Raw genomic sequence first — 91617 nt, 5'->3', positions numbered from 1 at the left:
TGTTATTTTATTTAAAATATAATCCCAATCGGAATCATCACCTTCCCATCTATCCTGATAACGTGGGAGTTCAATTGAACAAACCCTCGATATTCCCCAATTTTGTTCAACGATATTAGATATATCCTCCTTAAAATTGACAATAAGAATATTAAAATCTTCATTTGTAATTTCGGATAATACGTTTTTTAATTCAACCGCTTCATCTCGATTTCCCCAAATCCTAATGAATAAAATTGATTCACTACTATTTATTTTTTCAAGGAATCGATTAATTCTAGTGTCTAATTTAGCTTTAAAAGAAGGATAGGTTGATTTCCAATCCTTTTCTGAGTCAATAGGAAAATCATGCATTGAAAAACAATTATAATAAGTGTCCTTTATACAATAGGTAATTCGTTCTGCCCATTTAGTTTGATTATCAAATTCTGATTCAATAAGACCGTAACTTTCTGAACCTTCTATGACCATATTTTCCAACTTCATAAATTTTTCAAATCGATTTTGAAGTAATCTGTTTACATCTGAAAGTGATGGATAATAAAACCAATCTAAAGGTCCAGAAAATGTTCTTAAATGATGCCTTTTGATTTGGTTAGTGACTTGACACAAGCCTCCTAAACTTACAATTACGCCATAGGATTTTTGTATATCATCTAGGTTCATCCTGATCATCCTTTTTAAAAGTAATTTAAATTATCTATTCAGTATATGATGCAATAACATATTGATGTGGACATATATATATATATCAAAGTACATAGAGCTAAGATATTGGTATAAATTTGAAAAGTCAAAATCCCTAAGTTAAGGAATTATATCTTTAATGTTATATCATTGAGTTGCTATTGGGATGAAAGCTGGTAGGGATTATACTCTCCAGTAACTTAAATTAGAAACCAGTCCTTGATTACTACAGTAAAATTGTTGTGCCTTTAAAAGAATCCTTAGATAAAAAAGAAAAATCTATTGGTTAGCATTTAACCAGTAGATTTTTCTTTGAGTTATTATCTTTTACATAATAATTATAGAGGATGGAAAATTCCACTTAGAAATAATTTTAAGCAGAAGAATAGACTAGTCTAATTTCTAATGGTCCCAGTATCTTTTATTTTGACGTGTGTCTTTACATTTATTTTAGCCTCTGCTAACGCTTGCAACCAATTTCCTTTTACTTTTTTCCACTCTTTATATTGAAATGCTCTAGCATATTGGGATAATCCGATTGGATCAATTTTATTCTGCTGTATTTCATATAACATATTTTGTAAATTGTTATTAATTTCTTTTTGAATAGCACTTTTTAAATTATTTATATTTTTTTTATTATCATAGTGCCCTTTAATTGAATTCGCATTGGTTTTTTCTATTAAAGCTACATTAGCGTAAATATCGAGATTAAATACAAACTTTCCGTTTTGAAAATTAACAACTACCTTCCTTGTCGCGTTCTGTACGAATATAGAAGTGTTTGTTTTTTTGTTGGACTTTTTAGGAGGAAGCGCAAGGTGTAGTATCATTCGCCCGCTACTTTTTGCTTATTTATAAGATTGAAAAATTTAACATCTTTTTTAGGGATATGAGTTAAATATTTCCCTTTTCGATTTAAAAATGCAATTCCTACTGTGTCGATTTCATTCTTTGTTTTTTTGATAATTGGAACAGTTTGCGTCATTCCTTCTTCATTTTGTTCTCTCATTAATTGTTGAATTGTAGAAGAGACGGATTGGTTATTTTGAATTGACGATTCGATTACACCATTTATATAAGATGAAAGTGATGGTTTACTAGGCTTATGAATTGTAAAAATTTCTTCTGCAGGTCCATCTACAAGTACTACTTTAGCATTAATGGTAGCGTAAGGGTCACGGTAAGAAGAATCAAGCTCCTGCAACCAATTTGCTTCTTGTGCTAATTTTTTTCCAATTAAAATGATTTCAGCTTTGGAAGCTGTCATAAAGCCAGTTAACTTCGTATCTATCTTACTGAATCCAGTATATACAGTGGATGCTTGTGTCCAATGTTCTATAGTACTTTTTTGCTGTTTATGATGAAAGAGTGGTATGCTTGTTCCAACTTTTATGTCTCCATTAGGGGTTCTATCCAAGCCAATTAACAGGATTAATGAAACCTTCTCAAGAGGAATTCTCTGACTACAACCAATTATATATACACAACAAATTACAATCCATATCCATTTTCGAATCAAAGTTGTTTCCTCCTAGTAATCCAAGTAAAAAGAATACCGTAAGCGAAAAATAAGATTGGTAATAGAATAAAGAAAACGACATTTAAGATATCCATAAGAGAATATATAAACAAATATTGATCCACATCGGGATTTAGGAAAATAAATAGGCCAACTATAAATAACATAAAAGCAAGCAGCGCCCAATTGCGGGCGTTTTTTTGAAGTGAAATGGCCACAGATTCAAAACTGAAAAATAAATACGGATATATCGTAGTGGAAAAGACAATTAAATAGTAAGCGATATATATAATTTCTAATCGTTCTATGAAAGAAAAACGAACCCCTTTTAACAGATGAAATACTGGCCAGATTACGTCTTTTATCCCCTCTGGACTAAAGTATATATAAGAAAGAATAGTAACATATAGATAGAAAAACATGGTTCCAGTATTCGCTATTAGTAGTCCTTTTATGGCTTTTTGTTTTTTTTGTAAGAATGGGTATATATAATATGCAATTTCTAGGCCAGCATAAGGAGTAATGGTTTCTTTTGTTGCCTTTACAATAGGATATAATCCTTCTTTAAATATAGGTAGTAGGTGTAAAGGATTGTAGTTAGTCTTTAGCGAAAAAAGAAGAAATAGTGGCATCCAAGTAGTGAAGAAGAAAACAAGCATAGAATAACTAGTAAGAGCCCTTAACCCACTCAGGGCTAAAATAATAAAAGGTAATAGTAATAATATGGTGATTTGATAAGCAGGAGTGGAAGGGAATATCCACACTTTTACAATATCGGTTGCCTTTAATAAAGTATTAAATCCAGCAAAAAATAGATAAAAGGCATATGCAAGAAAAAGAATTGTCCCTATCCATTTACCAAAGTATGTTTTTAAGATTTGTGAGAAATTTTTGTTAGGATTTTTTTGTAACATTAATATAATAAATACCCCGATTATAGAAGTAACTATCCATCCGAGAATGATCGAAATCCAGCCATCTGTGCCGGCATTAGTAGCAAGTGGGCTTGGCATAATTAACATACCAGATGCAAGTTGCAGCGAATGAATGAAAATAATAAATTCGAATAAAGTTATTTTTTGGAACTTAAGATTCCCCATGTTAACCACCTTCTTTTTTCTTTCTTTGTTTCGGCTGTCCTGTACTCGAGCGGGTGGTAATCATCGAAATAGGAAATCTTACAAAAGAATCTTTTAACTCTTGGAGACGAAATGGTGCGATTGGCATTCCGTATGGTGAACCATAGGAGGTTAGTGAAACAAAATGAGCAAATAAGAGCATTAATCCACTAACAATACCTACAATCCCATAAAAGTAAGCCAATAACATCATTGGAAAACGGATAAGGCGTATAGAACTCGATAAATCATAATTAGAAACAATAAATGAAGCAATGGCTGTAATAGATACGATAATAACCATAACGTTACTAACAAGACCAGCTTGAACAGCCGCCTGTCCAATTACAATCCCTCCAACGATTCCAATAGTTTGTCCAATTGGTTGTGGTAAGCGAATGCCAGCTTCACGTAGCATTTCTAGTGTAATTTCCATTATAAAAGCTTCCAATAAGGGGGAGAAAGGGACTTTGACTCTTGATGTTGCAATAGAAGTGTATAAGTCTATAGGAATAATTTCAAAGTGAAAAGAGACTATAGCAATATAAAATGCGGGTAAAAAAATAGCTATAATAAATCCTGCGAATCGTAATAAGCGAAAAAATGATGCGATGAGCCAATGAATATTATAATCATCTGGGGTTTGAAAAAATCCAATCAAATTCATAGGAACAACCATTGCACCAGGTGATCTATCCATTAACACTGCTACTTTCCCATCAAGTATATGATTTGAAATGGCGTCTGGGCGTTCGCTTAAATAAGCCTGTGGAAAAGGAGTCCAATTTTGATCTTTTGTATAATTAGATAGCTCTCCAATACTTAATACCGCATCTGTTTTGATTTTACAGATTCTAGTTTCTATTTCTTGGACTACATCTGCGTTTGCTACATCACCTAAGTAAATTAAATAGACTATAGAAGTGGCTCGTTCTCCAATCGTCAGCTTTTTGATTTTTAACTCTGTAGAAGGAATATATCGACGAATAAGACCTATATTTTTTGTGGCATTTTCAATAAATCCATCATGGGATCCTTTAATAGTAACTTCTGAAATTGGCTCTTGAATTGCTCTTTCTGCCCAGCCTTTTGTATTTATTAGAAGTGACCGCTTTTCTCCCTCCATAAACAGTACACATTGCCCCTCAAGTAACCCTTCTTTAATTTCATTCCATGTATATACTATTTTGGTATGAGTAGCAATAATATTAGAATTAAATATTTGACTGTCTTCATTTACTTCTTGTAATAATGGTGTAACAACATTGGTTTTTAATGCAACACCATCTGTAAGGCCTTCAAAATAATATAGTAAAATATTCGTGTTTGTTTTTAATTGCAAAGGATGTTCAATTAAATCTGCACTAATATCAAAGATATTATCTAGTGTATTTTTAAGTTGTTTTAAGTTACTTGTTTGGATCTTTTCAATGGTTTTATCTGTCTTAGTTTCTAAGGTCTCTTCATTTAAGGACAAAATTGACACCTCTTTAATATATAACGATTAGTTGTATTTATTATTTTTATATGATTGAATTTTATTCACTAATTTAAACTAATTGGAGATAAGAATTAATAAATTTGATGTGCTATATTATTAATTCAATAATTGAGAGCAAAAAGCAGATGTAATTTGTGTGGAAATTTAAGTATTAAGATAGAATTGAAATTTGAATGATTATAATAAAAAGAACCCTTGATAGGTTCTTTTTTAGTTGGTAAATATGTTGTCAACAATAGATGGCGATAAAGGTAGTAATTTAGATGTCTTTATGTTAATCAGCTAAATTTTGTAGGAAGAATTCTTTTTTCATACCTTAATACTCAATGAAAAAGGATATTTCATTTATTTGGGTGTTCTAGTGTATTTGAATTTTGCGCACTAACAAATTTTGTTTAGGGACAAAATGCATTTTCTTAATTATCAGAAAAAAAACAGCGCGACAAAATTCCTATTAATTATTTTGGTAGGTATCAAATATTTCTTTGGCCTTATTTTCTTGATATTACCGTACGTTTATATGTTTCTAAGGGAAAGAAATACTTTCATTTTTATTACCATCTATTGTTTGATTAAGATGGTAACATGAAAGTGAAACGTTTACAACCAGAAAATAAAGAAAAAATATTAAAATACGACTTCTTTCGACAATCATTCTATGTTTATATTTAATTTTATTATAGGAAAAGGCGGAGGGAAGTGGACCTTTTCCTATAAACTGTTTTGTTGGAATTAGAAATAACTAAAAAAGTAATAATAGCTTAAAATTAAAATGAAATTCAATGATAAAATTATTATTGAATTTTTGAACCTCAGGTGTCTTGAAAGTATGGTCAAATTTTAATCCACTTTGCGTTTCTTCCTTTTGTAACTAGCTTAATATGGCCAAACAGTTGCAAGGAATTTAAAGCCTTACTGATTGTACTCTCTGCAATGTCTGGATAAGTGTTACGAATATTTTCTTTAGTAAAGGGTTGCTTTTGTTTAAGTATAAAATCCTGAATTCTCTCAACTTTAGTATGTTTACATATAGAATCTAGAACTGTGTTATGAAGATCTTTGTAAGCCTCTAATATAATGGTTAAAAACGTTTTTAACCAAAAGCTATTATTATGTTCCTCGCAGTACCAATTCACCGAAGATTTATAAATCGAATTGTAATAATCAGATTCGTGTTTCTTAATATATTTATCCAGACATACATATTTTACAAATGTATGTCCACTCTTAATTAACAGCAATTGCATTAACATAAATGCCAGCCTGTTATTACCTTGATTGAAAGGGACTATGCAATAAAAATTTAATATAAAACGAGCTATTAATAAAAGTGAATGTAGCCCCTTACTAGTATTTAATGAGTTGTATTGATCACATAATTGCTCCATAAACTGTGGAATAAGTTCATGCGGAAGAATGCGGTAACTATTCAAGTGCATTCCATGTTCTGGAATTCCTGGAATGATAAAAGGTTTTTCACGCCATTTGGCACTGTCAGAGGTAATGTAATGTATTAGTTGAAAATGTAATTCCTGTATAGTTGCTGGATTGATTAATAAAGTACAGGAGTTTTTATGTACAAAAGAAAGTGTTTGATAATAGCAAAAAATAGCATCTTCCGAAATATTTTGAGGTACGATATCATCTAAAATAAGTTCTTTTAATCTTTTATTAGGAACTTTTATATCCTCATAAATAGTTGTGAAATTTTTTATGTAATGTAGTGGTATAGTTTTTTCTAAGCTATTAAATATGTCTGGGTTTTGTTCCTGATAAGCAGCTAATTTTCCTTTTAATTCGCTAATTTCACTTATTAAATTTATTAACCTCCTTTTTAATTCAATATTTTTATACTTATCATCAAAAAAGTCTCTCATTTTTGTTCCCCCTGTAACCCCTTAACACGTTGTTGCATATATCTTTCCATTCTAAAGGTATTCCACGACATCATTGTAAAATAACGACATTTTCGTTCTGATTTTAAATATATATCAGAATCTATATTTTTATTTAACAATTAAAACATGGAGATTATAAAGAAGAATCGTTAGGATTCAATTTTAATAGGCATAATCCTAACATCAAATGTACAAATGTACAATAAAAAAATAAAAAATAAAAAACTATCGACTCTTTTGAAAGATTATTTAAAAGGGTTTTAAGAAATTGTAGGTATAGAGTGCTTTAGTTTAGCAGTAAATATTGAAGTGGTAATAAAGTTTTCATAGGTAATCATAAAGTAGATAAACTATTAATTTGTGACAATTATGTGTCTAATCTATTATATACTTTTATGAGAATTCTAAAATTAAATCCTAAAGAGCTGAATTTTCTATATTTATCATAAAGATCAGAAGAGGCGTGTTGATGAAATGTATCATTTTATATAAAAATATGTAACGTTTAATACTCGTATTGTAAAATATTTTGACATACGTTAATTTAAGTATTAGGTACAGGAACATTTAATAAAAACTCAGTACTAAAATACCCTTTAAACGTTTCACCCTAAGAACCGTTTCTCAAGCACACTGAAGTTCATCCTTTGTTTCTGTGCCTTATTAGATAAAAATAACACAATAAATTATTAGAATGTGATAATTAAAATTTGATTTTTAAATCTTTTCTCTTTTCTTAAACGTTAACAATCTCTTGATAATCTGTTTAAAGTAAGGAAATACAGGATAGAAAATAGTTATTAATAAAGAAAATACAGTTAAGCTAGATACCTTAAGTTATTTTATGAGTAATTAAGCGTTAGTTTGAATTAGTAGGGGTATTATATGTGTTTTAACCTCAAGTGTATATGTTTAAGGTTAAAGGATTTGTGAGTGGTATAAAAGTAGGGAAGTCTGGAAGAAACGGATATAATCGGTTTCTTCCAGACTTTTTTGCTTTTTGTAATATAAAAATTTTTTTTTCCTATATGAGGAATTTTTTTGTTTAATATTTGAATTTTTTGTGAAATTAAATGGAATTTTTATTCTTCTTTTAATACATAATGTTACAAAATTGCGTAATTGTATTTACTTTATTTTTATAGGAGATTAAAAATAATAATAAATGTACCAATTTATGAGGGATATTAATATATTAATTAACGATTTGTTCGTTTATCCCTATATTGCTATTATATTAGCGAAAGCAATATATTGGGGGGGACAAAAATGAAATTGAAATTAGCATCTAAATTGGAAAGATTAAAAACAAGTAAAAAGGGGATTGGTGCTTGTGTATTGGCTGCAGGCATGATGGCAATCACAATGACTCCTCAAAGTGCGTATGCACATGGGTTTGTTGAAAAGCCGAGTAGTCGTGCTGCTTTATGTAGTCAGAATTATGGGGCATTAAATTTAAATTGTGGAAATGTAATGTACGAACCTCAAAGTCTAGAAGCACCTAAAGGATTTCCAGATAGTGGACCGATTGATGGGAAAATCGCTTCGGCAGGAGGATTGTTTGGAGGTATTCTTGACCAACAAACATCAAATCGTTGGTTCAAAAACACAATTAAAGGTGGAGTAAATACATTTACATGGAAATATACAGCGCCACATTCTACAAGTAAATGGCATTATTACATTACAAAAAAGGGATGGGATCCTAACAAACCATTAACACGTGCTGAATTAGAACCAATCGGAACTGTGAAACATGACGGTTCGGCCGCATCAAATAATTTAACACATACAATTAATGTACCAACTGATCGTAATGGTTATCATGTTATTTTAGCTGTATGGGATGTAGCAGATACGTCAAATGCTTTTTATAATGTAGTTGATGTAAATTTAGTAAATAATGAAACTCCTGATACAGTAGCTCCAAGTCAACCAACTGAATTAAATGCCTCTAAAGTTTCTGCCAATAGTGTTGAAATAACATGGAAGGCTTCCACTGATAATATAGGTGTAAAAGAATATCAAGTGTTACGTAATGGAGAAGTAATTGATACGGTACCAGGTACAACTTTTATTGATAAAAAATTAAAAGCAGATACGGAATATACTTATACAATAAAGGCATTAGACTCTGCTGGAAACATATCAAAAGAAAGTGAAAAACTGAAGGTTAAGACAACACATACAATCCCAGATATAGAGGCTCCAACTCAACCAAAAGGATTACATAGTATGGGTACAACATCGACAACTGTTGATTTGATGTGGAGTCCGTCAGAAGATAATGTAGGTGTTGACCATTATATTGTATATAGAGAAAGCGCTGGGGTTATGAATAAAATTGGGACAGCGGCTAATACATCCTTTATGGATAAAGATTTGAAGGCTAATACATCGTATAAATATGTAGTGACGGCGGTTGATTTAGCTGGAAATGAATCTAGTAGAAGTGATGTTTTGAATGTAACAACAAAGTCAGAGGATTCCGCATATGAAAAATGGGATGCAAGAAAAGCATATACTAAAGGTGATAGAGTAGTACATGAGGGGAAAGTGTACGAAGCGGTTCAAAATCATCAAGGAAATGGCGACTCAAATTGGATTTTTGCTTTATCGCTTTGGAAGCCAGTTTTGAATAAATGATAAGCTGAAAAAGGTAGTTTACAATTTTGGATTGCTCTTTAAAAATTAAGGGCTGTTCCAAATATAATGATCTAATGGATTAAATGATATGTTAATAAAGTGAAACTGTAATCAGTGGAGGTTTTGTTCATCCCCCACTGATTATCAGCCCTCACCAATCGGGCTTTTACGGGCGCCCGTTAATGCGGGATAAAATTTAATCGCTATCCTAATGTTTACGAAATGAAATTAAAAAAAGAATCCCTATGGAATTCCATTGGGATTCTTTTTTTCTAATTTGTAATAGCGTAAATTTTCACTGTGAATTTGCTAGTGGCACCAATTGGACTTGCAATATAATATTTAGTATTTGTGTAAGCTTCAGTCCTAGATTCATGTGAAATATTTTTCCAACGAGTGGAATCTATTCCCAGGGAAACATCAATCATTACATTGAAAGAAATAGTAGAAGGATAATCTTTTTCAGAAGGCTCAATAACCCATTTTAATTCTTTGGTACCTACAGGTAAACTATCAATTTTAAAGTTTTGGCTGGATCGATTTTGTTGCCCTGATAAAGGACTAGATTCAGATGCTATTTGCGAAATTAATATTTCTTTTTCATTTGAATGTATACCATTTAATTTAATGATACTATCAATTAAACCTGGACCAGGAAAATCAGCTGCGATGATACCAGAATGTTTAATTGCGCCTTGTTGTAAGAGTTCGGTCCCAAGTGTATTCATCCCCCCGTAGTATACTTGTCCGTTTCTATCGCGAGGGAAATCACTCCACGCATTAGTGGAATTCGTTTGAATCAATTTAGGACTACTGTCAGTATTTCTGCTTTCTTTTCCGCTTGCAACAAACCAAGGATATACATTATTTAAAAATGCGGCTGCGCCCCCCGTACCACTAAAATGGTTGAGATAAATTTTTCCATTATTAAAGTTAGTATTTGTATTTTGTAGATGGTTTTTTATCGCAATCCATTTTGTATATATTTCGTTTGGTCCGCTTCCAATCTCAAATTTATCTTGTATATTCAAACCTTCGTAATCAATCCCGCACAATTGAGTGGATGTAAAGTTTTGTAAGATTACAATTTTCCCGCGGGTATCTCCTAAAGTAGGGTTATTTCTATCTGAAGTTGGTACGGAATTAGGATCCCAAAAATATGAAGCATTAACGTTTTTATATTTTAAAAATATCTCCTCAAATGATAGAGATCCATTTTCAGGAGTAGTTTCTTCTTTTAAGCGCATTAATATTGTTTCTGTTGGATGATCTTTTAAAAATTGAATGGTCTCTTTTAATACATCTTCAAACACAGCTTTTTGATTTACAACACCATGATACATTGCAAAAGAATCTTTTACACGTTTAACACGCATATCTACATATCGAATTCCGGAATTTAATTGTTGAGATAAACTCATAGTTTGATTTCTTGTCAAATTTTCATCAAGAAAACTTGCTCCATGTAAAGCCATTGTACCGTGAGTCCCTGGAATAGATATTTCACTTATTTTTGTTGAATCTTCTATTTTCGCCATCCACGATGGATTTTGATACCCTATATTTGATTCATAGGAGTAACCTGGATGACTATTAGCTAAAATAGTAGATGGTGTACTTAAACTTGCTAGTGTAATACAAGTAAGGATACTAATTTTAAAGAAATTTCTCATTTTTATTTTGTTCATTTTTTCTCTCCTGACCTTTAAACAATTGTTAGATGATTTTTTACTATATTTATTGTTTTTCATTCTTAAGATAATAAATTTTTGTATTTGAAAATAATTAACAATAGGGGGAGTAAGTTATTTGAGACTTTAATAATTTGTTATTATAAATTGTCTCTAATAGCCAAATGGATTCTTGAAAAATCGAAGTATAGCCTCCCAAAAAAACTGTTTATCGTATTGAATACAAACAAAACAGAAGTCCTAAAAAAGACTTCTATTTTGTGACATATAATGAATAATAAGGTGGTAAACAAATCAAGATAATGTGATTGAGTGGTAAAAATTTATTAATAGCTGTTTTAGAATTTCTTATAACAAGGCTGATTACAAAAAGCGGATCTCTACACTGCTAATAAAAATTGAAAAATTCTACTCATTAAAACTTAGACTAACTACAGTTGCAATTGATTGGGCTGCATGTTCCCAGCTTCCATCTATAACTTTACCAATCTGCTGACCAAGTGTATTTAAATCATTTGGATTAACTGGAATTCCATTATACGCAGCAAGAATTGATAAAAGTGGAGCGGCAAATGGTGTCCAACCACCTCTATCAATATTAAATACAGGTTTATCTAGTACCTTTCCATCTTGTACTGTAAACTCATAATAAAATTGATCATCTGGACGAAAACTTAAATGATGAGAAATTTGCCCCTTAACATATTTTTTTCCTGCACCTAGGTTTACTACTTCTATTTCTTTTACATTAAATTCATGTTCAAATACTTTAATTTTTTTGACTTCTGGACCATTTAAGGCAGCTTGAACGGCTGTTTCCAAATTATTTTGTGCAAAAGGTTGAATACTCGATTGTGCCTCTTTTTGTTGAATAGGAGCCTCTTTTTCTGCAGCAAACACCGAGGTAGTAGGTAGTGCACCTGTAGCTAACGTAGCTGCAAGTGCTGTTGTCATAATGATTTTTCTTTTCTTCTTCATAGTTTTCCTTCCTCTCTTAAAGTTATGATATATAATCTTTTAAAGACTGACACGGTGCAATTTTTTTCATAATGCACGTAAAAAATTAGTTTAAGAATTATGTGAAATCGTGTCAGAAAATTAAAGTTAATTATATATGTATTTAAGATGATATCTATCTACACATATTTTTTCAATTTTTAGATAAATAAAATAGTAATGACTTCTTAAGAATTAATTTAGCACCTTGTTTATCTAGAAAAGTCCTATAAACACATTTAATTCATAGTAAAAGTAATATATTTGATAGTAAATGTCTTGCATAATGCGATAAAATTTCACAATTTTTTATCATTATATACAGAAAAAGGTAACGAAACTTAAGCGATATGTAATACTTGTCATAGTTGTGAATTATGTGAATCTATTTAGTGTAACAGCTAAGATGTTAGATCTTGTTTTTCTTAAAAACATTACTTATTCAGATTCATGAAAAGGATTTTAATGGATTAGTTTGATTTGATATAAAAAGAGGACGCATTTTTATTTGCGTCCTCTTTTTATGATAATTTATTTTACAAGTTAAGAAGAATCTTTGATCATCTAAATAAATTCTATCACCCTATTAGGAGATACTAGTAGAACAATATGGACTTTTATTTAGTTCATTTTCTAACAGTTCGTTTAATTCTTTAATAATACTATAGGCAAGCATAGTACTTAGTTCAGAACCTTTTTCTATTGTTTTATTGATAATACTCTTTCTTGGTACTATTCTAAGTATTTTTCAGCTAGGTAAGAGGGGTATGTTGAAATAGGAGGGCCCATCTTAAAGTAGGATAAATTGGTCTTTGAAATCGGTATACAGTTCTTTAATAGATATAGTTTTTGCAATATATCTTTATCTATGGGATGAAGCATATAATCTGTCATGATGAAATAATTGTGATGGTAGATAAATACTTTTCCTTCTGGTAAAACCGCGTGATGAGATAAATTTGGATAAATAGGTGGTCCATCTGAAAATTGATTTAAACTACGTTGTGAAACTTTAATAATTTTTTGAACTGAAAATTTAAATTTGCGAAATGCAATGATGTCAATAAATGGACGTTTTTGATTATTTTCTATATAAAATAACTCTCCTTTTTCATTTTGCACAACCCGTAGATTTGGAATTGACTCTGTAAGGGTTATGGGGGGCCCTTCTGTATATTTGTGGATAAATGGATCGGGAATTAAGACAATTTCATTTTGATTATATTTGAAGTAAGAAAGCATATCTTTCGAAATAAGCCTGCGTTTAAAGTTATCAATTAAAAATACTTCACCTTGTGAATTACTAAATAAAATACCATTTAAATCTTTTGAAGGGAGGTTAGCATATAGGTTTTGGAAAGAGAATGGTGTTTTAAAAGTAATATCGAGCACTTTGTTAATGGGATAAAAAGGTTGAAATGTATTTAGGCGTTTCCAAAACATTGCATCTCCAGCAAACCAATATAAAGGATTTGTATCCCAATATCCACAGTACTTTTCATAGATTTTTAATAATATTCTTCTAGTATGCATAATTGAACAATGATCTACAACATTAGCAAGCTGTATATAAAATTTCCGAAGCTTCTCTCACAAATTCATTTGTAGGTTGTAGGTTATAATCAACATATTTTACGTATTGGGAAGAGTAGACTACATCAATTTCAGGATGTTTTTCTAAGAAAGACAACATTTCAGCTAATCTGTTTGGAAGGTATATAGTATCATCTGTTAAATAGCAAATATAATCCCCACAGGTTAATGGTAGTGCCTCATTGATAAGTGTTGCATATCTTGTAGTTTTATATCGTTCATCATCTTGTATAAAACTATTCGTATAAGTAATTCGAGGATCCTCTAGATAATTTTTTATGACATTTATAGTTTCTGGACAGGAGTTATCATCCATAATAAAAAGTTCCCATTCTTTATAAGTTTGCATTAGAACACTTTCAATAACTTGATTAATTAATGACGGCTTATTATAACTAGTAAGGATAATTGATATTTTGGGTTGCAAAGTCTTCACCTCTATTGAGAATATTGAATGTGTTTTTCTAGTGAAATCTAATAATTAAAGCTTTATCGACACTTTCTTTTTTATACTTAAATAATTTATGACTTTTTCATAGATATGGTATGGACTATAGTGGAGAAAAAAGAGACATGGGTGAATATAAATACTGCTATTAATTTTTTATAGATAAAGAAACCTTTTTTAAAATTATCGGAACGGTTTGTCCTTTCTATTTATATAATAACGTAACTGTTTTTGTATTTATTGATAAGGAGGAGAGAGATATTTGCCTAAAATTTCAGTTATAATGACAAGTTACAATAAGCCTGCGTTTGTTGAAAAATCGATATTAAGTGTATTAAACCAAACCTTTCAAGATTTCGAGCTTTTTATAATGGATGATGATTCAGATGAAATGACCCAGAAGGTGATTCAACCATTCATAAATAATGAAAATGTACATTTTTATAAAAGTAATGTAGCTCATATTTCTGAAAGGACAAAAAAAGTAAGATATGCCGCTTTAATCAATGAGGCACTTAAGCATGCTAAAGGGGAATATATAACTTATATTACAGATGATAATCAATATGAAGAAGAACGTCTTAAAAAGATGTCTAGTTATCTTGATGAGAATAAAGATGTTCAAATTATTTATTCTGCATCAAAAACGATTCATATAGATGAAACAGAGATGCCTATTAAAACGGTTGAGAGACCTGCAAAAAAAATTATGAATAATGCTCCATGTACAATTGATCATTGTTCTATTATGCATAGAGCATCTGTTTTACCAATTCTTGAAAAAAGGTGGAATTCTTATTGGGATGAAGATCCTCAGTTTTACCGGATAGGAGATGCGCGCTTCTTTTGGAGATTAAATCACTATTGGGATTTTTATCCCTTAGATGAAATTTTAGATATCAATTATATTACTCCCCATTCAATACATGCGCAGTTATTTGCAGAAGAAAAAAATGAATTTGTGCAATTATTACCACCACAAAGAACATGCAAAGAATTAAGGGAAGACTTGAGAAGAAAAAGAGGGTGAAAAATTGAGTGACATTTATTTGAAAAATTATTGGCTATTAAATTTAGAGTATATAAATATTTTTTCAAGGTTAAAGCATTATAATATTCCTTTACCATTACTGAGTAATTTTTATCAATATTTAGATGAAGATATAAAAAATAAAATGAAAGATAATAATTTTTACAAGAAATTGTCAATTGAGCCAATAGCAGAAACAAAGTTACAGTTAGAGTTTGAAAAAATAATGTCTGTATTTCAATCAAAAATAAAAAGAAAAAACCAAAATGGAGCAATCCTCCTAAATTCAGATTATCTCCGTTTTTCAGTAAGTAACTTTACCCACTTTAATCCAAATCAAACAAAGATATTAACTAGATCAAAAAAGACCGAACTCTATGGTCTTCCTACAGTTTGTGCACCAGATTATATAAATAAATCTGCTAATACCGCACATGTTTTTATAGAAAAAGCTAAAGAAATCTTTTTAAAGTTTAATAAGCACCCACTATTTTCAAACCTCTTTTTTCAAAAAAAATTACTAAGCGACCTTCCTATCATGATTGAGAAACTTAATATGGCTCATTTTATTTTTAAAGAACAAGATATTTCTGGTGTGATTGTCGGTACTACGGAAGATATAACAAGTAGAGCTCTTACTTTTCTTTCTAGTAGTGAGGGTATACCGAGTTATTGTCTGCAGCATGGTGCAGTAATGGGGGAAGAAGCATACTTTCCGGTTTTCGCAACAAAACAGGTCGTATATGGGAAATATGAAGAAGATTGGTACCTTCAAAAAGGGGTCAGTGAATCTCAAATCGAAATACTAGGGCACCCCAGATATGATGAGATCTTTGATAGAGTATATATGGATAAAAAGAATCTTTTTAATAAATTAAAAATAGACCCCTCTACAAAAGTGGTTTTTATTGCAACCCAGCCATTTAAAACTTCATTTTATACTGAATTGACAGAAAAGTTAGTGGAAGACAAAAATATTACGGTTATTATAAAGCCACATCCTTGGGAAAAAGGGCGTAATTTAGTGGGAGAATATATTAAGTTAAGTAACTTATATCCTAATGTTAAATATATAACAAATGAAGTAAACATGTATGATGTTATTTTACATGCAAATCTTGTGGTTATCTCAAATTCAACAGTGGGATTAGAGGCGATGTTATTAGATATACCTGTAGTTGTTTATAAATCTTTATTAGAGGAAAGGGATTATAAATATTACGATACATTAGATTGGCTTGTAAATCATTCTATGGAGGATATGACTAGCACGATTAAAAAGGTTCTAAATGATCCTTTACAATCAAATTTAGCAAAAGAATTAAGAAGAAAATTTATTAATGAAAACTATCCGCAAGAAGCATGCACAAAAAGATTAATAAATTTAATTCAAATTGAAAAAGATTAACATCATCACCATTTATAAATATTTGAAGTAAAAGATTATATTCTCAGTTTTCAATGATTAATATGTATTTTAAACTTGCAATAGAAACGTATGTTTCTATATCCGGCAAACTAGTTTATTTCTCAACAAATGGATTGCCTATGGAATTACAAACAAGTTGAAGAGAGGTTTTTTGCTAAAATTAATTTTTAATATGAGGAGGTATATATTTTCATGTTTTTTAAAGATAAAAATGTTTTAATTATTGGTGGAACAGGAACAATTGGAAAAAGCATTCTTTCTAATGTTCTACAGGAAAAGCCAAAAGTGGTAAGGGTTTTTAGTAGAAGTGAATACAATCAATTTTTATTACAAGAAGAATTTAGGGATAAAAATCGAAATATTCGTTATTTAATTGGGGATATTCGTAATTATGATCGAGTATTTAGTGCGATGGAAAATATTGATTATGTATTTCATGTGGCCGCGATGAAGCATGTTTCGTTTTGTGAATATAATCCGTTTGAAGCAGTTTTGACCAATATTTTTGGAACACAAAATGTAATAAAAGCGGCAATTGCTCAGAAAGTAAAAAAGGTAGTTTTTACAAGTTCTGATAAAGCGATTTCACCAACAAATAATTACGGTGCAACAAAATTGACTGCTGAAAGATTGATTACGTCAGCGGAATATTCAAAAGGTTCAAGTGAAACGACATTTACAAGTGTTCGCTTCGGAAATGTGATGGGATCAAGAGGCTCTGTTATTCCTTTATTTGAAAATCAAATTAAAGAAAACCAAAAAATAACTGTAACAGATCTTAGTATGAGTAGATTTATGATGACACTGAACCAAGCAACTATGTTAACAATTGAAGCAATGAAAATAGCAAAGGGTGGTGAAACTTTTATATTAAAAATGCCAGTTATTTCATTAAACGATTTAAGTGAAGTGATGATAGAAGAAGTTACAAAGTTATATGGGTTGCCCAAGGAGAATATTAAAATTGAAGAAATTGGTTTAAAACCGGGTGAAAAAATGTATGAAGAACTTATGACACATGATGAATCTTTACAGGCTTTTGAATTACCAGATATGTTTATCATTCCTAGCCCATTAAAAAAGGGTACTCAATATGAAAATGCAAAAAGGGCGAAGGCAGGGTTTTACCGTTCTGATAATCAAAATGCTATTTCAAAAGAAGAGCTTAGAAATTTAATATTAAACCAGCAGCTATTAACAGGAGGGGAGAAACTATGAAAATATTAGTAACTGGTGGTGCAGGTTTTATTGGTAGGTGGGTTGTAAAGAGATTATTGCAGGATAAGCATGAAATATGGATATTAGACAACTTAGCAAATTCAACTACTGCAAATATTACCGAGTTTGCACACGATCTAAATTTAAAACAATGCATTCAAGGAGATATTAAAGATAAAAAATTAGTTGCTCAATTATTTGAAAATAATTCATTTGACCTTTGTTATCATTTAGCAGCGAGTATCAATGTTCAAGATAGTATAGATGATGCTAGATCAACTTTTGAAAATGATACAATAGGTACTTTTAATTTGCTAGAACAATGTCTTAAGTATGATGTCAAAATGGTCTTTATGAGTACTTGTATGGTATATGATAAAGCAACTAATATACAAGGGATATCAGAATTAGACCCAATTAAACCAGCCTCTCCATATGCTGGATCAAAAATTGCTGCTGAAAACATGGTTTTATCTTACTATTATGCTTATAAGCTACCAGTAGTGGTTATTCGCCCATTTAATACGTATGGTCCATTCCAGAAAACAGGTGGGGAAGGTGGGGTTGTTGCCATTTTTATAAATAATAAATTAGATAATGTACCACTGAATATATATGGGGATGGAAAACAAACGAGAGACCTTTTATACGTTGAAGATTGTGCAGATTTTGTTGTGGCAGCAGGATACTCTGCAAAAGCAAATGGTCATATTATCAACGCTGGAACAGGGCAAGATATATCCATTAATAAATTAGCAGAATTGATTTCGGGAAATAAAGTAAGTATTCAACATGTAACTCATATCCATCCGCAAAGTGAAATTCAAAAATTATTATGTAACTATGAAAAAGCAAAAACAATATTAAACTGGGAACCAAAAGTTTCTTTAGAAGATGGAGTTATTAAAACAGAAGAGTGGATTAAATCTTTAAAAATTAACCCTAAGGAGAAAGAGTAATGGTAAGGGGAATCCTCGGTATGCATGGAGGAAATCCTGTTAGAGAAACTTATTTACCATATGGTCAGCAACAAATTGATGAATATGACATTCAGGCTGTTGTAGATGTATTAAAAGGGGATTTTTTAACAACAGGACCAATGGTTCAACAGTTTGAAGAGGCAATAGCGAAATATGTGGGAGCAAAATACGCTGTTTCCTTTTCAAATGGTACAGCTGCATTGCATGCTGCCTGCTATGCAGCAGGCATAACTGAGGGAGATGAAGTAATTACAACTCCGATGACATTTGTAGCAAGTGCAAATTGTATTTTATACCAGGGAGGAAAGCCGGTATTCGCCGATATTGACAATGGAACATATAACATTAGTCCTAAATCTATAGAGGAAAAGATTACAAATAAAACAAAGGCTATTATTCCCGTACACTTTACTGGGCAGCCTGTAGAGTTAGAAGAAATACAAAAAATAGCAAAAGAAAACAATTTGATTATCATTGAAGATGCAGCCCACGCATTAGGAGCCACATATAAAAATAAAAAGATTGGTTCAATTGGTGATATGACAATGTTTAGCTTTCATCCGGTGAAACATATTACTACCGGAGAGGGGGGAGTAATTACCACAAATAATCCTCTGTTTTACGAAAAACTTTTTCAATTCCGTACGCACGGAATTGAAAAGAATCCTCGAAATCTTCTTGAAAATCATGGGCCTTGGTATTATGAAATGCAATTCTTAGGTTACAACTATAGAATAACGGATATACAAGCTGCTCTTGGCTTATCACAGTTAAATAAATTAGACTCTTTTATTAAAATTCGAAAGAAATATGTAGACATTTATAATAAAGAATTTAGTTGTTTATCTGAAATCATCATACCAAAGCAATTGCCTCAAACCGATTCAAGCTGGCACCTTTATATTATTCGTTTAAATACTAAATTATTAAAATGTAATCGAAAAGAAGTTTACGAGGCATTACAAAGAGAAAATATTGGTGTGAATGTGCACTATATACCCGTACATTTGCAACCGTTTTATCAAAAATTAGGTTATGGAAAAGGTATTTGTCCGCAAGCAGAAAATGTATATGAGGAAATTATTACGCTGCCTCTATTTCCTAAAATGACAGAAGCTGATGTGTGGGATGTAATACAAGCTGTGAGAAAAGTTCTTTCGTTTTATAGAGTTGCTAAAAATTAAATGAAAGGGGGGTTATTAAAATTGCAAAACCAAAAATTGTTAAGAGCAGTTACAAAAGGTGACATTAAAAAAGGAGAGATTATTACAGCTAATAAAGTAACAATGGAATTAAATGTTGTAGAAAATGCGCTGACCGAGCTTGAAGCAGAGGAATTATTACCTCAGGTAGCTGTATATAATTTGTCTGCAGGTACCCCAATAACAAAAGAGGTTATTGAACCTCCAAAGGTAGTAATAATTATACTTTGCCGCTTAAAATCTACTAGGTTACCTTTAAAGGCAATATTGCCAATACACGGAGTTCCTTCCATTGAACGATGTCTTATAAATACATTAGCTATTCCAGGAAAACACCAGGTCATACTTGCTACTTCAGATATTGCACAAGATGACCCTTTGGAAAAGTTTAATTTAGACGGGAAAGTTAAGATTTTTAGAGGTGATCCAGAAAATACCGCTGATCGCATGTTCCAAGCTGCAAAACAAGAAAATGCAAATATTGTCATACGGATTACAGGGGATTGCCCAGCTGTGTCACCTGAAATAAATACTTTTTTACTAGATGAACATTTGAAAAGTGGTGCAGACTATACACAGGCAGAGTTAAGTACGTTACCTGTCGGAACAGCTGGTGATATTTTTACATTAGAGGCAATCGAACGATTACTACAAACCCCAAAACCTTTAACCTATGCAGAATACCTTCCGTTTTATTTTATTAATAATCCACATTTATTTCGTATCAATGTAGTGAAACTCCCTCCAGCAGTTTGTTATCCTACTTGGAGGTTAACATTAGATGAACAACCAGATTTAGATATGTTCAATGAACTTTATAGAGGTCTGAATGTAAAATCTAAACCTTTATTTTTTCATCAAATAAAAGATTACATCCTTCGAAATCCTGAAATTATTGAAATTAATAGTCATGTAAAATTGAAATGGGCAAATCAACAATCATTAGTAGATGAGTTAAATAGAGAAACGATATTATAAATTAATAAATTGTAGTGCTTTTAGTGAGGAGGGAGTATCTTGCTTGAGAAAAAATTGCCTTTCGCGCCGACGCATCTATTGAAATAGGTACCGGCCATATTATGCGTTGTTTAACACTGGCCCATGAGTTACGGAATAAAGGTGCTCAAGTATATTTCATTTGTCGTAAGCTACAAGGTGATTTACATCAATATATTTTAAATAAGGGATTTCGTGTGTTTGTATTAGATGGAGATGGTGAAAATACGAATTTCTTAAGTACAGAACACGGGAGTTATTTAAATTGGCTAAAATATCATTGGTTTGTTGATGCACAGCAGACCAATGATATTTTGTCGCAACTTCCCAAGTGTGATTGGTTAATCGTTGATCATTATGGATTAGATAATAAGTGGGAGTCTGCTTTAAGAAAAACTGTAAGAAAAATTATGGTAATCGATGATCTTGCAAATCGAATGCACGACTGTGATTTGTTACTAGACCAAAATTTATACGATAACCCTAATGGTCGCTATAAAGATTTAATACCAGAGCACTCATTAGTAAAATTGGGGCCTAAATACGCTATATTACGGCCAGAGTTTCATGCCGCTAAGAAATTTTTACGAAAAAGAACAGGAGAAATTGAGAGGATTTTTATTTTTTTTGGTGGGCATGATGTAACAAATGAAACATTAAAAACATTAAGAGCCTTACAAAATATAAATCAAGATAACTTAAAAATAGACGTTGTGGTAGGAAGCCAAAATCCGCATAAAGAGGTGATTCAAACTTATTGTAAGAGTGTTTCTAACGCTTCATATTATTGTCAAATAGAAAATATGGAAGAGCTTCTCGTACGAGCGGATTTAGGGATAGGAGCTGGAGGAACAACCACATGGGAACGCTGCTTTCTTGGATTACCTTCTATAACAATTACAACTGCCCAAAATCAAATTGAAGTAACCAAGGCTGTAGCAAAGGTTGGAGCTACATGGAATATTGGTACAGCTGAAAGTGTTTCGGATAAAGCAATTATGAAATGTCTAAACAAACTTTTATCAGATTCTAAAATAGTGAAAGAAATGTCTAATAAAGCTCTTTCTATACATTGTGCCAGTAATTCAAATGAAATAGCAAAAAATATTTTAGGAGGATAGTATGTTAGATATTGGGGATTTTCAATTGAAAAGGTTAGAAAAGAAAGATTTAGAACTTATTTTAAATTGGCGGAATGCAAAAGAAATACGTTCAGTTATGTATGAAGATCATCAAATAACAATAGACGAACATTTAAAGTGGTATGAAAAACTCGTAATGGATGAAACAAAGGTTGCAAGATTATTAATATATAAAGAAAAACCAATTGGATTTGTTAATTTTACAAAAATAGATGAAATGAATCGAACTTGTTATTGGGGATTTTATATAGGTGAAAAACAAAGTGTAAGACATGCCGGAACTGTATTAGGTTTATTAGCATTAAACTTTATTTTTGAAATTAAAGACATACACAAAGTATGTGCAGAAATAATAGAATCAAACTGTATTAGTTTAAATTTTCATCAAAAACTTGGTTTCCAAGAAGATGGAAGATATGAAGATTATATTTATAGGGACAATGATTATATAGATGTCATTACAATGACCTTGTCCCGTGAACAATGGGAGGAAAGAAAAGAAGCTATAAAAATAGAACTTGAAGGTGAAAAAAATGAGTAATGTATATATCGGAGGTAGAGAGATTGGCAATAGTTTGCCACCATTTATTATTGCAGAAATGTCAGGAAATCATAATCAATCATTAGATAGAGCGTTGAAAATTGTAGAGGCAGCTGCGGAGGCTGGGGCACAAGGCTTTAAAATTCAAACATATACACCAGATACAATGACTTTAAATATAGAAAATGGTGATTTTTTAATTCACGATACAAAAAGTTTATGGAAAGGCAAATCACTTTATCATTTATACAAAGAAGCATATACACCATGGGAGTGGCATAAACCAATTTTTGATCGCTGTATAGAGTTAGGGATGATACCATTTAGTACGCCTTTTGATGAAACAGCTGTAGACTTTCTAGAGACATTAAATGTTTCATGTTATAAAATTGCATCTTTTGAAAATACTGATATCCCCCTCATACGTAAAGTAGCCGCAACAGGAAAACCAATAATTATTTCGACAGGTATGGCTTCAATTGCCGAACTAGATGAAACAGTAAGGGTTGCGAGAGAAGAAGGGTGTAAAGAACTAATTCTATTAAAATGTACGAGTACGTATCCTGCGTCTCCAAAATCTACAAATATAGTTACCATACCTCATATGAAAGAGTTATTTAAATGTCAGGTGGGTTTATCCGATCATACACTGGGTGTAGGAGTATCTGTAGCGAGTGTTGCCTTTGGGGCCACAGTAATTGAGAAACATTTAACGCTCTCAAGGTTGGATGGAGGAGTTGACGCTAAATTTTCAATGGAACCAGCTGAATTTAAATTATTAGTAAGCGAAACTGAAAAAGCATGGGAATCTTTGGGGAATGTATATTATGGACCTACTGATATAGAAAAAGATTCTTTAAAATTTAGAAGATCATTATATGTAGTAGAAAACATAAAAGCGGGAGAATTCTTTACAAATGAAAATGTTAAAGCTATTAGACCAGGGAATGGCTTATTACCAAAACACATATCCAAAATTATCGGGAAAAAAGCGAGTAAGGATATCGAAAAAGGGACGCCTGTTTCATGGGATTTAATTTGATATCGAGGAAATGAGAGTGTTTATAGAAAGATTTATAACAAAAATACTATTTAAGTAGAGAATAAATTTTAAAGGCCCTGTTTAAAAACAGGGCCTTTAAAAAGGGCAAGATATTTAACAACTGAAGGTACCTTCATATTACCATTATTGGAATATTGATACCATATGTTAGGTGTTGAGAAATAAAAAGTTCATTCGGCACAACAAATTGGCCAGTGAAGCTAGCTAACCACTTGTTGCACAAAAGAAAATTAGGCCCTGAAAGTAATAGATATGTAACCTAAAGTTACATTTATAGTGTTAACAAGATTGCATATATTATACGAAAAGGTATCTAGTAAAAAATTTATTTTGTAGAAATAAAAAAGAAATTGTCACCGGATTACCTTTTGATAAAACAGCGTACTTTCAAACATAATATATTCAAATCCTTATGATATATGTAAATAAAAGAGCAGCTAGTGAAAGCTAGCTGCTTAATACAGAAAAGAGAAGAACTACAGGGACGTTTAAATGAGCTCTGGCTTTCGCCTATCTTTAGTATTGACGGAATGTTTAGTTTTATGCTGACAAACTTAAGAAGAGCATCTATAAAAAGACCTCTTTAAGGAAGAAATGAGATATTGAAAAGTGAATTAGGTTTTTAAAATTCAAGAAAATATATGACTATTTCATCATAATGTGACGATGAAACATAAAATAGTAGTTAACAAAATCTAAATGCTCGACTCTCGCCCAAGAGAGTTAGATTGGGAAGAATTTGAGGCAGATTTATAAAAAATTTTGCCTACAGTATTGACGACATATTAAGTTTTATTCAAGCGTCTAGAGGGAAATATATAGGACATTCAATTTTGAATTACTTGATGAAAATACAGTGGATTAGGGGATATATGGGGTATTTATGAATTATGAGGCATGGAAGTAAAAGAAATAAAATTAAGTATTTAATATGAAAAATAATTATTACAGTTTTTCTAGTATCAGATTGTCCGCTTTAAAAGAAAGTACTCCTTTGTAGACTAGAGATAGAGCTTAGAGTGCTTATTATTTTTTTAGAAGTTAGAAACTAAGTAATTCTGGATAAAAAGGACTGGTTTATTTTAGTTTAGAAAAAATTAAGATTTACTTATTATTAATTTAACTATTTAAAGTAAAACCTTAAGGGAAAGTTAAAAAAAAATAAAGTTTTGCATTATAACATAATAATATAATTTTCATTTGAATAGTTAAAAGTGTATAAAAAGGGTGCTAGTCATTATTATGAAGTATGGAAGTTGTTGAGTATTATAGGAGGGTTTCATGAGTAAAATAATAGAATTATTAAGGAGTTTATATAAAAAACTGATTTTGATTTTATGCATGTTTTGTATTATTAGTATCACTGCAATTTATAGTAGTCAACAAACTGGCCAGTATGGAAGCACAAACTTTGCATTTCAGCAAGGTAGGAACTATTTAATTGGTTTTGTACTGTTAATATTAGTTGCAAGTATTGATTGGGATCAATGGCAAAAGTTATCTTGTCCAATGTATATTATTGGATTTGCATCAATTGTTATATTAAAAATACTACCAGAATCAACATTTACTCCCGTTAAATTGGGAGCAAAAAGATGGTTTCAATTTCCTGTTATTGGTCAAATTCAACCATCGGAGTTTTTCAAAATTGCACTAATTATATTTGTCGCAAATTTAGTAGTGAATCATAACGCCAAATATATGATTCGGACATATAAAACTGATTTCCTGTTGGTTGGAAAAATTATGTTAGTCTCAATTCCTCCTATTGCTCTGGTATATAGTCAGCCAGATACAGGGATGGTGTTCTTATACGCAGCATCTATTGTATTTATTTTATTCATATCAGGGATTCAAAAGAAATTAATTGCATTTTGTACATTCATTCCGGTAACTCTACTATCTACATTAATATTTACATACGTAAGATATCCAGATTTTTTCTTTAAAGAATTAGTTACTAGGTTAAAACCTCACCAACAATCACGCATTATAGGTTGGCTGAATCCAGCTGAAAATGCAGATCAAGGGTATCAAACGCAACAATCTCTTTTAGCTGTTGGAAGTGGCGAATTACATGGAAAAGGATTTGGTCAAGGAAGTGTATATATTCCTGAAAAGCATACTGATTTTATTTTTGCTACCATCGCTGAAGAAGGTGGATTTATAATAGCGGCTCTCGTTGTATTGGTCTTGTTACTTCTTATATATCGAGTAACTATAATTGCTTATTCAGCAGAGAATCTGTTTGGTACATTACTATGTGCGGGGGCAATTAGTGTTCTAACACTTCAAATCTTCCAAAATATCGGTATGATTGTTGGTATAATGCCGGTAAAAGGAATTGCACTTCCTTTTTTATCATATGGAGGAAGTTCACTGTTTTCAAATATGATAATGATCGGGCTTATCTTATCGGTGCATAAAAATTATAAAAAATACATGTTTCAAGTGAAATAAAAGTTAAGAATATGTTATAGATTAATTTGAAGAAATCCCCTTGTGCATCTATATGCACAAGGGGATTTCTATTTTAATAAAGCTGTGACTGTAAAATAGTTGTTATAAAGTGGATTCTCTTATGAAAAGTATGCTGTGTTATCACTTTTGTATGAATTTTTTCAACCATTAATCTTTTCGAAATCGTGTCATCCAAATAAAGAGATACTTTATTTAAACAGTCTTCAAAGCTGTCATAGGATATAATTTCATCTTTATTGAAGAACGATAAAAGATCAGACATTTCTTCAATAATTTGAAAGCCTTGGCAAGCGGCAATATCAAACGTACGATTATTAATAGTATTATTTTTTACTTTATTTTTATTTTTATTTTGTGGAAATAGATGACTACGATGAGGATTTAAAATAAGACTAGCGTTATTATAATAGAGCGCAACTTCTTGAGGTGGAATCCATTCTTCTATAATTTTAATTCTTCGGTGATTTTTCCATTTTTTTAATAACTTATTTTTCCAATGTCGGCCAATAATAGTATAGTGATAGGGGGTATTTTCTAAAAGAAAATGTATTAATTTTACTCGGTTTGGATAAGGATAGCCAATGAATAATACTTCACTTTTATATTTTATATTTTTTAGACTAGGTTTAAATACGTCTATATTAGTTGCTAATGGTAAGTGATATACATTGGTATATCCTAAAGCTGTGTAATATTTAAGTGCTTCGCTATCAATAGTAAATATAAAATCAAAGTTATTTAATAGAAGAAGAGAAGTATCTATATAAAATGGATCCTCAGTTAACCAGACAGCTAATTTAATGTTCCATTTTTTAAAATATTGAATTGCTTTTTGTGGTAGATGATTACCTAATAAGGTGAATACAATATCGGGATGAAACGTTGTTGTAATGAAATCCAATTGTTGTATTAATTCACTCGGTTGTATCGCTAACCATTCGAAATTTTGATCTATAAGTGTTCCTTGTATGCTTTGATCTAGATATTGATAAATTTTTGAGTAACCAGAAGTAATGTATAAGAGTTTCATATTTCAACCCCTGCTTTAGGTTTAAAATATATTATGAGATAAACGTAACACTTTCTATTTCTTTACAACTAATTTTAGTAATACTTGTAGTAGGAGGAGTAACTGAATTTTCCTCTTCTAATGTGACGATACAAGTATTAGGGTTAAAATTTGTAAAAATAGCAGGTCCAATAATATTCCCAGATTTACCAGTCACAGTAACGACTTCGCCTGGCTGTAAATTTTTAAAAATACTACATACTCCACCTGAACAACCAAATAAATTGCATAAGAACAAATTTATTCCTCCTTTAAACAATATACTATATCATATGAAATTTTGTAGAACGATGTGTAGACAAGTAACCTTTAGAAGAGAAAAAAATTTAAATTAAAGCAATTTATTGAAATAATAGGTCAATAGAATGTTACATCTTAGGGGATACTGATTAGATTTTTCATGAAAAAAGACATTCATTAGAATGTCTTAAATATGGATTAAGCTAGAACAATATGAATCATTTTAAGGAGTGGTTAAAGTAACACTTTCTATATCTTCACAACTTATGAATGTAGTATTGGTAGAGGAAGGGGTTATCACATCTTCTTCTTCCAATACTACTGCACATATATTCGGAAAGAACAGTGAAAAAGTAGCAGGTCCAATAATTTGACCTGATCTAGTAGTAACTGTAACAACTGTTCCCGTTGGCCACGAAGAGAATAGAAAACAAGCTAAACCTGTACAATCTGCCATAATAAATCCTCCTAACTTTAAGTTTTAATTGAAGTAATAAAGTCCAAACATTTTATAGTGTATGTGGGAGTAACATGAATTGCTTGGACTAATAGAAATCACTTTCTGGTGTTATCTCTTTATGATCAATGAGATAACTATTAAATCCTACAATACAAAGGTTTAATAAATACAATATGGTCAGAAGGTTTAATGAAAAAGATATTCTATGATATAGTAATTAGCTATTCAAAGGTCAAAATACTGTGAATAGGAATTATAAAGTGAGGAATTTTTCAGAGTAACAAATGGAAGTTTTAATAATGGAACAAAAATTGAACATAATCTTCATTAAAAAAAAGAACACAAATCAGTGCTCTTAGAAAGTAGACTATATGGTTTTCGGATTAGTATATACTATCATATGCTCGTTTTTTTTTAAGGGTGTAAACAAAATTAAATAAAAATAATACATATGAGGTTTTTAAAAGAGTAATAGCTCAACAGGATGGATTTGCAAATTGGTTGTTGGTTACATATAAACTAAATAACCATAATTTCATTTATAAATTTATATAAACAAAAATGTTTGAAAACAAACTTTTCGCATTGCTAAATTGAATATTCAGGTTCTTATAAGTGACAAAGGATACTTTGAGAGAGTATTGAGACAAGGATAAACTGTAAGGAAAAATTATATAAGTGATTAATTAATATAAAACCATCCTATTATTGTATATGTGGACACTGGATGTTTCTATGTAGTTTGTTTCAAGTGACATATAATCCAATGTCTATTGGCATGTGATGTAATTAAATGTAGCTAGAATACAGTATAATATTGAAAAATATAAAGTTTGTAGTGGTTGAAACAAATTAAAGAAGTAACATAAGGAATTTACGCATAAAGTAATGTTGATGGTAAAATTAACAGAATTTTCATTTTAATAAGATAAAAATGTGATGTTTTTAACGTATAATAATTTTACTACGATGAAAATACGGCCACAAATTAGTTAATTTAAAAATTAATTTTAGATAGGAAGAGGATAATGAAGACCAGAGATAGTTATAAAATTATTGTCGTTGGTGCTGGGACTGCAGGAATATCTTCTACTGCACATTTATTAAGAAATATCCCCCTATTGAAAGAAAGTATAGCGATTATTGATCCGTCAAAAAAACATTATTTTCAGCCACTATGGAGTTTAGTGGGGGGAGGAATTGTTTCAAAGGAAAGTACAATGCGTGATCAAGAATCGCTTATTCCAAAAGGGGCAACGTGGATCCCTAAAAGTGTTGTTAAGTTATTTCCGGATGAAAATAAGATACTGTTAGATGACGGACTGCTGCTTGAGTATGAAATTCTTATTGTAGCAGCTGGTATACAAATAAATTGGGAAGGTATTAAAGGCTTAAAAGAATCTATTGGGACTAATGGGGTATGTAGCAATTATTCTTATACATATGTTGATTCTACTTGGAGAGAAATCGAAAAATTTAAAGGAGGAAATGCGCTTTTTACCCACCCTAATACTCCTATTAAATGCGGTGGCGCTCCACAAAAAATTATGTATTTAGCAGAGGAGTATTTTTGTAATAGTGGTGTAAGAAACAGAAGTGAAGTAATGTTTTATTCTGCAAACACTGACATATTTCAGGTTCCACGATATGCAAATACTTTAGAACAAGTACTAGAAAGAAAGCAAATTATAACGAATTATAATAAAAACTTAGTAGAAATTATCGCCGAAAAGAGAGAAGCAATTTTTGAAGATACGCAAACGCTGAAAAGAGAAACCATACCATATAGTATGATACATGTTGTTCCACCAATGGGGCCACCAAATTTTATTAAAGAGAGTGAAATAAGTGATTATCAGGGATGGGTAGATATAAACCCTTATACTTTGCAGCATGTAAAGTATAAAAATATTTTCGGACTTGGAGATTGTACCAATTTACCTACCTCTAAAACTGGAGCCGCAATTCGAAAACAAATACCTGTCTTAAAACAAAATATTATGGACGTACTTAGCGGAAGAGATTTACAGGCTAAATATGATGGATATACATCATGTCCGATTGTTACAGGATATAAAAGTCTTATACTTGCTGAATTTAACTATGAACATGAGCCACAAGAAACGTTTCCATTTAATCAAGCGAAAGAAAGGTATAGTATGTTTTTACTTAAAAGATATATGTTGCCATATATGTATTGGAATTTAATGTTGAAAGGGATTATATAAGGAAAGATAGAAAGTGGTTATAAAAATTGAAAAGCAATTTGAAATACCTATTTGGAGGGAATAGCTATGCTTTTAAAATATTTTTATGATGAAAAATTAGCACATGCTTCCTATTTAGTCGGTTGTCAGAAGGAAGGCGTAGCAATTGTAATTGATCCAGGTCGCTATATAGAACAATATATAGAATTTGCTAAGAAAGAGGGAATGGAAGTAATTGCTGCGGCTGAGACTCATATTCATGCTGATTTTCTTTCTGGGTCTAGAGAACTTTCCAATCTTTATCATGCAAATTTATATGTATCTGATGAAGGAGATTGTGATTGGAAATATCAATATCTTAACGAAGGTCGATACAAATTGGTTAGAGAGGGCACAGAGTTTAAAGTAGGTCATATAAAATTTAATGTAATTCACACCCCAGGGCATACGCCTGAAAGTATTTCTTTTTTAGTAACTGATACAAGTCAAAATAATTATACGAATGATAAACCGATAGGAATATTCACAGGTGATTTTATATTTGTAGGAGATATAGGAAGACCGGATTTATTAGAAACTGCAGTCGGTATGAAAGATACTGCAAAAATAGGAGCGAAACAATTATTTGATTCTATACAAAAAATAAAAATACTCCCTGATTATTTGCAAATATGGCCATCACATGGTGCGGGAAGCGCATGTGGAAAAGCATTAGGAGCAATTCCAACTTCTACATTAGGTTATGAAAAGATGTTCAATTGGGCATTTCAGTGTAATGAAGAAAGAGATTTTGTATCGACTTTATTGACGGGACAGCCAGAGCCTCCAAAGTATTTCTCATTAATGAAGAATTTAAATAAGTATGGTCCCCCAATTCGTAAGAAGAGAAAGAGAACTGCTATTAATACAGTAGAAGAACTTCAAGAAATTTTGAGTAGCGTTCACCAAATAATTGATATAAGGGAGGCAGAGAGTTTTGCTACAGGTCATATTGAGAAGTCAATTAACATACCTTATAACAATTCTTTCACAACTTGGTGTGGATGGTTATTAGATTATAAAACAGAAACTTTAATAATTTTAGATGAGGAAAAGGTTAAAGTGGAGGCAGTTATTAGGGAATTTGAATCTATTGGGTTAGATAATATTATTGCTTTTGCGCCCTTAAAAGTAATGCAAAAACATGTTAGCCTTGAAAGCTACAAAGAAAAAACATCGATTGAATTATATCCGCATATAAAAGGTGGAAGGGTTAAGGTTATCGATGTGCGTAGTAAAAAGGAGTGGGAGGAAGGACACCTTCATGATGCAATACATATCACTTTAGGTAATCTATTTCAACAGCTAGATTATATACCGAAAGATTGTCCAATAGTTTTGCAATGTCGAACCGGATTGCGTTCGGCTATAGCAGCTAGTATTTTACAAAGAGCTGGTATAAAGGAAGTAGTGAATTTAAAGGGAGGATTTCTTGCATGGAAAGAAGAAGGGCTTCCGTATACAACATGCAATCTCAATGTGTAGGAAAATATTATTACGAGATCAGTAAAATAGTAAAGAAGGTTGCCATTCACGGCGACCTTCTTTACTATGCGTTATACCCAAATAATTTTAAATCTTCTCCTGAATCTGAAATAATCTTCTCAAATTGTAATCCTATTTTTTCTAAAAGCTTTCCTGAGGCGATGTTATCTAAAGAAGTAATTGCTACAATACGTTTCATGCCGAGCTTTTGTACACCGTATTCGATTACAGCAGAAGCTGACTCGTAACCATACCCTTTTGAACGAAACTTTTCTAAAAAGGCAAAGCCAATATCAACATCTTCTAATGAATCTCTTTTAATAAGGCCACACATACCAAGTGGAGTGAAATCTTCTTTTCGTTCCACTAAGTAAAGACCAAACCCCATTTTATTATACATATCAACGGGTCCATTTAAGATGTATTTTTTTGCATCTTCTAAGTTATTAATCCTTTTATCCCCAATAAAATGAATCCATGCAGGATCGTTTACTAATTCAAGAATAAATGGAGCGTCTTTTATATCAAACCAGCGAAGAATGAGTTGTTCAGTTTCAAGAACTATCAATCCAATGCACCACCTTTAACATTTATAATAATTAGTATGGATTGCGTAATACAAAATCGCAACATATTTTAAAAGAGTCCTACTTGTTCACATAAAGTTCGTTTGTTTTGTATAAAGGGATATTTTATAATTAAGATTGATTGTAAAGAGTGAGATGCTTATACAATGACTCCTAGGTGACTAGGAGTTTTTACTATATAACTATCATTATTACTAAATATGACACACTACACATTCTACTCAAGGAGGTACATAATGAAGAAATTATATAATGCATCGTTTACGTATTTGATTATCGGTTTATTATCAGGGATTTTCGCTAGGGAGTATGGTAAGTATAAAGGGATTTTAGGATCTACTTTGTTAAATCTTTTGCATACGCATACACTTGTACTTGGCTTTTTCTTCTTTTTAATTGCTTTAGGATTAGCAAAAGTATTCGCGTTTCATGAAGTGAAAGGCTTTAATAAGTGGTTTGTTTTACATAATATTGCATTAACTTTAATGTTAGGTTCGCTAGCAGCGAGAGGGCTTCTTCAGTTAAATGGAGCTGACTTTAAAGGGTTAACTTATATTGTAGGCTTCTCTCATTCGTTGATGGCAGTAACTTTAATTTGGTTTATGTTGTTAATAAAGAAATCATTTAAAATGTAGTAAAAAAGAACTTGTAGCGTGTGCTGCAGGTTCTTTTTTATATGTTTAGGATTAATAATCTTATTTTTCTAATTATTTTGTATAAAAATGGTATACTAATTTTAAACTTAAAAAGGAGAGTTGATTATGGAAATAACAATTGAACATGTAGTAAATGAATTAAAAGGCATACTTCCTGAAGATCGAGTAGTAATAAATATGACAGTACGAGAGTTACATAGTAAAGATGAATCTTACCACGTTAGTAGTTTACCTGATGTAGTTGTTTTTCCAAAAACGACTGAAGAAGTTAGCGCGATAATGAAAATAGCGAGTCAGCACGGAACAGCTGTCGTTCCATTTGGAGTAGGGTCCAGTTTAGAGGGACATGTAATTCCTTGCGAAAAAGGAATTACAATGGACTTTTCTCTTATGAACAAAATACTTGAAATAAGAGAGAAGGATTTTCTTGTGAGAGTACAGCCAGGAGTGACGCGCTCTCAGCTTAATAAAGAATTGAAAAAGTATGGATTATTTTTTAGTGTAGACCCAGGAGCTGATGCAACGTTAGGAGGAATGGCTGCTACAAATGCGAGCGGAACGACAGCGGTAAAGTATGGTGTAATGCGTGATCAAGTTCGAGATTTAGAAGTCGTTCTTGCTGGTGGAGGAGTAATACATACCGGGAATTTAGCGGCGAAGTCATCATCAGGTTATCATTTAAATGGTATTTTCGTAGGATCAGAAGGAACACTTGGATGTTTCACGGAGTTAACTTTAAAAGTATACGGTATACCAGAACATGTTATGGCTGCGAGGGCATCGTTTCCAACTATAAATGATGCAGTAGAAGCTGTAATTAACATATTACAAGCAGGTATTCCAATCGCGAGAATTGAACTCGTTGATGAATTATCTATGACACAAGTAAATCATTACAATGAAACAAGTTACAGAGAAGAACCGACACTGTTTTTAGAGTTTCACGGCAATGAAGCGGGGTTAAAGCAAGATATTGAATTTACGAAAGAAATCGTTCTTGATCATAAATGTATAGAAATTGCGTTTGAGACGGAAACAGCAGCGAGAAATAAACTATGGGATGCAAGACATAACTTAGCGTACTCTTACGTGCATAGTTATCCTGGTAAAAAGCTAATGAGTACAGACGTATGTGTGCCAATTTCGGAATTAGCTGGAGCGATTCAACATGCGAAAGAGGTATTACATAAAGTAGGGCTTATTGGCGGTATTCTCGGTCATGTTGGGGATGGGAATTTCCATGTACTCTTAATGATTGACACAAATGAAAAAGAGGAAGTGAAGAAGGCAGACGAAATAAATGAAAGTATCGTTCGGTATGCTCTTAAACGAGGAGGAACGTGTACAGGAGAACATGGCGTTGGAATCGGAAAACGAAAGTATCAAGAAGAAGAACATGGGGCGGCATTATTTGTAATGGAGAAAATAAAGAAAGCTCTTGATCCGCAAAATATTTTGAATCCGAATAAGGTGTTTCAATTAAAAGATAGGGGCTGAGTGGATGAAAGTACTAGAAGCGATAAGTAATATAGCTGGAAAGTATTTTGCATTGTGGACCGGCTGCTGCACTCCCAAGTGTATTAGCGGCAGTATGGCATAACATTGCAGGGCCAATATTAGCAACCATCTGGTCAAAAAATACAAAGAATACTTTCAGCGATGAAAATGTATCAATAAATATAGAAAAATAGGAATGATAAATAATGCAAAAACGTATTGTACATTTTGAAGGAATGGTTGTATTTTTAGCCACGATTTATATGTATTCGATATATGAGTTTAGTTGGATTATATTTTTTGTATTCCTTTTAGCGCCGGATCTATCAATGTTAGCATATGGGATTAATAATCACGTTGGTGCGAAAATATATAATGTATGTCACACATATATCATATCCATATTAATTGTTCTAATAGGTGTCTATTTTAAGATGGATATCGTTATAATGATTGGCTTAATATGGACAGCACATATTGCAATGGATCGAATGTTTGGATATGGATTGAAATATGAGACGGATTTTAAGGATACTCATATTCAACGGTTATAATTTGTTTTGAGAAGAGGGGTACGTTGAAGCAGAGAATTGCTATCGAAGAATATAATGTCAAATGGGAAAGTGAATTTAATAAAATATACACTCTTATTAACAATGTAATGGAAGACAGCATTGTATCTATTGAACATGTTGGGAGTACATCTGTTAAAGGGCTTGCATCAAAACCAATACTAGATATTGATATTGTAATAGAAGAGTACGAAATTTTTCATGAGGTATTAAAAAAACTTGAGAAGATAGGGTACTATCATCAGTTAGAATGGAGCTTTAAAGGAAGAGAGGCGTTTGGAAGAGAGGCGTTTGGAAGAAAGGATACGTTCGTTCCATGGAACGAGGGAAATACAGTTTGGATGGAACATCATTTATATGTGTGTGATAAAAATAGTGAAGAGTTGAGAAGGCATATAGTGTTTCGAGATTACCTTCGTGAACATACTGAAGTAGCTAATGAGTATGGAAACTTGAAGGAAGAGTTAGCAAGAGAGTCGAAAAATCGATCTAGTTATATTGAGGGTAAGACCGCATTTATTACAAATATATTAGAAAAAATAAACTAAAGCAGCATGGAATACATGCTGCCTATTGTTTTGAAATAGAAAGCTGCCATTATAAAACAAATACAAACTGGCCCTGTTGATTGATGCGGTTACTAAATATAATAGGAAACAAAATAGAAAAGAGCGGAAAAGAGGGAACTTATGTACATACCAAAATATTTCGCAATACAAGATGAAGAGATGAAGTACGAAATAATGGAACAAAATAGCTTTGCGACATTATTTTCTCAACATAACGGAGAACCATATGCAACGCACTTGCCGTTGTTATTAAATAGGGAGACCCTTACTTTACATGGTCACTTCGCACGGCCGAATGAACAGTGGAAAGATATTGGGACTCAGCAAGTATTAGCTATATTTCAAGGACCACATAGTTACATCTCTCCGTCATGGTATGAAACAAACAATGCAGTACCAACATGGAATTACGTTGCAGTGCATGTATATGGTGAATTAGAAATTGTTGAAGATGAGAAGACATTAGTAGATTCTCTTCAAGATTTAGTAAGTAAATATGAAGATCCAGAGAGCACCTACTCACTTAATGATGTAGATCCGAATTATATGGGAGGATTAAGTAAGGGAATAGTTGGATTCAAAATAAAGATAAATAAAATAGAAGGAAAAGCGAAGTTAAGTCAAAATCATTCTGTAAAGAGACAGAATTTAGTTGTGGAGAAACTTGAGAAAGTTGGTAGTGAGGAGAGTAAGAGGATTGCGGAGTTGATGAGAAAATAAAGCCTACATGAAAGGGAAATATTCTAAATAAGCGTATTTAAAAAGACCTTCTTAATTGAAGGTCTTTCATTTTTTAAAGTGCTTTTTCAGTTGTTGTTGAGTTGTAGTCTTTACTTACGTCAACGGATTGAACAAGGTCAGGTCTTTGGGGTGCAGGAAGATCAGCATGACCCGCTTGGTATGTAAATGAACTATGAATGCCAGTAGCCAAAATACCGAAAACAGATAGTCCTAAAAAAACAGAGCTAATTTTTTTAATCATTTCAATGCCCCTTTCTCAAACGTTTTTTCTTTTGCTTGTAACGCTTTATGAAAATATTCACTTGCCTTAATGTGGTTATTTTCACTATAAAATTTAACAGCTAATTTTTCTGAGTATTCTTGAGTGTAGTTATATAATAATTCTTTGTCGAAAAACGTAATTCCTTTAAGGATAATTGTTTCTAATTCTTCAGAAGCAACATTATTATTTAGTTCGTTTAGAATTTTAAAATGATATATATATTCTTCATTATTTAATTCCGTACAAATTTTTAACCCTTTTTGGATTAATCCTTCAGCGATACTTGTTTCATCTAGTTTAGAGTGTTCTCTTGCTTGCAAGAAGAGAGCCTTGAAATGTGTTGGTTTCTTTTCGGTCACTTCTGATAGGTGACGGATTGCGAGTGTGGAGAGGTTTTGACTGGCATACAACCAACCCAAATTATTACGTACACTTAAAATTAATTCTTTTTCATCAGATTTTTGTAAAAGGTGTATTGCTGAATTATATTGCTCTTCCGCTTGTTCATATTGTTTTAAATATACAAATGAGGCACCTAATGTATTTTTACATAATCCAACTTTAACTTCAAAGCCAGTTTGTTTATCGAAAATCTCTTTAGCCTTAGTTGCATATTCAATAGATTCAATTGGTTGGTAAAAGTGATAATGGAAAATCGCCATTCGATAATAAAATTCAGCATGCTCTAGATTATCAGTGTTATTTACTAATAATAACTTAGCCTGTTCATAATGTTCGCTAGCTAAGTTATAGTCTGTGGTTAAAGTTGCATAAATGCCTTTAAAGAAATGATAGTAGTAAGACAGTGGATGATTGGATGAGATTACGTAAGAATCTATTTTATCAAAGCTATCTTTTGAAATACTTAAACTATCTGTCAAAACTTTATGTCGAAACTCTAGTAAGGAATGATATAATGCTAAATTTTCATCTTCCTCGAAGTTTAGTTCCTTTTCCTCAATTTCATGCTTTAAGTTTGTCGCTTGGGACACATCTTGTTTTAGCATAGCCAAATACCAGTCATTAAATAATTTTGTAATTTGTTCATTACCTTGTAGTTGAACGTTCATGAAATCCCCTCACTTTTTGAATATTCTTATAAAATATAGTATCAAAAATAAAAATATTTAGAAATGATGTTTTATATTTCTCAATATTTGTTTAACAAGCTTACGAGTAAGTCTATTGGAATAGTGTAGAATTTGTTTTGGATTAAAGAAATGGCATCGGGGGATGTGTATTTTAAAGTTTTAGTTGAGTGGGGGGATATAAAAAGGGTGCGTTCACACAATTTATATGAACGCACCTTTTTACATATTAAACAATCAAGTCCCACAAAAAGTACGATAAGGGCGATTCGTCGGTGCAGGCGGAATGCAGTATTCTTCTTGATCTGTAGAATACGCATAAGGATTTGATAAAGCTTCAAGAAGTTTCTCCATTACGCTATAGTCGTCATTTGTAACAGCTGCTTCTAGTGCTTCTTCTACACGGTGGTTCCTCGGGATGATTGATGGGTTATTATTTTTCATCATCTCGTAGGCGTTTTCTTTCGATTGTTCTTGCCTTTCTAATCGAGATTGCCACAGTTTGTACCATTCTTTAAATTCAGGACTTTCAAATAGAGCTGTATTTTCGCTAGCATCAAGAGTTAATGAACGGAATGTATTTGTATAATCCGCTTTATATTTCTCCATCATTTTTGAAAGTTGCTCAATAAGTGATTGATCTTGTTCTTCGTTGCTAAATAGTCCTAATTTCTTTTTCATTCCAAGGAACCACTGTTTTTCATACTGTACGCTAAATTTCGAGATTTCATCTTGAGCGATTTTTAGTGCTTCTTCTTCATCTTCGTGCAGAATCGGTATTAAAGATTCTGCTAGTCGAGCGAGGTCCCATGCGGCCATATATGGTTGATTTCCATATGCATAACGGCCTTGTGTGTCAATAGAGCTAAATACGGTTCCTTGGTCGTAATTGTCCATAAATGCACAAGGACCGTAATCAATTGTTTCGCCACTGATCGTTATATTGTCAGTGTTCATTACGCCGTGAATAAATCCAACAAGTTGCCATTTTGCGATAAGACTGGCTTGTCTTTTAATGACTTCTTGTAGTAATGCAGTATATCGGTTTTCATGAGCTTCAATTTCTGGATAATGCCTTTTTATCGTATAGTCAGCTAGCGATTGAAGATCCTCGATTGAGCCACGAGCTGCAGCATATTGAAATGTACCGACGCGAATATGGCTACTAGCTACTCTAGTTAAAATTGCTCCAGGTAACTTTGTTTCACGATAGGTTGGTTCACCGGTTGTGACAACTGCTAAACTGCGGGTAGTTGGAATATCGAGTGCATACATTGCTTCGCTAATAATATATTCACGTAGCATCGGACCGAGTGCAGCACGACCATCTCCTCGGCGTGAATAGGGAGTAGGGCCAGAACCTTTCAGTTGAATATCGAAACGCTCACCTGAAGGAGTAATTTGTTCGCCAATTAAAAGAGCACGACCGTCGCCTAACATATTAAAATGTCCGAATTGATGGCCAGCATATGCTTGAGCTAATGGATGAGCTCCTTCTGGGAGTGCATTACCAGCGAAAATAGCAATTTCAGCTTCCTTTTTCAGTTCTTCAGGGGTCAAGCCAAGAGATATCGCTAATGAATGGTTTAGTTTAACTAACTCCGGTGAACTTACGGGAGTAGGGGGGATTTCTGTATAAAATGATTGTGGTAAAGTCGTATAACTATTATCTAAATTCCAACCTGTTTCATTATTTTTAGTCATTGTATCTCCTCCTTTTTGTATTTTAAATTATGTATTTGTACGTATGTATTCTTTGTAAAGTTAACTAAAAGTATAATATAATATTTCCCCTTGCAATCTATTGTAAGGACTTCATTGCACTATGTCTATTTAACAGCAAATTTAAAACCTCCATTTTAAGAAAATGGAGGTTTTATTATTATTTAATTTTTACAATTATTTTCCCTTTTGCTCTTCCAGACTCTGAATATTCCATTGCTTTTTGCGCATCTTCAAAAGGGAAAACTCGATCGATTACAGGTTTGATTTGTCCAGCTTCAATATAGTTTGCAATAGTACGTAATTGATCCCCGTTTGGCTTCATAAATAAAAATGAATATTGAGCATTATGCTTTTTTTCAAGTGTAGTAAGTTTTTTGCTGGCTAATGAAAATAAGAGAGTTTTAAAGAATCCTGAACCAAATTCTTTACCGAAGCGAGCATTCGGCATGCCTGAAACGGAAACAATGTTTCCTCCGCTTTTTATAATATTGAATGATTTTTCAAGTGTTGCACCGCCGATTGTATCAAATACCGCATCATAATTTTTTAGTATATCTTCAAATTTCTCTGTTTTATAATTAATAATTTCATCTGCGCCAAGAGACGTTACTAAATTCGCACCAGCTTCACTAGCAGTCGTTGTAACAGTGGCACCCATTATTTTTGCTAACTGAATAGCAAAAGTACCAACACCACCGGATCCAGCGTGAATTAAAATCTTTTGTCCTTTTTGTAATTGCATGATGTCATGTAATGCTTGATATGATGTTAAGCCAACGAGTGGAATCGAAGCAGCTTCCTCAAAACTTAAATTTTTCGGTTTTAAAGCTATATCATCTTCATGAATGGCTATATACTCCGTGAAAGTACCAATCTTATTTTTTCTTGGACGAGCATATATTTCATCACCAACTTTAAAACGAGTTACTTTTGATCCAACCTTCGTGATGACACCGGCAAAGTCATTCCCAAGGATTAGGGGCATTTCATATTTCAGTAACATTTTTACTTTTCCATCGCGTATTTTAAAATCAATTGGGTTAATGCTAGCTGCATGAATTTCTGCGAGCACTTCATACTCATTAATTTCAGGAGTGGGTACCTCTGCCATACGCATTGGGACTTTTCCATATCTATCAATTATCATTGCTTTCATTTCTTATACCTCCAAGTTTTAATAAAAGTTTTGCAATAGCTTCTCAATATCTAATACAAGATTTTTTAATAAACCTAATTTTGTACGTATATCAATATAATAAAAATTCTTTGTACCTTCTTTTCTCATTAAAATAATGCCAGCTTCTCGTAAAATCTTAAGGTGATGTGATACTGCTGGACGGGAAAGGTGTGTTTGCTTCGTGATTTCTCCTACACGTAATCCTGTTTGACATTCCGTTTCCATTAGCACTAATAAAATAGCTTGACGTGTTTCATCACCAATTGCCAATAATACTTTTTGAGAATCAATAAAATCTTTTTTTATAATATTTAATTGTTCTTGTTTATTCATTTCAATCACTTTGCCTCCAGGTAATTAGTCGAAAGGTTTAAGATGATGAACCATTACTTCGATACGGTAATGCTACATGATTGTTGTACGAGGTGCAATATTGAGAAAGAAAATCGAGACGAATGAATTTTTTATTGTTGAAAATTATAGGGAGATAGAAAAGGGATTGGAAGGATTACATAACACAATAGATGAAGTTTTAAAAACAAAAAATGATGTAACAATAAAATAAGCGGTCGTAACCTTGTATAATCCATAAGGTTACGACCGCTTATAATGTTTGTATTATTTTTGATTTTTACGATAGAACATGGTTCAACGTAAAGTACGTTCTTTTGTTTTACACTTTCATACAGACACAATTCAGGTGGATTATAGATGTATGAAAAGGTAAAAGGAATTTTGGGGCGTAATCTATCTACATGATAATTCAAAATGAAATATAAGTCTATATTTTAATGTTTTTTTTGATTATATTTATGTCACTGAGCTCAGAACAATGATGTGGAGGGTAAATATATGAAATCGAATTATGTACCAGTTTTAATTGTTGGAGGGGGATTATCTGGGTTAGCGTCTGCGTTATTTCTTGCAAAACATAACATTGAGTACTTACTTATTGAAAGGCATCCGTCTACTGCCATTCATCCGAAAGCAGGCGGTCTTACTTTACGTACAATGGAGTTATTTCGAGAATTAGGCTTGGAACAAAGAATTAAATTGGCAGGTAAAGCATTAGAGAACTGCCGAGGAAGAATAGCGGTTCATACAATAGCTGAGGCGAATAAAGAAGAATTGGAACAAATGAGAGCGACGCAATACAGAAACGATGAAGAGTTACTTCAAAAAATAGAAAAGATTAGTCCATCAAAACAAACTGCATGTTATCAAATTATTTTAGAAGAGATGATGTTACAAGAAGCAAAAACGCTAGGCGGGCAACTATCTTTTTATCATGAATTAGTTTCATTTGAACAAAATGAAAACGGGGTAAAAGCAAAGATTCGAAATCGTGAAACAGAAAAAGAAAGTGTCATACATTGTGACTATGTAATTGCAGCGGATGGAGCGAAAAGTAAAATACGTGAGCAGTTAGGGATTAAAACTGAGGGTCGTGGAACCATTGGTGGCTATTATATGAATATTTATTTTGAAGCTGATTTAAGTGAGTTTATACAAGGAGACGCATTCGGTTTTTCGATGGTACTTCATCCGGAGGTTCTTGGTGCACTTATCCCGGTTGATAACGTAAAAAAATGGATTTATCATGTAGCCTACGATCCATTAAAAGGAGAGAGGCTAGAGGACTTCACTATAGAACGTTGTAAACAAATTATTCAAATAGCAATTGGAAGTACAAATGTTGAATCAGAAATATTAAGTGTTTTACCGTGGGAAGCCGCCGAAAGTACAGCGGTGAAATTTCAAGAAAATCGGACCTTTTTAGTTGGAGATTCAGCACATATTATGCCGCCAACAGGAGGACTTGGTTCAAATATAGGAATACAAGATGCACATAACTTAGCTTGGAAATTAGCGGCTGTTATAAAAGGGAAGGCAAAACCAAAACTGTTAAAAACATATCATGAAGAGAGACACTCTACTGCAAAATTAACGACAGCTTATGCAAGTAGTTTACTGTTTCGTGCGGCGAATAGAGAGGAAGGCGGTTTGAATAATATGGATGGTTTAGCTGTTACAGTTGGATATCAGTATTGTTCCGAGGCGATTATAGATGATTCAGTCACTCCGCATAGAATGGATAGCATAGAGTTGAACGGAAGACCTGGAACGCGAGCACCACATTTAGGGGGAACGTATGAAGGGAAGAAAGTTTCTATATTAGACTTATTCGGTAACAATTTTGTATTACTTACAAGAGTAGAAAATAGTTTTTGGGCTGAGGCAGCACATACTGTTTCAGCTAAATTAGGAATAAATATAAAAGGGTATCGTGTTGGCTTAAGAGGAGACTTTATTGCTCCAGAAGATATTTTTAGCAAATTATATGGTATAGAGAATGGAGGAGCTGTATTAATTAGACCAGATGGCTTTATAGGATGGCGTTCGGAAAAAACGGTAGTAAATCCAGATATAGTATTGGAAGAGGTAATGGGAAATTTATTATGTGATTTTTAAGTAACTACGAAAATATTGTTTTATGTGCTTCACTGTATTGAAAAAAATATTCACAAATTTCAATAGGTCTGATATGATTAAATTCGACAAGTTAATAGAGGCCGGAGATATTTGAGAAAAGCCATAAATTTATTTAGGGATACAGGAGTGTATTCTAAATAATTTATGGCTTTTTTTATTGAATGAACCGTACAAAATAGAGAGTTACATGTGAAAAGGAGGGCTATAGAAATTAAATAGGATAATATTAGTTTTCTATATTAATAATATAGAGAAAGTATATTTGTAAGATTGGAATTTTAATATAGGTTTATAAAAATAATGAAAGTGTGTCTTCTATTTCGTGTAAATCTCATTAGCTTGTTGAAATTTGCAACGTAGGAAGGGTTAGAAGGATGAGAAAGATTATTAGCGTTTTAGTTATTTTCTTTATGACGGGAAGTATCTTTGCTGGGGGAGCTGTTCATGCGAAAGCAGAAGGGAAGCATGAATGGAATACGAATAAGTTTTTAAATATTGCACATCGCGGAGCAAGTGGACATGCACCTGAGCATACTTTTGCTTCTTATGATTTAGTGAAAAAAATGAAAGCGGATTATTTAGAGTTAGATATTCAATTAACAAAGGATGGCCAATTAATTGCAATGCATGATACAGCAGTTGATCGCACTACAAATGGAACAGGCGAAGTACGTGATAAAACGTTAAGCGAAATAAAGAGTTTAGATGCAGGAACGTGGTTTAATAAAGCGTATCCAGAAAAGGCTAAGCAAGAGTATGTTGGGCAAAAGGTTCCAACTCTTGAAGAAATCTTCCAAAAGTATGGAAGAAGTATGAAGTATTATATTGAAACAAAATCACCAGATGTGTATCCAGGAATGGAAGAGAAATTGTTGGCGTTGTTACAAAAATATAATTTAGTAGGTCAAAACATGTCTTCTAGCCGTGTTATGATTCAATCATTTAGTAAAGATAGTTTGAAAAAGATTCATAGTATGAATGAAAATATTCCGTTAGTTCAATTGCTTTGGTATTATCCAAATGAAAACAATGAAATTGTTGAATGGTCTGGCATTACACATGAGCCGAAAAGTGTAACGAATGATGATTTTCAAGAAATTAAAAAGTATGCAGCTGGTATTGGACCAAACTTACGTAATGATAACGGAGAACTAATTATTGATGAGTCATATATGAAAATGGCTAGGAAAAATGGACTTTTAATTCACCCTTATACAATTAATGAGAAACCAGATATGAGACTGTTAATCAAATGGGGTGCTACAGGAATGTTTACAAATTATCCGGATCGATTACATAGTGTATTGAAGGAAAAATAAGTGGAAAAGGGTATACCAGTGTTTTAGGTATACCCTTTTTAATCTAACTCCCCGATAAACGTAATCTCTTTTTCATAGCATTCATCTACATCATAAATAATTTCTTGAAAGTGAAGCGTTTTGAAGGAATGACAAACTGAAATTTCCCATGTCTCCCAAAAATCAATTTCATTTGAAAGAAGAATCCATTTTTGAAATTCACTATCTCTATTAAAGAAATTATGAAAGTAGTCCTCATTTTTAAATATAATGATTTGCGAATCCCACAAATTATTTATAGAAATTAAAACAACAACTCGATATGTATGTGTATCGCTCGGTTTCATATTTATTAAATGATTTGCTTGATTTAATAGGGTTTGAATACATAATCGCTTTACTTTTCTAGGTGTTTTACAAGAGTCAATAAAAGCTTGCGAAACTGGCAATAGCATATTCCAATATTCATCGTTATAGAAAGTAGAAGGGAACGTTTTTGTATGTTCCTCAATTCGCTTTATCATAGTGTTTGTTTTTCGTTTCATACCACGTATTTTCTTTTCACGCATTGTGAGTCATCTCCATAAATTTTTGTAATGCAGCAGAGTAAAACATATCTTTTCTAGTAATAAAAGTAGTAGGAACTTTTTTGAAGCTATTTGGTAAAGGGTTGAATGATATGTCATGTTGATGACCATTTAAAATAGACTTCATCATAATTGCTATGCCCATACCTGATTTTACACATGCGAGTATCGCTTCAATTGTTCCAAACTCTAATACACGCTTAGGTGAAATTCCTTCTTCTTGAAGCCAATCTTCTAATAAATTTCTATAATAGCACCCGTGACTAAATGCAAGTAAATTCATGTCTCCTATGTCTTTAAAGGAAGATAAAGGCTTTTTGCTAATGAGAACTAATTCTTCTTCACGAAATATATTTGTATGAAGTTCAGCATGCTGAGTAGAGCCAGCTATAAACGCTCCGTCCAGTTTTCGTTCTAATACAAGCCTAATCAATTGTTCCGTCGTATTTGATTCTAAAATCAATTCGACTTTTGGGTATTTCTCATAATAGGCCGTTAATATAGATGGAAGTCTTACAGCGGTTGTAGATTCTGTACATCCAATTTTTAAAGTGCCTCTTGGTTCGATCCCATTACTTTGAACTGCTTTAACAGATTGATCCATTAAGTAGATAATTTGTTTGGCGTATATTAATAAAATCTTACCGTTAGAAGTTAAAGTTACACCTTTTCCGTTTCGGTAAAATAAAGGCACACCTAATTCGTTTTCTAGTTGTTTCATACGCATTGTTACGCCAGACTGTACATAGTTTAAATTTTTAGCTGCGTGAGATATGTTTTTTTCTTTCGCAACTTCGTAAAATACAGTTAAATCTTTTATATCCAAGTATCATCCCTCCAGAAAAGATATCATTTTTTTTGATGGATTACATGATAAATCTTTATTTTATATGATATCAGAACTTTTATACAATGAAAGGGGATGGAGGGATTATTGTGTTAATGGAAGAAAGGGTGAATAGTACTTATAAGTGGGTTATGTTAATTTTTGCGACGGTTGCTCAAACAACAGCGACACTTATAACGTATGGTGTTGGAGTGTTTGCTTTATTTTGGAAAGAAGAATATGTACTTACGAATACGGAGATTGGATTGTTAGTAAGTGTTGTAAATATAGGACCGCTATTTTGTATGCTTTTTGTCGGGCGGCTACTTGATCAATACAATGAAAAGTTGTTAATTTCGATAAGTTCATTTTTACTAGGAGGTTCGTTTTTACTGACTAATATGGTCAATGGATTTAATGGGTTACTCTTTGTACTTTTATTAGTAGGAACGTTTTATAGTGTTTCGCAGCCAGGAGGAAGTAAGGTGATAATGAAGTGGTTCCCGAAAGAAAATCGTGGGTTAGCGATGGGGATTAGACAAGCAGGTATACCGATTAGTGGTACGTTAGTGGGAGTATTGATCCCGTTTCTTACAATGAAATATAACATGGCTTATGCGGTAAATAGTATTGCATGCATTTGTATAATTGGAGGGTTTTTATTTTTTATATTTTATAAGGAACCATATATTCAAGAGAAAGTTAAACAAGAACGTATTAAACTTTCTTTTTGGATGCAGTTAAAAGAAGTGATGTGTAAAAAAGAGTTGTATGCAATTTATATAACTGGCATTTGTATGATTTCATTGCAAATGGTGTTAGTTGCACACTTTATAAAATTTTTAGTATTGGAACAATCAATCACGCCAATTTTAGCTGGAAAAGTATTTTCCGTTATGTTCTTTTCTGGAATGGTTGGTAGGGTTATATTAGCAGCTACTAGTGATTTGTTTTATAAGGGAAATCGGCGCACCCCTTTATTTATAACTGTTTGTATTTCTATTCTCTGCATTCTAATATTAGTAATGAGCATACATACAATAACGAATGTATTGTATGGTGTAAGTGCATTGTTAGGGTTCTTTTCGATTGGATGGTTTAGTCTTTTTATAGCTGAAGTTGCAGAATCAGCAAGTGAAGAATCGGTAGGGATGACAGTGAGTTTTGCACTTACATTAAATCAAATTGCCATTATTGTTGCACCTGCTTTATTTGGTTATATTGTAGATAAGAAGGGATATACGTATGCGTGGTTATGCATAGTGGTATTACTAACTATTTCAGCGGTTAGCTTATATAGGAATTATAGAAAATAAAAGAATGTTAGCAATGTAAATTTTTTATGAAGAAAGTCTAAAGAAATGTTGAATGAGCGACATTTCTTTTTTTATTTGTTGTATAATCAAAATGTAAATGAGATTCGTTTTCAATTTCGTTCATTACCTATTTTGAAATTACCTGTAATTTTAGCCATAATTAGCTGTTTTTCTTTATCGTTATTTGCGTGATTTATTTTATTTAAAAATTTTTCAGCATCATTTCCTTTTAATATTATAATTTATTTTCCGTAATATTCAATTAATAACATGTTGTTTTTTGTTATCCGATAATGAAACATCTTATCATCTAAACGATTGCGTTTATCGGTGTTTTTCATATAACATCTCCATTCTTTTTAGTATGTAACAAATGTTACAAAAGAATTTGAAATTATAGTGTAATGCATCCGATTGTATGTTGGAAATTTTGCAAGAAAGAAATACAATAGAGAGTAGTCAAAATTGAAAATGAGAAAAAGGAATCTAGTTTTAACAGAGTGAATATTAAATAATATTATAATATACTTGATAATTAAAAGATATAAAATAGAATGGATACACGTTAAGTGAAACTAGATAAAAGAGGGTTCCTAGTATGTTAAAGAAATGGTTAATCATTTTCTTTATTTTTGCTGTTTTTTGTGGAAGTGTTGTTACACTGATACATGCAAATAAAGGAAAAAAATATGATGCAAAGGCATTTTCTAATGTAAATAGTAAGCAAAAAGATGTTAAGCAGGAAGTTGATGCGAATGAAAAAAAGCGTTATGAAATTGCAGCTGGAAAACTAGACCAGTACTTAAAAGATAAAGGATTTAATGGGAGTGTTCTTGTAGCAAGTAAAGATCATGTCATTTTACGAAAAGGCTACGGTTATGCGAATGTGAAAGATCAAGTATTAACAACTCCAAGAACGAAATATCGCATTGGGTCTATTACGAAAACAGTTGTTGCAATATCTATTATGCAACTAAAAGAAAAAGGGAAGTTGAACATTGAAGACAATGTAAATAAATATATCCCATCGTTTCCGGCAGATAAAAACATTACGTTACGAAATTTGTTAACACATACGTCTGGATTACCAGAACAGGGACAAGGTAGTGTTGACGCAGCATCACGGTTAAAATTAGTAACGTGGATTGGGGCACAAACGTTACAATTTCCAGCAGGGACAGGATGGAAATATACAGATTATAATTATATGGTGCTTGCATATATTGTAGAAAAAATATCGAATAAACCACTTGCTAAATATGTGAAAGAAAATATTTTGACTCCTGTTGAAATGCATGAATCTGGAATGGGCGCAACACTTCCAGAAGATATTTTCTTAGCAGAAGGGTATACAAAAAAAGATAATAAGTTAATAGCCACACCTCGCTTAAAAATGAACTGGCTGTATGGTTGTGGTGAAATGTATACGACTGTTGAAGATATGAAAAAGTTAGATGAAGCTATTATGGATGGTAAACTACTTTCTAAACAAAGTGTATCAGATATGTTTTCTGCATCACCTGCAAGAAAATATGGATTTAGTTTCTATATTTACCCAGACTATTATCATAACCACGGTGTATTAGCTGGCTGGAACACTTTTAATAATTTTAACTGGGATAAACGAACGTTTGTCATATTATTTTCTAACGTCCAAAATGGTATGAATGATGCATTTAATCAAGAATTTAGGAAAATGGCGAATGATTTAATAGAAGGAAAATAATTATAAAAAATCGGTATTGATATGTAATTATCAATACCGATTTTTTTATTTTGTAAAGTTTTACTTACTGCCCACAAATAGCGGGATAAATAGGTAAGAAAGGTGATTGGCATTTGAATAAATCAAAATAGGTAGTTAAATGCTAAGTAATGCAAAGAATAATTGGTAATTTTTACATTGATAAAAAAGCTTGAGCTTCACACTATGTGAAGCTTTACATTATTGGAGACAAGAACAGGAGGTTGAAAAAATGAAAAAAGCAATAAAGTTTTGTTTAATAGCTACATTATCTACAACGATTATTAGTGGATGCTCTTTTGAGGGTAACAATGAAAATGTTAAAGGGAAAGAAGGAGAAAAAGTAGAGGTACAGAAAAATGCTGGGAAATATACGATGCCAGATGAAAAAGATAAACATGAAGGTACATGGCTGCAATGGCCACATGAATACACATATGGTGAAGAGTATAAGCAGGAAGTTGAACCTATTTGGGTTAAGATGGCAAGTGCTTTAACTGAGGGAGAGAAAGTCCACATTGTTGCATATGACCAGGAAGAAAAGAAGAGAATCAATAAGCTTTTAACAGATGAAGGGTTAAATATGGAGAAGGTTGATTTCTTTATCGCGCCTACTGATGATGTATGGGCAAGAGATAGTGGACCAATTTTTGTTTATGACAATAATAAAAATTTAAAAATATTAGACCCGGCATTTAATGGATGGGGAAAGAAAACGCCTTACAAAAATGATGCTCGAATACGAGAGAATGTCAGTAAACAATCAGGAATTGAAAGAATTGATTGGGGGAAATTTGTACTTGAAGGTGGCGCAATTGAATTAGATAGCAATGGGACTGCGTTATTAACTAGAAGTGCAGTAACGAATAAAAATAGAAATCCTAATTTATCAGAAAAGGAAATTGAAAAATATATAAGTGACCTTGGGGTGTCAAACTTTATTTGGTTAGACGGAGTACTTAATTTAGATATTACGGACTTTCATATTGATGGATTTGCTAAATTCCATAATAAATCTACCATTGTAACGATGAAAGAAGATGACCTAGCTGAATGGGGTTTATCTAATAAAGATATGGATACATTGTTAGATGCCAAAAATGCTTCAGGACAGAAATATAAGTATGAATACTTGCCGCTTAGTAAAGAAAAGGTTGCTTTAGAAAATGGAAAAACTCTCAATTATAAGGGATCGTATATCAATTATTATATTGGGAATACAGTTGTATTAGTGCCTCATTATAATGATCCGAATGATAAAATCGCAAACGATACGATTCAGAAGTTATACCCAGATCGTAAAGTAGTCGGTATTGATGTGAGAGAGCTGTATAAAAACGGCGGTATGATTCATTGTGTGACGCAACAACAACCCGTTAGTTTGAATTAGTAAGTGGAAATAGAATTATCGGCAGGGATATCCCATAGTCGAAATTTTGGCTAGGTGACATCTTTTTTTATTTGTATAAAAGGGAGTATTGGCGTTGAAAGAAATTATCTTAATTAGCTTCATAATGATTGGATTTATGATTCTAGTATTTAATTGTATACTTTCATAATTTAAAAGATAAAAATGGGAAGGGAATTTTGTAGTAGGACCCATTACAATCATCAAAAATTTATATGTTGAATTCTTGTTAAGAGTCCATTTCTGGCTCAATGACGGCTTTATAATATTTCTCCATGCTATAATCCATTCATGAAATTTACATGTTGCATGAGTTGAGAAATAGTTGGCTTTGTGAAAACAGTTATGTAACTACGATATAAAAAGTGAGGTAAATAATATGGAACAAAAACATAATGGCATTATTTTTACTGCAATACCAGACGAATCGAATGAATATTATCAGCCATTTTATGAAGACTTGATTTACTTTAATGAATGTTTAAATGAAAAGAAATCAATTGCGGATCAACTTATATCTGTATCTGCTGAAGAACAAGACTTTCATACGAGCTGTTTTGAGTATGATGATATTTGGCTAAGAGATGTTGCACCGATTGTCACAAATCATCTAGTTAAATTTAAATATCGACCAAATTATTTACCAGATAATCAAGGGCGATATTTAGATCAACAATTTAATAAATGGTTGAAAAAGAATGAATTTGAATATGTGAAATCCCCATTAATATTAGATGGTGGTAATCTTATTTGGAATAAAAAAGATACTGTAATATTAACAGAGCGCATATTTGATGATAACGATGATTGGACAGAAGAGGAAATTATTGAGCAGTTAGAATGGGACTTAGAGGTGAGCCGAGTTATTATTATTCCTGCTGAAGAAGGGGATGTACTAGCACACGCAGACGGAATGGTTAAATTTATTGATGAACATACAATGTTTATTAGTGATTTTTTAGGGGATTATGAATTTAGATATAGTGTTCAAAAGATTATTCAAGAACAAATGCCAGAAGCTGAATTTATAGTTGTTCCTTCATCATATACAGAGAAAGGACAATACGATCAAGAGATAGCATCGGCAAAAGGGTTGTATATAAATATGTTAGAATCATGTGATGCCCTTTATGTTCCTAAGTTTGGACTAGCTAAAGATGAGGAAGTTTTACGATATATTCAACAGTATACGGAGAAACAAGTTATTCAAATTCATGTAGGAGAAATATCAACAATGGGAGGCGCAATGAATTGTTTAACGTGGTATTGTCCAAGTCATTTGTTACCTTTAAAAATGAGAAGATTGAAAAATCAGAATGAAGATTTTTCAATGAAGAAGATTTTTGATTGGTTTTAATAAGTAAGTAATGAAAAGAAAATGTATTCAAGGAGTATTGATATGTATACCATCGCTGAGTTTTCTCGGATTTGTAAAATGAGTACGCGGATGTTAAGACATTATGACAAAGAGGAGATATTAAAACCGGCATATGTGAATCCGGTTAATGGGTATAGGTATTATGAACAAGGGCAGCTGGAAGTAGCATTGAAAATAAAAAAGCTAAGGGAGTATAAATTTCCTCTTCCAAAAATTAAAATTGTTTTGCAGTCATCGGATCATGATTCGTTTGTTCAACATATACAATCACAAATTATCGAGTTGTCTCATGAAGTGAAGCAAAATTTACAGGTTATTTCAGAAATGAATGAAATGGTAAAGGTGAATAGTAGTCTAAATATTGCTCGCCATAGAAGTTACGATATATTAATGGGAATGAGGAACGAAGTAACGCTAATTACTCAGAGATTAAAAATAGATATAGATGATATGGATGATTATTTTTATGACTTATATGAAGAGGTACAAAAAAATAACTTTCAAATAGTCGGTTCTCCATCTGCAGTCTTTTATGATGAAGAATATATTCCAAGTAACAGTGATATTGAGTTAAGAATTCCGGTTATGCAGGGGAATGATGAAGACGTAGCACAAGAGTATGGAATGAAAAAACTAAGTCCACATCAAATCGTTACTACTATGCATTATGGAAGTTACGACTATATAGGTTACGCTTATATAGCGTTAGAAGAATGGATTGAAAGAAATGGGTATGTGATAATTAATTCTCCATATGAGGTTTATATAAAGGGACCTGAATGTGATTGTTTAGCAGAAGAGTATGTGACACAAATTTGTTTTTTAGTTACGAAAATAGAATGAGAATAAGGATTGACATTAACATTATGTCAATCCTTATTCTATGTACGAAAGCAATTTATCATAATAAAAAGGCGAAATAAAGAATCACCTTATAAAGTTGCTACAAGTAAATGAAGATATTCCTGTTGACCTTAACACGATGTCAAAGTATAGACTGTACGTACATTCATATAAGGGGTGAACACGTATGAGAAATATAGAAAATAGTTTGTTTTATATGCCTGCGGAATGGGAGAAACATGAAGGTACATGGCTCCAATGGCCACATGATAAAGCACATAGAGGTGAAGGTTACAGAGCTAAGTTAAATGATATTTGGACATCGATGGCAAAGGAGCTTCACTATGGAGAAAATGTCCATATTGTTGTATGTGATGAAGAAGAAAAAATACATGTCCAATCGAAGCTAATTGAAGCTAACGTGAATATGGATAAAATTGATTTCTTAATTCAAGAAACTGATGATATTTGGATACGAGATAATGGACCAATCTTTGTAACGGATAAGGAAGGGGAACCGCTGCCTAACGCACTGGATATTTAATGGTTGGGGAAATAAATATCCGTACGAAAACGACGCTAATATTCCGAATAAAATAAGTGAAATGTATCGCATTCCAAAAGTTGAATCTAGTGTCTGTCTAGAGGGCGGGGGAATTGAGATAAACGGAAATGGGACCTTAATGGCGGCGAAAACGTCTATTATAAATGAAAATCGAAACCCCACACTAAGTCAGAAAGACATTGAAATGGAGTTAACGAAATATTTAGGAGTAACGAATTTTATATGGATAACTGGTATACGTGGAGAAGATAATTATGATGAAGATACGGATTATCATATTGATGGCGCGGCACGGTTTGTAAATGAAAATACGATACTGTATGAATATGATCCTTTCGGTGAAGGAGAACCATATCTTTTAGAGGCGTACGAAAAGCATTATCAAGAATTACGGCAAACGAAAAATATAGATGGAAAGCCATTTCAGCTCATTCCAGTACCAATAACAAGAAAAGTGGTAAAAAAAGCAGATTGTAAAGGATTGTACTTAAATTTTTACATTGGTAATGAAGTCGTATTGGACCTATATACGGTGATGAACATGATAAATTAGGGCTTCAAATCATTGAAGGTCAATTTCCAGGGAGAAGAATTGTCGGTATATATGTTAACGAATTGTATGCATACGGTGGTATGATTCACTGTGTGACGCAGCAGCATATAGAATAGAGTAATTCAAATAAAAAGCATGCAGAGCATATACTCTGCATGCTTTTTATAGTGCTGAAAACTCCTCAACAAGTTGAGTGAATTGTTTCAATGCACTTTCAATTGGTTCTGGCGTTGTTAAATCGACACCAGCTTTTTTCAGTAGGTTTAGTGGATAATCAGAACTTCCACCTTTCAGGAATTCAATATAATTTTTCTGGGCATTCGGATCACCGCTTAATAGTTTATCAGCGATTTGAATGGCAGATGCGAATCCAGTTGCATATTTGTATACGTAAAACGGGCGATAGAAATGAGGGATTCTAGCCCATCCGTATTTTACTTCTTCATCAAATACAAGTGAATCACCGTTATATTCTTTAAATAACTTTTCATAAATTTCACTGAATACTTGTGCATTTAATGGTTTACCTTGTTCAGCCATTTCATGTGTGATTTTTTCAAATTCTGCAAACATAATTTGTGTAAAGAAAGTACCTTTAAATTTCTCAATAAAATGGTTAACTAAATGGTTACGCACGTTCGTTTCTTTTGCTTCTTTTAATAAATAGTGAATTAATAACACTTCATTTACTGTAGAAGCGACTTCTGCGACAAAGATAGAATAATGCGCAGAAATTCTTGGTTGGTATCCATGTGAATAGTGCGTATGCATACCGTGACCGCATTCATGAGTAAGAGTGAACAGGCTGTTTAAATCATCGTGATGATTTAAAAGAATGAAAGGATGAACACCGTATACACCAAAGTTATAAGCACCAGAACGTTTTCCTGGTGTTTCTCTTACGTCTATATATCGTTTATCTTTAAAACTTTTTAATGTCTCAATATATTCTTCTCCTAAAGGAGCTAGTGATGCAATCATAATGTCAAATGCTTCACTATATGGAATGTCTTGTTTTGCACCTTCTACTAAATCGACGCCTAGGTCGTATTGTCTTAGTTCATCTACGTTTAATTTTTCTTTTCGAATTTCATTGTATGTATGTAATGTTTGAATGTTTTTTTTCGTTGTATCAATTAGGTTTTCATATACTTCTTTCGGAACCATATCGCCAAATAATGATTTCTCTAACGCCGATGGATAGTGTCTTAGCTTCGAAACAGTAACATTATTTTTAATAGCAGCGGATAAAGTAGATGCGATGGAATTCTTTAACTGAACATATGGTTTGTAATATGCTTTATAAGCTTCTTTACGCTTTTCACGATTCGCATCTTCTATTAACTTTGCATACATTCCGCGTGTTAAGTTCACTTTCTCTCCATCGTCAGTCGTCACTTCACCAAATAATATATCTGCATTATTTAACATACCAAATGTGTGCTGTGGAGAGGAAAGAGCTTCACCCATTTGTGATAAAATTTCTTCTTGGTCCTTATTCAATACGTGTTTTTTATAACGATATAATTCAAACAAGTCTTCTTTATAATAATGTAAGCCTTCTGTTTCTTCTATGTAAGAATGTAATGTGTTTTCGTCTATGCTAAGTAAGAAGGGGGAAAAGAAAGATTTAGCTGCACTTACTTTCACGTGTAATTGTGATACTTTATCGACAAGAGATTGCGCGTCAGTATCGCGCGTATCAAGGTCAGATTGTAATCGTGCATAAGCGAACATTAAAGATATTATACTAGAAATTTCTTCACTCTTCGTTAAATAAGCTAATAAACTATTGCCATCGTGAATATTTCCATTAAACTCGTGTAATTCCTTCGTTAATACTTCAATTTTATGAAAATCACTTTCCCAATCTTCAATTGTATGGTAAATGTCTGTTAAATCCCATTTTTCTACATCAGCTACTTGTAATCGATCTTTAAGTTCTGTCATAATCATTTCCTTTCTAAACATGTAGTTATATTTCTATATAACTATGAAATACAACAAATTGCAAAAAATCCCTGCTGAAAATTGAAAAGCCTTGCTAAAATAACAAGGCTTACATACTTATAGTGTAATTCCGAATTTTGAATGTAAAAGGTTTGTATATTGCATGGCTGTAACGGTTTCTTTCGTTTTTTTACCATTTTCCGCTACTGTAAAGCTATCTTTCGTTAAAGAGGCATGTCCAGCTTCAGTTAGTTTTACAATAAGAGGTACTTTATTAAAGGGTGATTCTTCATGTTCAACGATAATTTTTTGTGCTGTATTTGCTTTTTCTTCATCCACTTCTTCTATATAAAATGCATAGCCTAACGTCCAATCATCAGCAGAAGATTGATCCAAAAACTCATTGTTTTTACGCATCTCTAAAATGTAGTTTCCCTTTTCAGTCATTTCTTTACGAATACGATAATCTCCTGTAACAGAGTGAATGACTTCACCTGAGAAAGGGACAGGTGCAAGAGGTAAGTATGATCCGAATCCTACTTCAATTAAATAAAGTTCATTATGATGTGTTAAAACGGTTGCGATATGGCCAGAATCAACAGCCCATATGGAGTTTGCAGCGTTATAAACCGTTCCTGAAACGAGATGAACATTAAATCCAGCGTCTTTAAGGAAGTAATACATAGTAGGATTGAGTTCATAACAAAGACCGCCACGGTTATTTACTAAAATTTTCTCTTTCAAATTTTCTTTTGATATTTCTTTAAAATTCTTTTCGAGAATATTTAAGTTTTCAAAAGGAACAGTTTGTGCCATTGCGTACATAATGTTAGATAAATCTTCAAATGAAACTGTGTCTTTTTCTTCTATATGTAATCGTGCGAAAAATTGTTTTTGAAAATCTGTCATAGAAATCCCTCCGTTATGCTTTTATAGATAAATTGTAAACAATCTTGAATAGGATGTGAAATTAAAACTACGTTGAATATTTGAAGTGAGACTAAAAATAATGTGGGAGAGTGAGAGATTGCTACTTTACTAACGGTGGAACGAATATTATAATAATTCTGATAAACAATGCAAACGCTTCCTTAGGAGGGGATGGAGTACAGATGTTTAAAAGAATAACAATAATCGGATTGTCAGTTGTTATGTTTTTACCTAGTATATGTGGGGGGAGTAAAGTATATGCAGATACAGTTAACAATGGAACGCTAATGCAGTATTTTGAGTGGTACGCTCCGAATGATGGAAATCATTGGAATCGTTTGCGTACTGATGCTGAAAATTTAGCGCAAAAAGGAATTACATCTGTTTGGATACCACCTGCATATAAAGGAACTACGCAAAATGACGTAGGATATGGAGCATATGATTTATATGATTTGGGGGAATTCAATCAAAAGGGAACAGTGCGGACGAAATATGGGACGAAAGCACAATTGAAGTCTGCAATTGACGCTTTACATAAGAAAAACATCGATGTATACGGTGATGTAGTTATGAATCATAAAGGTGGGGCTGATTATACGGAAACTGTCACAGCAGTTGAGGTAGACCCGAGCAATCGAAATATTGAAGTATCAGGTGATTATGAAATTAGTGCGTGGACAGGATTTAACTTCTCAGGGCGTGGAGATTCTTATTCTAATTTCAAATGGAAATGGTATCATTTTGACGGAACGGATTGGGATGAAGGAAAGAAATTAAACCGAATTTATAAATTTAGGGGCATAGGTAAAGCATGGGACTGGGAAGTGTCTAACGAGAATGGGAATTATGATTATTTGATGTATGCGGATCTTGATTTTGATCATCCAGATGTTGCGAATGAAATGAAAAAATGGGGAACGTGGTATGCGAAGGAATTAAATTTAGATGGCTTTCGTTTAGATGCTGTTAAACATATTGATCATGAATATTTGCGCGATTGGGTAAATCATGTTAGACAGCAAACGGGGAAAGACATGTTTACAGTAGCTGAATATTGGCAAAATGATATCCAGACTTTAAATAATTATTTAGCGAAGGTCAATTATAATCAATCTGTGTTCGATGCGCCACTTCATTATAATTTTCATTATGCTTCAACAGGAAATGGAAATTATGATATGAGAAATATTTTAAAAGGAACGGTAGTTGCGAATCATCCTACACTTGCGGTTACTCTAGTTGAAAATCATGATTCACAGCCTGGTCAGTCATTGGAATCTGTAGTGAGCCCTTGGTTCAAACCGTTGGCATATGCATTTATTTTAACGCGTGCAGAGGGATATCCTTCTGTTTTCTATGGTGATTACTATGGTACAAAAGGAAATAGTAACTATGAAATTCCAGCGTTAAAGGACAAAATTGATCCGATTTTGACGGCACGAAAAAACTTTGCATATGGTACGCAGCGTGATTATTTTGATCATCCAGATGTGATTGGCTGGACAAGAGAAGGTGATAGTGTACATGCTAATTCTGGTTTAGCGACGTTAATCTCTGATGGACCAGGAGGGACAAAGTGGATGGATGTTGGAAAGAATAACGCAGGGGAAGTATGGCACGATATTACGGGTAATCAAACAAATACTGTAACAATTAATAAGGATGGGTGGGGGCAGTTCCAAGTAAGTGGAGGATCAGTTTCTATATATGTTCAGCAGTAATTTGGTGATGAAAAAGAAGAGGTAGACTGAAATATAAGTCTTCCTCTCCTTTTATATTGCGCATATTAATTTTTTCTGAATCTTTATTGTAATAAAAGAGCTAGTCGACCTTTATTACAACAAGAGAGGCATTGGAATATATAATGTCACCCGTGGCTTCTCTTATTCGTACTCGAAGAACATCCCCTTGATTTAAAGATAGTAAATCAGTTCTGGCGGATGTAGCTCTTACCCCAGAACCACCACCAACTCGCGTTTCAATTGCGAATTGAATGGAATCGTTTATTGTAAGATTTAATATACTAGACGATACAGCTTCTATAATTTTTCCTCAGCAAATATAGGTCTAGTTTAAGTGATATTGAAGCGTATAGTTACGTACTACTTAAGTATGACACCTTTACTTCTCACGTAACATATAGTATGATGATTTCAATAAATTAGATTTCAATGACTATAATATAAATTAATGAGAGGTGCTTTTTGTGAGTGCGGTAGGTACTAAATAGGAAAAATTTAATGAAATAAGTCAGATAAGAACAGGGGATTTTTATGTATACCATACCCCTAACTTTGTCATGGATTTATTTCGATACCTATGAAGATACCTACAATACTTTATAAAGCGTGTAATAAGGGACTGCCATCTATTTTTTATGGCTTATTTCCTCATATGTTATTACACATGCCTTATAAATGTAAAAGCTGCGGTATCCCCGCAGCTTTTTTGTATATATTTTTAATGTATAAAAATGGTAATTGAATAATGTAGAACTCATTGGAATCTAATGGGTAGGTATCTTCATTTATGATAAAAATCAATCATAGTGAGGAGAAACAAAATGAATACGATGACTTTTGAAAAGTTACAATATAATGAATTAAAGGATATAGTGAAATCTTATTGTGTAAGTGGATTAGGTAAGGAATTATTAAACAAATTAGAGCCGAGTACGAGTCTAAAAGTAGTGAGAAATCGCTTGAATGAAACGACAGAAGCACGAGCTATATTAGATGCAGAAGGGCATGTTCCTTTCTTCGGTATTTCTAATATTGCTAGTACAATTCAAAAATTAGAAAAAGGGATGATTTTAGATCCAGAAGAATTAGTAAGTGTTTCAGACTTTTTACGTGGATGTAGAAAGATTAAAAAGTTTATGTTAGATAAAGAATTTTTTGCACCAGTATTAGCTTCTTATGCAAATTCAATGACTGAATTTAAAAGTATTGAAGAGGAAATTAACTTTTCAATTAAAGGAAATGGTATTGATGTAGCTGCAAGTAAAGAGCTAAAACGAATTCGAAATAATATCGATTCTGTAGATGGGAAAATAAAAGAACGTTTAACGAAGTTTTTAAATAGTAGTGCAAATAAGAAATTTATTCAGGAATTCTTTATTAGTAAAAAGGATGACCGTTATACGATTCCAATTAAATCTTCCTATAAAAACCAAGTTGCTGGAAGTATTATTGAAGCCTCGGCAAAAGGCTCTACTGTATTTATAGAACCGCATACGGTTACGAAATTGAATGCAGAATTAGCAGGTTTGAAAGCAGAAGAAGCTGTTGAAGAGTATCAGATTTTAGCGACTTTATCAGGAATGGTGTTAGAAAACATTTATAGTATAAAGATTAACATGGAGCTAATTAGTCAGTATGATATGGTATTTGCGAAGGCGAAGTTTAGTAAATCGATTGATGGAATAGAGCCGAAGTTAAACGATCATGGCTACATTCATTTAGTGAATTGTAAGCATCCGCTTTTAACAGGGCAAGTTGTACCGTTACATTTTAAAATTGGTCAAGAGTATCGTAGTTTAATTATTACAGGGCCGAATGCGGGCGGAAAGACAATTGTGTTAAAAACGATTGGATTGTTAACATTAGCTACAATGTCAGGCCTTCATATTGCAGGAGATAGAGGTACAGAAATCGCTATTTTCGAAAATGTATTCGTAGATATTGGTGATAATCAAAGTATTGAAAATGCATTAAGTACATTTTCGTCTCATATGAAAAACCTTTCTGAAATTATGAGAATGTCAAATAATAATACGTTACTATTATTTGATGAAATAGGGAGCGGTACAGAACCGAATGAAGGTGCAGCACTTGCAATATCTATTTTAGAAGAGTTGTACCTTGCGGGATGTATTACCGTTGCGAGTACGCATTACGGAGAAATTAAACGATTCTCAGAAATGCACGATGACTTTATGAATGCAGCGATGCAATTTAATAGTGAAACGTTAGAGCCGCTTTATAAATTAGTTATCGGAAAATCAGGAGAAAGTAATGCACTTTGGATTGCGAATAAAATGAGCGTAAAAGAACATGTACTGAAAAGGGCGAAAGAGTACATGGGAAATAAAGAGTACGCTTTAGAAAAAGTGAATGAAAGTAAAATTAGAAAACCGAAATTCGTACAAGAAAAAAGAGAATATCATTATGAGTACAAAATCGGCGATCGTGTGAATTTATTGGATTATGATGATTTTGGTATCATCTATAAGGAAAAAGATAATTTTTATAACGTTGTTGTATATTACAACGGTGAATTCGTTGAAGTGAATGTAAAACGTATTACTTTAGAGGTAGCAGCGAAGGAGTTATATCCAGAAGGATACGATTTAAATACACTATTTGTTGATTATAAAGAAAGAAAAATGCAACACGATATTGAGCGCGGATCGAAAAAAGCACTTCGTAAAATTCAAAAAGAAATAAGAAAGAATAGAGGATAAGTTAAAATGGTAACGATTAGACAAGAACAAAAAAACGATTATAGAAAAACAGAAGAAGTCGTAAAAGAAGCATTTTTAAAGGAAGAATTTAGTGATGAAACAGAACATGAACTTGTAAAACGTATTAGAGAATGTGATGCGTTTGTTCCGGAGTTATCAATTGTTGCGGTAGATGAAGATATAGTTGGTCACGTTATGTTATCGAAAATTACAATAGAACAAGGTGGAACTTCTGTGGAGTCATTGGCACTTGCGCCAGTTTCAGTTGCTAGGGGCCATCAGAAGAAAGGAATTGGTGGAAAACTAATCACGGCTGCTTTAGAAAAAGCGAAAGAACTTGGATACGGATCAGTTGTAGTGTTAGGACATCCAGAGTACTATCCGAAATTTGGTTTTAAGAAAGCGAGTAAGTGGAATATAAAAGCACCATTTGAAGTGCCTGAAGAGGTGTTTATGGTGATGGAATTAAGGGAGAATGCTCTTGAAGGTGTAGAAGGAGTTGTTCAGTATTCGAGTGCATTTGCTGAGTAGGAGTATCGGTTAAGGAATAATCATAAAAGATGCTATCTTTTTGTAGAGATATACAGAAAGATAGCTTTTTTTATTAAGCAAATTCACTTACGTATATTTTGCTCAATGAATAATTAAGATGGTAAAATTGATATAGAAATGTAAAAGGAGAGAAAAGGATGAAGAATAGAGAAACAGATAGCAATGAGAATGTAGTTACGTTATATGTTACAAGACACGGAAAAACAATATTAAATACGAATCATCGCGCGCAAGGCTGGGCAGACTCTCCGTTAGTGGAAAAAGGTGTTGAAGTTGCCTCTAATTTAGGAACAGGATTAAAAGATGTTCATTTTACGAATGCGTATAGTAGTGATAGCGGCCGAGCGATTGAAACTGCTAATTTAGTATTAAAATATAGTGAGCAATCAAAGTTAAAACTTGAGAAAAGAAAAAAATTACGAGAATTAAATTTTGGTATTTTTGAAGGTGAAAAACTTGAAAATATGTGGGATGTGGTTGGAAAAGCTGCGGGCGTTGCATCGCCAGAAGAACTTATGAAGTTTTCTATTCAAGAAGTGATTAATCTTATTAGAGCAGCAGACCCTACGAAACAGGCGGAAGATTGGGAATTATTTTCTACTCGTATAAAAGCAGAGATTGATAAGATTAGTGAAGAAGCTGCTGCAAATGGTGGCGGTAATGTTTTAGTTGTCGTTCATGGGCTCTTGATTACTACCTTAATCGAAATGTTAGACAGTAGCAAAACAAAACTTGGAGTAGAAAATGCTAGTGTGACGAAGATTGTATATCAAGATGGAACATACACAGTCGAGTCTGTTGGAGATATGAGTTACGTTGCAAAAGGGAAAGAAAGTGTGGAAATATAAAAATAAGAAAAGGAAGGTAGAGAAATCTAGCTTCCTTTTCATTTTGTGAATTACGGGATTAATAAAATCTTCCCTGTGCTTTTTCTGCTCTCTAATAATTTATGTGCAAGAGCACCATCTTGTAAGGCGAATGTAGTAGGATTCGCAATGTTTAATTTTCCAGTAGCGATCCAATCAAATAATTGAGTAGAGCGCTGCTTACGTTCTTCAAAAGTAGTAAGCACATTCCAAAGGTCTCCGCCAGTTAAAGTTTTCGAAGTATCCATAAGCATACGCGGATCAACGGGCGCAGGATTACCACCAGCCATTCCGTAAAATACGACAGTACCACCAGTTTTAGTTGCGCTAAAACTTGCCTCTAATGTAGAACCTACTGATTCATATACAACATTTACTCCATCACCGTTTGTTGTTTCAAGTACTTTCGCAGGCCATGCTTCAGTATATAAAAATACGTGATCAGCACCAGCTAACGTGGCTATCTGTGCTTTTTCTTTTGATGACGTTAGGCCGATTACTTTTCCGCCTAGTAGTTTAATGATTTGAATAAGAAGTTGCCCAACACCACCAGCTGCGGCATGTACTAAAGCTATATCACCTTGTTTTATTTCATAGCTATCTTTCGTTAAATAATGTGCTGTTAATCCTTGTAATAAGACAGAAGCGGCTGTTTCAAAAGAAATAAAATTTGGAAGTGTAATTGCTTTTTCAGATGGAACGGCAACTAATTCTGCATTTGAGAATGGAACGTCAGCAAATGCAATACGGTCTCCGGGATTGATAGTAGTAACGTTAGCTCCTACTTTTTCAACAATACCAGCACCTTCATAACCTAATATATAAGGAGGGTTACCAGCGAGATGATATTCACCGCGGCGTCTATAAATGTCGGCGAAATTTAAACCGATTGCTTTCGTGCGGACAAGAATTTCATTTGGATTTATGATTGGATTATTGAGTTCTTTATATTGTAGTACATCCGGATTTCCGAACTGTTCGAAACAAAGTGCTTTCATATGGAATACCTCCATTTTATTGTTTGTCGATGCTCTTTATCATACAATACAAATATCGATAGACAAAGAAGATTATTTCGATGAAATCAATCGGAAATATCGATTGAAAAGAGGGACGATAAATGGAGATAAAACAATTAATTACATTTAAAATAGCCGCGGACATTTTGAATTTTACGCAAACTGCGAAGAAATTAAACTTTGCTCAATCGAGCGTAACAGCACAAATTAAAACGTTAGAAGCTGAGCTAGGTACGCCGTTATTTGAAAGATTAGGAAAACGCCTTTTCTTAACTGAAGCGGGCAGAAAGTTTCAATTATATGCCGACAAGATGATTGCACTCAGTAACGAAGCGAAAATGGCTGTGAAAGATGATGAAGAAATAGCAGGTACGTTAATAATCGGTGCGCAAGAAAGCCAATGTACATATAGACTTCCTTCTATATTAAAGAGGTTTAAAGCACAATTTCCTCAAATAAAGCTTATATTTAAACCAGCGCATTCCAATAAAGATGCGAAGGAACAATTGATGGAGGGAAAAGTCGATCTTGCCTTTATTTTGGACGAATGTAAAACAGAAGATGTTTTACATGTGGAGCCCCTTATGAAAGAAGAATTAAAAGTAGTAGCTGCTCCAGGGCATCATTTACTCGAGCAAACTTCTGTTTCTACAAAAGATTTAGAAAGTGAGACGCTGTTGCTAACAGAGCTAGGGTGCTCGTACCGAACTTTATTTGAAGAGCTATTTCGTACAGAAGATGTGTATCCAGCAAATAAAATTGAGTTTGTTAGTGTAGAGGCAATTAAACAATGTGTTATTGCAGATTTAGGTATAGCCGTGTTGCCAGCAATAGTAGTAGAAAAAGATATACGAGAGGGAACGATAAAAGAGTTACATCTAGAAAATACTATCAATCCAATTTTTACGCAAATTGCTTGGCATAAAGATAAGTGGATGACAGCACCGTTACAGCAATTTATTGATGTGACGAGGGAGTTTTTTATAACAGATTAAGTGGAGAAATATTTATTTATATAAAAGAAAAAATGGCATCTTTTGTATAAAGAACCGATGCTTGCATGTAACAAATATCGGTTCTTTTATATTTTAAATAAAGAATGATATAAAATGTGTATTTCTCAACTTTTTTTCTTACAAGGATAAGTAAAATTCTTCGTATATTCCAATAATCATAAGGAAATTTACAACGTTTATTCATTTCTGTAAGATGCCTCTAGGAAGTATGAAAGGAGGGGCGTACATAGGGGGGATTGTCTTTATTAAACGTACTTATTTTGAGGGAGGAGATTGAAAATGTTTAAAAAGTTAATGAAAGTATGTGTATTAAGCGTGGCCAGTGTAGGGGTATTATTTAGTTTCCAAGGAAGTACATTTGCGGCTACTGATTTAAGTAGTTATTATGACGGGAAAAATCCGGCTACAACAAAAGTATACGGGGGAAGTACGACGTGTGATGCAGATGGATTTAATGCCAAATCTACAGCGGTGTATGAGGGTAGTAAAAAAGTAGGGACAGTGTATTTACGTTACAGTAATAAATGTCACGCAGCATGGTCTAAGCTTGTTTTAGATCAACCAGCACCTTCCGTTTCTGGAGGGATATATGCTTACGCTGTTATTAATAAATATAAAAACGGTGTATTTCAAAAATCAGTAGACTCTAATAGTGGTAATGGAGCAATTAAAACAGGGCAAACGAGTACGTATACAGGAATGGTATTTGATTTAACTGCTGATTTCGGATATACAGCTGATGCTGAAGCGGTTACGTTTAATAACGGTTATGGAAAAACAGGACGCTATTAAGAAGGAGTGGAATACTTTGAAACTTTTGAAAAAGCTAAGTGCATGTTTTTGTCTGTCGTTGCTCGTTTTAACTAGTATGTTTAGTACGACTGGTAATGATAAAGCGTATGCAGAAGATCATTCGTATGATGGGAAAAGTCCGTATTACAATAGCTGTGATCAATCAGCAGTAACGAAAGAAAAGAAGTAGATTGATTCCAATTCTTATGTGGAATTAAAATTTAGCACAACGTGTAAGACAGCATGGGCAAAAGTTACAGTAACTCGTGCAGCAGTATATAATAACGAAGCTGATGCAAGAATTGTAAGAAAAACAGATGGAAAGGCATACACTTGCGGAAGTGCTGGAGGAAATGGTGTTGTGAATAAAGGGCAAACATCATGTTTTACGCCAATGGTATATGATTTAGATCCAAGAAAGGCACAAGCGCAGGGGAAACATGCCATTCCGAATAGTGATGCATATAATTATGCGGAGACTATTTGGTATTGATGAGGATATGGAGATTGTAAGATAGAATATTTTAAGAGCATGTTTTGATTGGATTTCAAAACATGCTCGATTTGTATTCATTCTAATTTTTTTAGTAATTATGGACCATTGAATTAACTAAGGTCTGTATCAGGAGGAGTATATCCAAGATGACGAGCTATTGATACAATTTGTCCTTTATGATGAAACTCATGAGTCTCCGTATGAGTTAAAAGCCATAGCGGTGTTGTGCTCCAAGGTTCTTTTTGCCATTTCACTTCATTTGCTATGTTTTCAAGCCAACGATCATTGTATTCATCTAAAAAACGTTGTACAGTCTCATCTACTAATTTAAATCTAGCACGGACTTTCGCGACATCTGCATGCTCAATTTCGTAATCGCTAGCAAATGAAAAATCTGCTCTTTTTTGCTTGAATGCGAATGACCCAAGCCAGTATCGATAGCAATCGGCTACATGAATATGTGTCTTTATAATGCTACCGCTCCCGAAATTCGGAACAGTGCTATGTAATTTTTCTAATGGGATTTCTTCTAAAAATGTGAATAGAGTTTCTCTTGTAGAGCTAATAAGATTATATTGCTGTTTTAAAATATGTAACATGCAAGTACACTCCTCTTTTATTTACATAGTAAGTAATTCTATATTTACGAGGAGTGAACCTTTTTATTATTCTTAATAAGCATATTAGATGTATTTCTTATTTGTTTCTGATAGATTAAACAAGGTGAAACTTTAATAAGTTGAACATTATTAGTTCATAATAAATTGTACATCAAGAAGGGGAACGATAAAATGAATAGACTAGTGGGTTTAAAACAATTTGAAATAACGCGCGGGGCGTTACTTAAATTTATGGAAACGTTAGATGATAAAACTGCGGATACGCAGCCAGAGGGTTTTAACAATACAATTCGTTGGCATATCGGTCACGTGTTAACAGCAGCAGAAGTTTTCATGTTTGGAAAAGAATTTAAACAATTACCAACTGAATATCCAGGTATGTTTGGGTATGGATCACGACCATCTAAATGGAAAACAGAAGGACCATCGTTAGAAGTGTTAACGGCTCAATTAAAAGAACAAGCAAAACGTATTAACGAAATTCCAGCAGAAGCATTTGAAAATAAACTGCCAGAGCCATTCCTAGGATTGGAAACAGTAGGAGAGCTATACGGTATGATGCTTTATCATGAAGCAGATCATATTGGTCAAATGAAAGCGATGGAACGCATTATTAAAGCTCTTTAGTCTTAATTGCATATAACAAGCAATACAGATGTAATGTTAAATAATATATACAAAAAAGGTAGATAAATTATTATCTACCTTTTTTGTATAACTTCTTGAAGGATTAGGGATTATCATCGTGATGCTGATGAAGAAAGATAAAAAACAATATATAGAGATAAGAGAATTTTATAATTTTTATGGTGTAATTATTAATTATAGTATTCCTAAATATGGAATATACGTATAATAATAGAGAAGAACTAGAAATAGGGGTGAATACTATGATTACATTAGAACAGAAGTTGGAACAATATACACATACATATGGACAGTTAAAGGGAGAACTAAAATGGAAAACGAGTGATTCTCGAACAGGAATGATGATTGCTGCTATGTATGCAGGTAGTGATAAATTGTTTGATCTCGGACGTTTTTTAGAAATTAGTAGTTATATTAAGAATCAGGTAGGGATGTTTTCATACTTAAAGTCTTATCATCGTTTTGTAGTGGCCGCAACATTAGATATTCACTTTACAGATTACAAGAAAGCTTTTAGGAAGTTTTTAGATTTATATGAAAAATTGGTCACTGGTGGCTTTAGCCGAAGTATATTTACTTATCTCGCAGCAGCTGTGCTTTTAACAGAAGAAGATGAACAGCATGGCGCGCACATTCAGCGTTCGATGCAAGTATATAAACGCATGAAAAAGAATCACCTCTTTCTTACAAGTACAAATGATTATCCGCTCGCGGTTTTATTAGCAGGACAATCAGAGGATGTAGAAACACTTATGGACCGAGTGGAACGCCTTTATCAGAAACTAGCGACAGCTGGCTTGCGTAAAGGGAATGATCTTCAATTTTTAAGTCATATTCTCTCACTAAAGAAGGATGTCAGGGAAGATCTATTAGTTGCAAAATGCACAAATATATGGAATTTGTTAAAGCAAGAAAAGGTAAAAGTAAAACAGATGCATTACCCAGCTATCGGGCTACTAGCGTTACTCGAGGACGGAGAAAAAGAGATTCATTCTATTCGAGCATTTATCGAAAAATTGCAGGGGGATAAATTATTCCGTTGGCATACAGATACAAATATTCTTATTGCTATTCAACTGTTCGTAAGTCAGAAAGGTGAGGAAAGTAAAGCTACCAACACAGGTTTACAAACAATGATAGAAGTCCTCATACAAGCACAACAGGCAGCCATGATGGCAACCATTGCCGCTTCATCTGCAGCAACATCTTCTGCTAGTAGTGGTTCATAATGTGCAACTGCTTATGCTCTTGTAAATTATAACTCCTTTGATTAGGACGGTTTAAAAAATATTTTTAAAAAAAGCCCATCACTCTCTAATGAGTGATGGGCTAACTGTTTTTACATAATCAGCATTATCTTTTTGATTCCTTTAAATGTTTGAGTTGCGTAACAATCATAATGCTAATAACAACGAGTAAAAACCATGAACTAATTTTGCTTAAGTGAACGAGATTCCATGCTTCCCGTTGATTTGGATATTGCCATGCTCCGAAAAATGTTGCGATATTCTCTGCAATCCAAATGAAGAAACCGATAAGGAAAAAGGAGAGAACGAGTGGCATTTTATATGTAACGCCTTGTAATGAAAATTGTACAAATGTGCGAGAGAAAACAATGAATAGTAGTAAAGTTAATAGCCATCTAAAGTCGTATGTAAAGTGGTGTGTGAAAAAATTGAAGTAAATCATAGCTCCTAACGGCACGGCAAAAATAGCTTTCGGCCAATGATGCATTTGTAAATGCAACCTTCTCCACGCTTGGCAAATGTAACTTGCGACACTAGCATACATAAAACCGCTGTAAAGCGGGACCCCAAAAATCTTTGAATATGCCTCTTCAGGATAACTCCATGAACCGAAATGAACTTTATATATTTCTAGAAAGAGTCCGATGAGGTGAAAGACAGTAATTACTTTTAATTCGTCTTTTGTCTCAAGTCCAGTCTTGTACATAATCCACTGCATAAGAAGGCATACGATGAGTATGAAATCATAACGATATAACCCTGGGATTGAAACAATTTTTGAAAGGGCTAGTGTTAAGAAAATAACGACTGGGAATAAGCAAGATAATGCTTGCTCGTAAGTGAAATGTAGTAGTTGTTTTATATAGAACATTGTGTCACCTTCGATGTTTTTGTTGGAAAAATCAAAATAATTAATAAGTATACTACAATTTTAAAAATAATCCAGTAGTCTATTTTGCATGTATTTGTAAGTTTTAGAAGGGAATTGTAATGAGTATTTTAATATTGTAGCAAAGTAAAAAAATAGTTTGCTATTTAAAAAAAGTGGGGATATAATATCTAAATGAAAATGATAATTATTATCAATAATAATTACAAATAAAAAATAATTATAAAAAACAACTGAATATAAAGGATGAAATGAAACATGTTACATAAGTCTACTGTACATGCTGGTAGTAACCGCTGGATACATATTAAGTTCATATGTTTCATGAGCTTAACAATTTTATGTTTAATTGGATCTATATTTTTAGCCATTTCATTTGGTGCAAAGGATATTCATTTACAAACGGTGTGGGCAGCGGTTTTGGATTACAATCCGAAATTAACGCAGCATCAAATTATTTATGAATTAAGGCTCCCGAGAGTGATTGGAGCAGCAGTTGTAGGAGCAGCTTTTGCAGTTGCTGGTGCTGTTATGCAAGGAGTAACACGAAATCCTTTAGCTGATGCAGGTGTACTCGGAATAAATGCAGGTGCGATGTTTGTAGTAGCACTTAGTTTTGCTTTTTTTCCGCATATGCCGTATTCCTATTTAATGATTGTTTCCTTTATTGGAGCTGTCTTAAGTACAGTACTTATTTTTGTTATTGGATCAGCAACATCAGGCGGATTAACACCAATGAGGTTAACGATTGCTGGAGCGGTTATGGCAGCGCTTTTACATTCATTAAGTTCAGGTGTTGCGATTTATTATGATTTAAGCCAAGATTTAGCGTTTTGGTACGCTGGTGGTGTTGCAGGCGTTAAGTGGGAACAATTGAAATTTTTAGTTCCTATTATTCTTATAACGATTGTTTTTGCAATAGTGTTAGGGCGATCTATTTCACTCATATCAATGGGGGATGATGTTGCTACAAATTTAGGAGTGAAAACGAACCGAACGAGAATACTAGGGATGATTATAGTAGTTATTCTGGCAGGTGTTTCTGTTTCGACTGTTGGTTCTATTGGATTTGTAGGACTAGTTATCCCGCACATTGCTAGAAAATTAGTTGGTGTTAATTATAGACTCATTATTCCTATGTCAGCATTATTAGGAGCTATGTTATTAGTTGTAGCTGATTTAGGGGCAAGAACAGTAAATCCTCCTAAGGAACTTGCGATAGGGATTATGGTAGCTCTTGTTGGAGTTCCGTTCTTTCTCTATATAGCACGTAAAGTTGGGAGGGAGTTATAAGTGAAGGATCTTTTTAACACGGATAAAAAGAGAGCTATTGCTGTAACTACAATCTTCGGATGTATAAGTATCGCTGTAATTTTAATTAGTTTAAATACAGGGACACTGAGTATAGCGCCACTTAAAGTAATTGAAACACTTTTTGGTTATGGTGATTTTGAGAGTGCAACCGTGCTATATGATTATCGTATGCCAAGAATTATAATCACAATGTTAGCCGGTATTGGCCTTGGGATTTCCGGTGCGATTTTGCAAGGATTATCACGTAATGCACTTGCAGACCCTGGTATTCTTGGACTGCATTCAGGTGCATCTTTCGGGCTAATTATATTCGTTACATTCTTTCATTCTATTAATGAAAGTGCATCCATTTTAATACCGTTATTTACATTTGGCGGAGGAGTATTAGCTGCATTTCTTATTATTTTACTTGCGAGTGATCGGTCAAAAGGTTTACTTCCCATTAGACTTATTCTCGTTGGTATTGCAGTTTCAGCTGGTTTTAGTGCAATTTCGTTATTTTTCTCTCTCAAGTTAAATGATGAGACTTATACATTTGCTTCTAGATGGCTAGTTGGTAACGTGTGGGGAAGGGATTGGATTCATGTCCTTGCATTATTACCTTGGATTTTCATACTAACCCCTTATGCGTGGCTAAAATCTAAAACGTTAAATGCATTGTCACTAGGTGATAGTGTAGCAGCAGGACTTGGTGTTTCTGTTCAAAAAGAACGGTTATTACTTTTAGCTACAGCGGTTGGATTATCTTGCGCAAGTGTATCGATGGCAGGGGGGATTGGTTTTATCGGTTTAGTTGCTCCGCATATCGCAAGGAAGTTAGTAGGTACTACATATCAACACTTTCTTCCTTTAGCTGGCATTATCGGAATGATTATTTTAGTACTAGCAGATACGATAGGTCGTTCTATATTTGAACCAAATTCTATTCCGGCTGGTGTAGTAGTGGCAGCTTTAGGAGCACCGTATTTTCTTTATTTACTTACAAAAACAAAATAAATACTTCAAAGAGGAGAACATATGAAAAAGAAACTTACTATTTTATTTAGCGTGATGTGTATTTTAGTATTAGCAGCATGCGGTCAAACGAAAGCTAATGAAGAGGCAACGAAAAAAAAGGAAAAAAGTAATGACCCAAAAATTGCTTCAATGTCTATTCATTTAACGAATAATTTACTTGCATTAGGAATTACACCAGTAGGTTCTGTTATTGGTGGAGATTTAAAAGATTTCTTACCGCATGCTAAAGAGAAGTTGAAAGATACGAAGAAGCTTGGTGTTGTAACAGATCCGAATATGGAAGCGTTACTTCAATTAAAGCCAACGGACATTTATGTTGATGAAAAATATGCTGGCAAAGATGTAGCGAAATACGAGAAAATTGCAAAAACACATTCTTTCAATTTAGATGAAGGTACGTGGAGAGATCATTTAAAACAAGTTGGTAAACTTGTAAACCGTGAGAAAGAAGCGGATAAATATATTCAAGATTACGAAGAGCAATCAAAACGAGTAAAAAGTTTAATAGATAAAGAGTTAGGTAATAACGAAAAAGTAATGGCAATTCGCGTTACTGCAAAAGAATTACGAGTATTTAGTACGAAAAGACCGATGGGACCAATTTTATTCCAAGACTTAGGATTACAACCTGCAAATGGTGTAGAGAAAATTGATGGAAACCGTCCTTTCGAAGTCATTTCACAAGAAGTATTACCTGACTTTGATGCAGATGCTATTTTCGTTGTCGTTAACAGAGATGATAAAGCGAAAGCTGCATTTAAACAACTACAAGAAACACCAATTTGGAAAGATTTAAAAGCTGTTAAAGGTAAGCACGTATATATTATTAATGACCAACCATGGCTTGACTATTCTGCTTTAGGTAACAAAATGGCAATGGATGAAGCGGAGAAAATGTTTACGAAATAATATCGATTCGTCGTTAGGAAGATCCTCTGAATTTTGAGGATCTTTTTTATTGTTAGAATAAATGAAAAATTATACAATGAATTTAATTTAATGTAGAGGAGATGTGCCAATGTCAGCGCTTATTGTAAGTGTCCCGTTTATAAAGCAGTTTATGGAACAAGGGGATAAATAGGCTAAAATAAGTATCCCCGCTATTAAAAAAGGGGAGTTTGAAATGACAATGAATCTTTTTCGAAATAAAACGATTAAATTATCAGCTATTAGAGAAGCTGATGCTAAAGTAATGGCTATGTGGCAAGAGGATAGTGAGTATTTAAGAAATGTAGATACAGATGTAGCATTCCCGCAATCTTTAAATGAAATAGCAAGTGATGGGCTATTAAAAGGACGGAGATCGAATAGTGTTTCTTTCATGGTAAGGACAGTTCAAGAAGATCGCTTAATTGGTTTTGTGGCGATTCATGGTATAGAGTGGAATAACGGAACAGGTTTATTAGCCATTGGTATAGGAGATGCGAATGATAGAGGAAAGGGATATGGGAAAGAAGCAATACATCTTATTCTAAAGTATGCTTTCTATGAATTGAATTTACACCGCATCGGTCTTGATGTTATTTCGTATAATAAATTTGCCATTGCATTGTATAAAAAGATGGGTTTTCAGATGGAAGGCTGTATGAGAGAAGCGGTTCAAAGAGATGGGAAGTGTTTTGACCGTATGATTATGGGGATATTGCGGGATGAATGGATAGAGCTGCAAGGTTAGAAAGTACATTCAAAATTATATATGTAGTATGCAGGAGATATAATGGTAATTGGCGAAAATTTACAGTGTATTGATTGAACTTATAAGGAGTCATGTGAGATGAACTTAGAAAAAGCAAAACCAGTAAATGAAGAGGTCGCCGAATTAAAAGAACTAATTAAAGAGTTACACGGAAGTGTGCACCAACTTCAAAGTGAAGTGCAGCAACTAAGGCACGAAAGACCAGTTGTTGAAGTGAGAAAAGGTGTTCAATTATCACCAACAATTGTCGGACAAATTGGTGGTATGATTTTAGGTGGTTTAGCAATTATCGGTATATTTTGGTGATGAAAAAAGGTTTGCAGCACGATGCTGCAAACCTTTTTTATTTGACGATATAATTTCATGCAATACAACTTTTACATTAAATAACGTAAATATATATAAGCATGTGATAACAAGAGTGCAACAATAGTTAACGGTAAACCAATTTTTAAGAAGTCCATATACGAGAATCCATGTCCTTCACGTTTTGCAATACCAGCAACGACTACGTTTGCAGATGCTCCGATTAGCGTTCCATTTCCTCCTAAGCAAGCTCCAAGTGATAACGCCCACCATAGTACTTCGATTTGCGGAGAGTCGACAGATAGTCCGAGTCCTGTAGCTAAGTCTTGAATAAGCGGGATCATCGTTGCGACAAATGGGATGTTGTCGATTGTCGCAGATGCGATGCCAGATACCCATAAAATAAGTATAGCTGCGAATCCGATGTCACCGTTTGTTACGTCGATTACTTCTTTTGCAAGTGAAGAGATAAGTCCGATATCAATTAACCCGCCAACGAGAACGAATAGTCCGGCGAAGAAGAAAATGGTTACCCATTCAACGTGGGCAAATACATCTTCAATATCATGTTCTTTCACGCCGATTAACATAAGAAGTGTAGCGCCTGTCATCGCGATAACAGCAGCGTCTACATGAATAATCGAATGAAGTACGAAGCCTAAAATAGTTAGTCCTAAAATCGAAATGGATTTTAAAAGGAGGCTTTGATCTTTAATGTAATCTTTTTCGTTTAATGCCATTAGTTTTTCGATTTGTTCAGGTGTTGTTTTTAGTTTGTTACGATACATGAAGTAAATAATGCCAAGTGTCACAATAGAAATAATAATTACGATTGGAGCTAAGTTAAGTAAAAAGGCGTTAAAGTCTAAATGTTTGTTTGCTGATCCAATCATAATATTAGGTGGATCACCGATTAATGTTGCTGTTCCGCCTATATTTGAAAATAGTACTTCTGAAATCAAATAAGGCACAGGATTTACTTTTAAAATACGTGTAATGGATAATGTAACAGGAACGATTAATAAAACGGTTGTTACGTTGTCCAAAAATGCTGATCCGACAGCGGTTAATAGGGATAGTAATAATAAAATGCGAATCGGTTTTCCGCCAGCTGCTTTTGCCGCTTTAATGGCCACAAATTCAAAGACGCCTGATTGACTCGTAATATGTACGAGAATCATCATCCCAATTAAAAGGGTAATCGTTTCCCATTGAATATGTGATGTGAAAGCAGTATGTAAATCTACAACTCCAAAAATAATCATAATAGCAGCACCGAATAGTGCGATTACAGCACGATTCAATTTCTCAGAAATAATAAATCCGTACGTGATTAAAAATACGGCAATTGCAAAATAATATTGCCAATTTGCAACTTCATGTGCTGATTGTTCCAATCATGTCACCTTCTTTAAAGTATGTATTCAATTGTAGAAATGTATCTCGCTGCAATAATGCGGGATAAAATATATTGTAGCAAATTCAAAAAAGAAAGAAAACTATTTAACGAAGTGAAGGAAAAAATGTATTTTTTACATATCATATAAAAAATATAAAAAACACAGTGCAAATTATTAGGAAAAGTGAGCGTTGTCCTCTAATATAGAGATAGCAATTTACATTATTTTTGCGTAAAATGGTTTAAAGAGGTGAATTCCGATGGAAATAGTAAAAGATAGTTCTCTTATTCAAAATGAAATTGAACGTTTTGTAAATAAAGATGTATATATTCATTTAGAAACGACAAACGGAGCGTATGCATCACACATAAATGAAAAGATGATGACAGTTGGTGCTTTCATTCGAAATGCAATTATTCGCTTTGAACGCGGGAAGATAACTGGAACGAACCCATACCGCGTTGGTCTGAAAATGGAGCATGGTTGGGTATATGCTGAAGGTATTACGCACTGGGAAGTAGACAATCAAGAGCGTTTATTACTAGGTGGACATGATAATTTAGGTCGTCTAGCAGTTGCACTTGAGTTAAGCTTAACGCCATTTAAGTAAGAAGGAGGGAAACTTATGGAGAGACATGTACTTGTTGTATTTCCGCATCCAGATGATGAAGCATATGCTGCGGGAGGAACAATTCGCTTATTAACAGATCAAGGAGTACCTGTAACATATGCATGTGGTACTCTAGGACAAATGGGACGTAACATGGGTAAGAATGTATTCGCTAACCGTGAAACGATTCCAAATATCCGTGAGAAAGAATTGAAAGATGCTTGTGAAGCGATGGGCATTAAAGATTTAAGAATGCTTGGCTTCCATGATAAAACGTTAGAGTTTGAAGATGTTGATTTTGTTGCTGACAAAATTGAAGCAATAATTCAAGAAGTAAATCCATCTCGAATTATTACATTTTATCCAGAGCACGGTGTACATCCAGATCATAATGCATTTGGCCGCGCTGTCGTTCGCGCTGTATCACGTATGCCAAAAGAAGAGCGCCCAGTTATTCATGCTGTTGCGATTACGAAAAATCGTGAGGCAGTATTAGGAGAACCGGATGTTGTAAATAACATTAGTGAAGTATTTGATCATAAATTAACTGCACTAGGTGCCCACCGTTCACAAACAGAAGCAATGCTTGAAGACACGCATGCAAAAATAAAAAATAAAGATGCAGCAACATTAAAATGGCTGCAACTTGAACAATTTTGGACTTATAAATGGGAGTAGGCTAGAAGGATATCTTCTAGTTGCTCTTACATAGAAAAAGCGCCGTCACTTGTGATGGCGCTTTTTCTTGTTGACGACTATATATTTCTTAGGGTGCTTCAAAATTTTTAAATTAACGTGCAGTATAGCCTCCATCAACAAGAAGTGTTGTACCGTTAACAAAACTAGCATCATCACTTGCTAAAAATAAGACAGCTTTAGCGACTTCTTCTGGTGTTCCAAGTCTGCCTTGTGGATGAAGTGAAGCTAAATATTCTTTCTGTTGAGGATTAACACTACCAAGTAAAGGGGTGTCAATATAACCGGGGCACACCGCATTAATACGTATTCCATATTTAGCGTAGGCAGTACATAAATTTTGAGTTAATAGTTTCACACCACCTTTTGCAGAGGAGTATGCTGTTGGGGTAGGTAATGAAACAAAACTATGAATCGAACCAGCGTTAACGATGACACCACCTGTACCTTGTTTAAGGAATTGTTCAATCGAATATTTATCAGAAAGGAATACCCCAGACAAATTAATATCAATAGTTTTTTTCCACTTTTCATAGGATAATTCGTTTGCCGGTGCATCATCAGCAACGCCGGCATTGGCATACATAATATCTAATTTACCGTATGTACTTACTGTCTCATGAATTAGCTGTTTAATATCTGCCTCTTTTGTTACATCAGTTTTAATAAATAACGTATTATATCCATGTGCATTCAATTCATCTGATAGTTCTTTTCCACGTTCAGAAAAGTCAGCAATAACTACTTTTGCACCTTCTTCGATAAAAAGACGAACAGTAGATTCGCCAATTCCACTTGCACCACCAGTTATGATTGCTACTTTGTCTTTTAATTTCATATAAACCTCTCCATTCATCAATGAATTTAAGTCGAATTTTTAAATCTTGTTATTAAACTATCAATCTTAAATAGTAAGTAGATAGAAGAAAAAGCCCGCGTTTACTTAATCGTAAAAGCCCGATTGGTGAGGGCTGATAATCAGTGAGGGATGAACAAAACCCCCACTGATTAAAGTTTTACTTTATTGTACTTTTTGATACAGTGATGGACGAAAATATTAATTTGGTCAATTTTATCATTAGATTGAATATTTGGTAAAGAGCTCTCGAAAAGAGCGAGTGCAGATGCTGAAAAATTAAAATAAACATTCAGTATTATTTGTAGGGTAAAGAAGAAAGGGGAGAGATGCATAACGAAAAATACTATGCTAGTTAAATAGGAAAAAGCCTTGCAGGGGGCAAGGCTTTAAACAGGGTATTAAAAATTATTGATTTATTAAGAATAACTTCTTCTTGTGAATAAACTAATTTTAGCATAATAACTCATATATATGTGTTACGAATTTGTGAATAAAAATTCGATGATAAAAGTATGAGTGAAAGGAAATAATGTATTTGAAATATGCATTATTACACAAAGTTCAGTTGAAATAGGGAGGGAAATAAAAAAGCGCAATGAGCGAGATAATTAAGAGACGAATTATACCAAAGATCAGTGGAACGCCTAATACTAGATTTCTTTTTGCATTTAATTCTTTAGAACTGATTTTTAATAATGTATATAAGAAGCGTATATTTTGAATTATTTAATAGAATAATATATATTTATATTGATTTAATGATTTTAGTTTTTTAAAAATGGGGAAATCGATATGAAGGTTAAATTTGCCGTAATAAAAGATGAGAACTTTGATTGTAGTTTATTGGAAACAAAATTATTGAAAACTTTTAAAGAAGTAGATTGTGAAGCAGATATTGTAAAGGTTGAGGATGAAATTTTTGAAAACAATGATATACAAACGTATTTATTAGAAATAACCATTAATGTTATTGGAAAAAATATCGGATTTAGATCCGTTTCAGCCAGTATATTTATTGTTCTAGAGAGTTTATCAATACAGCTATTTCGTATTCATATTAGTATACTTTAAGCAGTTCAAAAAGTGGATTCTTCAGAAAATCATACTGATTATATTGAGTTGTAAATATGAAAACAATAGAAATTATCGTAGGTGCTCCCGAATGTTGGATTGCACCTTGTTTGTTGTTAAATAAACAAGGGATACCTTTTCTAATTTTAATGTATCTCAGCGCTAATTTATAAATAGAAGAATGGAAACATGTGAGTAATTCAATTAGATTGTACAAATAATTTGGTACGCGGATATACGGAATGTATTCACAGGTAAGAGGGTTGTCTCATAATATATATAGATTTTTCTATTAAGATGAACAGAGGGTGTGAATAAATGGAAGATGTTTACGCTAAAATTGACAGTCTCAAGGCGGAGCAAAAAGAAATTATGAGAGACATTCGAAATTTAGAAACGCGTACCACTATTAATGAGAAAGACATAGCAACAATCAATAAGCAATTAGAAAAAATAAGTACAAACACAACTTGGATTTTGCGAATTATTATTAGTGCGATAGTAATGTCAGTTTTAGGATTGATATTAAAAGGAATGATTTAGTCTTGTAAGATAGGACGATATAAAAGAAAGAGGGGAGCTCCCTCTTTCTTTTGTGTAAATGAGAAGCTATAAATTTTCCGTTTCCTTTTCATCTGCATATTTTTCCTCTAAAGAGATTAATAGAGGAATGGATACAGTTACTAGAATGATTAAAGTGCTTATAAAAGATTTAGAAAGAGAAAAAGAACTGTCAATTAAAGGTGATAAAAACTTGAATGAAAGTATACTTGTTATTAAGGAAATTACTAAAAAGCTAAAAGAGATATATTTTTATTCTTTATAGATGTTTCTATAAAGTCTTTAACACAGGTTATTACGACAAATATAGTTAATATGATAAGAGAAACAAAATAATGTGTTAAATTCGTCATACTAATAGTAGGGTCGTCTATTATGTAAGCAAGTAACTTAGATACTAATATTCCTCCAAACAATAAAATAATAAAAGCGAGTAATCCTTCTGATATATAAGTGCTGAAATTGTCTTTCTTGTTAAAGAGTTTATAGTTTAGAGTAGATTGGGTTATTTGAATTAGGAATAGGCTAATAATCCATACATAATATACAATTGGTAATTCTCCTGAGAATAGAGAAATTAGAAAGTTTAATACTGTTCTTAAAATTTCAATCATTACGAAAGTCCTCCTACTTGTTCAGCTTTATGACATTGGGAATATATAGGCTATCGTTTTATAATTAGGTTTATACATTCAAACTATTTCTAATTATTCCATAATAAGGTGTTTATATCAAGTTGTTATCTTCTATGGGTGTATTAGTTGTTCACTAATATAAAAAGAACCTTCGAACGTTAATACTAGAAAAATAAAAGTAATATGTAATATAATTGAAAAAGTATGTTTTAAAATTAATGTTAATATTACCCTCCTATAAGTATTAACATACGTAATTGAGGTGTTTTCTTTGTTGTTTTATGACCGGATTTCTATAATGGCCCCTCCTGTTCCGTAGCTTAGGAAAGTCTTTTTACTTCTGAGATTTTCAAAGTTATAGGAGGGTATGAAAAATGAAAAAAGTCTCAGTACCATCACTTTTGTTAATGATTGTTCTTGTCGCATTTCCGCAAATTAGTGAAACGATTTACACACCGTCTTTACCAGACATTTCAAAGGCGTTACATGTAAGTAATAATGAGGTGCAGTTAACACTTAGTGTGTATTTTGCTGGATTTGCTTTAGGTGTATTTTTTATTGGGTGGTTATCAGATATAATCGGTCGTCGCCGGGCGATGTTACTTGGAATTGTCGTATATGGCGCTGGGAGTTTCTTATGCTTTATTGCAAATTCCATTGAAGTTTTATTGCTAAGTCGTTTTATTCAAGCGTTTGGAGCAAGTGCAGGATCCGTGGTTACACAAACGATTCTTCGGGAAAGTGTAGATGGGCATAAACGCCATGTTATGTTTGCTCAAATTTCGGCAGTCATTGCTTTTACACCAGCGATAGGCCCGCTAGTTGGGGGCTTTCTTGATCAAATGTTTGGATTTAAAATAGTATTTTTAAGTTTAGTTGTTATGAGTGTCGGGATTTTTCTGTATACGTTTGTTTCTCTTCCAGAAACAAAAACAGACTCAGTGACAAATAAAATAAATGTCTTTTCAGTATTGAAAAGATTAATTACAAATCCGAAGGTAGTAACATATGGGCTATTCATTGGAGGAGCAAATGGTGTTTTATTTAGCTATTATGCAGAAGCACCGTTTATCTTTATTGAATACTTTCAGTTATCACCCAGTACGTATGGATTTTTAGGAATTGTTGTTGCGTCTGCTTCTATTGTTGGAGCGAAAGTTTCAAAATGTTTACTGGTTACTTATAAGCCAGAGAAAATTATATATATCGGTTGTCTTGTAATGACAGGTGGAGCAGTCGTTTTATCTATTATTACTTCAGTTGAATCAAATCCAAATATAATATATATGATTGGATTTTTAGTAGCGATGTTTATATTGCTATTAGGAATTGGAGTAGCGTTACCTAATTGTTTAAGTTTAGCATTAGTAGATTTTCAAGATGTTATTGGTACAGCTGGTGCATTGTTTAGCTTAGGGTACTATATAATTGTAACGGTGACAATTTTGGGAATGAGTCAGCTGCATACGGGCTCGTTACTGGTGATGCCACTTTATTTTCTGGTTATTGTAGTTATTATGATGGTGTTTACTAAAGTGTTTATTTTAGGTAAACAAACTTCAAAAGCAATTTAAATATGAAATGGTAAAAGGGTCTCATTAAAAATGAGACTCTTTTATATTTTATGCCTCAAAATTGGACTGGACTAAAGAAGTTAGTAATTTATTAATATATTAAATTTCTGATTGGTATATGAATCTAACGTTTGGGAAATCAAGTTATCAACTATGAAGATTGAAGTACATGAGATGTGAAACCGAGGAAGAAATGCCATCCTCGGTTATTTATATTGTAATAATATTCATACCGGAATCATATTGAATAGATGTATTTTATTGTTAATTTAGTTAAAAATTAAGCAGACTTATGTATAATAATTTATTGAAAAAATAATTGAATTTTTCAGATTAATGAATTAATATAAGGTAAGTAATTTTAATATTTATAGAATATTGGAAGATGAAAGGTTTTGAGAATTTTATTAGGAGCACAAAACGATTTTAGGATAGCTTTAAAGCTAGTGTAAAATGACGTTTGCTTCATCATTTTCAGGGCCGAAAGGAATTAGGGGAAAGCATCTTGTTTTAAAATGCGGCTATGAATCATCTAAGAGGGGGAAGTGAAGTGGCAAACAAAGAGTTGAAAAGAGGTTTAGAAGCACGTCATATTCAAATGATTGCTTTAGGCGGAACAATTGGTGTTGGTTTGTTTATGGGGTCAGCCAGCACAATTAAATGGACAGGTCCGTCAGTAATGCTTGCTTATGCAATTGCAGGTATTTTCATCTTCTTCATCATGCGTGCCATGGGAGAAATGTTATATATGGAGCCAAGTACAGGCTCATTTGCGACATTTGGTCATAAGTATATTCACCCGTTAGCTGGCTATATGACAGCTTGGAGTAACTGGTTCCAGTGGGTTATCGTTGGGATGTCAGAAATTATCGCGGTTGGAGCGTATATGCAATATTGGTTCCCGGATTTACCAGCTTGGATACCAGGTATAATTGCAATGGTTATTCTTGGTGCAGCTAACTTAATTTCAGTTAAGTCATTTGGTGAATTTGAATTTTGGTTCGCGATGATTAAAATCGTTACGATTCTATTAATGATTATTGCAGGATTTGGCCTTATCTTCTTCGGAATTGGTAACGGAGGAGAAGCGATTGGCATATCTAACCTTTGGTCAAATGGCGGTTTCTTTACAGGTGGTTTTTCAGGATTCTTCTTTGCATTATCACTTGTAGTTGGAGCGTATCAAGGTGTGGAATTAATCGGGATTACTGCTGGTGAAGCGAAAAATCCGAAGAAGACACTTACAAGAGCGATTCAAAGTACAATTTGGCGTATTTTAATATTCTATATTGGTGCTATTTTCGTTATTGTAACTGTGTATCCGTGGGATCAATTAAGTACAATTGGTAGCCCGTTCGTAGCGACTTTTGCGAAAGTTGGTATTACGGCAGCAGCTGGACTTATTAACTTCGTTGTTATTACAGCGGCAATGTCTGGTTGTAATAGTGGTATTTATAGTGCAGGACGTATGCTGTATACGTTAGGTGTAAATGGACAAGCACCGAAATATTTCACAAAACTTTCTGGAAATGGTGTACCTTTATTTGGTACGGTTGGTGTAATTATCGGTTTAGCGGTTGGTGTTGTATTAAGCTATATTGCACCGAAAAACTTATTCGTATATGTATATAGTGCGAGTGTACTTCCTGGTATGGTACCATGGTTCGTCATATTAATTAGTCAAATTAATTTTAGAAAAGAAAAGGGAGCAGAGATGAAAGATCATCCGTTCAAAATGCCGTTTGCTCCTGTGACAAACTATTTAACAATTGCCTTTTTAATTATGGTGTTAATCGGAATGTGGTTTAACGATGATACTCGTATTTCACTAGTTGTAGGCATTATTTTCTTAGCTATCGTTACAATTAGTTTCTATGCTTTCGGAATAGGGAAACGAGCTCCGTTAGACGTTCAAAATAATCAAGAGATTTCAAGTAAATAAAGATAGTAAAAAGTCCGATTTCTGATTTGGAAATCGGACTTTTTGTTATTAAAACTTTTCTAAAACGATTTTCCCAATAGTACTTCCGCTTTCAAGCAGTGCATGTGCTTTCTTTACGTTTTCAGCTTTAATTGGTGTTAATGTTTCGTTTAGAGTAGTCTTTAAAATGCCTTCATCTAATAGTTCGCTTACTTTATTTAATAGTTCGTGCTGCGTAATCATATCGCCAGTTTCATACATCGCTTTTGTGAACATAAACTCCCAAACGAGTGTAGCACTTTTACTTTTTAAAATACTCATCTCAAGAGGATGTTCATTTTCTACGATAGAGCAAATTTTTCCTTGTGGTTTAATGAGCTCACATATTGCTTGCCAATGTTGATCTGTATTGTTTAAGCAGAAAATATAATCTACATCTTTTAGCCCAAACTCTAATATTTGATCTTGTAAAGGTTGGTGATGGTTAATGATATAATCGGCACCGAATTTTTCAACCCAGTGTATCGTTTCAGTGCGGGATGCAGTTGTGATTACATTTAATCCAGCCCATTTCGCAAGTTGAATTGCAATCGAGCCAACACCACCAGCTCCGCCAATAATTAAAATGTTTTTGAATGTATTCTCATCTTTTTTATTATAATCAATGCCCAAACGTTCGAATAAACCTTCCCACGCCGTAATAGCTGTTAAAGGAATTGCTGCAGATTCCGCATTACTTAACGTTTTTGGTTTTTTACCAACGATTCTTTCATCAACTAAATGATATTCACTATATGTACCTTGCCTCGTAATGCTTCCAGCGTAAAACACTTCGTCGCCTTCTTTAAATAACGTACAACCTTCGCCAGTTTGCACGACAACACCACTAGCATCCCAGCCAAGTATTTTCGCCACATCTTCTTTTTTATCTTTCGGAGAGCGAACTTTTGTATCAACTGGATTAACGGAAATTGCGTTAATTTTAACGAGTATATCTCTTCCTGTAGCAACAGGTCTTTCAACTTCAATATCAATTAAACTGTTTTCCTCTTTAATAGGTAAGTATTCATGTAAACCAATTGCTTTCATCTCTAATCCCTCCATTAAAGTAAGAATCATTTACTTCTTTTATTATAGATGTTGAAATGCCATTATGTAAAAAAGTACACTCTTTTTTATTTATATTGCAATGAAAGTGTAGAAGGAGTTTGTTTCTAAAAAGCAGAATCATTTACTGTGTTACTTTATCGCAAACTAAATGTAAAGGTGGATACATAATGACAGTAAAGAAGCTTTATTTCGTCCCAGCAGGTCGTTGTATGTTAGATCACTCTTCTGTTAACAGTACATTAACACCAGGGAAATTATTAGACTTACCGGTTTGGTGTTATCTTTTGGAGACTGAAGAAGGACCTATTTTAGTAGATACAGGTATGCCAGAAAGTGCAGTTAATAATGAAGGTTTGTTTAACGGTACATTTGTCGAAGGACAGGTTTTACCAAAAATGACTGAAGAAGATAGAATCGTGAATATTTTAAAGCGCGTTGGTTATGAGCCGGAAGACCTTCTTTATATTATTAGTTCTCACTTGCATTTTGATCATGCAGGAGGAAATGGCGCTTTTATAAATACACCAATCATTGTACAGCGTGCTGAATATGAGGCGGCACAACATAGTGAAGAATATATGAAAGAATGTAAATTGCCCAATTTAAACTACAAAATCATTGAGGGGGATTATGAAGTCGTACCAGGAGTTCAATTATTGTATACACCAGGACATACTCCGGGGCATCAGTCGCTATTCATTGAGACAGAGAACTCTGGTCCAGTGTTATTAACAATCGATGCATCGTATACAAAAGAAAATTTTGAAGATGAAGTGCCATTTGCGGGATTTGATCCAGAATTAGCTTTATCTTCAATTAAACGTTTAAAAGAAGTTGTGATAAAAGAGAAGCCAATTGTTTTCTTTGGGCATGATATAGAGCAGGAAAAGGGATGTAAAGTGTTCCCTGAATATATATAGTGCAAAAAGTCATGAGCTCACTTGCTCATGACTTTTTCGTTTAGATAATTTTTTAAATAAGTTATAAACTTTTTTGGAACTGTCTTCATTTAATTGATAGTACGTAAGGTTTACATCATCAAGAGTATCTTGCTGAGCGATCATTACTTCACTACTGTGATGATCAACTACCCAAATGAAATATTTTTTATAAGTTCCATCCTCGAAAGTAATCCACATATCACAATCTATTAAATCTGATCCTTCTTCATCTAATGTTAATTTTCCTTTTTTGGCGGTATCCATACTGTTAATGAATGTTTTTAATTCATCTGTTTTTGTGAGAAAGATATCTTTTTTTGTTTTAATTGACTCGACATGTATATCTTTTATTTCCTGCTTTCCTAAAAAGACAGGGGGCTCATTTGGGTCTCTTTGAGTTGAAATGATAGTAGCCTTCTTCTTTGGCTTATTTGCTGTATAGAAGTCTTGAATAGATTTCCCAAAGTTGAAAAACCATACGATACCAAAAATAATCAATACGCTACCGAGCAGTAAAATGATTTTCTTAATAGAATATTCTCCTCTCTATTACTTCGTATAAAGAGCTTTTCTATTAATATATGATAGGTAAGCGTAAAGTATTATAGTTGAACTTGGTTATTCTGCACAGTTTTAACAGGGCGATCTACGAGTAAATTGTAAGTTAGCCCAATTAGTACGAAAATGCCACCGACAACTTTTCCCATTGATAGTTCGTGTGACAAGATGAAATCAATGATAGTCCCCGCAAATAATTGTCCGATAAAGATGAGTAACGTTAAATAAAATGCTGATATTTTAGGCGTAATATAGTTCGATAACGAGATGACGATAACGCCTACTAATCCGCCTAAGTAAACAGCGATAGGAATAGATTGCAACGTATGGCTAGGAATATAAAATGAATCTGAACTGAAAATTAAAAATAACATAGAGAAAAATAATCCAGTAATATAATTAAAAAACGTGCCTTCCCAATTTCCAATCTTCGCTGCTAAATTCGCGTTAATAATTCTAGCAACAACGATAGAAACACCAGCTAAAATAGCGATAGTAATATATAACATTTTCTTGCCTCCATTAATAAATTGTCATGATTATAATTCCGGAAGAGATGAAACATAATCCAATTAGTTTTTCTTTTCAAACTTTGCAACTTTCATTCCTAATAAGCCGAAATGGTCAATAACGATGGAAGCGATAGATTGACCGAGTAAACTTAATGCGATCGTAATAGAGGCACCAAGGACGGAGAAACTTATATTATTAAAAAGAACAGTGAATACTCCAATCGCACCAGCGCTATATAAAAAAAGTGGAATGCTTTTATCAAAATAAATTTTATTTTTGTTAATGATTAAAATGAAGATAACTGCAATTAAACCGACAAGGTGGATGACAACGCTCGCTGTGTACTTGCCAATTAACTCAGATAAAATCCCATTCAATGGAAGCATAACGGCGATGAGCACACCAATAAAGACAGAAGAAAGTTATACAATGTAATATCCCCTTTGTATTTCATATTTGTAATGACTGTATCACGTTGAAATTGTGTATTACTATGACATATGTCATAGTGGAAGGAGAAAATTTTGATTACAATGGGGAGTAGTTGTAAAGGCGGGGGAACTATGAAGAAAGTATGTAATTCAATTAAATTAGCAAATTATATGAAACAAAATAATATTGATTCATTTTTTAGTCATGATATGAAACCGTATATGGAACTCATATTTTTTAAAAAGAATGAGTTTATTTGTAGAGAAAATGAAGAGATAGATTGTTTATTTTTCTTCGTTGAAGGAAAAGCGAAAGCGTTTAATACATTAAGTAACGGGAAATCTGTATTGCTATGTTTTTATGATAGTTTGCGAGCTTGTTAGGAGATGTGGAGTTAATTCATTCTCAAAAGACTGCTTCAAACGTACAAGTAATGGCAGATTCATATTGTGTTGGTTTACCTTTAGGAAAAGTGAGAAATCAACTATTTCATGATGCGAAATTTTTACGATGTATTTGTGGATCGTTAGCACATAAGTTAAATCGACTTTCAAAAAATAGTACAATTAATTTACTATATCCACTTGAAAATAGACTTGCGAGTTACATGTTAGCAGCAGGGGAACGAGCGGTGCAGCACGGAAATCGAATTGTATTTAGTGGGAATTTAACAGAGACAGCTGAATTGTTAGGAACGAGTTATCGACACCTATTACGTACATTAAATGTTTTTTGTGATAAAGAGATTATAAAAAAGAACAATGGTTGCTTTGAAGTAGTGAATGTTGATGTTTTGAGGGAATTGGCGGCAGATGTTTATAAATAGGAGGAGATAATAAATGATTACACCTATATTTAGAATTTTTGATGTTGAAAAAGCAAAGCTATTTTACTTAGATTTTTTAGGGTTTAAAATGGATTGGGAACATCGGTATGAGGAACATATGCCATTATATATACAAATTTCGTTACATGATGCTGTAATACATTTATCAGAACATCATGGGGATGCTTCGCCAGGCGGTGCGATTCGCGTGAAAATAGAGGGGTTAAAAAGTTATTATACTAGTTTATCAAGTAAAGATTATGCCTATGCAAAACCTGATATAGAGAGCACACCGTGGGATACAATGGAATTAACTGTGATTGATCCGTTTTTTAATAGAATTATATTTTATGAGGAGAGGGTCTAGGATTAGCACTACTAAGCCTTTATTAGATTGACCTGGTGAGTTAATGGCTTGGCGAATAAAATAATGAACTACTCGTGGAAATATGGAGCAAAAAAATAGATCAGTAGCAGCGACTACTGATCATCCATATGTACATGAATTAGGAGAGGTCAAACATTTATTAACTTTATTATAATAGATTTTTATAAGAATAAAAACTGAAAATTCTAATTTTATGTTGAGAAAGTTTTTTGTATCGAAATATATAAAAGAATAGGGGTTTTTAGTAAAAGGAAATATGATATTTATATTTTAATAAATTATGATATAGTTTATTAAGAATAGATTACATAAAATGTTATTTTGTTGCATATTTAGGAAGGGGGATTGTTGTGAAGTTTGATGATCAACGCCTACTAGGAGTACGATTAGGTTCTATACTTGTAACAGAGGAGAATCAATATTTAGTAATTAAGAAAAAAGATCATTATGCACTTTTAAATATACATAATTTAGAATGCACACATGTTGAAGTGCAGCTAGAACATATTGAAGAAATGTTGCAGGAAGATTTCCAAGAAAGTATAACGGAGATTATCGCACCAGAACATATAAAAATTGTTGCGAAAAATATAATATAAGTAAAGAAGCTGGAAGGAACAGCTTCTTTCTTTTCATTATAAGGATAACGTTTTTAACACTTCACCAATAATCCCTTCCATTTGATGAACACCTAAGTCAGTGTTAGTCATTATAACAGCACCATTACCTCGGTATGGATAGCATATCATCATACATTGAAATCCCACGCCCCATCCAAGTGAATGCATTTGTAAGTCTTCGTTAGAATCATCTAGAAAGATACCTAATCCAGTCCATTTTGAACAACCTTGAGGAGAAAGCATATCTTGTACTAATTTTTGAGCAAGTTTTAGTTTGCCCTTTCCTTGTAAGGAATGAATGATTTCGATAACTAAAGCTGATAAGTCTGTTGGTGTTGTCCAAATACCTGAAGCGGCTGCGAATGGATAAAATGGATATTTTTCATCTGTGACAATCCCATCCTTATTATGCCTACAAGCAAAGGCCTCCATTTTATTTATATCTTCAGGAGGGAATAGCATACTATTTTTCAGTTGCAGTGGCTGAAAGATATATTCTTCAAGTAAAAGGTTAAATGGTTTTCCAGTTATATCTTCAAGTAGTAATTCGATAATACAAAAGTTTGCATCAGAGTAGTGAAATTCATTTTCTGATTTATAAGTTATTTCTATCGGTACTGAACAATATGATGTTTTACCAGCAAGGATTTCGGACATGCTTGGTCGCCCTTGTGCAAGTGTATAATGCTCAAAACTATTAGGAGGATCAATAATTCCAGATTGGTGACTTAATAAATTTCGTAATGTAACTTTTGTCTGTGAGGTAAATAGATTGGTAGGTATGTTCCAAGATGTAAGTCTATCATTTACGTCTTCATCTAAATGTATGATTTCTTGATCTGATAACGTTAGTACGAGCATTGTAGTGATGAATTTACTAATTGAACAAGAGTTGAATATAGAATTCGTAGTGATAGTTCTAGTTGTTCCAGATTCAAGTGTTCCAAAAGCAGCGACTTTGTCTAGTGTACCATCACGTATAACGGCAAGGCTTAAACCTGCAACGGAATATTGGTTCATTTTCTCGTATATATTGTTACTTTTTAAGTTCATAGTGACTCCTTTCTTTAAAAAGACAGAATGTTAGTTCTATTGTACAGTAATAAATAGAGAGAATGAGAGAAAAAGAAAAAACTTCATCTTTTATCGATGAAGTTCTTTTAGTTAATTCGAAGTGAATGCTTTAAAAAATTTGTCTCGGTACATGTACATTAACCATGAGGCTGTTAGTAAGGAAATAATGCTTACTTTGTTTTTAATTGGCGCATTGAAAACAAGCCAGCCAACGATATCAAATAATAAATGTAGTGCAATTGAAAGAACTACAAATTGTAGTAACGTATTTAAAAATCTTTTCATAAAGTGTCCCCTTAAAATAAAAAGTTTTATCAACAGTGTTGTATAATTACTATTATACATTAAATGTGTTTCATGGTAAAATTTACATAAGATAGTGAAATAAAACAAATGAAAGCTAATAGGGGGGATAGTCATGGGATTTTGGATGATCATACCGATAGCGGTCTTTGGGTTTATTTATATTGTTGAGAAATTAAATAAAATCGAAAAGAAAACGGATGCACGTTTAAAGAGGATGGAAGATAGATTACAGCTAATTACGAAAGAAATGGGAATTATAGATAGAGAACCTGAAATTAATAAAGAGTTACGCCAGCTTATGGAAGAAGGAAAAACAGTTACAGCAGTTAAGAGAGTAAGAGAGGCTTTTGGGTTTTCTTTACTAGAAGCGAAGCAATATGTTGATAAATTATAAAAAAGATCATCCATTTGGGTGATCTTTTTTCAATGCACCATGCGTGTATTTACATAAGCAGCGATTATAACGTGGCCAATTATAATGATAGGAAATAAGATTTTGACATTAGGAGTAGTGAAGACACTACCAATTGTGGCAATAGCACCGGCAGTTAAATTATAAAGACCAACTATTTTTGATAACTTACCTTTATCTGGCACACGGCGTTCGTTGAATCCTGATAAGAGCCAAGTGTATTGTTTAACTCCGATGAAATAGGCTAGTGCAAATGAAATAATTGCTACTATGAATAATGATGGGGAAGCGAAGAGGGCCATTGAAAACACCTCCGTTAAAGGGTTATAAATAAATTATAGTATGAATGTTATAATTTAACAAAATATAAGTGTAATAGAAAACAGAGTATTTATCATGAAGGGAGATTAAGTATGAATATTGTGGAATTCCAGAGATATGTATCAAATTTCAGTAAAGAAAAAGGATTTCAAGATACAACAATTGAAGAGCGTATAATGTATGCAATGACGGAATTAGGTGAACTAGCGGAAGTCATATTAAAGCGTGATAAAATGCAAGATGCAAAAAAAGAAATTGGGTTAGAAATATTTGATGTAATTTGGAATGTATGTGATTTAGCAAATAAATTAAATATTGATTTAGAGAAGGCGTTTGAAGAAAAAATGAAAATTAATAAAAATCGTGAATGGTAAGTAGAATTTTAATTTGTAAAAATGGGTGATATGAATGAAAAAGAAGCTTTTTATAGGAGGAATCTTTACCTTAATTAGTGTAATAAGTGTTATCGCTTACTTAGTTTTTCAAGGCATATTCATTCCGAATCAAATAAGTGCTGATAAGTATGAAATAAAAGGTGTAGATGTCGCATCGTATCAAGGGGATATAGATTGGAGAGAGTTGGAAAAGCAAAATATGAAGTTTGCGTTTATAAAGGCTACTGAAGGAAGCTCGTTTGTGGATGAGTACTTTTCAAAAAATTGGACGAGTGCAAATAAGACAGGTATGCGCATCGGAGCGTATCATTTTTTTAGTTTCGATAGTAAGGGTGAAACACAAGCAGAGCAATTTATACGAACTGTTCCAAAATATAAACAAGCACTGCCCCCCGTAATTGATGTTGAGTTTTACGCTAACAAAAAAGATAATCCGCCTAAGCGTGAAGATGTTACGAAAGAGTTGTCGGTCATGATTGAAATGCTAGAAAAACATTATGGTAAGAAAGTAATATTGTATGCAACACAAGAAGCGTATGATTTATATATAAAGGGTGCGTATCTAAAATGTGATATATGGATTCGTAGTGTTCTTACAAAACCAAGTTTATCTGATGAGAGAAACTGGACGTTTTGGCAATACACGAACCGCGGGAAATTAAGCGGTTATAATGGAAAAGAAAAGTATATTGATTTAAATGTGTTTTATGGGAATGAGGAAGAGTTTGAGAATTATGGAATGGAAGATTAAGTTTTAAAGTGTACAAAATTTTGTACACTTTTTTTGTTAATTACATAAAAATATGCAAATGAAGATGGAACAAACATTTGAGATGAATTGTCTAATATAGGTAATAACTATTTAGCTTGAAAGAAAGGGTTGATAACATGAAAAAGAATACGTTGTTAAAAGTAGGATTATGTGTAAGTTTACTAGGAACAACTCAATTTGTTAGCACAATTTCTTCTGTACAAGCATCACAAAAGGTAGAGCAAAAAGT

The 91617-nt window shown here is 32.9% G+C and carries 83 protein-coding genes and 9 pseudogenes (1 of these 92 running past the window's edge); 56 read left to right on the top strand and 36 right to left on the bottom strand.

Annotation, left to right across the window (positions count from 1 at the left end; translation table 11 throughout):
* The 5 genes and pseudogenes from JFU02_RS06365 to JFU02_RS06345 form a co-directional block, all read right to left on the bottom strand.
* On the bottom strand, positions 1 to 666 hold a 666-nt coding region (locus tag JFU02_RS06365), incomplete at its 3' end, for a papain-like cysteine peptidase (RefSeq protein WP_201070261.1).
* Positions 667 to 1082: 416 nt separating this feature from the next.
* A pseudogene (locus JFU02_RS06360) lies at positions 1083 to 2209 on the bottom strand (Ger(x)C family spore germination protein).
* Positions 2206 to 3309 carry a GerAB/ArcD/ProY family transporter gene (locus tag JFU02_RS06355; protein WP_061667954.1) on the bottom strand — a complete coding sequence of 368 codons (1104 nt, stop codon included), beginning with the start codon at positions 3307 to 3309 and terminating at the stop codon, positions 2206 to 2208. The pseudogene JFU02_RS06360 and the gene JFU02_RS06355 overlap by 4 nt, the downstream one beginning before the upstream one ends.
* A gap of 1 nt (position 3310) precedes the next feature.
* Positions 3311 to 4804, bottom strand: a complete 1494-nt coding sequence (locus tag JFU02_RS06350; protein ID WP_000055704.1) for a spore germination protein — start codon at positions 4802 to 4804, stop codon at positions 3311 to 3313.
* 857 nt (positions 4805 to 5661) lie between these two features.
* Positions 5662 to 6705: a Fic family protein gene (locus JFU02_RS06345; protein WP_001204224.1), complete on the bottom strand. Its 1044-nt coding sequence runs from the start codon at positions 6703 to 6705 to the stop codon at positions 5662 to 5664.
* 1290 nt (positions 6706 to 7995) lie between these two features.
* Here JFU02_RS06345 and JFU02_RS06340 point away from each other — a divergent pair.
* On the top strand, positions 7996 to 9372 hold the full coding sequence (locus tag JFU02_RS06340) for a lytic polysaccharide monooxygenase (protein WP_086406911.1): 1377 nt from the start codon (positions 7996 to 7998) through the stop codon (positions 9370 to 9372).
* 272 nt (positions 9373 to 9644) lie between these two features.
* Here the strand turns inward: JFU02_RS06340 and JFU02_RS06335 are convergent, their stop codons facing one another.
* The 3 genes and pseudogenes from JFU02_RS06335 to JFU02_RS06325 all read right to left on the bottom strand — a co-directional run bounded on the left by JFU02_RS06335 (position 9645) and on the right by JFU02_RS06325 (position 14079).
* Positions 9645 to 11060, bottom strand: a complete 1416-nt coding sequence (locus JFU02_RS06335; RefSeq protein WP_001033599.1) for a phosphatidylinositol-specific phospholipase C — start codon at positions 11058 to 11060, stop codon at positions 9645 to 9647.
* Positions 11061 to 11471: 411 nt separating this feature from the next.
* Complete coding sequence (locus tag JFU02_RS06330) at positions 11472 to 12041, bottom strand: hypothetical protein (protein WP_000730216.1); 570 nt, start codon at positions 12039 to 12041, stop codon at positions 11472 to 11474.
* 750 nt (positions 12042 to 12791) lie between these two features.
* A pseudogene (locus JFU02_RS06325) lies at positions 12792 to 14079 on the bottom strand (glycosyltransferase family 2 protein).
* 283 nt (positions 14080 to 14362) lie between these two features.
* Here JFU02_RS06325 and JFU02_RS06320 point away from each other — a divergent pair.
* The 10 genes from JFU02_RS06320 (at position 14363) to JFU02_RS06275 (ending at position 26161) form a co-directional block, all read left to right on the top strand.
* The gene (locus JFU02_RS06320; RefSeq protein ID WP_001124406.1) at positions 14363 to 15130 is read left to right on the top strand and encodes a glycosyltransferase family 2 protein; all 768 of its coding nucleotides are present in this window, start codon (positions 14363 to 14365) and stop codon (positions 15128 to 15130) included.
* Between the two features lie 4 nt (positions 15131 to 15134).
* Entirely contained in the window at positions 15135 to 16538 is a 1404-nt protein-coding gene (locus JFU02_RS06315) for a CDP-glycerol glycerophosphotransferase family protein (protein ID WP_201070258.1), read from the top strand.
* 213 nt (positions 16539 to 16751) lie between these two features.
* On the top strand, positions 16752 to 17777 hold the full coding sequence (locus tag JFU02_RS06310; RefSeq protein WP_000465154.1) for an SDR family NAD(P)-dependent oxidoreductase: 1026 nt from the start codon (positions 16752 to 16754) through the stop codon (positions 17775 to 17777).
* A complete protein-coding gene (locus JFU02_RS06305; protein ID WP_000699372.1) occupies positions 17774 to 18736 on the top strand; it encodes a dTDP-glucose 4,6-dehydratase in 963 nt (320 codons plus the stop codon). Before JFU02_RS06310 ends, JFU02_RS06305 begins: the two co-directional genes overlap by 4 nt.
* A complete protein-coding gene (gene pseC / locus JFU02_RS06300) occupies positions 18736 to 19941 on the top strand; it encodes a UDP-4-amino-4,6-dideoxy-N-acetyl-beta-L-altrosamine transaminase (RefSeq protein WP_000251481.1) in 1206 nt (401 codons plus the stop codon). The genes JFU02_RS06305 and pseC overlap by 1 nt, the downstream gene beginning before the upstream one ends.
* Entirely contained in the window at positions 19942 to 20937 is a 996-nt protein-coding gene (locus JFU02_RS06295) for a cytidylyltransferase domain-containing protein (RefSeq protein ID WP_003307516.1), read from the top strand.
* Between the two features lie 53 nt (positions 20938 to 20990).
* Positions 20991 to 22076: a UDP-2,4-diacetamido-2,4,6-trideoxy-beta-L-altropyranose hydrolase gene (gene pseG / locus JFU02_RS06290; RefSeq protein WP_346656157.1), complete on the top strand. Its 1086-nt coding sequence runs from the start codon at positions 20991 to 20993 to the stop codon at positions 22074 to 22076.
* Position 22077: 1 nt separating this feature from the next.
* Complete coding sequence (gene pseH / locus JFU02_RS06285) at positions 22078 to 22638, top strand: UDP-4-amino-4,6-dideoxy-N-acetyl-beta-L-altrosamine N-acetyltransferase (RefSeq protein WP_000884113.1); 561 nt, start codon at positions 22078 to 22080, stop codon at positions 22636 to 22638.
* A complete protein-coding gene (gene pseI, locus JFU02_RS06280; RefSeq protein ID WP_000073380.1) occupies positions 22631 to 23680 on the top strand; it encodes a pseudaminic acid synthase in 1050 nt (349 codons plus the stop codon). Before pseH ends, pseI begins: the two co-directional genes overlap by 8 nt.
* 1302 nt (positions 23681 to 24982) lie before the next feature.
* Positions 24983 to 26161, top strand: a complete 1179-nt coding sequence (locus tag JFU02_RS06275) for an FtsW/RodA/SpoVE family cell cycle protein (protein WP_201070255.1) — start codon at positions 24983 to 24985, stop codon at positions 26159 to 26161.
* Between the two features lie 73 nt (positions 26162 to 26234).
* On the opposite strand, the gene JFU02_RS06270 is transcribed toward JFU02_RS06275, so the two are convergent.
* The 3 genes from JFU02_RS06270 to JFU02_RS06260 all read right to left on the bottom strand — a co-directional run bounded on the left by JFU02_RS06270 (position 26235) and on the right by JFU02_RS06260 (position 27948).
* Positions 26235 to 27212: a CgeB family protein gene (locus JFU02_RS06270; protein ID WP_000772271.1), complete on the bottom strand. Its 978-nt coding sequence runs from the start codon at positions 27210 to 27212 to the stop codon at positions 26235 to 26237.
* A gap of 31 nt (positions 27213 to 27243) precedes the next feature.
* Positions 27244 to 27489 carry a hypothetical protein gene (locus JFU02_RS06265; RefSeq protein ID WP_000477970.1) on the bottom strand — a complete coding sequence of 82 codons (246 nt, stop codon included), beginning with the start codon at positions 27487 to 27489 and terminating at the stop codon, positions 27244 to 27246.
* Positions 27490 to 27714: 225 nt separating this feature from the next.
* Positions 27715 to 27948, bottom strand: coding sequence for a hypothetical protein (locus JFU02_RS06260; protein WP_000752670.1), 234 nt, complete (start codon positions 27946 to 27948; stop codon positions 27715 to 27717).
* A 1031-nt stretch (positions 27949 to 28979) separates the two neighbouring features.
* Between JFU02_RS06260 and JFU02_RS06255 the strand changes: the two genes are divergently transcribed.
* Entirely contained in the window at positions 28980 to 30179 is a 1200-nt protein-coding gene (locus tag JFU02_RS06255) for an FAD/NAD(P)-binding oxidoreductase (RefSeq protein WP_000857324.1), read from the top strand.
* Between the two features lie 66 nt (positions 30180 to 30245).
* The gene (locus tag JFU02_RS06250; RefSeq protein ID WP_061666689.1) at positions 30246 to 31682 is read left to right on the top strand and encodes an MBL fold metallo-hydrolase; all 1437 of its coding nucleotides are present in this window, start codon (positions 30246 to 30248) and stop codon (positions 31680 to 31682) included.
* Positions 31683 to 31746: 64 nt separating this feature from the next.
* On the opposite strand, the gene JFU02_RS06245 is transcribed toward JFU02_RS06250, so the two are convergent.
* On the bottom strand, positions 31747 to 32250 hold the full coding sequence (locus JFU02_RS06245) for a GNAT family N-acetyltransferase (RefSeq protein ID WP_000636200.1): 504 nt from the start codon (positions 32248 to 32250) through the stop codon (positions 31747 to 31749).
* A 255-nt stretch (positions 32251 to 32505) separates the two neighbouring features.
* Here JFU02_RS06245 and JFU02_RS06240 point away from each other — a divergent pair, with 255 nt between their 5' ends.
* From JFU02_RS06240 to JFU02_RS06215, 6 genes and pseudogenes are all read left to right on the top strand, one after another.
* Positions 32506 to 32904 (top strand): DUF2871 family protein, encoded by a 399-nt coding sequence (locus JFU02_RS06240; RefSeq protein ID WP_000737891.1) that lies wholly within the window; start codon positions 32506 to 32508, stop codon positions 32902 to 32904.
* A 126-nt stretch (positions 32905 to 33030) separates the two neighbouring features.
* Complete coding sequence (locus tag JFU02_RS06235) at positions 33031 to 34422, top strand: FAD-binding oxidoreductase (protein ID WP_000406578.1); 1392 nt, start codon at positions 33031 to 33033, stop codon at positions 34420 to 34422.
* 50 nt (positions 34423 to 34472) lie between these two features.
* Positions 34473 to 34616, top strand: a pseudogene (locus tag JFU02_RS06230) (bile acid:sodium symporter family protein); the annotation flags it as partial.
* Between the two features lie 12 nt (positions 34617 to 34628).
* The gene (locus JFU02_RS06225; protein ID WP_086406917.1) at positions 34629 to 34976 is read left to right on the top strand and encodes a DUF4260 domain-containing protein; all 348 of its coding nucleotides are present in this window, start codon (positions 34629 to 34631) and stop codon (positions 34974 to 34976) included.
* A 23-nt stretch (positions 34977 to 34999) separates the two neighbouring features.
* Complete coding sequence (locus JFU02_RS06220) at positions 35000 to 35542, top strand: GrpB family protein (RefSeq protein WP_201070252.1); 543 nt, start codon at positions 35000 to 35002, stop codon at positions 35540 to 35542.
* A 141-nt stretch (positions 35543 to 35683) separates the two neighbouring features.
* Complete coding sequence (locus JFU02_RS06215; protein WP_000275798.1) at positions 35684 to 36283, top strand: FMN-binding negative transcriptional regulator; 600 nt, start codon at positions 35684 to 35686, stop codon at positions 36281 to 36283.
* A gap of 73 nt (positions 36284 to 36356) precedes the next feature.
* Here the strand turns inward: JFU02_RS06215 and JFU02_RS06210 are convergent, their stop codons facing one another.
* The 5 genes from JFU02_RS06210 to JFU02_RS06190 form a co-directional block, all read right to left on the bottom strand.
* Positions 36357 to 36545 carry a Phr family secreted Rap phosphatase inhibitor gene (locus JFU02_RS06210; protein ID WP_000592016.1) on the bottom strand — a complete coding sequence of 63 codons (189 nt, stop codon included), beginning with the start codon at positions 36543 to 36545 and terminating at the stop codon, positions 36357 to 36359.
* On the bottom strand, positions 36542 to 37636 hold the full coding sequence (locus JFU02_RS06205; RefSeq protein WP_016512493.1) for a response regulator aspartate phosphatase: 1095 nt from the start codon (positions 37634 to 37636) through the stop codon (positions 36542 to 36544). The genes JFU02_RS06210 and JFU02_RS06205 overlap by 4 nt, the downstream gene beginning before the upstream one ends.
* Positions 37637 to 37891: 255 nt before the next feature.
* Complete coding sequence (locus tag JFU02_RS06200) at positions 37892 to 39358, bottom strand: protein adenylyltransferase SelO (protein WP_086406919.1); 1467 nt, start codon at positions 39356 to 39358, stop codon at positions 37892 to 37894.
* A gap of 178 nt (positions 39359 to 39536) precedes the next feature.
* On the bottom strand, positions 39537 to 40535 hold the full coding sequence (locus JFU02_RS06195; protein WP_098536004.1) for an NADP-dependent oxidoreductase: 999 nt from the start codon (positions 40533 to 40535) through the stop codon (positions 39537 to 39539).
* 18 nt (positions 40536 to 40553) lie between these two features.
* Positions 40554 to 40898: an ArsR/SmtB family transcription factor gene (locus JFU02_RS06190; RefSeq protein ID WP_000571870.1), complete on the bottom strand. Its 345-nt coding sequence runs from the start codon at positions 40896 to 40898 to the stop codon at positions 40554 to 40556.
* A 91-nt stretch (positions 40899 to 40989) separates the two neighbouring features.
* Between JFU02_RS06190 and JFU02_RS32420 the strand changes: the two genes are divergently transcribed.
* From JFU02_RS32420 to JFU02_RS06180, 3 genes are all read left to right on the top strand, one after another.
* A complete protein-coding gene (locus JFU02_RS32420) occupies positions 40990 to 41121 on the top strand; it encodes a hypothetical protein (RefSeq protein ID WP_001227549.1) in 132 nt (43 codons plus the stop codon).
* A gap of 287 nt (positions 41122 to 41408) precedes the next feature.
* Positions 41409 to 43028, top strand: a complete 1620-nt coding sequence (locus JFU02_RS06185) for an FAD-dependent oxidoreductase (RefSeq protein WP_201070249.1) — start codon at positions 41409 to 41411, stop codon at positions 43026 to 43028.
* A gap of 395 nt (positions 43029 to 43423) precedes the next feature.
* A complete protein-coding gene (locus JFU02_RS06180) occupies positions 43424 to 44368 on the top strand; it encodes a glycerophosphodiester phosphodiesterase (protein ID WP_086406922.1) in 945 nt (314 codons plus the stop codon).
* A gap of 38 nt (positions 44369 to 44406) precedes the next feature.
* Here the strand turns inward: JFU02_RS06180 and JFU02_RS06175 are convergent, their stop codons facing one another.
* Together JFU02_RS06175 and JFU02_RS06170 are read right to left on the bottom strand one after the other, a co-directional pair.
* Positions 44407 to 44916 (bottom strand): DUF3916 domain-containing protein, encoded by a 510-nt coding sequence (locus JFU02_RS06175; protein WP_061666696.1) that lies wholly within the window; start codon positions 44914 to 44916, stop codon positions 44407 to 44409.
* On the bottom strand, positions 44909 to 45760 hold the full coding sequence (locus JFU02_RS06170) for a LysR family transcriptional regulator (RefSeq protein WP_201070246.1): 852 nt from the start codon (positions 45758 to 45760) through the stop codon (positions 44909 to 44911). The genes JFU02_RS06175 and JFU02_RS06170 overlap by 8 nt, the downstream gene beginning before the upstream one ends.
* A gap of 86 nt (positions 45761 to 45846) precedes the next feature.
* Here JFU02_RS06170 and JFU02_RS06165 point away from each other — a divergent pair, with 86 nt between their 5' ends.
* Entirely contained in the window at positions 45847 to 47076 is a 1230-nt protein-coding gene (locus JFU02_RS06165; RefSeq protein WP_140337885.1) for an MFS transporter, read from the top strand.
* 110 nt (positions 47077 to 47186) lie between these two features.
* Here JFU02_RS06165 and JFU02_RS32590 read toward each other — a convergent pair whose 3' ends face one another.
* A complete protein-coding gene (locus JFU02_RS32590) occupies positions 47187 to 47318 on the bottom strand; it encodes an ABC transporter ATP-binding protein (protein WP_308201943.1) in 132 nt (43 codons plus the stop codon).
* Positions 47319 to 47674: 356 nt separating this feature from the next.
* Between JFU02_RS32590 and JFU02_RS06155 the strand changes: the two genes are divergently transcribed.
* The 5 genes and pseudogenes from JFU02_RS06155 to JFU02_RS06135 all read left to right on the top strand — a co-directional run bounded on the left by JFU02_RS06155 (position 47675) and on the right by JFU02_RS06135 (position 53683).
* The gene (locus tag JFU02_RS06155; protein ID WP_000915171.1) at positions 47675 to 48802 is read left to right on the top strand and encodes a serine hydrolase domain-containing protein; all 1128 of its coding nucleotides are present in this window, start codon (positions 47675 to 47677) and stop codon (positions 48800 to 48802) included.
* A 250-nt stretch (positions 48803 to 49052) separates the two neighbouring features.
* Positions 49053 to 50210 carry an agmatine deiminase family protein gene (locus tag JFU02_RS06150; protein ID WP_140337887.1) on the top strand — a complete coding sequence of 386 codons (1158 nt, stop codon included), beginning with the start codon at positions 49053 to 49055 and terminating at the stop codon, positions 50208 to 50210.
* Positions 50211 to 50607: 397 nt separating this feature from the next.
* Complete coding sequence (locus JFU02_RS06145; RefSeq protein ID WP_098515932.1) at positions 50608 to 51585, top strand: agmatine deiminase family protein; 978 nt, start codon at positions 50608 to 50610, stop codon at positions 51583 to 51585.
* Positions 51586 to 51627: 42 nt separating this feature from the next.
* A complete protein-coding gene (locus JFU02_RS06140) occupies positions 51628 to 52449 on the top strand; it encodes a MerR family transcriptional regulator (RefSeq protein WP_000287987.1) in 822 nt (273 codons plus the stop codon).
* A gap of 187 nt (positions 52450 to 52636) precedes the next feature.
* Positions 52637 to 53683, top strand: a pseudogene (locus JFU02_RS06135) (agmatine deiminase family protein).
* Between the two features lie 46 nt (positions 53684 to 53729).
* On the opposite strand, the gene pepF reads toward JFU02_RS06135, so the two are convergent.
* Both pepF and JFU02_RS06125 read right to left on the bottom strand, forming a co-directional pair.
* Positions 53730 to 55517 carry an oligoendopeptidase F gene (gene pepF, locus JFU02_RS06130; RefSeq protein ID WP_201070244.1) on the bottom strand — a complete coding sequence of 596 codons (1788 nt, stop codon included), beginning with the start codon at positions 55515 to 55517 and terminating at the stop codon, positions 53730 to 53732.
* Between the two features lie 117 nt (positions 55518 to 55634).
* On the bottom strand, positions 55635 to 56426 hold the full coding sequence (locus JFU02_RS06125) for an arylamine N-acetyltransferase family protein (RefSeq protein ID WP_000129188.1): 792 nt from the start codon (positions 56424 to 56426) through the stop codon (positions 55635 to 55637).
* A gap of 203 nt (positions 56427 to 56629) precedes the next feature.
* Between JFU02_RS06125 and amyS the strand changes: the two genes are divergently transcribed.
* A complete protein-coding gene (gene amyS, locus JFU02_RS06120) occupies positions 56630 to 58171 on the top strand; it encodes an alpha-amylase (RefSeq protein ID WP_098867036.1) in 1542 nt (513 codons plus the stop codon).
* A 100-nt stretch (positions 58172 to 58271) separates the two neighbouring features.
* On the opposite strand, the pseudogene betA reads toward amyS, so the two are convergent.
* Positions 58272 to 58496, bottom strand: a pseudogene (gene betA, locus JFU02_RS06115) (collagen-like exosporium glycoprotein BetA); the annotation flags it as partial.
* Positions 58497 to 59013: 517 nt separating this feature from the next.
* On the opposite strand from betA, the gene JFU02_RS06110 reads away from it, so the two are divergent.
* The 3 genes from JFU02_RS06110 (at position 59014) to JFU02_RS06100 (ending at position 62315) form a co-directional block, all read left to right on the top strand.
* Complete coding sequence (locus JFU02_RS06110; RefSeq protein ID WP_061666703.1) at positions 59014 to 60915, top strand: endonuclease MutS2; 1902 nt, start codon at positions 59014 to 59016, stop codon at positions 60913 to 60915.
* A gap of 6 nt (positions 60916 to 60921) precedes the next feature.
* On the top strand, positions 60922 to 61446 hold the full coding sequence (locus tag JFU02_RS06105; protein WP_000256468.1) for a GNAT family N-acetyltransferase: 525 nt from the start codon (positions 60922 to 60924) through the stop codon (positions 61444 to 61446).
* A gap of 158 nt (positions 61447 to 61604) precedes the next feature.
* Complete coding sequence (locus tag JFU02_RS06100; protein WP_000797117.1) at positions 61605 to 62315, top strand: histidine phosphatase family protein; 711 nt, start codon at positions 61605 to 61607, stop codon at positions 62313 to 62315.
* Positions 62316 to 62365: 50 nt separating this feature from the next.
* Here JFU02_RS06100 and JFU02_RS06095 read toward each other — a convergent pair whose 3' ends face one another.
* A complete protein-coding gene (locus JFU02_RS06095) occupies positions 62366 to 63331 on the bottom strand; it encodes a quinone oxidoreductase family protein (RefSeq protein ID WP_000645248.1) in 966 nt (321 codons plus the stop codon).
* A gap of 122 nt (positions 63332 to 63453) precedes the next feature.
* On the opposite strand from JFU02_RS06095, the gene JFU02_RS06090 reads away from it, so the two are divergent.
* From JFU02_RS06090 to JFU02_RS06080, 3 genes and pseudogenes are all read left to right on the top strand, one after another.
* Complete coding sequence (locus JFU02_RS06090) at positions 63454 to 64347, top strand: LysR family transcriptional regulator (RefSeq protein ID WP_000403845.1); 894 nt, start codon at positions 63454 to 63456, stop codon at positions 64345 to 64347.
* 300 nt (positions 64348 to 64647) lie between these two features.
* Positions 64648 to 65160 (top strand): DUF2690 domain-containing protein, encoded by a 513-nt coding sequence (locus JFU02_RS06085; RefSeq protein WP_000473755.1) that lies wholly within the window; start codon positions 64648 to 64650, stop codon positions 65158 to 65160.
* A gap of 16 nt (positions 65161 to 65176) precedes the next feature.
* A pseudogene (locus JFU02_RS06080) lies at positions 65177 to 65653 on the top strand (DUF2690 domain-containing protein).
* A 113-nt stretch (positions 65654 to 65766) separates the two neighbouring features.
* Here JFU02_RS06080 and JFU02_RS06075 read toward each other — a convergent pair.
* The gene (locus tag JFU02_RS06075) at positions 65767 to 66255 is read right to left on the bottom strand and encodes a DinB family protein (RefSeq protein WP_000902415.1); all 489 of its coding nucleotides are present in this window, start codon (positions 66253 to 66255) and stop codon (positions 65767 to 65769) included.
* Between the two features lie 192 nt (positions 66256 to 66447).
* On the opposite strand from JFU02_RS06075, the gene JFU02_RS06070 reads away from it, so the two are divergent.
* Positions 66448 to 66903: a DinB family protein gene (locus tag JFU02_RS06070; protein ID WP_001081119.1), complete on the top strand. Its 456-nt coding sequence runs from the start codon at positions 66448 to 66450 to the stop codon at positions 66901 to 66903.
* A gap of 212 nt (positions 66904 to 67115) precedes the next feature.
* Complete coding sequence (locus JFU02_RS06065; RefSeq protein WP_142327759.1) at positions 67116 to 68153, top strand: DUF4003 domain-containing protein; 1038 nt, start codon at positions 67116 to 67118, stop codon at positions 68151 to 68153.
* 124 nt (positions 68154 to 68277) lie between these two features.
* Here the strand turns inward: JFU02_RS06065 and JFU02_RS06060 are convergent, their stop codons facing one another.
* On the bottom strand, positions 68278 to 69042 hold the full coding sequence (locus JFU02_RS06060) for a DUF817 domain-containing protein (protein ID WP_000499389.1): 765 nt from the start codon (positions 69040 to 69042) through the stop codon (positions 68278 to 68280).
* Positions 69043 to 69318: 276 nt separating this feature from the next.
* Between JFU02_RS06060 and JFU02_RS06055 the strand changes: the two genes are divergently transcribed.
* From JFU02_RS06055 to JFU02_RS06035, 5 genes are all read left to right on the top strand, one after another.
* A complete protein-coding gene (locus tag JFU02_RS06055; RefSeq protein ID WP_000902737.1) occupies positions 69319 to 70353 on the top strand; it encodes a FecCD family ABC transporter permease in 1035 nt (344 codons plus the stop codon).
* Positions 70354 to 71370 carry a FecCD family ABC transporter permease gene (locus JFU02_RS06050; RefSeq protein ID WP_000653810.1) on the top strand — a complete coding sequence of 339 codons (1017 nt, stop codon included), beginning with the start codon at positions 70354 to 70356 and terminating at the stop codon, positions 71368 to 71370. It begins immediately after the preceding gene.
* Between the two features lie 21 nt (positions 71371 to 71391).
* Entirely contained in the window at positions 71392 to 72300 is a 909-nt protein-coding gene (locus JFU02_RS06045; RefSeq protein ID WP_061666705.1) for an iron-hydroxamate ABC transporter substrate-binding protein, read from the top strand.
* A gap of 214 nt (positions 72301 to 72514) precedes the next feature.
* Entirely contained in the window at positions 72515 to 73066 is a 552-nt protein-coding gene (locus JFU02_RS06040) for a GNAT family N-acetyltransferase (protein WP_098536012.1), read from the top strand.
* A 99-nt stretch (positions 73067 to 73165) separates the two neighbouring features.
* Positions 73166 to 73393 carry a coiled-coil domain-containing protein gene (locus JFU02_RS06035; RefSeq protein ID WP_001047304.1) on the top strand — a complete coding sequence of 76 codons (228 nt, stop codon included), beginning with the start codon at positions 73166 to 73168 and terminating at the stop codon, positions 73391 to 73393.
* Between the two features lie 71 nt (positions 73394 to 73464).
* Here JFU02_RS06035 and JFU02_RS06030 read toward each other — a convergent pair whose 3' ends face one another.
* Positions 73465 to 74790 carry an ArsB/NhaD family transporter gene (locus JFU02_RS06030; RefSeq protein ID WP_000437984.1) on the bottom strand — a complete coding sequence of 442 codons (1326 nt, stop codon included), beginning with the start codon at positions 74788 to 74790 and terminating at the stop codon, positions 73465 to 73467.
* Positions 74791 to 75052: 262 nt separating this feature from the next.
* Between JFU02_RS06030 and JFU02_RS06025 the strand changes: the two genes are divergently transcribed.
* Together JFU02_RS06025 and bshB2 are read left to right on the top strand one after the other, a co-directional pair.
* Positions 75053 to 75403: a YojF family protein gene (locus JFU02_RS06025; RefSeq protein WP_000407047.1), complete on the top strand. Its 351-nt coding sequence runs from the start codon at positions 75053 to 75055 to the stop codon at positions 75401 to 75403.
* Between the two features lie 15 nt (positions 75404 to 75418).
* A complete protein-coding gene (gene bshB2, locus JFU02_RS06020) occupies positions 75419 to 76081 on the top strand; it encodes a bacillithiol biosynthesis deacetylase BshB2 (RefSeq protein WP_000439487.1) in 663 nt (220 codons plus the stop codon).
* Positions 76082 to 76193: 112 nt separating this feature from the next.
* On the opposite strand, the gene JFU02_RS06015 is transcribed toward bshB2, so the two are convergent.
* Complete coding sequence (locus tag JFU02_RS06015) at positions 76194 to 76937, bottom strand: SDR family NAD(P)-dependent oxidoreductase (RefSeq protein WP_098223677.1); 744 nt, start codon at positions 76935 to 76937, stop codon at positions 76194 to 76196.
* Between the two features lie 813 nt (positions 76938 to 77750).
* On the opposite strand from JFU02_RS06015, the gene JFU02_RS06010 reads away from it, so the two are divergent.
* On the top strand, positions 77751 to 78029 hold the full coding sequence (locus JFU02_RS06010; RefSeq protein ID WP_000865004.1) for a hypothetical protein: 279 nt from the start codon (positions 77751 to 77753) through the stop codon (positions 78027 to 78029).
* Positions 78030 to 78347: 318 nt separating this feature from the next.
* Positions 78348 to 78572, top strand: coding sequence for a hemolysin XhlA family protein (locus JFU02_RS06005; RefSeq protein ID WP_000390463.1), 225 nt, complete (start codon positions 78348 to 78350; stop codon positions 78570 to 78572).
* Between the two features lie 66 nt (positions 78573 to 78638).
* Here the strand turns inward: JFU02_RS06005 and JFU02_RS06000 are convergent.
* Positions 78639 to 79204 (bottom strand): annotated as a pseudogene (locus JFU02_RS06000) (DUF5823 family protein).
* Between the two features lie 395 nt (positions 79205 to 79599).
* Here JFU02_RS06000 and JFU02_RS05995 point away from each other — a divergent pair.
* Together JFU02_RS05995 and JFU02_RS05990 are read left to right on the top strand one after the other, a co-directional pair.
* Positions 79600 to 80799: a multidrug effflux MFS transporter gene (locus JFU02_RS05995; protein ID WP_061665808.1), complete on the top strand. Its 1200-nt coding sequence runs from the start codon at positions 79600 to 79602 to the stop codon at positions 80797 to 80799.
* 550 nt (positions 80800 to 81349) lie between these two features.
* A complete protein-coding gene (locus tag JFU02_RS05990; protein ID WP_001284411.1) occupies positions 81350 to 82741 on the top strand; it encodes an amino acid permease in 1392 nt (463 codons plus the stop codon).
* A 48-nt stretch (positions 82742 to 82789) separates the two neighbouring features.
* On the opposite strand, the gene JFU02_RS05985 is transcribed toward JFU02_RS05990, so the two are convergent.
* Positions 82790 to 83809, bottom strand: a complete 1020-nt coding sequence (locus tag JFU02_RS05985) for a zinc-binding alcohol dehydrogenase family protein (protein ID WP_201070231.1) — start codon at positions 83807 to 83809, stop codon at positions 82790 to 82792.
* Between the two features lie 188 nt (positions 83810 to 83997).
* Here JFU02_RS05985 and aiiA point away from each other — a divergent pair, with 188 nt between their 5' ends.
* Positions 83998 to 84750, top strand: coding sequence for a quorum-quenching N-acyl homoserine lactonase AiiA (gene aiiA / locus JFU02_RS05980; protein WP_000216613.1), 753 nt, complete (start codon positions 83998 to 84000; stop codon positions 84748 to 84750).
* A 9-nt stretch (positions 84751 to 84759) separates the two neighbouring features.
* On the opposite strand, the gene JFU02_RS05975 is transcribed toward aiiA, so the two are convergent.
* The 3 genes and pseudogenes from JFU02_RS05975 to JFU02_RS05965 form a co-directional block, all read right to left on the bottom strand.
* On the bottom strand, positions 84760 to 85284 hold the full coding sequence (locus JFU02_RS05975) for a hypothetical protein (protein ID WP_201070273.1): 525 nt from the start codon (positions 85282 to 85284) through the stop codon (positions 84760 to 84762).
* An 89-nt stretch (positions 85285 to 85373) separates the two neighbouring features.
* The gene (locus JFU02_RS05970) at positions 85374 to 85838 is read right to left on the bottom strand and encodes a DMT family transporter (protein WP_000965801.1); all 465 of its coding nucleotides are present in this window, start codon (positions 85836 to 85838) and stop codon (positions 85374 to 85376) included.
* A gap of 13 nt (positions 85839 to 85851) precedes the next feature.
* Positions 85852 to 86296, bottom strand: a pseudogene (locus JFU02_RS05965) (DMT family transporter).
* Positions 86297 to 86405: 109 nt separating this feature from the next.
* Between JFU02_RS05965 and JFU02_RS05960 the strand changes: the two are divergent.
* The 3 genes and pseudogenes from JFU02_RS05960 (at position 86406) to JFU02_RS05950 (ending at position 88087) form a co-directional block, all read left to right on the top strand.
* Positions 86406 to 87100 (top strand): annotated as a pseudogene (locus JFU02_RS05960) (cyclic nucleotide-binding domain-containing protein).
* Positions 87101 to 87113: 13 nt separating this feature from the next.
* Positions 87114 to 87467: a glyoxalase superfamily protein gene (locus JFU02_RS05955; protein ID WP_000632415.1), complete on the top strand. Its 354-nt coding sequence runs from the start codon at positions 87114 to 87116 to the stop codon at positions 87465 to 87467.
* A 371-nt stretch (positions 87468 to 87838) separates the two neighbouring features.
* Entirely contained in the window at positions 87839 to 88087 is a 249-nt protein-coding gene (locus tag JFU02_RS05950; RefSeq protein WP_000666937.1) for a hypothetical protein, read from the top strand.
* A 36-nt stretch (positions 88088 to 88123) separates the two neighbouring features.
* Here JFU02_RS05950 and JFU02_RS05945 read toward each other — a convergent pair whose 3' ends face one another.
* The gene (locus tag JFU02_RS05945) at positions 88124 to 89161 is read right to left on the bottom strand and encodes a serine hydrolase domain-containing protein (protein WP_061666681.1); all 1038 of its coding nucleotides are present in this window, start codon (positions 89159 to 89161) and stop codon (positions 88124 to 88126) included.
* Positions 89162 to 89272: 111 nt separating this feature from the next.
* Complete coding sequence (locus tag JFU02_RS05940; protein ID WP_000819648.1) at positions 89273 to 89467, bottom strand: hypothetical protein; 195 nt, start codon at positions 89465 to 89467, stop codon at positions 89273 to 89275.
* 133 nt (positions 89468 to 89600) lie between these two features.
* Between JFU02_RS05940 and JFU02_RS05935 the strand changes: the two genes are divergently transcribed.
* Positions 89601 to 89882 carry a hypothetical protein gene (locus JFU02_RS05935; RefSeq protein WP_000508172.1) on the top strand — a complete coding sequence of 94 codons (282 nt, stop codon included), beginning with the start codon at positions 89601 to 89603 and terminating at the stop codon, positions 89880 to 89882.
* 29 nt (positions 89883 to 89911) lie between these two features.
* Here the strand turns inward: JFU02_RS05935 and JFU02_RS05930 are convergent, their stop codons facing one another.
* A complete protein-coding gene (locus tag JFU02_RS05930) occupies positions 89912 to 90202 on the bottom strand; it encodes a DUF3784 domain-containing protein (protein WP_061666680.1) in 291 nt (96 codons plus the stop codon).
* Positions 90203 to 90313: 111 nt separating this feature from the next.
* On the opposite strand from JFU02_RS05930, the gene JFU02_RS05925 reads away from it, so the two are divergent.
* The 3 genes from JFU02_RS05925 to bla2 form a co-directional block, all read left to right on the top strand.
* Positions 90314 to 90595 carry a MazG nucleotide pyrophosphohydrolase domain-containing protein gene (locus JFU02_RS05925; protein ID WP_061666679.1) on the top strand — a complete coding sequence of 94 codons (282 nt, stop codon included), beginning with the start codon at positions 90314 to 90316 and terminating at the stop codon, positions 90593 to 90595.
* A gap of 34 nt (positions 90596 to 90629) precedes the next feature.
* The gene (locus tag JFU02_RS05920) at positions 90630 to 91367 is read left to right on the top strand and encodes a glycoside hydrolase family 25 protein (RefSeq protein WP_061666678.1); all 738 of its coding nucleotides are present in this window, start codon (positions 90630 to 90632) and stop codon (positions 91365 to 91367) included.
* Between the two features lie 137 nt (positions 91368 to 91504).
* Positions 91505 to 91617, top strand: the start of a protein-coding gene (gene bla2 / locus JFU02_RS05915; RefSeq protein ID WP_000742484.1) for a BcII family subclass B1 metallo-beta-lactamase. It continues 661 nt past the right edge of the window; the window shows 113 of its 774 coding nt (coding positions 1–113); the start codon lies at positions 91505 to 91507; its stop codon lies off the right edge, out of view.

The organism is Bacillus sp. TH13 (genome assembly GCF_016651175.1).
GTDB lineage: Bacteria > Bacillota > Bacilli > Bacillales > Bacillaceae_G > Bacillus_A > Bacillus_A thuringiensis_S.
This window is presented reverse-complemented; position numbering and strand designations above follow the sequence as displayed.

Excerpts from the sequence above, each read along its gene's own strand:
- JFU02_RS06355 (WP_061667954.1), bottom strand. The coding sequence starts at position 3,309 with ATGGGGAATCTTAAGTTCCAAAAAATAACTTTATTCGAATTTATTATT.
- JFU02_RS06345 (WP_001204224.1), bottom strand. The coding sequence starts at position 6,705 with ATGAGAGACTTTTTTGATGATAAGTATAAAAATATTGAATTAAAAAGG.
- JFU02_RS06340 (WP_086406911.1), top strand. The coding sequence starts at position 7,996 with ATGAAATTGAAATTAGCATCTAAATTGGAAAGATTAAAAACAAGTAAA.
- JFU02_RS06335 (WP_001033599.1), bottom strand. The coding sequence starts at position 11,060 with ATGAACAAAATAAAAATGAGAAATTTCTTTAAAATTAGTATCCTTACT.
- JFU02_RS06330 (WP_000730216.1), bottom strand. The coding sequence starts at position 12,041 with ATGAAGAAGAAAAGAAAAATCATTATGACAACAGCACTTGCAGCTACG.
- JFU02_RS06310 (WP_000465154.1), top strand. The coding sequence starts at position 16,752 with ATGTTTTTTAAAGATAAAAATGTTTTAATTATTGGTGGAACAGGAACA.
- JFU02_RS06305 (WP_000699372.1), top strand. The coding sequence starts at position 17,774 with ATGAAAATATTAGTAACTGGTGGTGCAGGTTTTATTGGTAGGTGGGTT.
- pseC (WP_000251481.1), top strand. The coding sequence starts at position 18,736 with ATGGTAAGGGGAATCCTCGGTATGCATGGAGGAAATCCTGTTAGAGAA.
- JFU02_RS06295 (WP_003307516.1), top strand. The coding sequence starts at position 19,942 with ATGAAAGGGGGGTTATTAAAATTGCAAAACCAAAAATTGTTAAGAGCA.
- pseH (WP_000884113.1), top strand. The coding sequence starts at position 22,078 with ATGTTAGATATTGGGGATTTTCAATTGAAAAGGTTAGAAAAGAAAGAT.
- pseI (WP_000073380.1), top strand. The coding sequence starts at position 22,631 with ATGAGTAATGTATATATCGGAGGTAGAGAGATTGGCAATAGTTTGCCA.
- JFU02_RS06275 (WP_201070255.1), top strand. The coding sequence starts at position 24,983 with ATGAGTAAAATAATAGAATTATTAAGGAGTTTATATAAAAAACTGATT.
- JFU02_RS06270 (WP_000772271.1), bottom strand. The coding sequence starts at position 27,212 with ATGAAACTCTTATACATTACTTCTGGTTACTCAAAAATTTATCAATAT.
- JFU02_RS06260 (WP_000752670.1), bottom strand. The coding sequence starts at position 27,948 with ATGGCAGATTGTACAGGTTTAGCTTGTTTTCTATTCTCTTCGTGGCCA.
- JFU02_RS06255 (WP_000857324.1), top strand. The coding sequence starts at position 28,980 with ATGAAGACCAGAGATAGTTATAAAATTATTGTCGTTGGTGCTGGGACT.
- JFU02_RS06250 (WP_061666689.1), top strand. The coding sequence starts at position 30,246 with ATGCTTTTAAAATATTTTTATGATGAAAAATTAGCACATGCTTCCTAT.
- JFU02_RS06240 (WP_000737891.1), top strand. The coding sequence starts at position 32,506 with ATGAAGAAATTATATAATGCATCGTTTACGTATTTGATTATCGGTTTA.
- JFU02_RS06235 (WP_000406578.1), top strand. The coding sequence starts at position 33,031 with ATGGAAATAACAATTGAACATGTAGTAAATGAATTAAAAGGCATACTT.
- JFU02_RS06225 (WP_086406917.1), top strand. The coding sequence starts at position 34,629 with ATGCAAAAACGTATTGTACATTTTGAAGGAATGGTTGTATTTTTAGCC.
- JFU02_RS06215 (WP_000275798.1), top strand. The coding sequence starts at position 35,684 with ATGTACATACCAAAATATTTCGCAATACAAGATGAAGAGATGAAGTAC.
- JFU02_RS06210 (WP_000592016.1), bottom strand. The coding sequence starts at position 36,545 with ATGATTAAAAAAATTAGCTCTGTTTTTTTAGGACTATCTGTTTTCGGT.
- JFU02_RS06205 (WP_016512493.1), bottom strand. The coding sequence starts at position 37,636 with ATGAACGTTCAACTACAAGGTAATGAACAAATTACAAAATTATTTAAT.
- JFU02_RS06200 (WP_086406919.1), bottom strand. The coding sequence starts at position 39,358 with ATGACTAAAAATAATGAAACAGGTTGGAATTTAGATAATAGTTATACG.
- JFU02_RS06195 (WP_098536004.1), bottom strand. The coding sequence starts at position 40,535 with ATGAAAGCAATGATAATTGATAGATATGGAAAAGTCCCAATGCGTATG.
- JFU02_RS06185 (WP_201070249.1), top strand. The coding sequence starts at position 41,409 with ATGAAATCGAATTATGTACCAGTTTTAATTGTTGGAGGGGGATTATCT.
- JFU02_RS06180 (WP_086406922.1), top strand. The coding sequence starts at position 43,424 with ATGAGAAAGATTATTAGCGTTTTAGTTATTTTCTTTATGACGGGAAGT.
- JFU02_RS06175 (WP_061666696.1), bottom strand. The coding sequence starts at position 44,916 with ATGCGTGAAAAGAAAATACGTGGTATGAAACGAAAAACAAACACTATG.
- JFU02_RS06165 (WP_140337885.1), top strand. The coding sequence starts at position 45,847 with ATGAAAGGGGATGGAGGGATTATTGTGTTAATGGAAGAAAGGGTGAAT.
- JFU02_RS06155 (WP_000915171.1), top strand. The coding sequence starts at position 47,675 with ATGTTAAAGAAATGGTTAATCATTTTCTTTATTTTTGCTGTTTTTTGT.
- JFU02_RS06150 (WP_140337887.1), top strand. The coding sequence starts at position 49,053 with ATGAAAAAAGCAATAAAGTTTTGTTTAATAGCTACATTATCTACAACG.
- JFU02_RS06145 (WP_098515932.1), top strand. The coding sequence starts at position 50,608 with ATGGAACAAAAACATAATGGCATTATTTTTACTGCAATACCAGACGAA.
- JFU02_RS06140 (WP_000287987.1), top strand. The coding sequence starts at position 51,628 with ATGTATACCATCGCTGAGTTTTCTCGGATTTGTAAAATGAGTACGCGG.
- pepF (WP_201070244.1), bottom strand. The coding sequence starts at position 55,517 with ATGACAGAACTTAAAGATCGATTACAAGTAGCTGATGTAGAAAAATGG.
- JFU02_RS06125 (WP_000129188.1), bottom strand. The coding sequence starts at position 56,426 with ATGACAGATTTTCAAAAACAATTTTTCGCACGATTACATATAGAAGAA.
- amyS (WP_098867036.1), top strand. The coding sequence starts at position 56,630 with ATGTTTAAAAGAATAACAATAATCGGATTGTCAGTTGTTATGTTTTTA.
- JFU02_RS06110 (WP_061666703.1), top strand. The coding sequence starts at position 59,014 with ATGAATACGATGACTTTTGAAAAGTTACAATATAATGAATTAAAGGAT.
- JFU02_RS06105 (WP_000256468.1), top strand. The coding sequence starts at position 60,922 with ATGGTAACGATTAGACAAGAACAAAAAAACGATTATAGAAAAACAGAA.
- JFU02_RS06100 (WP_000797117.1), top strand. The coding sequence starts at position 61,605 with ATGAAGAATAGAGAAACAGATAGCAATGAGAATGTAGTTACGTTATAT.
- JFU02_RS06095 (WP_000645248.1), bottom strand. The coding sequence starts at position 63,331 with ATGAAAGCACTTTGTTTCGAACAGTTCGGAAATCCGGATGTACTACAA.
- JFU02_RS06090 (WP_000403845.1), top strand. The coding sequence starts at position 63,454 with ATGGAGATAAAACAATTAATTACATTTAAAATAGCCGCGGACATTTTG.
- JFU02_RS06085 (WP_000473755.1), top strand. The coding sequence starts at position 64,648 with ATGTTTAAAAAGTTAATGAAAGTATGTGTATTAAGCGTGGCCAGTGTA.
- JFU02_RS06075 (WP_000902415.1), bottom strand. The coding sequence starts at position 66,255 with ATGTTACATATTTTAAAACAGCAATATAATCTTATTAGCTCTACAAGA.
- JFU02_RS06070 (WP_001081119.1), top strand. The coding sequence starts at position 66,448 with ATGAATAGACTAGTGGGTTTAAAACAATTTGAAATAACGCGCGGGGCG.
- JFU02_RS06065 (WP_142327759.1), top strand. The coding sequence starts at position 67,116 with ATGGAATATACGTATAATAATAGAGAAGAACTAGAAATAGGGGTGAAT.
- JFU02_RS06060 (WP_000499389.1), bottom strand. The coding sequence starts at position 69,042 with ATGTTCTATATAAAACAACTACTACATTTCACTTACGAGCAAGCATTA.
- JFU02_RS06055 (WP_000902737.1), top strand. The coding sequence starts at position 69,319 with ATGTTACATAAGTCTACTGTACATGCTGGTAGTAACCGCTGGATACAT.
- JFU02_RS06045 (WP_061666705.1), top strand. The coding sequence starts at position 71,392 with ATGAAAAAGAAACTTACTATTTTATTTAGCGTGATGTGTATTTTAGTA.
- JFU02_RS06040 (WP_098536012.1), top strand. The coding sequence starts at position 72,515 with ATGACAATGAATCTTTTTCGAAATAAAACGATTAAATTATCAGCTATT.
- JFU02_RS06035 (WP_001047304.1), top strand. The coding sequence starts at position 73,166 with ATGAACTTAGAAAAAGCAAAACCAGTAAATGAAGAGGTCGCCGAATTA.
- JFU02_RS06025 (WP_000407047.1), top strand. The coding sequence starts at position 75,053 with ATGGAAATAGTAAAAGATAGTTCTCTTATTCAAAATGAAATTGAACGT.
- bshB2 (WP_000439487.1), top strand. The coding sequence starts at position 75,419 with ATGGAGAGACATGTACTTGTTGTATTTCCGCATCCAGATGATGAAGCA.
- JFU02_RS06015 (WP_098223677.1), bottom strand. The coding sequence starts at position 76,937 with ATGAAATTAAAAGACAAAGTAGCAATCATAACTGGTGGTGCAAGTGGA.
- JFU02_RS06010 (WP_000865004.1), top strand. The coding sequence starts at position 77,751 with ATGAAGGTTAAATTTGCCGTAATAAAAGATGAGAACTTTGATTGTAGT.
- JFU02_RS06005 (WP_000390463.1), top strand. The coding sequence starts at position 78,348 with ATGGAAGATGTTTACGCTAAAATTGACAGTCTCAAGGCGGAGCAAAAA.
- JFU02_RS05995 (WP_061665808.1), top strand. The coding sequence starts at position 79,600 with ATGAAAAAAGTCTCAGTACCATCACTTTTGTTAATGATTGTTCTTGTC.
- JFU02_RS05985 (WP_201070231.1), bottom strand. The coding sequence starts at position 83,809 with ATGAAAGCAATTGGTTTACATGAATACTTACCTATTAAAGAGGAAAAC.
- aiiA (WP_000216613.1), top strand. The coding sequence starts at position 83,998 with ATGACAGTAAAGAAGCTTTATTTCGTCCCAGCAGGTCGTTGTATGTTA.
- JFU02_RS05970 (WP_000965801.1), bottom strand. The coding sequence starts at position 85,838 with ATGTTATATATTACTATCGCTATTTTAGCTGGTGTTTCTATCGTTGTT.
- JFU02_RS05955 (WP_000632415.1), top strand. The coding sequence starts at position 87,114 with ATGATTACACCTATATTTAGAATTTTTGATGTTGAAAAAGCAAAGCTA.
- JFU02_RS05945 (WP_061666681.1), bottom strand. The coding sequence starts at position 89,161 with ATGAACTTAAAAAGTAACAATATATACGAGAAAATGAACCAATATTCC.
- JFU02_RS05940 (WP_000819648.1), bottom strand. The coding sequence starts at position 89,467 with ATGAAAAGATTTTTAAATACGTTACTACAATTTGTAGTTCTTTCAATT.
- JFU02_RS05935 (WP_000508172.1), top strand. The coding sequence starts at position 89,601 with ATGGGATTTTGGATGATCATACCGATAGCGGTCTTTGGGTTTATTTAT.
- JFU02_RS05930 (WP_061666680.1), bottom strand. The coding sequence starts at position 90,202 with ATGGCCCTCTTCGCTTCCCCATCATTATTCATAGTAGCAATTATTTCA.
- JFU02_RS05925 (WP_061666679.1), top strand. The coding sequence starts at position 90,314 with ATGAATATTGTGGAATTCCAGAGATATGTATCAAATTTCAGTAAAGAA.
- JFU02_RS05920 (WP_061666678.1), top strand. The coding sequence starts at position 90,630 with ATGAAAAAGAAGCTTTTTATAGGAGGAATCTTTACCTTAATTAGTGTA.